The 86,604-nt window shown below is 61.1% G+C and carries 78 protein-coding genes and 1 pseudogene; 34 read left to right on the top strand and 45 right to left on the bottom strand.

Annotated features, from left to right (window positions below; genetic code table 11):
• Positions 1-152: 152 nt before the first annotated feature.
• The 8 genes from D3227_RS27835 to iolG all read right to left on the bottom strand — a co-directional run bounded on the left by D3227_RS27835 (position 153) and on the right by iolG (position 8,747).
• The gene (locus D3227_RS27835; protein WP_120017469.1) at positions 153-1,049 is read right to left on the bottom strand and encodes a MurR/RpiR family transcriptional regulator; all 897 of its coding nucleotides are present in this window, start codon (positions 1,047-1,049) and stop codon (positions 153-155) included.
• 108 nt (positions 1,050-1,157) lie between these two features.
• Positions 1,158-2,357, bottom strand: a complete 1,200-nt coding sequence (locus tag D3227_RS27830) for a sugar ABC transporter permease (RefSeq protein WP_120017458.1) — start codon at positions 2,355-2,357, stop codon at positions 1,158-1,160.
• A gap of 32 nt (positions 2,358-2,389) precedes the next feature.
• Positions 2,390-3,205 (bottom strand): ATP-binding cassette domain-containing protein, encoded by an 816-nt coding sequence (locus D3227_RS27825; RefSeq protein ID WP_120017457.1) that lies wholly within the window; start codon positions 3,203-3,205, stop codon positions 2,390-2,392.
• Positions 3,206-3,262: 57 nt separating this feature from the next.
• Complete coding sequence (locus D3227_RS27820; protein WP_120017456.1) at positions 3,263-4,339, bottom strand: ABC transporter substrate-binding protein; 1,077 nt, start codon at positions 4,337-4,339, stop codon at positions 3,263-3,265.
• A gap of 222 nt (positions 4,340-4,561) precedes the next feature.
• Positions 4,562-5,530 carry a hydroxyacid dehydrogenase gene (locus tag D3227_RS27815; RefSeq protein WP_120017455.1) on the bottom strand — a complete coding sequence of 323 codons (969 nt, stop codon included), beginning with the start codon at positions 5,528-5,530 and terminating at the stop codon, positions 4,562-4,564.
• Positions 5,530-6,339 (bottom strand): HpcH/HpaI aldolase family protein, encoded by an 810-nt coding sequence (locus tag D3227_RS27810; protein WP_120017454.1) that lies wholly within the window; start codon positions 6,337-6,339, stop codon positions 5,530-5,532. The genes D3227_RS27815 and D3227_RS27810 overlap by 1 nt, the downstream gene beginning before the upstream one ends.
• Positions 6,340-6,348: 9 nt before the next feature.
• Positions 6,349-7,722 carry an NAD-dependent succinate-semialdehyde dehydrogenase gene (locus D3227_RS27805; protein WP_245451906.1) on the bottom strand — a complete coding sequence of 458 codons (1,374 nt, stop codon included), beginning with the start codon at positions 7,720-7,722 and terminating at the stop codon, positions 6,349-6,351.
• Complete coding sequence (gene iolG / locus D3227_RS27800) at positions 7,695-8,747, bottom strand: inositol 2-dehydrogenase (RefSeq protein ID WP_208646449.1); 1,053 nt, start codon at positions 8,745-8,747, stop codon at positions 7,695-7,697. The genes D3227_RS27805 and iolG overlap by 28 nt, the downstream gene beginning before the upstream one ends.
• A 149-nt stretch (positions 8,748-8,896) precedes the next feature.
• Between iolG and iolD the strand changes: the two genes are divergently transcribed.
• The 8 genes from iolD to D3227_RS27760 all read left to right on the top strand — a co-directional run bounded on the left by iolD (position 8,897) and on the right by D3227_RS27760 (position 18,958).
• On the top strand, positions 8,897-10,747 hold the full coding sequence (gene iolD, locus D3227_RS27795) for a 3D-(3,5/4)-trihydroxycyclohexane-1,2-dione acylhydrolase (decyclizing) (RefSeq protein WP_120017468.1): 1,851 nt from the start codon (positions 8,897-8,899) through the stop codon (positions 10,745-10,747).
• Between the two features lies 1 nt (position 10,748).
• The gene (locus tag D3227_RS27790) at positions 10,749-11,567 is read left to right on the top strand and encodes an SDR family oxidoreductase (protein ID WP_245451904.1); all 819 of its coding nucleotides are present in this window, start codon (positions 10,749-10,751) and stop codon (positions 11,565-11,567) included.
• Between the two features lie 10 nt (positions 11,568-11,577).
• A complete protein-coding gene (locus D3227_RS27785; protein WP_120017467.1) occupies positions 11,578-12,633 on the top strand; it encodes a sugar phosphate isomerase/epimerase family protein in 1,056 nt (351 codons plus the stop codon).
• Between the two features lie 51 nt (positions 12,634-12,684).
• Positions 12,685-13,818 (top strand): Gfo/Idh/MocA family protein, encoded by a 1,134-nt coding sequence (locus tag D3227_RS27780; protein WP_120017466.1) that lies wholly within the window; start codon positions 12,685-12,687, stop codon positions 13,816-13,818.
• A gap of 418 nt (positions 13,819-14,236) precedes the next feature.
• On the top strand, positions 14,237-15,970 hold the full coding sequence (locus D3227_RS27775) for a hybrid sensor histidine kinase/response regulator (RefSeq protein WP_245451905.1): 1,734 nt from the start codon (positions 14,237-14,239) through the stop codon (positions 15,968-15,970).
• A gap of 22 nt (positions 15,971-15,992) precedes the next feature.
• Positions 15,993-17,012 carry a chemotaxis response regulator protein-glutamate methylesterase gene (gene cheB / locus D3227_RS27770; protein WP_120017451.1) on the top strand — a complete coding sequence of 340 codons (1,020 nt, stop codon included), beginning with the start codon at positions 15,993-15,995 and terminating at the stop codon, positions 17,010-17,012.
• Positions 17,013-17,076: 64 nt separating this feature from the next.
• Positions 17,077-18,030, top strand: a complete 954-nt coding sequence (locus D3227_RS27765; RefSeq protein ID WP_281034964.1) for a response regulator — start codon at positions 17,077-17,079, stop codon at positions 18,028-18,030.
• A 511-nt stretch (positions 18,031-18,541) separates the two neighbouring features.
• The gene (locus D3227_RS27760; protein ID WP_208646448.1) at positions 18,542-18,958 is read left to right on the top strand and encodes a winged helix-turn-helix transcriptional regulator; all 417 of its coding nucleotides are present in this window, start codon (positions 18,542-18,544) and stop codon (positions 18,956-18,958) included.
• A 72-nt stretch (positions 18,959-19,030) separates the two neighbouring features.
• Here the strand turns inward: D3227_RS27760 and D3227_RS27755 are convergent, their stop codons facing one another.
• The 9 genes from D3227_RS27755 to D3227_RS27710 all read right to left on the bottom strand — a co-directional run bounded on the left by D3227_RS27755 (position 19,031) and on the right by D3227_RS27710 (position 26,238).
• The gene (locus D3227_RS27755; RefSeq protein WP_120017449.1) at positions 19,031-19,933 is read right to left on the bottom strand and encodes an NADP-dependent oxidoreductase; all 903 of its coding nucleotides are present in this window, start codon (positions 19,931-19,933) and stop codon (positions 19,031-19,033) included.
• A 357-nt stretch (positions 19,934-20,290) separates the two neighbouring features.
• Positions 20,291-21,265 carry an amidohydrolase family protein gene (locus D3227_RS27750; protein WP_120017448.1) on the bottom strand — a complete coding sequence of 325 codons (975 nt, stop codon included), beginning with the start codon at positions 21,263-21,265 and terminating at the stop codon, positions 20,291-20,293.
• Complete coding sequence (locus D3227_RS27745; RefSeq protein WP_245451902.1) at positions 21,262-21,729, bottom strand: lipocalin-like domain-containing protein; 468 nt, start codon at positions 21,727-21,729, stop codon at positions 21,262-21,264. Before D3227_RS27745 ends, D3227_RS27750 begins: the two co-directional genes overlap by 4 nt.
• Before the next feature lie 119 nt (positions 21,730-21,848).
• On the bottom strand, positions 21,849-22,538 hold the full coding sequence (locus D3227_RS27740) for a type 1 glutamine amidotransferase domain-containing protein (RefSeq protein ID WP_120017446.1): 690 nt from the start codon (positions 22,536-22,538) through the stop codon (positions 21,849-21,851).
• Between the two features lie 2 nt (positions 22,539-22,540).
• A complete protein-coding gene (locus tag D3227_RS27735; RefSeq protein WP_120017445.1) occupies positions 22,541-23,599 on the bottom strand; it encodes an NAD(P)-dependent alcohol dehydrogenase in 1,059 nt (352 codons plus the stop codon).
• A 72-nt stretch (positions 23,600-23,671) separates the two neighbouring features.
• Positions 23,672-23,971, bottom strand: coding sequence for a YciI family protein (locus D3227_RS27730; protein WP_120017464.1), 300 nt, complete (start codon positions 23,969-23,971; stop codon positions 23,672-23,674).
• A 2-nt stretch (positions 23,972-23,973) separates the two neighbouring features.
• A complete protein-coding gene (locus D3227_RS27725; protein ID WP_120017444.1) occupies positions 23,974-24,570 on the bottom strand; it encodes a flavodoxin family protein in 597 nt (198 codons plus the stop codon).
• 385 nt (positions 24,571-24,955) lie between these two features.
• Positions 24,956-25,327, bottom strand: coding sequence for a glutathione S-transferase N-terminal domain-containing protein (locus D3227_RS27715; RefSeq protein ID WP_245451901.1), 372 nt, complete (start codon positions 25,325-25,327; stop codon positions 24,956-24,958).
• 104 nt (positions 25,328-25,431) lie between these two features.
• A complete protein-coding gene (locus tag D3227_RS27710) occupies positions 25,432-26,238 on the bottom strand; it encodes an SDR family oxidoreductase (RefSeq protein ID WP_245451900.1) in 807 nt (268 codons plus the stop codon).
• Positions 26,239-26,509: 271 nt separating this feature from the next.
• Between D3227_RS27710 and D3227_RS27705 the strand changes: the two genes are divergently transcribed.
• Complete coding sequence (locus D3227_RS27705; RefSeq protein ID WP_120017441.1) at positions 26,510-27,415, top strand: LysR family transcriptional regulator; 906 nt, start codon at positions 26,510-26,512, stop codon at positions 27,413-27,415.
• Positions 27,416-27,693: 278 nt separating this feature from the next.
• On the opposite strand, the gene D3227_RS27700 is transcribed toward D3227_RS27705, so the two are convergent.
• On the bottom strand, positions 27,694-28,587 hold the full coding sequence (locus D3227_RS27700; RefSeq protein WP_120017440.1) for a LysR family transcriptional regulator: 894 nt from the start codon (positions 28,585-28,587) through the stop codon (positions 27,694-27,696).
• A 144-nt stretch (positions 28,588-28,731) separates the two neighbouring features.
• Between D3227_RS27700 and D3227_RS27695 the strand changes: the two genes are divergently transcribed.
• Genes D3227_RS27695 through D3227_RS27680 form a run of 4 tightly spaced genes read left to right on the top strand, consistent with a single transcriptional unit; the run spans position 28,732 to position 31,430 of the window.
• On the top strand, positions 28,732-29,514 hold the full coding sequence (locus D3227_RS27695; RefSeq protein WP_120017439.1) for a carboxymuconolactone decarboxylase family protein: 783 nt from the start codon (positions 28,732-28,734) through the stop codon (positions 29,512-29,514).
• A 48-nt stretch (positions 29,515-29,562) separates the two neighbouring features.
• Positions 29,563-30,033 (top strand): (R)-mandelonitrile lyase, encoded by a 471-nt coding sequence (locus tag D3227_RS27690; protein WP_120017438.1) that lies wholly within the window; start codon positions 29,563-29,565, stop codon positions 30,031-30,033.
• Between the two features lie 10 nt (positions 30,034-30,043).
• On the top strand, positions 30,044-30,418 hold the full coding sequence (locus D3227_RS27685; RefSeq protein ID WP_120017437.1) for a DUF2255 family protein: 375 nt from the start codon (positions 30,044-30,046) through the stop codon (positions 30,416-30,418).
• A gap of 16 nt (positions 30,419-30,434) precedes the next feature.
• Entirely contained in the window at positions 30,435-31,430 is a 996-nt protein-coding gene (locus D3227_RS27680) for an aldo/keto reductase (protein ID WP_120017436.1), read from the top strand.
• Positions 31,431-31,585: 155 nt separating this feature from the next.
• On the opposite strand, the gene D3227_RS27675 is transcribed toward D3227_RS27680, so the two are convergent.
• From D3227_RS27675 to D3227_RS27650, 6 genes are all read right to left on the bottom strand, one after another.
• Positions 31,586-32,503, bottom strand: coding sequence for a MurR/RpiR family transcriptional regulator (locus tag D3227_RS27675; protein ID WP_120017463.1), 918 nt, complete (start codon positions 32,501-32,503; stop codon positions 31,586-31,588).
• A 14-nt stretch (positions 32,504-32,517) separates the two neighbouring features.
• Positions 32,518-33,576 carry a C45 family autoproteolytic acyltransferase/hydrolase gene (locus tag D3227_RS27670; protein ID WP_120017435.1) on the bottom strand — a complete coding sequence of 353 codons (1,059 nt, stop codon included), beginning with the start codon at positions 33,574-33,576 and terminating at the stop codon, positions 32,518-32,520.
• Entirely contained in the window at positions 33,566-34,294 is a 729-nt protein-coding gene (gene glnQ, locus D3227_RS27665; RefSeq protein WP_120017434.1) for a glutamine ABC transporter ATP-binding protein GlnQ, read from the bottom strand. Before glnQ ends, D3227_RS27670 begins: the two co-directional genes overlap by 11 nt.
• Entirely contained in the window at positions 34,291-34,947 is a 657-nt protein-coding gene (gene glnP / locus D3227_RS27660; protein ID WP_120017433.1) for a glutamine ABC transporter permease GlnP, read from the bottom strand. The genes glnQ and glnP overlap by 4 nt, the downstream gene beginning before the upstream one ends.
• 63 nt (positions 34,948-35,010) lie before the next feature.
• On the bottom strand, positions 35,011-35,760 hold the full coding sequence (gene glnH, locus D3227_RS27655) for a glutamine ABC transporter substrate-binding protein GlnH (protein ID WP_120017432.1): 750 nt from the start codon (positions 35,758-35,760) through the stop codon (positions 35,011-35,013).
• A 174-nt stretch (positions 35,761-35,934) separates the two neighbouring features.
• A complete protein-coding gene (locus D3227_RS27650) occupies positions 35,935-36,795 on the bottom strand; it encodes a beta-keto acid cleavage family enzyme (protein ID WP_120017431.1) in 861 nt (286 codons plus the stop codon).
• A 79-nt stretch (positions 36,796-36,874) separates the two neighbouring features.
• Between D3227_RS27650 and D3227_RS27645 the strand changes: the two genes are divergently transcribed.
• Complete coding sequence (locus tag D3227_RS27645) at positions 36,875-37,765, top strand: MurR/RpiR family transcriptional regulator (RefSeq protein ID WP_120017430.1); 891 nt, start codon at positions 36,875-36,877, stop codon at positions 37,763-37,765.
• Positions 37,762-39,096 (top strand): aspartate aminotransferase family protein, encoded by a 1,335-nt coding sequence (locus D3227_RS27640; RefSeq protein WP_120017429.1) that lies wholly within the window; start codon positions 37,762-37,764, stop codon positions 39,094-39,096. Before D3227_RS27645 ends, D3227_RS27640 begins: the two co-directional genes overlap by 4 nt.
• 294 nt (positions 39,097-39,390) lie before the next feature.
• Here the strand turns inward: D3227_RS27640 and D3227_RS27635 are convergent, their stop codons facing one another.
• From D3227_RS27635 to D3227_RS27580, 12 genes are all read right to left on the bottom strand, one after another.
• Positions 39,391-41,043: an ABC transporter substrate-binding protein gene (locus D3227_RS27635; RefSeq protein WP_120017428.1), complete on the bottom strand. Its 1,653-nt coding sequence runs from the start codon at positions 41,041-41,043 to the stop codon at positions 39,391-39,393.
• A gap of 153 nt (positions 41,044-41,196) precedes the next feature.
• The gene (locus D3227_RS27630; protein ID WP_120017427.1) at positions 41,197-42,567 is read right to left on the bottom strand and encodes an MmgE/PrpD family protein; all 1,371 of its coding nucleotides are present in this window, start codon (positions 42,565-42,567) and stop codon (positions 41,197-41,199) included.
• Positions 42,568-42,586: 19 nt separating this feature from the next.
• Entirely contained in the window at positions 42,587-44,266 is a 1,680-nt protein-coding gene (locus D3227_RS27625; protein ID WP_120017462.1) for a thiamine pyrophosphate-dependent enzyme, read from the bottom strand.
• Between the two features lie 110 nt (positions 44,267-44,376).
• The gene (locus D3227_RS27620) at positions 44,377-45,276 is read right to left on the bottom strand and encodes a LysR substrate-binding domain-containing protein (protein WP_120017426.1); all 900 of its coding nucleotides are present in this window, start codon (positions 45,274-45,276) and stop codon (positions 44,377-44,379) included.
• A gap of 121 nt (positions 45,277-45,397) precedes the next feature.
• Positions 45,398-46,648, bottom strand: coding sequence for a pyridoxal phosphate-dependent aminotransferase (locus D3227_RS27615; protein WP_120017425.1), 1,251 nt, complete (start codon positions 46,646-46,648; stop codon positions 45,398-45,400).
• 151 nt (positions 46,649-46,799) lie between these two features.
• Complete coding sequence (locus D3227_RS27610) at positions 46,800-49,217, bottom strand: FAD-dependent oxidoreductase (RefSeq protein WP_120017424.1); 2,418 nt, start codon at positions 49,215-49,217, stop codon at positions 46,800-46,802.
• 52 nt (positions 49,218-49,269) lie between these two features.
• Positions 49,270-50,790, bottom strand: coding sequence for a trimethylamine methyltransferase family protein (locus D3227_RS27605; protein ID WP_120017423.1), 1,521 nt, complete (start codon positions 50,788-50,790; stop codon positions 49,270-49,272).
• A 550-nt stretch (positions 50,791-51,340) separates the two neighbouring features.
• Positions 51,341-52,531: an ABC transporter substrate-binding protein gene (locus D3227_RS27600; protein WP_120017461.1), complete on the bottom strand. Its 1,191-nt coding sequence runs from the start codon at positions 52,529-52,531 to the stop codon at positions 51,341-51,343.
• A gap of 66 nt (positions 52,532-52,597) precedes the next feature.
• Positions 52,598-53,485 carry an ankyrin repeat domain-containing protein gene (locus D3227_RS27595; protein ID WP_120017422.1) on the bottom strand — a complete coding sequence of 296 codons (888 nt, stop codon included), beginning with the start codon at positions 53,483-53,485 and terminating at the stop codon, positions 52,598-52,600.
• Positions 53,486-54,158: 673 nt separating this feature from the next.
• Positions 54,159-54,782 carry an HD domain-containing protein gene (locus tag D3227_RS27590; protein WP_120017421.1) on the bottom strand — a complete coding sequence of 208 codons (624 nt, stop codon included), beginning with the start codon at positions 54,780-54,782 and terminating at the stop codon, positions 54,159-54,161.
• 30 nt (positions 54,783-54,812) lie between these two features.
• Positions 54,813-55,190 carry a Rieske (2Fe-2S) protein gene (locus D3227_RS27585; RefSeq protein ID WP_120017420.1) on the bottom strand — a complete coding sequence of 126 codons (378 nt, stop codon included), beginning with the start codon at positions 55,188-55,190 and terminating at the stop codon, positions 54,813-54,815.
• Complete coding sequence (locus tag D3227_RS27580; RefSeq protein WP_120017419.1) at positions 55,190-56,275, bottom strand: amidohydrolase family protein; 1,086 nt, start codon at positions 56,273-56,275, stop codon at positions 55,190-55,192. Before D3227_RS27580 ends, D3227_RS27585 begins: the two co-directional genes overlap by 1 nt.
• Here D3227_RS27580 and D3227_RS41810 point away from each other — a divergent pair.
• Positions 56,268-56,411 carry a hypothetical protein gene (locus D3227_RS41810; RefSeq protein ID WP_167480875.1) on the top strand — a complete coding sequence of 48 codons (144 nt, stop codon included), beginning with the start codon at positions 56,268-56,270 and terminating at the stop codon, positions 56,409-56,411. The genes D3227_RS27580 and D3227_RS41810 overlap by 8 nt on opposite strands.
• 33 nt (positions 56,412-56,444) lie before the next feature.
• Positions 56,445-57,290 (top strand): LysR family transcriptional regulator, encoded by an 846-nt coding sequence (locus D3227_RS27575; protein WP_120017460.1) that lies wholly within the window; start codon positions 56,445-56,447, stop codon positions 57,288-57,290.
• Positions 57,291-57,313: 23 nt separating this feature from the next.
• On the opposite strand, the gene D3227_RS27570 is transcribed toward D3227_RS27575, so the two are convergent.
• Positions 57,314-58,366 (bottom strand): FAD-binding oxidoreductase, encoded by a 1,053-nt coding sequence (locus D3227_RS27570; protein ID WP_120017418.1) that lies wholly within the window; start codon positions 58,364-58,366, stop codon positions 57,314-57,316.
• 566 nt (positions 58,367-58,932) lie between these two features.
• Between D3227_RS27570 and D3227_RS41805 the strand changes: the two genes are divergently transcribed.
• Positions 58,933-59,100, top strand: a complete 168-nt coding sequence (locus tag D3227_RS41805) for a hypothetical protein (RefSeq protein WP_167480874.1) — start codon at positions 58,933-58,935, stop codon at positions 59,098-59,100.
• Positions 59,101-59,320: 220 nt separating this feature from the next.
• On the opposite strand, the gene D3227_RS27565 is transcribed toward D3227_RS41805, so the two are convergent.
• The 4 genes from D3227_RS27565 to D3227_RS27545 all read right to left on the bottom strand — a co-directional run bounded on the left by D3227_RS27565 (position 59,321) and on the right by D3227_RS27545 (position 64,749).
• Complete coding sequence (locus tag D3227_RS27565) at positions 59,321-60,637, bottom strand: tyrosine-type recombinase/integrase (RefSeq protein ID WP_120017417.1); 1,317 nt, start codon at positions 60,635-60,637, stop codon at positions 59,321-59,323.
• Positions 60,638-61,304: 667 nt separating this feature from the next.
• Positions 61,305-61,577: a hypothetical protein gene (locus D3227_RS42270; RefSeq protein WP_208646447.1), complete on the bottom strand. Its 273-nt coding sequence runs from the start codon at positions 61,575-61,577 to the stop codon at positions 61,305-61,307.
• Positions 61,578-62,258: 681 nt separating this feature from the next.
• Positions 62,259-63,185 (bottom strand): LysR substrate-binding domain-containing protein, encoded by a 927-nt coding sequence (locus D3227_RS27555; protein ID WP_120017415.1) that lies wholly within the window; start codon positions 63,183-63,185, stop codon positions 62,259-62,261.
• Positions 63,186-63,792: 607 nt separating this feature from the next.
• On the bottom strand, positions 63,793-64,749 hold the full coding sequence (locus D3227_RS27545) for a GlxA family transcriptional regulator (protein ID WP_208646446.1): 957 nt from the start codon (positions 64,747-64,749) through the stop codon (positions 63,793-63,795).
• A 94-nt stretch (positions 64,750-64,843) separates the two neighbouring features.
• Here D3227_RS27545 and D3227_RS27540 point away from each other — a divergent pair, with 94 nt between their 5' ends.
• Both D3227_RS27540 and D3227_RS41800 read left to right on the top strand, forming a co-directional pair.
• Positions 64,844-66,250, top strand: coding sequence for an FAD-binding oxidoreductase (locus tag D3227_RS27540; protein WP_120017413.1), 1,407 nt, complete (start codon positions 64,844-64,846; stop codon positions 66,248-66,250).
• A 178-nt stretch (positions 66,251-66,428) separates the two neighbouring features.
• Positions 66,429-66,569: a hypothetical protein gene (locus D3227_RS41800; protein ID WP_167480871.1), complete on the top strand. Its 141-nt coding sequence runs from the start codon at positions 66,429-66,431 to the stop codon at positions 66,567-66,569.
• 159 nt (positions 66,570-66,728) lie between these two features.
• Here D3227_RS41800 and D3227_RS27530 read toward each other — a convergent pair whose 3' ends face one another.
• Complete coding sequence (locus tag D3227_RS27530; RefSeq protein WP_208646445.1) at positions 66,729-67,562, bottom strand: methyltransferase domain-containing protein; 834 nt, start codon at positions 67,560-67,562, stop codon at positions 66,729-66,731.
• Between the two features lie 494 nt (positions 67,563-68,056).
• Here D3227_RS27530 and D3227_RS27525 point away from each other — a divergent pair, with 494 nt between their 5' ends.
• Positions 68,057-69,781, top strand: a complete 1,725-nt coding sequence (locus tag D3227_RS27525) for an adenylate/guanylate cyclase domain-containing protein (protein WP_120017410.1) — start codon at positions 68,057-68,059, stop codon at positions 69,779-69,781.
• Between the two features lie 99 nt (positions 69,782-69,880).
• On the opposite strand, the gene D3227_RS27520 is transcribed toward D3227_RS27525, so the two are convergent.
• A complete protein-coding gene (locus tag D3227_RS27520) occupies positions 69,881-71,614 on the bottom strand; it encodes an adenylate/guanylate cyclase domain-containing protein (protein WP_167480873.1) in 1,734 nt (577 codons plus the stop codon).
• A gap of 666 nt (positions 71,615-72,280) precedes the next feature.
• On the opposite strand from D3227_RS27520, the gene D3227_RS27515 reads away from it, so the two are divergent.
• Positions 72,281-73,606: a DUF6600 domain-containing protein gene (locus tag D3227_RS27515; RefSeq protein WP_147377699.1), complete on the top strand. Its 1,326-nt coding sequence runs from the start codon at positions 72,281-72,283 to the stop codon at positions 73,604-73,606.
• A gap of 355 nt (positions 73,607-73,961) precedes the next feature.
• A complete protein-coding gene (locus tag D3227_RS27510; RefSeq protein ID WP_120017407.1) occupies positions 73,962-74,162 on the top strand; it encodes a hypothetical protein in 201 nt (66 codons plus the stop codon).
• Positions 74,163-74,288: 126 nt separating this feature from the next.
• Here the strand turns inward: D3227_RS27510 and D3227_RS27505 are convergent, their stop codons facing one another.
• Positions 74,289-74,429: a hypothetical protein gene (locus D3227_RS27505; protein WP_425374558.1), complete on the bottom strand. Its 141-nt coding sequence runs from the start codon at positions 74,427-74,429 to the stop codon at positions 74,289-74,291.
• 719 nt (positions 74,430-75,148) lie between these two features.
• Here D3227_RS27505 and D3227_RS27495 point away from each other — a divergent pair.
• The 4 genes from D3227_RS27495 (at position 75,149) to D3227_RS27480 (ending at position 77,621) form a co-directional block, all read left to right on the top strand.
• Positions 75,149-75,586 carry a hypothetical protein gene (locus D3227_RS27495; RefSeq protein ID WP_120017406.1) on the top strand — a complete coding sequence of 146 codons (438 nt, stop codon included), beginning with the start codon at positions 75,149-75,151 and terminating at the stop codon, positions 75,584-75,586.
• 411 nt (positions 75,587-75,997) lie between these two features.
• Positions 75,998-76,282, top strand: coding sequence for a DUF982 domain-containing protein (locus tag D3227_RS27490; protein WP_120017405.1), 285 nt, complete (start codon positions 75,998-76,000; stop codon positions 76,280-76,282).
• Between the two features lie 490 nt (positions 76,283-76,772).
• Positions 76,773-77,342, top strand: a complete 570-nt coding sequence (locus D3227_RS27485; RefSeq protein ID WP_120017404.1) for a hypothetical protein — start codon at positions 76,773-76,775, stop codon at positions 77,340-77,342.
• Between the two features lie 72 nt (positions 77,343-77,414).
• On the top strand, positions 77,415-77,621 hold the full coding sequence (locus tag D3227_RS27480; RefSeq protein WP_120017403.1) for a hypothetical protein: 207 nt from the start codon (positions 77,415-77,417) through the stop codon (positions 77,619-77,621).
• Between the two features lie 359 nt (positions 77,622-77,980).
• Here the strand turns inward: D3227_RS27480 and D3227_RS27470 are convergent.
• Positions 77,981-79,168: pseudogene (locus tag D3227_RS27470) on the bottom strand (IS3 family transposase).
• Positions 79,169-79,613: 445 nt separating this feature from the next.
• Between D3227_RS27470 and D3227_RS27465 the strand changes: the two are divergent.
• From D3227_RS27465 to D3227_RS27435, 7 genes are all read left to right on the top strand, one after another.
• The gene (locus tag D3227_RS27465) at positions 79,614-80,273 is read left to right on the top strand and encodes a gamma-glutamylcyclotransferase (RefSeq protein ID WP_342634014.1); all 660 of its coding nucleotides are present in this window, start codon (positions 79,614-79,616) and stop codon (positions 80,271-80,273) included.
• A gap of 776 nt (positions 80,274-81,049) precedes the next feature.
• Positions 81,050-81,184: a YjiS-like domain-containing protein gene (locus D3227_RS44395; RefSeq protein WP_120017401.1), complete on the top strand. Its 135-nt coding sequence runs from the start codon at positions 81,050-81,052 to the stop codon at positions 81,182-81,184.
• 245 nt (positions 81,185-81,429) lie between these two features.
• A complete protein-coding gene (locus tag D3227_RS27455; RefSeq protein ID WP_120017400.1) occupies positions 81,430-82,008 on the top strand; it encodes an OsmC family protein in 579 nt (192 codons plus the stop codon).
• Between the two features lie 66 nt (positions 82,009-82,074).
• Complete coding sequence (locus D3227_RS27450; protein ID WP_120017399.1) at positions 82,075-83,301, top strand: flavin-containing monooxygenase; 1,227 nt, start codon at positions 82,075-82,077, stop codon at positions 83,299-83,301.
• The gene (locus tag D3227_RS27445; RefSeq protein WP_120017398.1) at positions 83,298-84,608 is read left to right on the top strand and encodes an NAD(P)/FAD-dependent oxidoreductase; all 1,311 of its coding nucleotides are present in this window, start codon (positions 83,298-83,300) and stop codon (positions 84,606-84,608) included. The genes D3227_RS27450 and D3227_RS27445 overlap by 4 nt, the downstream gene beginning before the upstream one ends.
• Positions 84,605-85,057, top strand: a complete 453-nt coding sequence (locus tag D3227_RS27440) for a MaoC family dehydratase (RefSeq protein ID WP_120017397.1) — start codon at positions 84,605-84,607, stop codon at positions 85,055-85,057. Before D3227_RS27445 ends, D3227_RS27440 begins: the two co-directional genes overlap by 4 nt.
• Before the next feature lie 10 nt (positions 85,058-85,067).
• Positions 85,068-86,318, top strand: coding sequence for an MFS transporter (locus tag D3227_RS27435; protein ID WP_120017396.1), 1,251 nt, complete (start codon positions 85,068-85,070; stop codon positions 86,316-86,318).
• Positions 86,319-86,604 lie beyond the last annotated feature (286 nt).

Here is an 86,604-nt window from a genome sequence, read left to right as displayed (position 1 = left end):
CGAGATAATCCTGCTCGTCTGCGCTCAGAACCAACGGCGCGGTTGGGCGGCCATTCGCGTTCGCCATAATGCGCTCCTCTCCAGAAGCGACGTAGCATACAATGTAACGAACTTCAGTTCCAGATGACTAGCTCATCACTTCGAAGCCAACTTCAGGAAGCAGGCTGCTGCCGCCCCTGGGGACTGGTAACTGTTGGTATTCGAGGACTATTCGGGCTCTGCTGAAGCCGGCTCGCTAATGCCACGGTGAGAGCTTGTGCAAGGCACATTGGTGCTGCCAGCGAGCGCGAGAACGTATACTCATGTTCAGGCACGGCGAAAAGCACTGAGGCTGATTTCGCAAGTGGCGACAGGGTGCTGTCGGAAATGGCTATGATCGGCACCTTAGCTGCCGCCACCTGTTCGACCACATTGACGACTTCCGTCGCGTAGAACCGGAAGGATACCGCAAACAGCAGGTCGCGCTGAGTAATCGTACGCGCCATGTAGGTTGCGAGGCCGCCGCTGGGATCCAAGAGGACGCAACGCTTGCCAAGCATGGTTAGAACGTAGCGCAGCAGGTCAACCACCGGAGCCGAGCGCAACTGCCCTATAAGGTAGACCGTCTCGCTCTTCTGCAACAAATCGACGGCTTCGACGATCTTTTCAGCCGAGACATCGGCGAGCAGATCTTGCAGCGATGCGATGTCCCGCACGACAAGATCTCGCAGGAATCCAAGTTCGCTTCGATCCTCACGGGTGCCAAGCTCAGCTTCCAAGGCGCGCATCCTTGCCTCGAAGCCCGGCGCGGCCGTGGAAAGGCGCTTTTGAAACAAGCCCTGAAGCTCTTTGAAGCCCTCATAACCGAGCGACTGCGCGAACCGAACAAAACTGGACGCATGGATGCCACAGCGTTCGGCAATCGCGCTGACCGAAAGAACCGCGACGTCGTTCGGGTTCTGAGTCAGGTAGACTGAGATAGCCTGATACGACTTGCTCATGCCCTCGAAACGGTCATGCACGAGACGAATGAGCTCTTCGTAGTTCTTCGGCGGTTCAGCAACATTCATGACCACGATTCCTGCAAAATTCGTTGCAGTGTGCCCCGAACTCATCGGAATTGCCAATGGGTTGACGAAATGGCCCGCACCTTTCAGTGCGGACCATTTCCCATCAGTTCAATAGGCCTGCTGACCGGTCAGCTTCTCGATGATCTTGTCAATCGAGACGGCCAGGACGAGGAGCAACCCGGTGACGATGAGCCTGACTTCGTTCTTGACCCCCATTAGATTGAGGCCGTTTTGAACGGTTCCGATGACCAAGGCGCCTAGTAATGCCGCATGAATAGCGCCGCGCCCACCGAACAGACTGACGCCCCCGATAACCGCCGCTGCTATAGATTCCAGCAGGAGTGTGCCGCCACCCACGCCACCACCCGAAAATACACCCACACCGAGCGTTCGTGATGACGCAATGATGCCCGCAATCGCCGCGACGCCTCCCGCGATAGCAAACGCCGCGGTCCGGATGCGCGGCACTTTGATGCCCGCGCGCCTTGCCGCTTCGGCATTGTTACCGATCGCGTAGAGGTAGAGACCAAACTGGGTTTCGTTGAGAACATAACCGCCCAGCCCCAGCAGGACGGCAAATATGAGCACCGGCAGCGGTATTCCCTGGTTGGCATTGAGCACTACGACCGCCACTGCGCCTATCAGCGCCGATACGACCAACGGAAGGACTACCGAATGGATAACAGAGACTTCCAAACCGACGCGCCGTCTGCGCCGGACGCTGGAAAGGATGAGAAGCGCCAGGAAAGCGATGCCGATTGCCCAGGCGAGCCAAGCGTAAATTCCGTCGATCGTCGTTTGAGCAATCAACTCGACGCCGGTCCCCATGAGTCCGAAACGTGCTGTGGCAGGCAATAAAAGAAGTTGGATGCCGTTCAAGGCGAGGCCCAGACCGAGCGTTACCACGAAGGACGGAACACCGATCCAGTTTACCCAACGTGCTGAGACCGAACCGACCGCTGCTCCAAGGATGACGGACAGCGGCAGGGCAAGCAACGGTGAGACTCCATATTCGACGATCAGTTTGGCGCTCACCACTGCCGTAACGCCATGGATAGCCGCAATCGAGAGGTCGATCTCGCGTACGAGCAATACAAACATCAGGCCAAGCGCCATGATGCCGACCACGGTCGACTGCAGCAGCAAGTTCGAAAGGTTGCGAGGCGTGAGGAACACGTCGCTTTGAACCACGAAGAAGATCCAGAGCACCACAAGTCCAATTACCACTGGCAGCGCCCGTAGGTCGCTCCCAAGCAGTTCCCCAAAGGTGCGGCGTTTCGGAGCCGCGCTTGCCGGGATCGAGACCATAACTTTCCTCCCTAAGCGAATTTTGGCCGCTATCAGCCCGCCAGGTTTACACCTTCGTTGCCACCCACCATCGCGTTCACAACCATCTCTCCGGTCACGTCTTTTGACCGAAAACTGGCGGCGTTGGCGCCAAGGCGCATAACCTCGATTCTGTCTGTCGAGTTCACCACGAAGTGGTGGATGTCATGGCTGACAACGACCACGCCAAGGCCATCGTCGGCCAGGCTGCGAATGAGGTCCGCGACTTGCTGGGCGGCGGAGTGGCTCAGAGCCGCGGTGGGCTCATCCAGGATCACCACTTTGGGCTTCCACAGCACCGACCGGGCAATCGCGATGTTCTGGCGCTGCCCTCCTGACATGGCACCAACGGGGCGGCTAAGGGACAGATTACTCAGGCGCATACGGGACATAACCTCGCGAGCCCGCACTTCGCACTCCGCTCGTCTTATGCGGCCACCGAATAGGCGCGAACCGGTAAGCTCGCGTCCCAAAAATAGGTTTTGCACCGCGTCCAGATTGTTGCACAGCGCGAGATCCTGGTAGACGGTGGCAATGCCATGCTTCGTGGCATCGGAGGGAGTGCGCACGATCGCCGGCCTGCCCTCGATCTCGTATTCGCCGGAGTCAGCGGCATGAACGCCGGCCATGACTTTGACTAGCGTCGACTTGCCGGCGCCATTGTCACCGACAAGGGCAACAATCTCGCCGGCGTGAACGTCCACGGACGCGCCGCGGAGCGCGTGCACTGACCCAAAGGACTTCTGGATGTTGCGGAGGGAAATGAGCGGCACGGACGAGTTCGTGGCCGGCCCGTCCCTTGCGGAAGGCTCATCTGCTTGTGCGGTCATCGTCTCCTCCTCCCGGGCTAAAGGGGGCCATCCTCGGTGGCCCCCCTTTTCGCGGCTCTACAGGTTCTTCTTGCAGATATCCGTCGTTTCAATGCCCTTGCAGATTTCCGCCCAGGTCCACACGCCGGCCTTCACCACATCGCCGAGGTTGTCCTTGGTGATGTTGGAGACCGGAAGGAATACTGCCGGTACGTCCATGAAGGTGTTGTTGACCTTGCCGTTGATCAGGTCCTTCGGAACGCCTTTGCCTGCCACGATCGATGCGACCACATCGGCGGCATAGTTCGCCTGTACTTTCAGATCTTTGAGGACGGAGTTGTCCTGCCAGCCCTGCGCGACGTAGCGCAGCGCTTCAACGGTTGCGTCCTGTCCGCCGGTCACCAGCTTGTCGCCTGGCTTGAAGCCCTGCGAAATCAGGGCCGCAACCGAGCCACCGGTCGTGCCGTCGTTCATGCCGATGAACACATCGACGTCGCCGCCATTCTTGGTGAGGCAGTCTTCGGCGAAGCTCTGAGCGATCGTCGGATCCCAGTTCTGCGTGTACTGCTCGCAGACGACCTGGATCTTGCCGGAGTCGATCAACGGCTTCAGGAATTGGTCCTGGCCCGCCTCATACTGTTTGGTGCCGTATTCACCCTGGTTGCCTTTGACCCGAGCAACCTTTACCGGCGTTTTCGACATGGCCTTGATCAGCTCGGCGGCGCGCTTGCCCTGCTCCTGGCCGACAGCAAGCGAGTCGAAGACGACGTGAGCCGCGGCCTTCCCGCCGACGGCATCGTGATCGTAGAGGACGACCGGCACATTCGCCTTGGCGGCCGCCGCCAGTTCGCCGGCTGCCAGGTTGGCGTCGGCTGAGGTGAGGAGGATGACCTTCGCCCCCTGGGCAATGGCGTCCTCGACCTGAGACTGCTGCTTGGACGGGTCACCCTGGGCGTTCGCGACGACGACTTCAACGTCCGGAGCTTTCTCCTTCATGGCCGCAACGAAAAACGGGGCATCACGGCTCTCGAAGCGGATCGTCGTTTCGTTGGGCAGGAGGAAGAAAACCTTTGCCTTGTCCGCTGCGGCGGCACCGCCAATCAGGGCTGCGGAAATGACGGTTGACGCGAAAAGGGTAGAAATCAGTCGTTCCATTTATACCTCCCGTGGAACAATGGTTACCCGGAGCTGCGAAGCTAGAGAGATCTCTCCTCGCCTTCTCCTCCCCGGCCTGAACATCGACGCTTGCAATGCTCATTGCATAATTCTGTATTCTGCAAAACACGATGAGTCAAAGGAAAAATGCAACGCTATGTGATAGATTTATAAAACCGCAACAAGTATTGCATCAAGGTGCCGCCTCGGACCATAGCCGCCTCACGCGGCTTTCCCTGCGGAGCGGTTGACGACTAGAGCCGGATCGATCTTCCCCGAAAAGAAATCGATCACGTTTCGAACCGAAGCCACGGCCATGCGCTCTCCGGACTCTTTTGTAAGTCCCGCGATGTGAGGTGAGAGGATGACCTGATCCAGATTGACCAGCGGGTCGTCTTCGGCTGGCGGCTCGCGGTCGAAGACGTCAAGGCCGGCAGCGCCGACCTGGCCAGAGTGCAAAGCCTCGACGAGAGCCAACTCTTCAACAATGCCCCCTCTAGCCGTATTCACGAGGATGGCGCCGCGCCGCATAACTGCAAATTCTGCGCGGCCAATCAGCGGCTGGTCAGCCTTGGGTATGTTGATCGAAACGGCGTCGGCCCACGACAACCCCTCACGCAGCGTGTCTATCGCGCTGACAGGGCCTTCGGGCCAGCCTTGGCCTTGCAAGTAAGGGTCGAACGCTCTGACCTCCATGCCAAAGCCGGAAGCCATGCGGGCCAGATGGCGACCAATCCGGCCGAATCCGACGATGAGGAGATTCTTGCCTGAAATCTCCTCGGCCTCCAATTTGTTGCGCCATCCCCATTCATCTGCCTGCCGCACCGCACGATCGGCACGAACCGCGCGCTTGGATGCAGCAAGAATGAGCATCATGGCGTGCTCAGCAACGGAGACAGAGTTTACATCTCCAACGACAGTCAATGCGATGCCGCGCTCGTTCAACGACGGCAAATGTACCGCGTCATAGCCGACGCCATGCCGAGAGACGACCCTCAGGCGATCGGCCTTCGCGACGGTCTCGGCCGACAAGGGTTGAGTGCGAAGGACAAGCGCATCAGCGTTGCCGATCAGTGGCGCATAGGACTGCTCGGACACTTCCTCGATATAGTCGAATGTGACATCCGGCAGGCTGTTCAGGAGCGCTACTCCGGAGGGATGCAGTTTCCCGGCAACGAGGATGTGTGGCATCAGTAAGCCCCCTTCTCTCCGGCGACAGCGACGCGACCCACCAGTTCACGAAACCGGCCCACACTTGCCGCGGCGGCTGCAGCCAGTAAGCGGGAATCCCCAGCAACGGTGGTCATGTTGAATCCCCACTCGATTGCCCGGGCCGCATACTCTGCAGTGCCGCAGTGCAAGGCAGCCTTTATGCCGTTCGCTTTGCAGGCAGCCACGATCCGGTGCAGCGCATCGAGCATCTCAGGCTCTTCACGGTCGAAGCCGGGGGAGAGTCTGCCGTCCGTCACGCTGAGGGTCAGATCAGCCGGCCCCACATAGATTCCGTCCAAGCCGGGTGTAGCGGCAATGTCGTCGAGGTTGTCCATCGCCTGCTTGGTCTCGACCATCGCAAAAGCCAGGATTTCGTCATTGGCTTCGCCAGCGTAGTTCGCCCCCGCGGCAAAGCTGACCCTTGTTGGTCCAAAGCTCCGTTGTCCTAGTGGCGGGTAACGCAGGTAGCTGACGAACTCTGCGGCCTGCCCTCCGGTGTTTACCATCGGACAAATGATGCCGTAGGCCCCAGCGTCGAGCGCCTTCATGATGATGCCGGGTTCAAGCCAGGGAACGCGCGCCATAGGCACGACGCCTGAAGCGCGCATGGCCTGAAACATGGGCAGCACGGCAGAATAGTCCAAAGCGCCATGCTGGATATCGATTGAAACAGAGTCATAGCCCTGTGCGGCCATGATTTCGGCTGTGAAGGCGTTCCCGATCGAGAGCCAGCCATTGATTGTCGGTCGACCTTCCGCCCAAATCTGCTTCAGTTTGTTCTTTATCATCGCAGCCTCCTAGAACACGACCTGTGCGAGCTTGGTATCGAGGTAGTCGCTAATGCCTTCGGTACCGCCTTCTCGTCCCATGCCGGAGTGGTTGGTGCCGCCGAACGGAGCTTCGGATGCCGCCAAGGCAAAGCTGTTGATCCCGACCATCCCAGCCTTCAGTGCGGAAACGGTCCGACGGGCTCGACCAGGCGAACGGGTAAATGCATAGGCGGACAGGCCCATGTCCGAGGCATTTGCCCGGGAGACTGCTTCCTCTTCCTCGGTGAAGCGTGTGATTGCCGCGATGGGACCGAAGTTCTCCTGGTCGAAGACCTTCATATCGTCGGTGACATCGCTCAGGACGGTCGGCTCGAAGAAGTGGCCCGAATTGAGGCCCGCCGCGCGACTGCCGCCAGCGACCAATGTCGCGCCTGCTTTCACCGCATCGGCAACGATGGCCTCGATCTCTCTGAAGCGCGCTGCGTTGATCAGCGGGCCCATCTGGGTCGACGGATCAAGCCCATCGCCTAGCTTGAGGGCCTTGGCCCTTTTGACGAAACCATCGACGAACTGGTCGTGAAGGCTGTCATGGATGAAGAACCGATCGGGCGTCACGCACACCTGGCCGGCATTGCCGAATTTCGTCGGCACCGAAACGTTGAGCGCGAGCTCGAGATCCGCGTCGTCATAGACGATCAAGGGCGCGTTGCCGCCAAGTTCCATCGACACTTTCTTGACGGTGTCCGCCGCATCCCGGATCATCTGCTGGCCGACGCGGGTCGAGCCGGTCAAGGACACTTTTCGCACCGCCTTGTCGGCCATGATCGGGGCATAGGTCGTGGCCGTCGGTCCCACCACCAGGTTGACGGCGCCCTTGGGAAGGACACCCATGCAGTCAACCATCACCATGGCGACGCCTGGCGTTTGGCTTGAAGGGCGCAGGACGACGGAGCAGCCGGCAGCCAGCGCCGGCGCGACTTTTCGAGCGACAAGTGCAGCGGGAAAGTTCCAGGCGGTGAAGGCGCCGACGATGCCAACCGGCTCGCGGAATACTTCGAAGCGGCCGCCGGGAACCCGCGATTCGATGATCCTGCCGTAAATCCGCCGCGCCTCTTCAGCGAACCATCTGAATTGATCGATCGCCAATGCCCATTCCCGCTCCGCTTGGGCGACGGGTTTGCCCGTCTCAAGCGAAATCATGCGTTTGGCTTCCTCGGCGCGCCGCGTCATCTCGTCCGCGATCTTGTGAAGGGCGTCAGCACGGGCGAACCCGCTCGTGGACCGCCATTCCCGCAGCCCTCTAGCGGCCGACGCGAGAGCGGCCTCGGTATCAGCCACGGTCGCAACGGGCACAGCGCCCATTGTTTGGTCGCTTACGGGGCTGACGACTTCGGCTTGCATCTTGTCCGATGAGGCCATCCACTGGCCATCGATGAACAGACCATAGTTCTTATACATGGATCACCCAATCTCACTGATGCTGATGGTGCGGCGCTCGGCCGACTGATTGCCGCCTCGGCCAGGACGAGGGCCGCATGGCCGTCCTCGAACCCGACTTCCGGCCTTTTTCCCGTTTCGATGGCATCCACGAAGGCGCCGATTTCGGCCATGAAAGCCTCGGCGTATCGATCGATGAAAAAGTTGAGAAGCGGCGCCGCCTTGCCCGTGAAGTCTGGCCCATGGAGGCTCGTCATGTGCGGCCGGCGATTTTCCGACACCAGCATGCCCCCGGACCCCAAGGCCTCAACACGCTGGTCGTAGCCGTAAGTTGCTTGCCTCGAATTGTTGATGATGCATTGCTTGCCAGTAGTCGTCTTAAGGACGACCGAAACGGTATCGTAGTCGTCCAGTCGGTCCATAAACGCCGTGTCGATTAGTCGACTTCCGGCTGCGAATACTTCGGTAACTTCTTCGGCGAGTACGAACCGCGCCATATCGAAGTCGTGAATGGTCATGTCACGGAAAATACCGCCGGAAGCCTCTGCATAGGCCACCGGGGGCATTCCAGGATCGCGGGATGTGATGATTACTTGATGGAGATCGCCGATCTCCCCAGCACGGATCGCGTCGCGAAGCGCCCGATGGCCGGGGTCGAAACGCCTGACAAAGCCCAACATGATAGGGACATCGCTCTTGGATCGGATGGCCTCTGCACACTTTTGCACGCGGCCCAGGTCGAGATCGATTGGCTTTTCGCAAAGGACTGGTTTGCCGGCGGCAACCGCCTTCTCAATCAAATCAGCGTGGGTGGGCGTGGATGTTGCGATCAGTATCGCGTCGACATGCTCACTCTCGATCAGATCATCGACAGTATCAAAAACCGGCACTCCCAGTTTCGTGCCCAATTCTTGAGCCGCGGGACGATGCACATCGAGCACGCCGGCCAGCGATGCACGTGGATGCGCAGCGATGTTAGCCGCATGCATCCGACCGATCCTACCGCAGCCAAGCACTGCAATTTTCAACAAGGAGTCCTCCCGTTCCGCACAATTTTGCAATGTTTGTTGCGGAACTCTTGCATTGTCAATAAATATTTCGTAGGTATCGCGAAACCTGATGCATGGGAGGAGATGCGATGTCCCGCGAGACCGTGCGCCTGACGATGGCGCAGGCGCTAGTGCGCTATTTGTGCAATCAATTCACGGAGATAGATGGGCACAAGGTGTCCTTGTTCGCTGGCGTTTTCGGCATTTTTGGCCATGGCAACGTCACCTGCCTTTCCGAAGCGCTTGAGGCGGTGCAGGACAAATTGCCGACCTGGCGCGGTCAGAACGAGCAGTCGATGGCCCTCGCGGCCGTTGCCTTTGCGAAGGCATATCGACGTCGCCGGCTGATGGTTGCCGCGACATCGATCGGACCAGGCGCGACCAACATGATAACCGCTGCCGGAACGGCACATGCCAATCGTCTGCCGGTGCTTCTCCTTGCGGGCGATGTTTTCGCCAGTCGCGTGCCGGATCCGGTCATGCAGCAAGTTGAGCACTTCACCGATCCGACCATATCCGTCAATGACGCCTTCAAGGCCGTGACCCGCTATTGGGATCGCATCCTGCTCCCCGAGCAGATTATTTCGTCTTTACCCCAAGCGGTCGCTGCAATGCTGGACCCAGCCGATTGCGGGCCTGCCTTCCTGGGTCTCGCTCAAGACGCGCAGGAGGTGGCGTACGACTACCCGCTTGCATTCTTCGAGCCGACGACCTGGGCAATACCGCGTCCCAGGCCGGACCGCACCAAACTTTCCGAGGCTGTGAATCTGTTAAAGAAGGCAAAGAAGCCGCTCATCATATCAGGCGGCGGCGTTCGCTACTCGTTGGCCGAGGAACTGGTCGCAGATTTTGCGGTTCGCCGTGGCATTCCCATCGTAGAGACCATAGCCGGCAAAAGCGCGCTCACACACGACCATCCCGCGCACGCCGGGCCGATTGGCATCATTGGCTCGACCTCTGCGAATGCCCTCGCTGGGGACGCCGATGTCATTCTGGCGATAGGAACACGGCTGCAAGACTTCACGACAGGCTCTTGGACTGCATTCCGGCGAGACGCCAGATTCATTTCGATCAACACTGCCCGCTATGACGCGACCAAGCATCGCGCGATCGCAGTCGTCGGCGACGCGCTCGAAACGGTGACCGAACTGGACGCGGCGCTCGGCGACTGGAACGCGAGCCCCGACCATATGAAGCATGCAAAGGCGCTGTTCGCAGACTGGAACAGACTACTCGACGAATATCAGGCCCCCACCAACGGCCCCGTTCCCACCTACGCCCAGGTAGTCGCGGTTGTTAATCAGGTCGCCAAGCCGAATGACACGTTGATTGCTGCTGCCGGCGGCACACCGGGAGAAGTCACCAAAGGCTGGCGGGTGAAGCAGAGCAACACCTTCGATTGCGAGTTCGGTTTCAGCTGTATGGGCTATGAGATCGCCGCTGGTTGGGGTCACGCCATGGCGAAGGATGGTGATGGCACGCCGATCGTGATGATCGGAGACGGCACGTACATGATGATGAATTCCGACATCTACTCGACTGTGCTCACCGGTCACAAGATGATCGTGGTGGTTTGCGACAATGGCGGCTTTGCTGTCATCAACCGGCTGCAGCAGTTCAAGGGTGTCCCGGGCTTCAACAATCTCCTCAAGGATTGCCGCGTCAAAGAGCCGTTTGCGGTCGACTTTGTGAAGCACGCAGAATCCATGGGTGCTTTAGCTCGCCGTTGCGAAAGCCTTGCCGATCTCGAGGCCGCAATGGAGTGGGCGCAAGAGACGGATCGCACCACGGTCATCACAATTGTCACCGATGCCTTCGCCTGGGTGCCAGGAGATGCAGACTGGGACGTTGGTGTGCCGGAAGTCTCCGAGCGGGAGTCCGTCCAGAAAGCGCGTGCCCAGCAAATTGAAATCCGCGGGAAGCAGCGGGTCGGAGTGTGAAGTGAACCGAATTGATGGAAAAATAGCGGTCGTCACCGGCGGCACGCAGGGACTCGGCGCGGCCATTGCCAGGCTTTTCGCCCAAGCAGGCGCAGCGGGGATCGTGACCTGCGGTCGCGACCGCGAGAAAGGCGAGTCTGTCGCGAAAGCAATCACTGCCGACACTGGCGTCGATGTCTCTTTCGTGGTGGCAGACCTTCAGAACGTCGACCATTGCCGGGCAGTTTTGGCCCACGTAGAAGGCAAACACGAGCGCGTCGACATCCTCGTGAATGCGGCCGGCCTTACTGACCGCGGAAATCTGCTCGATACGTCTCCCGAACTGTTCAATCGAATGTTCGCAATCAACGTGCGGGCGCCGTTCTTCCTGATGCAGGAAGCCGCGAAGCTGATGATTAGTCGGGGCATCAAAGGAAGCGTCGTCAACATCGGCTCGGCGTCTGAACGGGCCGGGCAACCCTTCCTGTCATCGTACTCAGCATCGAAGGGAGCGCTCGCGACCCTAACCCGGAATACTGGATACGCTCTTATGCGCAACCAGATCCGGGTGAACCAGCTCGACATCGGCTGGATGGCTTCAGACGGAGAGGACAAGGTGCAGCGCGAGTACCATCACGCGGAACCCGATTGGCTGGCCAAGGCCGCAGCCGCTCAGCCATTCGGCCGTCTCCTCTCACCCGAGGAAGTTGCCCGCGCGGTTCTCTTCCTGGCATCGGACGATTCCGGGATGATGACGGGCGCCGTCGTCCACTTCGATCAATCGGTCTGGGGAGCTTATGACGGCGGCCCGCCAGCTCCGGCAATGGCTCTTTCTGCATGAGGAGGCAACTATGAGAACGATCAAGGGGCCTGGCATATACCTGGCCCAGTTCGCAACCGACGAATCGCCCTTCAACACCCTTCCCGACATCGCCGGCTGGGTCGCCAACAAGGGCTTCGCCGGAGTACAAATTCCGACCTGGGACACGCGCCTCATCGATATGAAGCTCGCGGCCGAAAGCAAGACCTACTGCGATGAACTCAAGGGTGTCGTTGCCGAGAAGGGTCTGGAACTTCCGGAGCTCGGCTCGCACATCACTGGCCAGTTGGTAGCGGTGCATCCTGCTCACGACCGGATCATGGATAGCTTCGCGCCCGCAGCCGTTCATAACAACCCTGCCGCGCGGCGGGCGTGGGCTGAGGAACAGATGAAGTTTGCCGCGCGAGCCTCGCGCAATCTCGGGATCGACCGCCACGTGAGTTTCACCGGCACGTTGCTCTGGCCTTACCTCTATCCTTATCCGCAATGGCCGGAAGGTCTGGTCGACGATGCCTTCGATGAACTCGCCCGTCGCTGGCTGCCGATACTCAACGATTTCGATGAGCAGGGTGTGGACCTCTGCTTCGAGATCCATCCCTGCGAGGATGTTCATGACGGACTGACCTTCGAGATGTTCCTTGAGCGGGTCGGCAACCACCCGCGCTGCAACATCCTCTATGACCCTAGCCATTTTGTGCTGCAGGCCTTGGACTATCTGGCTTTCATCGATCACTACCATGAGCGGATCAAGATGTTCCACGTCAAGGACGCGGAATTCCGTCCAGACGGCAAGACCGGCGCATATGGCGGCTTCCAACCATGGTCCAAACGTGCAGGCCGTTTCAGGTCGCTCGGTGACGGCCAGGTTGATTTCGGCACGATCTTCACGAAGCTATCAACTTATGGCTTCGACGGATGGGCGACACTTGAGTGGGAGTGTTTCATCAAGAACCCAGAGGACGGGGCCGCCGAGGGCGCCAAGTTCATCCGCGAACACATCATCCGTGTCGCCGATCGCGCTTTCGACGATTTTGTGAAATCTGGCGCTAACAAAGCCGCCAACCGGGCGATGCTCGGGATTGACTGAGGCGTAGGCAGAATGTCTGAAACGACGACGAAGAAAACCCTCCGGCTGGGCATGGTTGGAGGCGGCCAAGGGGCCTACATCGGCAACATTCATCGCATCGCGGCGAGGCAGGACGGCGCTTGGCAACTGGTCGCCGGCGCGTTTGATGTCGACGCAGCCCGCGGACATGCGTTTGCGGCTCGCGAGGGCCTCGACCCCGCCAGGTCGTATGACAATTACAAGGCGATGATTGAGGGAGAGCTGTCTCGCGAGGACAGGATCGACGCCGTAGCAATCTGTACGCCGAACTTCACGCACTTCCCTATCAGCAAGGCGTTTTTGGAAGCGGGCTTTGACGTGATTTGCGAGAAGCCGCTCACGGCAACCCTGGAAGACGCCATTGCACTAGAGAAGTTGGTGCGCGACGGCGACAGGTTCATGGGCGTGACCTACACCTATTCCGGCTATCCGATGGTGCATGAGGCCCGGCACATGGTCGCTACCGGGCAACTCGGGGAGATTCGGACTGTTCAGGTCGAATATCCACTTGAGTGGATGGCGACTGCAATCGAGACCGAGGGCAACGCACAGGCGGTGTGGCGCACTGATCCCAAAAAGAACGGTAGAGGCGGCTCGATCGGCGACATCGGTACCCATGCGTACCATCTTGCGGGTTTCGTGTCCGGCCTCAAGCTCGAGTGTCTGACTGCGGATCTCGCGACATTCGTCCAAGGGCGCGCGCTCGATGACAACGCGCACGTGATGCTCCGCTATCAGGGCGGCGCCCGCGGTCTCCTTTGGTCCTCGCAAGTAGCGCTGGGATCGTCAAATGGGGTGCGGCTGCGCGTGTTCGGCGAGAAAGCCTCGCTCTCCTGGTTCCAGGAACAGCCGAATGAGCTTGTCCATGCGCGTCTCGGCGGGCGAACTGAAACCATCAAACGCGGCGCCGATGATCTCAGCGACGCAGCAAAGGCCCGTACCCGGACCCCGCCGGGGCATCCCGAGGGTTATTTGGAAGCGTTCGCCAACCTCTACGCCGGGTTTGCGGAGGCGATCCATGCCAAGCGCGAAAGGCGTGAACCCACCGACATAGGTCGCGATATCCCGACCGCTTACGATGGCCTGAAGGGTGTGGCGTTTGTCGATGCAGTCGTGGACAGCGCAAGCGCACCCAACCCCTTTTGGATGACGCCCGTCGCTGTATAATCGGCTCAACGGGGCACCCATTTTTGACTCCTGCGTTGGTCGTTTGAAAGGAGCTGCCCGCATCATCGACCTGATGCCCGCGGTCAAAGTTGCCCATGCGATGGAAGATTGCCTGGTCGCCGCGCAACGTGGACATCTCTGGGTGCGACGGGAGCATATCGATGCGCTTCTTCAAGGCACAGACCTTCTGAAATTGATTGCATCGGGACCATCGAGCGAGAGCGTGCCCCCTGAAGTCGAAGCCTTTCTCGCCAAGTTCGCGGAATTGTCCATCCCCGATGCCACCCACTTGCCCCGCAATTCCGAAGCTGATTTGGCAGATGCCCAGGGGGAGCCGGCGACGACCCTTTCAGCGAGCCTCCTCGTTGGGACGGTACCGCAAAGCCAAGGAAGCATCGGCTCCGACAGAATGGTTCGGGTGACGGCGGACAGCCTGAACCGATTGCTCGGGCTGGCCGGTGAGTCGCTGATGGAAGCGCGGCGGCTCAGGCCGTTCGCCGACGGGCTGCTGCGGCTGAAGCGGCTTCAATCGGACCTCGCAAGTGCGTTCGACGACCTTCATGCAGTGCTGCCGGCTGTTTCAAAGGATGAAGCAGTGGTGGAGGCGCTGGCCGAAGCGCAGCGAAAGCTTCGGCTGAGCCAGGCGTTCCTGGCGGAGCGTCTCAATGAACTGGATTCAGTAGATCGAAAGGCTACCGATCTTGCCAACAGATTGTACGACGAGACGTTGGCAAGCCGGATGCGGCCGTTTGAAGACGGCGTGCGGCACTATGCGAGGATGGTCCGCGACCTCGGTCGTACCCTCGGCAAGCGGGTGCGGCTGGAGATCGTAGGCGGCTCGACCGGCATCGACCGCGACATCCTCGAACAACTCGACGCACCTCTGGGGCATCTCCTGCGCAATGCCGTAGACCATGGGCTCGAACCGCCCGAGGAGCGCCTCGCGGCAGGCAAACCCGAGGACGGGCTCATCAGGCTCGAAGCGCGGCACAATGCCGGCCTGCTGCAAATAACCGTGGTGGACGACGGCAGGGGCATCGATCTGGCGGAGCTGCGCGAGACGATCGTCGCCCGACAGCTCGCAACCAAGGAAAGTGCCGACACACTCAGCGAAACGGAATTGCTCGCCTTCCTGTTTCTGCCGGGCTTTTCGATGAAACTGGGCCTTACCGACGTCTCCGGCCGTGGTGTAGGGCTCGACGCTGTGCAGGCGATGACCAAGGAGGTCCGCGGTATCACCAGCGTCTCTTCGGAATTCGGGCAAGGAACTAGGTTTCAACTGCAACTGCCGCTGACGTTGTCGGTCCTGCGCACGCTGCTCGTCGATGTCGACGGCGAGCCCTATGCGTTTCCGCTCGCTGCCATTTCGAAGACACTGAAATTGCAGCGGACGCAGATCAATCTCCTGCAGGGCCGGCCGCACTTTCGTCTGAACGACCGACAGATCGGGCTGGTCACGGCACGCGAGTTGCTGAACCGTGGTGAGCCCGGATCCGAACCAGACGCTCTCTCGGTCGTCGTCGTGGATGCAGGTCGGGGCGAAGCATACGGCCTGATCGTCGATCGTTTCCTCGGCGAACGTGAGTTGGTGATACGGCCTCTCGATCCGCGTTTTACCAAGATCAAGGACATCAGCGCGGCGGCCCTGATGGAGGACGGTTCGCCTGTTCTGATCTTTGACGTCGACGATCTGATCCGATCGGTGGAGAAGCTTGCGTCATCCGGCGGACTTCGAGCCCTTCGGCGTGCCGCGGGCGGTCCAGAACCCGGCAGGCGCAAGCGCGTGCTCGTGATCGATGATTCACTCACGGTTCGCGAACTCCAGCGCAAGATGCTGGGCAATCACGGTTATGAGGTCGAAGTGGCGGTCGACGGCATGGACGGGTGGAATGCCGTCCGCTCCGGCCCCTTCGATCTTGTCGTCACCGACATCGACATGCCGCGCATGGACGGCATCGAGTTGGTGAGCTTGATCCGAAAGGACGCTCATCTCAAGAACACGCCGATCATGATCGTTTCGTACAAGGATCGCGAGGAAGACCGCTCGCGCGGACTTGACGCCGGCGCGGACTACTATCTGACCAAGGGCAGCTTTCAGGACGAGGCGCTGATTCATGCCGTCGTGGACATGATTGGCGAGGCGACAGGATGAGATCGAAATTGGAAGCCAACGAATGAGAATCGGCATAGTCAACGATATGCCGATGGCGGTCGAGCTTCTGCGCCGGCTGGTCGTGTCGACCCGCGAACATCAGGTCGCATGGATTGCGACCAATGGGCGTGAAGCGGTCGAGGCCTGCAGACGTGACCTGCCGGATCTGATACTCATGGATCTAGCAATGCCAGAGATGGACGGCGTGGAAGCGACCCGCAAGATCATGGCAGAAACCCCGTGCTCGATCTTGCTGGTGACCGCCAGTATCGAAGCCAACGTCGCCGGGGTCTACGAAGCAATGGGTCATGGCGCGCTCGACGCGGTCGATATCCCGTCAGTGGGCATCGCAGGCAACGCCTCCTCGCAATCCGCACGGCTTCTGACCAACAAGATTGCAATGATCGGTAAGCTGGTCCGTGATGCGCCATCCAGGGCAAGCGGGCGGATATCAGTTGCGACCGACCCCTCCCCTCAACGCCTGGTAGCGATCGGCGCCTCGGCGGGCGGGCCGGCTGCCGTTGCAAAGGTGCTCAGCGCATTTCCCATTGATTTTGGCGGCGCAATCGTGCTCGTCCAGCATCTCGATGCTCAGTTCATTCCAGGCCTTGCCGATTGGCTCGGGCAGCATACCCCGCTTCCGATCCGTGCGGCGCAGGAAAAGGACAGGCCTCAAGCGGGCACCGTTCTTGTCGCCAGTTCGGATGATCATCTGGTTTTCAAGTCGGCTCAGCAACTTGGCTACACGTCCAGCCCCAAGGACAACGTGTATCGGCCGTCCGTGGATGTGTTTTTCGAAAGCGCGGCGCAATGGTGGCCGGGTTCGGTAATTGGCGTCCTGCTTACCGGCATGGGCAGGGATGGGGCGCGCGGGCTGAGACAGCTCCGCGACAAGGGGCATCTCACAATCGCGCAGGATGAAGCAACCAGTGCCGTCTATGGCATGCCGAAGGCCGCCGCTGCGATCGGTGCGGCGGTTGATATTCTTCCTTTGAGCGCTATCGGCTTACGCATTATCGAAGCCTGCGGGCGCCCCACGTGAAAGGGCTCGTCTGATGACACAACAATCCGAGCTGGTGCCGCCGCTGGCAGATAATTATTCGTCGATGGTGCTGCTCATCGATGATCAGGTCATGGTTTGCGAGGCGGTCAGGCGCGCCCTGGCCAACGAGCCCGATATCGCCTTACACTTCTGCACCGACCCGTTGAAGGCGATGGCGGTCGCAGATGAGGTAAAGCCAACCGTTATTCTGCAGGACCTCGTCATGCCCGGGGTCGACGGGCTGCATCTGGTGAAAGAATACAGGAAGCATTCGTCGACACACTCGGTTCCAGTCATTGTGCTGTCGAGCAAGGAAGATCCAGCTACCAAGGGCGAAGCCTTCGCTGCCGGAGCCAACGACTATCTCGTCAAACTGCCGGATCGCATCGAGCTGATCGCGCGCATTCGATATCACACGCGGGCCTATCTGGATCATGTCCAGCGAGACGCGGCGTACCGCGCGCTGAGGGAAAGCCAGCGACAGCTGATCAGCGCAAATCTCGAGCTTGAGCGTCTGACGCGGATCGATGGCCTGACGGGTCTCGGCAACAGGCGCTATTTCGATGAATATCTGGCGGCTGAGTGGAAACGCGCTCTTCGCGCACAGTCCCCGTTGTCGCTATTGATGATCGATGCCGACAACTTCAAACGATACAACGATGCCTATGGCCACATGGCCGGCGATGAGGTGCTCAAGCAAATCGCCCGGGTAATCCAGGGCAGTTCCGGCCGCTCCACCGATCTCGCTGCGCGCTACGGAGGCGAAGAGTTTGTCATCGTTCTGGTCGACACTTTGTTGGAACAATCGAGCAGCATCGGGGAACGGCTCGTCCAGAGCGTGCGGAACCTGAACATCCCGCACGGCCCGGATCGGGTGACCGTCAGCGTCGGCGTCGCGACCACAGTGCCCAACGAGAACGAGACACCAAACGACTTCGTCAATGCCGCCGATTTGGCACTCTTCCGCGCTAAGTCGGAAGGACGAGATCGCGTGGCGCTTCACGTGCCCCGCAGCTAGAGAAGCTCGATGGCTTTTGCGTCGTCGGTAGTAAGGGCCGGAAAGGCGGCTTTAGGCGCGACGCTGCCGTTCGCGTCGTAGAAAACATGTCGGGCTCGGGTCAGATTTTCCCGTTTTCCACTGGTCTTTGTAGCACCGAGGCAGGTCATCATGCCCAACACCGTAGAAAATATCGAAGGGTTTCCGAATGTGGGGAAAGGCGGTAGCGCACTCCCGCTACCAAAATCACACTAAGCCATTGAAATGGCGTCACAAAGGCAGCTAAATGGTAGCGCCTTCGGTAGAAATTAGTCAGTAATTTCAATGCCGAGCCATCGACTTACTTCCCGCAAGAGGATCGCCCGTGCGATACTGAGGACTTTCTATGAACGGGCAGACAGCGGACGCCTTCGCTATCGCGGATCGCGTCCTTGTACTCGGACGTCAGCCTGCATGCGAGGCGTGTCCATTTCTGTTATAGGCTGTGCAAAGGTTCCACATGGATCGCAAAAGGTCTAAGGCGATGAGTGATATGGAACAAGCTGACGCGCCTCCCTATCACCTCCAACTCGCGCGGATGTTTGCGGAAAGACGGAAGGCAGACCTCGACGCTCCGCTGTGTCCTGTCAGGGACGTTCTGGATCGAGTGGGGGACAAATGGACGATGCTGGTCCTGATCGCGTTGGCGGAACGTCCTCGCCGGTTCAGCGAGGTAAACCGCACGATTCCGGACATCTCCAAGCGCATGTTGTCGCAAACCCTGCGCACGCTGGAACGGGATGGGCTGGTCCTGCGCAGCGTGTTTCCGACCAATCCGCCCAGCGTGGAATACAGGCTCAGTGAACTCGGCCGCACCGTCTTCGAGCCGCTCACGATGCTTGTGCGCTGGGTGGAGCGAAGCCACGATGCGATTGGGACGGCGCGAAAGCAATACGATACCTCTCCCTAAAGCGCCGATCGCGGCTGGTGGCAGACCGCGCAAGCCAGGCGTCGAAGGTGGGTGTCCTCTCCGCCTTCGCGGTCAGCCGATCGTGATGACGAGCCGCCCGGTGACATGACCTTGCGCGCTTAGTTCCTGCGCGGCGGCAATCTGATCGAGCGGAAAGGTTCGCTCCACAGGCAAGGTGAAGGATCCTGCTGCGTGCAGCGCGGCGGCATGTTTCAAGGCAGGCGTCGCGTCCCTGCTATCGAACGATGTCCTCGCGCCGTGCTGTGGCGCACTGAAGTCGGCGATCGACACAACCCTGGAAGGGTTGCCGGTGATCGCCACCAGATCCGGTATGATGCCGGATCCCGTGACATCGAGCGCCGCTTGCACTCCGTCCGGCGCAAGCGCCGCCACCCGCTCGCGAAGGCCGGCTCCATAGGTCGTCGGGATGGCTCCCAGGGACCGCAGATATGCATGCTTCGGCTCGCTCGCCGTGCCGATCGTGCGGATCCCGGCGGTCTTCGCCAGCTGGATCGCCGCGGTTCCGACCCCGCCGGCTGCGCCGCTGACAAGCAGCGTCTCGCCGGGCTTCACGCCGACCTCATCGATGATCCGCATGGCCGTCTCCACCGCGACCGGGAAACCCGCCGCCTCTTCGAACGACAGACTGTCGGGCTTGCGTGCCCATTGGTCGAGGATTGCATACTCGGCCATCGTGTCGTGGCCCTTGCCGAAGACGGGATCGCCCACGGACAGGTTGGTCACGCCTTCACCGATCGCATCGACAACGCCCGCTGCGTCGATCCCGACCCCGGCCGGCAACGAGAGGGGCATAAAATCGCGCATATGTCCGGCCCGCAGTTTCCAGTCGATCTGGTTGATGCCGGCGGCCTTGACCGCGATCCGCACCTCGCCAGGGCCTGGCTTGGGAAGGTCGACCTCCTCGATCTTCAAGACTTCCGGGCCACCGTAGTCGTGAAAACGTACTGCCTTCATTTGGGCACTCCATATTTGCGTTGGTGAATGGATTCAGTATTGAAGACGCCGATGGCTAACGCCGTCCCGGCATAAACCGATCACGAAAATCTCGCGTAAGTCGAAGTCGCCATGATCGCTCTTCTTCGGCCATATGCCGTAGAAGGTAATTAGATGAGACCGCAAAAACTGTGAAGGAGGCAGGAATTTATCACCAGGTAACACTGCGATAACCAGCTGCCGCGCCGCTTGCATTGTAGCGTGGCTCCGTCTTATCCAACGAACCGCGCCGATCCTTGTTTCGACTGATCGCTCGCCTCCATCAACCTGCGAAGGATCGGCCATGCCTGCGTGCCTGCGGACCAATGGCTATGTTGCCTATGCGACGCCGCAGAGCCGGTCCCAATTGCCGTGCGCGAATTTGCGCTTGTTGGTTTCGTCCAAGGTCAGCGCGTCGAGAAAGCCGCGCGCGTTGCCGCCCGGCCGGTACTGGTACGGATAATCTGTCGAGAACAGGATGCGATCCGGCCCGACGGCGTCGATCGCGCGCTGAAGATAGTCGGCGCTGAACATGCCGCTGGCGGTCAGGTAAAGATTGTTCCGCACATAGTCGAGGAACGGCCTGTCGAGTTTCGAGACCCGGTCCAACATCACGAGGCGTTCGAGATAGAAAATCACCACTTCGCCCCAATGACCGAGAATGACTTGAAGACCGGGGTGGCGATCGAAGACCCCGCCCAGCACCATGCGGATAAACTCGATACCTGCTTCGTAGTGCCATCCGAGCCCGAAGCTTGCCAGCGCAAGGTCCGTGGGCGCGCCAAATCCCGAATAATAGGCATCGCGGACGGCGGGCTGGGGGATTTGCGGATGGATCATGAGGGGTATGTCGAGCGCTGCGGCGCAAGCGAAGGTCGGCTCGAACAAGACATCGTCGAGATGCTTCTCGCCGACCCGGCCGTAAAGAACCGCGCCTCTGCAGCCAAGCTCCTCGACAGCGCGCCGGAGTTCCTGCGCCGACGTATCCGGATCGGCAAAGGGCAGCACGGCGAGCGCCTCGAACCGGGTCGGGTTTGCTGCCACCGTTTCGGCCAGCCGGTCATTGACGCGGCGCGCCAGATCGATGCCGTGAGACCAGAGATTGTTGAGGCCCGGCGTCGTCAGCGACAAGACTGCCACGTCGATCCCGGTTTCGTCCATTAGCGCAAGCCGCCCCTCGCCGAAATCGGCAAGGCGCTCGTCGATGACCGGCGGATTGAGAGCAAGGGTTCCATCATCGCCGCCGGGGATCATGGTCCAGGCCTGTTTAACCTCGCCCGGGAGGACATGCTCCTCGATTGCGACGATCTTCATGATGCACGCTCCTCCACGGCTTCGTCTGCGCTCTGTCCGTTCTGCTGTGCCCGGCGCCAGACGACGCGCCACGTTTCCTCGTCCCGCGTGGACGTAAGGATGAGCTGGTCGTCCACCACCCGGTAGGCTCGCGGAAGGTCCTGCCCCACGAGATCTTGAACCAAGGCGCCGTCAACGTGATAGACAAAGGTACTGGACACGGGGTCGAGCATGATCGTGCCGTAGGTCGCCTCGTATCCGCCGGAGCTATAGGCGTTGTCGGCCACGGACGCATCCAGATTGCGGACCTGAATCGCCATGTGCCCATCCACCGTGAGGACGAGGAGGCCGACCGCGTTCGTCTCCCTTGTCGTCCGGTCCATCTGCGGCAGCTCGATCGCCGCGAGACGCCAGGCTCCCGCCAATCGGCCTATCGTCTCGATATCAGCGGCACCCTGACCGCTCATTCCGGCAACAGTCGCCACTAGCGGATCTCCTTTGACTGTCGAAGCTGGCCTCCCGGGGTCTTGCGTTACAACGCGAATATGTGACCCGGCACTCGACGGGCCGAATCGTCGTTCCCGAGCGGGAACGACGATGTCGCTCAGGCCGTCGCGGTCAGCTGATCGAGGACCGCCTTGCCAACGCCATGTGCCGAAGCAGGGTTCTGGCCGGTGACGAGGCGCCCGTCGACGACGACTTTCTCGGTCCAATTCGGCGCCGGCTGATGCAGCGCGCCACGCTCCTTCAGCGTGGTGGCGAGCAGATAGGGCACGACCTTGGTGTATTTGACTTCCTCCTCCTCCTCGTCGGTGAAAGCGGCAAGCTTCTTGCCGGCGACGAGATAGCTGCCGTCAGACAGGGTGGCGTTCACCAGGGCGGCCGGGCCATGGCAGACCGCGGAAACGATGCCGCCCGCTTCCCAGATCGCGCGGATGATCTTCTGCACGGCCGCGCTATCGGTGAAGTCCCACATCGTGCCATGGCCGCCGGCGAAGAAGACCGCCGAGTAGCGCGAGGGGTCGAGGTCGCCCAGGACAAGCGAATGCGCCAGCGCATCACGAAACGCCTTGTCCTTCCAGAAACGGGCGTTGACCGGATCGGAAAGGTCGAAGAAGTCGATCGGCGGATGGCCGCCGCGGATCGAGGCGATCTCCACTGGAATGCCGGCCCCCTCGAATACCTCGAGCGGGTGGGTGAGTTCGACCAACGCAAAACCGGTCGGCTCGCCGCTGTCGCCGCGGATCGGATGACTGGTGACCACGCAAAGGATAGGCTTGATGGTGTCTGGCATTTTTATGCTCCTTGGGACTTGAGTGAGGCCATGTCGATGACGAAGCGATACTTGACGTCGCTCTTCAACATGCGCTCATAGGCTTCATTGATCTTTTGGATGGGAATGATCTCGACATCGGAGACGATGCCGTGCGCCCCACAGAAATCGAGCATCTGCTGGGTTTCGGGCACGCCGCCGATGAACGAGCCGGAGATCGCCCGGCGACCACGCACGACCCCGCCGGCATTCACCGGCGTGCCGAGCGGCCCCAGGTATCCGACGAGCACCAGAACGCCCTCCAGCGCGAGCGTTGGCATGTACGGGTTGACGTCATGGTCATAGGGGACAGTGTCGATGATGACATCGAAACGCCCGGCGACAGCCTTCATCTGCTCTGGTTCGCCCGAGAGCACGACATGATCCGCGCCGAGGCGGAAGGCGTCCTCCTCCTTGCCGGCCGAGCGCGTGAACAGCGTGACGTCGGCGCCCAGCGCCTTGGCGAGCTTCAGCGCCATGTGGCCGAGGCCGCCGAGGCCGATCACGGCGACCTTGCTGTCCTCGCCGACATTCCAGCGGTGCAGCGGCGACCAGGTGGTGATTCCGGCACAGAGCAGCGGCGCTGCGCCGGCCGGATCGAGCCCGTCGGGCATCGACAGCACGAACTTGTCGCGCACGACGACGGAACCCGAATAGCCACCATAGGTGACGCCGCCGTCCTGCCGGTCGACGCTATTGTAGGTGTATGTCGAGCCCTCGACGCAATCCTGTTCCCAGCCCTGCAGGCAAGGCTTGCAGTGCTGGCAGGAGTCGACCATGCAGCCGACGCCGGCCAGGTCGCCAGCCTTGAAGCGGGAAACGGCCGTGCCGACCTCGCGCACGCGGCCGATGATCTCGTGACCAGGCACGATCGGATAGGTCGTGAAGCCGCCATGGTTGCGAGCCAAGTGCAGGTCCGTGTGGCAGACCCCGCAGAAGAGGATGTCGATGACGACGTCTTCTGGACGCGGTGCGCGCCGTTCGAACGCGAACTGTTCGAGCGGACCCGTGGCTGATTGAGCTGCGAAGCCCATTTCTGTCATGGTTGGTACCCTTATTTTCGTGCCTGGCGCCGCTGGCCCGCTTGTTGGGAGCGGATATGGCGAGCCTCAATCTCAGGCATTTCCTGGGGCAAACAGCGTTTCCCAGTTCGTGAAAGGACCGAGCGGGATCACGTCCCAATCGATCACGCCGGCCTTGGCGAGGGGAAACTCGGCGAGCGCCTTCTTGGCGGCCTCGACGGATTCGGCCTCCGCGATGATGGCAACGCCAGGACGGTCCACTCGGAAATAGATGTCGCGGATGATACCGCCCTTGTACATCTGCCAGGCGTGGCGGGCTTCATCCTGCATATGCGGTTGGTACTTCTCCATCGTGGCGCCGGGCTGCGGGACGTCGAGGCAAAGTAGTTTCATGGTCATGCTCCTTGATTGGATAAGGCGGATTGAGCGGGTTGGAATTGGCGGACGATCTGCGCCACGCGACGTCCGAGATATTGCGCGGTGCGCAGATCGCTGTCCGGCGGCGCGACGTCGGGCGCCTGATCCACATTCGCGTGCGTCATCACCCCGAGCCAGCTTCCAAGCCGGTTCAGATCGTCGGGGCTCGACGTGCTGCTGTTGTTGCCCGGCATCAGGTCGAGGCCGACCCAGATCATGCCATGCTGGGCGGCGAAGAGCGCCATCGAGACCAGCGAATTCAGCTTGTCGCCGTGCTGCGCACCTGAATTGGTGAAGCCGGCGGCAATCTTGTTGCGCCACTTCAGTTCGGTCCATGCGGTCTTCGTGGACTCCTCGAAGAACTGCTTGAGCCTAGCGCTGATCATGCCGTTGTAGGTTGGCGACCCGAAGACGATCGCATCGCTCTTCTCGAGCGCCTCCCAGTCTACCGGACCGTCGGAGACCGCGATGAGCCTGGCCTCGGTGGCTTCAACTTCCCGCACGCCTTGGGCCGTCGCTTCGGCGACGCGCGCGGTATGGCCATAGCCGCTGTCATATACGATTGAAACTAACAAAATTGGCGTCCTTCCGGGTCACGTTTGCGCTTGCGATGGGAGGACGAGGATGGCCGTAACGTCGCTTGCCGGCGTTCGGACTGAGCTCGCCTCAAAAATATCGATTGCTGGCAGCCGCTATACCGTAGAACTTGGATTACCATTAGTGATCGTTTGTCCCGTATTTGGTTCCCCTTGTTCTACAGTGGTTTAATTTGGTTTGTTGGAGAGGCGGAAGTGCGTGACAGGTTCGATCGCGTTCAGATCGTTGCCGAGGCGGGAGAGGCGAGCGGTTTCGCACGAGCGGCCGACGAGCTGTCGCTGACGCGCACTCGGCCGTGGGCGTGGCGGTGGCGCGCTTGGAAGGGCGCTAGGGCGCTCTCGGCACTGAAACCTCACGGTGGGTTCAGCCAAGCCTCTTCTTCAGCTCTATGTTCTCACGGAAGAGATGCGTTACCGTCATGAAGACGCCGCTCAGATAGTTTTGATAGACGATCAGGGTTTCCGGATCCACGCCCGCCGCCGCCGCAAAGTGCGCTACCAGTGCATCGGAATCCGACAGATGTTGGTTTGGCGCGATTTCAGCTGTCGGGAAACTCGACTTGCCTGTCTTGTTCTTCAGGAGGTCGGCAATCCTGTTTTGCTCTTCCGGCGTCGAGGCTTCCACCAGCTTCACCCGGTCGATCAGCCCGGCCTCCAGCAGGAAGATCATGAGTTTCAGGCAGAATGGGCAGCCCTTCAGGAGGTAGACGGTAGGGGGGTGTTCGATGACGGTCAAAATGGCTCTCCTGCGTCGCTTCGATTCGTGCGCCGTTCCGGAGGATATCGGCTATGTCATGGCTCGAGCTTCATGACCCTGCGTGACAACTCCGGCACGGTGGTTCAGCTGCGATTGTTCATCCGCTCGAACATGGCCTCGCCCAACTGGCGAGTTTGAACCGAAATCCCGACAAGAACTTCGTCCTTGTCGGCTTCGAGCTGGGCCAGCGCGTCGGTTGCGAACGCTTCGGGAGTGACCATCATGCGGCTGGCCGTCCCCCCGCTGCGCGTGCCGCCCCCGAGGCCGGTGTCGACGATCGGCGGGGCGATCTCGACCACACGTATCCCCGTCTGCTTCAACTGGTGCCGCAGGCTGAGCGTGAAGGAGTGGATCGCGGCCTTGGTGGCGCAGTAGACGGGGACATCCGCCATCGGCGAGAAGGCGAGCCCGGAGCTTATGTTTACGATTACCGCATTTTGTTGTTGCTTGAGCATGGGCAGCAGCAAGGCAATCAGGTGGATCGGTGCCGTGAGGTTGATCGCCACCTCCTGGTCGAGCGTTTCCATGCCCGGATCGCTGTTGAAGTCGCGATGATGTTGGACCCCAGCATTGTTGATGACAATGTTGAGGTTGGGATACTCCGCCTTCAGCCACTCCACCATCGAACGACGGCTTTCGGCGTCGGCAACGTCGCAGACGCGCGTGGCGAGCGCAGGCACCTCCGCCCGAGCGTACGCGAGCGCTTCCTGTTTCCGACTGCAGACAATGACTTGGTTACCTCGTTCGGAAAGGCGCCGTGCAAGTGCCAAACCGATACCGGACGCGCCGCCGGTGATGAGAATGGTATTTCCTGTAAGCTTCAAAGTCGTGCTTCCTTCTAGCTGCGACGCGTCATGGTCACGACTCGCACCAGCGTCGGGCGCAGCCAATCGCTCGCTCCCATCCAGATAACTGGCGCCTGCGTGGGCCTTTTCGTGCTCGCCGATCCGGTCGAGGACAGGCTAAAGGCGAGGAGAGTACTGTCATGCAGGCTAAGGGGTAGCCTGAACGGACAGCGTGCCGGACAGTCGCAAACGCCTGGCAGTTGGTCCGCGCTTCATTGACTACGTTTCATCGTTGCTGTGATACTGTCGAACGAGAATTCACAGTGCGGATATTTTTTCCGCATTCTGTAGCGCGCCAGGAAGCAATGGATCAGTGATGCGGGACAATCTGGACGGGGTCTCAGTTTTCGTGGAAGCGGTCGAGGCTGGTGGTTTCGCGCGCGCCGCAGAACGCCTGGCGCTTACCCGCTCGGCGGTCGGCAAAACGATCGCGCGTCTGGAAGCGCGACTGGGTGTTCGGCTTTTTCATCGCACGACGCGAAGCCAGGGCCTGACCGAGGACGGCCAGATTTATTATGAACGCTGCCTGCGCGCGCTCGAGGAGCTACGCGCGGGAGAAGCGCTGCTCGAGTCCGGCCGACGCGAGGTCAGGGGAAGGCTGAAAGTATCTCTACCCCTGCTATTTGGGCGCCATTGCGTTGAACCTGTGCTGCTCGAACTGGCGCGGCAACATCCGAGTCTCGAACTGGACCTCCGGTTCAGCGACTCCGTGGTTGATTTGGTCGCAGAGCGATTCGATCTTGCAGTCCGAAATGGGACGCCTGGCGAGGGTAGCGGTCTGAGCACCAGAAAAATCGTCAGTCAGAAAAAAATTGTTTGTGCGTCGCCATCTTACCTAGCCACACGTGGCACACCCACGGATATTGCGAGCCTCCTCGATCACGACGCCTTGGTTTATTGGCGGAACGACCAGCCGTTCCCTTGGACGTTTCACGATGAAAGCGGACGGGCGATTGTAGCGAAACTCAAGTGGCGCCTGCAATTCGACAATCAAGAGGCAATCGCGGATGCTGCGGTTCAGGGTATGGGAGTTGCCTGGCTGCCCAGTTGGCTTGTCAGTGATCAGCTTGAAGCAGGTCATCTGGTTACCCTGTTGGATCAATTTCAGTCTCTCGCCCTCGATACCTACGCGGTCTGGCCATCGGCGCAATACATTCCAATGCGGCTGCGTGCTGCAATTGATACACTCGCAGCAAACCTCAAGGCTGTGACCGATATTTGACTGACGACCAGCTTGACTATTGGAGCCGCCCTCACCGGCTATCACCTTTGCTACACAACCAGGCGGCAGGTCTGCGCGGCGATGGCGGTCATCGTCAACGCACTTCGCACCGGATTTAGCAAGCGCAATCACTCGGTTCGATTGTTCGCACTCGATGTAACGCGGAAGACAGTTCCCAGTTGATGAATGGCCCAAGGGAGCGCCGATTGAGCTGGCGTCTTGGCCGTCACGTTCAGCTGTTCGCGAACGAGCGTGACCTCCGGTCCGAGCGAGAAATTCTATGCGCGGATGCGCAGCGCTTCCAGTAGGACTGCGAACGCTGGCGAGGCTTGGCGACGGCTTGGGTAATACAGATGATATCCAGGCCAAGCCGGGCACCAGCCATCAAGCACCTGGCGCAGGCGTCCCTCGGCAAGATGTGGCCGTGCCAGGTCCTCTGGCACATGGGCAAGGCCGAATCCGTCGAGCGCGGCGTCGAGCACGTGGAATATGTTGTTGAAGACCAACTGCCCTTCGACACGCACCTTCAATTCCTGATCATTCTTCTCGAACTCCCACGCGTATAGGCCGCCGAATGTTGCGAGACGCAGGTTGATGCAGGTGTGTTCGACCAGGTCCTGCGGTGCGTCGGGCGGGGCATGGTTCCCAAAATAGCTCGGGGTTCCCACCACCACGAAACGTATGTCGGGTCCGATCCGCACCGAAATCATGTCCTTGGCGACCTGCTCTCCCAACCGCACGCCAGCATTGAGCCCATGGGCGGTGATATCGGTCAGGCCGGCATCGGCACTAAGTTCGACCTTGATATCGGGGTAGTCGACCAGGAGTTTCCGCAGCTTCGGCCAGAGCAGCGTCACGATAGCATGGTCTCCGGCCGTGATCCTGACGGTGCCGGCGGGCCTCTCGCGCAGCTCGCTCAATCCTTCGATCTCGGCTTCGACCTCGTCCAGACGCGGACCGACATTTTGCAGGAGGCGTTCGCCCGCTTCGGTAGGCGACACGCTGCGCGTCGTGCGCGTCAGCAGCCGAAGGCCTATCCGTTCCTCAAGCAGCCGTATGGTCTGGCTCAGCGCTGATTGCGACACCCCCAACTTGGCTGCCGCCTTCGTGAAACTGCGCTCCCGCGCAACCGCGAGAAACGCCACAAGGTCATTCAGGTTCTCGCCAGCCATTCATAAGTCCTCCTAATTAGTCTATGCGGTTTTTGCTCCCTAATGCAAACTCCAAGGCGGCTTATATTGACATCATCGGCTCGTCGCGCAGCGGTAACGCAGGAGAAGCCCGGGTGATCAAGGCCAACTGAGGAGGTACTCGACATGAAAAAGCTCGCGGCGGCCACACCGATCAGCCTAGCGGCATCAGGTGCCGCTTACTCTGAGGAGGCCTCGACCGACCCCGATCATCCGCCGGTGGCGGCCGGCAGTCTCGCTCTCGTGGCCCCTGCCCTTGAGAAATACAGGAAAGAAACGCTCGGTGGTGATCTATGGCAGCGTGGAGCCCTCTCACCCCGTGACCGAAGCGTCGTGACATTTGCCGTCATGATCGCGCGCAACCAGACCGCCGAGTTGGGCCAGCAGGTGGCGTTCGCATTGGACAACGGCGTGAAGCCGGCCGAAATCTCCGAGACCATCACGCCCCTTGCCTTCTATTCAGGCTGGGGCAATGCCATGGCCGCCGTCAATGAGACCAGGCACATTTTCGAGGCACGAGCCATTGGCACCGACCAGCTGCCGGCAGCGTCGCCGACGCTTCTGCCCATCGACCAAAAGGCCGAGGATGCGCGTGCCGCCAGTGTCCAGAACAATATCGGACCCGTGTCGCAGAGCCTTGTCGATTTCACCGGCGACGTCCTGTTCAAGGATCTCTGGCTAAGGCCTGACCTCGCTCCCCGCGACCGCAGCCTTGTGACAGTCAGCGCCCTCATGGCGTCGGGTTACGTCGGCCAGATTCCGTTCCATCTCAACCGGGCGATGGACAATGGCCTGACGCGGGAAGAGGCCTCAGAGGTCCTGTCACAGGTTGCTTTCTATGCCGGATGGGCGGCCGCGATGACGGCCGTTCCGGTCGTCAAGGACGTCTTTGAAGGCCGCCAGAAGTAAGCGCCATCCTGCATTTGCAAGCACGTAGCCAAACTGAAAGGGCATGTCATGAAACGCAAGCTTGCCGCGGTGGCGACCCTCGCCACCCTCGGAGCCGCGCCCGCCGGCGCCGAGGCCATCCATATCTCGACGAACGGTTCAAACCCGGCCACTTTGGGAGCCCAGGAGTATTTTGTCGGGCACGTCGTTGTGAACGCGCTGTTTCCGGCAACCGAGTTCACCCATGGCACGGGTGGCCAGGTGACATTCGCGCCGGGCGCCCGCACCGCGTGGCATACTCACCCTGCCGGCCAGACCCTGATCGTGACTTCGGGCACGGGTTGGGTTGAGGAAGAAGGCAAGGACCGAACTGAAATCAAACCGGGCGACGTCGTCTGGATCCCCGCGGGTGTCAAACACTGGCATGGCGCGACCGAGACCAGCGGTATGACCCATATCGCCATCTCCTACATGCTCGACGGCAAGAACGTCGACTGGATGGAGCAGGTGACGCCTGAGCAATACCGGGTGTCCGAATAGGAGCGTCACCATGACCTGGTCACCCGATGAACTGCGCAGGATCGCCGAAAGCGACGACCTGCATATCGCGCCGTTCCGCGAGGACGGAACGACATACGGCACGCCGACCTGGATCTGGTCCGTCGTCGTCGACAATGCCCTCTATGTCCGCGGTTACAACGGACAAAAGTCGCGCTGGTACCAGGCGGCGGTCCGGCAAAAGGCTGGCAGGGTGACAGCCGCCGGGCTGGCCAGGGAGGTCTCCTTCGAACCGGTCGACGGAGCCGTCAACGACCCGATCGACGCGGCCTACCGCGGCAAGTACGCCGCCAGTCCCTATCTCGCCGCGATGGTCGGGCCGCGTGCACGGTCCGCCACGATCAAGATCAGCCCCCGCAACACGTAAGCACGAGGACATCATCATGCAAAAACGCAAACTGGGTTCTCTTGGCCTGGAGGTTTCGGCGCTCTCGCTGGGTTGCATGGGTTACAGCAGCGATGCCCGTCAGCTACGCGACAAGCCCGATATGATTGCGCTGATACGCGGCGCGGTGGAGCGCGGCGTCGATTTCTTCGACACCGCGGAGGTCTATGGCCCTTTCACCAACGAAGAGATGGTCGGCGAGGCTATCGCCCCGATCCGCGACCAGGTCATCATCGCGAGCAAGTTCGGTTGGGACGTAGACGCCGACACAGGCGTGCATCATGGCGGCGTCAACAGCAAGCCGGCCCACATCCGGGCGGCAGTCGAGGGCACGTTGCGGCGGCTTCGCGTCGACCAGATCGACCTGCTCTATCAGCACCGAGTCGATCCCGAGGTGCCGATGGAGGACGTCGCCGACACTGTGAAGGACCTCATCCAGCAGGGAAAAGTCAAATACTTCGGCATGTCGGAGGCGAGCCCTGAATCCATCCGCCGCGCGCACGCCGTACAGTCCGTGTCGGCCCTGCAGAGCGAATATTCGCTTTGGACCCGCGAACCTGAAGCCGAAATCCTGCCGACCCTCGAAGAGCTGGGCATCGGCCTGGTCCCGTTCAGCCCGCTGGGCAAGGGGTTTCTGACCGGCAAGATTGACGTCAATACGACTCTCGACAGCTCGGATTTTCGCAATTCGATTCCGCGCTTCTCGGCAGATGCGCGGCAAGCCAATCAGGCCCTTGTAGATCTCATTCGCACCGTTGGCGAACGCCACGGGGCCACGCCGGCGCAGGTAGCATTGGCATGGCTGCTGGCGAAAAAACCCTGGATCGTCCCGCTCTTCGGCACACGCAAGCTCGAGCGGCTGGAGGAAAACCTCGGCGCCCTCGATGTTCATCTCAGCAGCGCGGATATCCAGGAGATCGAAGAGCGATCGGCCGAGATCGGCGTGCAGGGCGAACGCTATCCCGAGCAGATGCTCAAACTGTCAGGGCGCTGATCTCGCAGGATCAGCGCCCCCGGGATGCGCCGGGCGAGATAGCGGACATTGACGTGGCCACGGGTATACGGCGCGGCCATGCCATTCTACGAGATTGAGGAGAGCCTGCGGGAAGGTCGCGTTGCCGCAGCACCGGACCGTGGCAAGCCGTGGGGTCAACCAACCTCTATGTTCATCTCGGCAATCAGACGTTCGCGCCCGGCCAGCGAGTTCAGCGCCTTGTCGCCCAGCTCCCTAGCAACGAGATTTAGCAGTGCCTCGCAGAAAACGACATAGGCGCCCATGCTGTTCGAATAGAAGCTGCTGGTGTGCGGGATGAAGAAGGCGTGCGCGGCGGGAGGAACGAGGGGGGAGGACCGGGAATCAGTGATCGCAATTACCGCCTGGCCATTCGCAGATGCGATGCGGGCAACCTCGGCGACGCTGCGCGTATAAGGGGCACAGCTGGCGACGATGACGACGTCGCCGGGGTCGAGCTGCGACAGTGCTTCGGCGACACCGAGCCGCGGCGCGTCGAGCAGCGCCACGTCGGACCTCACCATGCCCAGGCAATAGGTCAGAAAGCTCGCCAGCGAGTGGAACTGGCGCACCCCGTGAACGCGCACGCGGCGCGCGTTTGCAAGCAGCCTGGTTGCGCCCTGCAGCGAAACGCCATCCAGCTGGCCGAGGAAGCCATCGACATTCGCCGCCGTTTCGCGCGCAAGGCGCTCGAAGACTTCGACCTCGGCATTGTCGACGGACCGTGTCGCCAGCAGCCGTCCGGCCTGGCGGCTGTAGAAATACTGCTGGTCGTTGGCGATCGCCTTGCGAAAGACCGCCTGGAAATCGCTGAAGCCTTCAAAACCAAGACGTTTCGCCAGCCTGGTCAGGGTCGAGGGATTGATGCCGAACTGATTTGCCAGTTCCGAAATCGAACGGACCGCCGACTGCTCGGGGGCCTCCACCAGCTTGGCGAACACGTCGTGCGCCTTCGAGCCGAGCGAAAAACCAGCCTCGTCGCGGCCGACCGAGAGCGCCAGCGCCCTCAAATCCTCGATGGTGCGCGGCGGCTCTGCAACGGGGTCCTCTGGCATCGCACCGTTCCTGTTCACGTCGCGACAGGTACCAGCCCATCCCGCATTTCGAAGCGAGCCGCTTCATCAGGCCTATCGTAGACAGACCATTCGACCTTGTCAGCCCCGATGCGGAAGACGGCGCTCGCCAGCGTGTTCTCGATGTCGCCGTCATCCGGGTCGGTACGGTAGATCGGCAGTTCCGGGTCGGCCGCGTCCCACAATATGCCGACAGCACAATTCTGCGGATCCGGCTGCGGCGTTTGAGCCAGCAATATCTCGCCCCGCCGCTGGCGCGCGCCGGATGATCCGGTGACAATCTGCGAGACGCGTCCGGTGTCGGCGTGGATGAGATGGTTGGAATGGATGCGCGGCGCGTCTACGCGGTCGACGGACAGTGCCTGGGCGGTGAACTCGACGCTCAGCAGCCGCCCGTCGCCTGCCTGGGCCAGGGTCAGGTGAAAGGCGCCAGCGCGCGGCATCGATTTCAGCAGCGCCACCGCCGCGTCCAGATCGGGAGTGTCAAGGATCGCCCGGGTCAGGACCATGCGCGGCGTGCCACTGCCGCCGGCCAGCGGCCTGATGTTGTTGACCGTCTGGACCAGCCCCGCCGATGTCGCAGCAAATGTGTGCCCCGGCAGCGAGCCGGGATAGACGAAAGCCGTGAATTGGCCGCCGCCTTCGCAAGCCACATGGGCAAGGGCACAATGGCCGGCAAAATCCGGGTCGCCATCCTCATTGTGCCCGACGACATGCGGAGAACCCGGCAGTTGCACGGTCGTGCAGCCATCCGGCGCCATCGCCCAGATGTCGCCGCGGCAGTTCCACAGGAAGACATCGTCGAAAGGCAGATCGAGCCCGGCGGCAAGACCTTGCAACTCGGCCCAGCCGCGCGGAAACCGTTCGCGGACGATGGTCGCCATCAAGCCGATGCGCGGATCGGCGCGGCGCGCCTTCAACTCCTGCCATGCCGCGGAGTGGCGCAGATGGTCCTGCAGCGCCGCTCGACCAAAGCGCCCAAGGGCCGCACCGACATCATGCGGCGAGCCCTGGATATCGATGAAGGAAAGCCGGCGGCCGGCATCAGGCGACATGCTGCAGAAACTCTTTCAGGCGCGGGTTTTGCGGGTTTTCGAGCAGCTCGCGCGGCGGGCCGTCGACGGCGATCTTGCCGCCTTCCATGAAAATGAGCCTGGTTCCGACCTTGCGGGCGAAGGCCATCTCGTGGGTGACCACGATCATGGTCATGCCTTCCTCGGCCAGCGCCTGCATGACGCGCAGTACTTCATGCCTGAGTTCGGGGTCAAGCGCCGACGTCGGCTCGTCGAACAGCATCAGCTTCGGCTTGACGGCCAGTGCGCGGGCAATGGCGACGCGTTGCTGCTGGCCGCCGGACAGTTCGCTCGGATAGTTGTTCACCCGGTCGGCGAGCCCGACCTTGGCCAGCATCGCCAGCGCCTGGCTACGCGCCTCCTGCCTTGTTTCGCCGCGCACGCGGTGCGGGCCGAAGGCTACGTTCTGCAGCGCCGTCATCTGCGGAAACAGGTTGAACTGCTGGAAGACCATGCCGGCTTCCTGGCGGATCAGGCGGACCATGCGGCCGCTGCCCTTGACGCTGATGCCGTCGACGATGAGATCGCCGCCGTTGATCTCCTCTAGCGCGTTGATGCAGCGCAGCAGCGTCGACTTGCCGGACCCAGACGGGCCGATGAGAACGACCTTCTCGCCCGGCTCGATCGACAGATCGACCTCGTCGAGGATCGTGACCTGACCGAAGCGCTTGGTGACCTTCTTGAACTCCACGATGCTCACAGGATGCGCATCCTCTTTTCGGTCACTCTGAGGATCAGCGTCAGCACCCCGGTCATGATCAGGTAGAGCATCGCCACGGCCGACCAGATTTCGACGGCGCGGAAGTTGGCCGCCATGATTTCCTGCCCTTGCCGGGTGAGCTCACCGACCCCGATGACGATGAAGAGCGACGTATCCTTCAGGCTGACAATGAACTGATTGCCGAGCGCCGGGATCATGCGGCGGAAAGCGAGCGGGCCGATGATGTAGAGAAGCACCTTCCAGAACGGCAGGCCGAGCGCCAGCCCGGCTTCGCGCAATCCCTTATGGATGGAGAGGAACGTGCCGCGCACGATTTCGGCGATGTAGGCGCCGGCATTGACGATGATCGCAATGATGGCCGCCGCCAGGGGATTGATCCTGATGTCGGCGAGGATCGGCAAGGCGAAGTAGATGAACATCACCTGCACGATGATCGGGGTGCCGCGGATGATTTCGACATAGACGAAGGCGATGGCGTTGAGGACAACATTGCCATAGGCGCGCGCCAGCCCGGCGGCGAAGCCGATGACCAGCCCGCCGGCGAGCCCGGCCAACGCGATCAGCACGGTGAGGCGGGCGCCTTTGAGAAGTTCCGGCAGAGCCTGCCAGATGACGGACCAGTCAAAAGTCATAGACGCTTTTCCTTTTGAGGGAAGGCGCGCCGGCCATGCCGGCGCGCTGGGAAACCCTGGGGATCAGCTCTTCGGCGGCTCGGTGCCGAACCACTTCTTGTAAATGGCGGTGTAGGTGCCGTCGCCCTTCAGCTTGGTCAGCGAGGCGTTGACCTTTGCGACAAGAGGGCTGCCTTTCGGGAAGGCCATGCCATATTGCTGGGCCATCATCTGCGGACCGACGGTCTTCACTTTTCCCTGACCGTTGGTCTTGATGTAGTAGAGGACGTTCGGGGTGTCATGCATGGCGGCGTCGGCGCGGCCCGTCGCGACTTCGAGATAGGCATTGTCGCTGTTGGGGAACAGGCGCAGGTCCGTGCCTTTGAAGTTCTCCTTGGCGTAGTCGGTCGCCGACGTGCCGGTCTTCACGGCAAGCGTCTTGCCGACCAGATCCTCAGGACCTTTGATCGTGCTGTCGACCGGCACCATCAGCAGGAAGCCGCTGTCGTAGTAGCCATCCGAAAAATCGATGACCTTCTTGCGCTCATCCTTGATGGTGATGCCGGCAAGCCCGACGTCGACCTGCTTGGTCTGCAGCGCCGGGATGATACCGTTGAAGTCCATCGGCTGCAGCGTGTAGGTGACGCCGATATCCTTGGAGACGGCATCCCACAGATCGATGTCGAAGCCGACATATTTGTCGCCCTCCTTGAACTCGAACGGGACGAAAGCGGTGTCCGTGGCCACGATCAGGTCGTCGGCACGGGCCGGCTGGCCAAGCAGAAGCGTTGCCGCGACGGCGGCAGCGGTGAGACTTGCAAATGCGAACTTCATGTCCGGGTTCCCCTTTTTGTTGGAATTTGCGCTGGGAAGCGTAACACCGCCGCAATCGTCTCGCAAATCTAAAATGCATATATGTATCGTATGCATTTGATATTTGCGTAACCTAGGCAACGGCTGACCGCTGAAGACCGCTTGGGAAGCCAGCCAGCAGGAAGAGCCGATGCTCTAGATATCAGCCAATTGGCCGCGCAACGCATTTGCATCGGCGACTTCCAGCCCGCAGGCTTCGACGGCCCGTTTCGTGGCCGCAACCAGATCCTGGTTGCCGGAGGCCAATGTGCCGTCTGGCAGGAAAAGATTGTTCTCGAAGCCGACGCGCGCATGCCCGCCAAGCAGGGCCGCAGATGTCACGCACGCCGTCTCGTGCCGACCGAAGGCGCAGACCATCCAATGTCTGAACGCCGCATCCTGTGTCGCCAGGAACGGCAGCAGATCGGCGGGCCGCGACGTTTGCCCGACCGTATAGCGGCCGAGAACACAGAGCACAGGCGGGTTCTCGAAGGGGATCATGCCTCGCTTTGCGAGGGTCTGAAGGTAGGACGCCTCGGCCGCAGAGTAGAGGATGATCTGCGGCTTGACCCGCTCCGTACGCAGCCATTCGAGGAATGAAGTGAAAGCGGCCTCATGCGTCTCATCGGGTACGAACTCGCGCAATGCCAGCGAGACAGCTTCGGGACGCACGTCGCGCACCACCTGCATCTGCTGCTCGGGTGTGTAGAGGCCAAGCGCCTCGCTGGTGATCTGGATGACCAGCCTTTCGCCGACGCGAGCCTTGATCGCCGAGATCGCCGCCCGGTAGGCCTCGGCATCCAGCAGATGGCGCCCTTCGCGGTCGCGGACATGGGCGTGGATCATCGCTGCGCCAGCGTCGAGCGAGGCCGCGGCAACATCCGCCAATTGGTCTGATGTGATCGGCAGAGCGGGATGATCCGCCTTGCCTCGTTTGCCACCGTTCGGGGCGACGGCGATGGCGACGGGACCAGTCGTTTCGGGCCGATTCGCCGGTTGATCTGTCGTTGCGTTCACTTACTGCTCCGTATGTTGCGTATCGGCATGATATGCTACATATGTTGCATATTCCAGCGATCGCGTCTATGCTCACACCATGATCCGTGCGCCGCTCACCGATGCCATTGTCGAGGTCTTCGACACGTTGCCCACACAGCTTCAGGGCGCGGCCCGCTATCTCATCGACAATCCCGAGGATGTCGCACTGCTGTCGATGCGCGAACAGGCGCGCCGCGCCGGCCTGCAGCCCTGGACGATGACGCGCCTGGCAAAACGGCTCGGCTTTGAAGGCTACGAGCCGCTGCGCTCGCTCTACGCCAACGCGATGCGGCAGGGAGAGCTGGGCTTTGCCAGCAAGGCCGGCGCACAGCTTGCCCGGCAGGAGCAGGTCGGCGAGCGGGCGCTGGCCGCCGAGATGATCGTATCGCTGTCCAGGCAGGTCGCCGGTCTCGGCGAGCCGCAAATGCTCGATACGCTGGCTGAAGCGGCCGAGCGGCTCTATGCGGCGCGCCGGATATTCTGCCTTGGCCTGCGCTCCAGCCATCCGGTCGCTGCCCACTTCGCCTATGTCATGTCCTTCCTCGGCGAAAAGGCGGTGATGCTGGATGCCGCATCGGGGGCCGGCACCGACGCCATCCGCCTGGCGACAACAGAAGATGTGCTGCTTGTCGTCGGCGTCGCGCCCTACACCAGGCTGACAGTCGATCTTGCCCGCCGCGCTGCCGCCAACGGCGTGCCTCTGATCGCAATCACCGACAGTGTCGTGTCGCCGCTCGCCCCCCTGGCCGCCCTCTCGGTTCTGGTAGCGACCGATAGCCCGTCCTTCTTCCACACCATGTCGCCGGCCTTCATCGTGGGCGAAATTCTCGCCGCATTGATTGCCGGCAAGGGTAGGCAAAAATCACTCGCTGCCATCCGCCGCACCGAAGACCAGTTGTCTCAGCTCGACATCCACATACTGCCGCCGCGTGGCCGGGGAAAAGCATGACCCACATTCTGCACCGCCAGATCCACACCACGCTTCCCGTCGCCAGCGGCGGCAGGGGCATCGAATTGTTCGACGCCGATGGCCGCGCCTATATCGACGCCTCCGGTGGCGCCGCTGTCTCGTGCCTCGGTCACGGCCATGCCGATGTCCTCGCCGCCATGCACCGTCAGGCCGATACCTTGGCCTATGCCCACACCAGCTTCTTCACCAGCGAAGCCGCAGAAGCGCTCGCCGACCGGCTTGTCGCTGACGCGCCGGCCGGCATCAGCCACACCTATTTCGTCTCTGGCGGCTCCGAGGCGGTGGAGGCGGCGCTGAAGATGGCGCGGCAGTATTTCGTCGAGATCGGAGAGCCGCAGCGACACAACATCATCGCGCGCCGGCAAAGCTATCATGGCAACACGCTCGGCGCGCTCGCGACCGGCGGCAATGAATGGCGGCGCACGCAGTTCCGGCCGCTGCTCATCGACACGCACCACATCGATCCATGCTTTGCCTACCACTACCAGCAAGCCGGCGAGACCGACGAGGACTACGCCAGGCGCGCCGCGCAGGCGCTGGAAGACAAGATCCTCGAGCTCGGTCCCGAAACGGTGATGGCCTTCGTCGCCGAAACCGTCGTCGGTGCGACGGCCGGTGCAGTGCCGCCGGTGGCCGACTATCTCCGCCGCATCCGCGATATCTGCGACCGCCATGGCGTTCTCCTGATCCTCGACGAGGTGATGTGCGGCATGGGCCGCACCGGAACGCTTCATGCCTGCGAGCAGGAGGGCATTGCCCCCGACCTGATGACGATCGCCAAAGGCCTGGGCGGCGGCTATCAGCCGATCGGCGCGGTTCTGCTCAGCCAGACGATATTCAATGCGTTTGCAAGCGGCTCGGGTCTCTTCCAGCACGGCCACACCTATATCTGCCACCCGATGGCCTGCGCGGCGGCACTTGCCGTTCAGGAGGTCATCGCCCGCGACGGGCTTCTCGACAACGTCAAGGCGATGGGCGCCCATCTGACGCGCCGGCTTGGCGAGCGCTTCGACAACCATGCCAATGTCGGCGACATCAGGGGGCGCGGCCTTTTCATGGGCGTCGAACTGGTCGAGGACCGGTCGACAAGGCTGCCTTTCGACCCCAAACGCAAACTGCATGCGCGCATCAAGAAGGAGGCCATGGCGCGTGGCCTCCTCGTCTATCCCATGGGCGGCACGATCGACGGCATCAAGGGCGACCACGTGCTTCTGGCGCCGCCCTTCATCTGCGATGTAGCAGCCATCGACGCGATCGTCGAACGCCTCGGCGATGCCATCGACGCGGCATTGCAAACAGCGTCAGATTAGGCCGGAACTGCATTTTGAAGGTAACGATGTGACGTCCGCTCATCACCATTGGGCGACGTTTCTGCACTTCGCGGCAAGGGCCTGCTTTGGATTAGATCAGGACAACGCTCAAGCCGAGCTGAATCTCCGCTCACTCGGACCTGACACCTGAAGCTGCCAGTCCGGTTTCGGCCCCCCAACCGCCATTCCTCAACCGGCTTCCTTACCGGAAAGCCGAGATTGGACGCGAGCATAGTTCATCAACGTTTCTGCGCATCGGGAGGCGGCGTGAAGCCGCCTTCCGTTGCTTTACAATCACGCTTCGTCCAACCAGACATCCTCGAAATTCTGCTCGAAGGTCGGATGGATGCCGTAGTTTTTCACCGACTTTGTCGAGTGGTTGAAGATCTTGCGCCAGTAGGGCTGGATGATGACACCCGAGCCCTGCAGGATTGTCTCGATGTCGACCATCAATTCGCGCCGTTTGTCGACATCGGCAACGGTCAACGCCTTGCCGATCTTCTCGTCGAGTTCCTTGTTGGAATAGGCGGACTCGTTCCACGATTCGCCTGTGCGATAGGCAAGCGCGATGACCTGCACACCGAGCGGCCGCATGTTCCAGTTGGTCATCGAGAACGGGTATTTCGTCCAGTCGTTCCAGAATGTCGAACCGGGCAGCACCGTGCGCTTGACCTTGAAGCCGGCCTCGCGAAGCTGCGCGGCGATGGAATCGGCGGTGTTCTTGTGCCAGTCCTGGTCAAGGCCGATCAGTTCATGCTCGAACTCCATTTGGCCGGCTTCCGTCATCAGCGCCTTGGCCTTGGCCGTGTCGCGGCTGACCTTGGGCAGTTCGGCATATTCGGGATGGATCTTGCAGACATGGTGATTTTCGCCAAGGATGCCGGCATCACCATAGCCGAGCTTGAGGACGACGGCGTTGTCGACGGCCATCTGGATCGCCTGGCGCACTCGCTGGTCGTCATAAGGCTTGTGGCCGATATTGGTGCGCGCCACGATGGTGTTGGCCGTCACCACCTCATGCTTGACCAGCCCCATCTTGTCGAGAATGTCGACATAGTCGGCGGTGGTCTCGTAGTTGGTGTTGACCTCGCCGGATTCGAAAGCGCTGATCATGGCGTTCGAATCCGTGCCGTAGTCGATGAATTCGATGCCGTCGAGGTGGGCCTCGCCGCCCCACCATTTGCCGTTCACCCGGCGCTTCAGCACGACTTTCGAACCGACATCGTAGGACACCAGTTCGAAAGGTCCGGTGCCGATCGGGTGGGCGATGAAATTGCTCCCCATCTTTTCGTAGTCGCGATGCACGATCAGCGCCGGATAGTCGGAGAAGCCGGTAATGATCGAGATGTCGGGTTCCGGCAGCTTGAGCTTGATGGTGTAGGCATCGACCTTGTTGATGGCACCGTCGCGCGGCTTGCCGGTCTTGGCATCGATGAGCGCGCCCATGCGCGCCGCCATCGAATTGCCCTCGGCCGCCTTGTCGCACCAGCGCGTCAGGTTGAAGACCACGTCATCTGCGTTGAAGTCATCGCCATTATTCCATTTGACGCCCTGGCGGACCTTCAACGTGTATTCGGTGGCGTCGTCGTTGATCTCCCAGCTTTCAAGCAGGATCGGCTTGAAGGTGAATTCGTTGGTGTATTTGACCAGTGGTTCAAGCGTCTGGCGTGCGACATTGGCCATTTCGGACCAGTCGTAGGTCCTTGGGTCCTTCTGCTCCTTGACGCTGGTGGCGACTTTCAGCACGCCGCCCTTTTTCGGCTCATCGGCCCGCGCAACGGTCGGTGCGGCGAGGCCAAGCAGAGCATAGGCGGCGACGGTCGTGGCGCCGAAAGTGCTGGCAATCGCCAGGAACTCGCGACGGTCGACCGCACCTGACCTGGCGCTCTCGGCCATCGTCGTCACAAAATCAGGAATGCGATCGCCATTGTCCTTGATCATCTTCATTGACTTCTCCCACTGGTTTCCGTTCCCTCACGCGCTGTTGATTTCAGCGGCTCTCACGGCTCATCGTAAAGGTTGGCCGGCGCGATGGGATCGAAAAGCATTCAGCGCGATATGAGAATAATTCCGGTGGCACAAGGATTGAGGCCACGCAGGTCACTGCCGGTGGCCAACGTCGAGCGGCGCAACGATCAGGTCGATCAGAGAGCCGAGTAGTTTGCTATCCAGATCGTCGAATGACAGTGCCATCGCCTCCATGTCAACCGCCCGACCCTTGCCGACCAGACCATCGGTAAAGTTGGCATATTTGCTATGGAATTCTTCCGCGCTCATCGGATTGTCGAGGTCGCCTTTCGGCGTGCGCGGCTCGGACATGATCTTGCGACCATCCCTGAGGTAAAGCGTCACGTCGGCCCAGCGCTTGCCCACGCTGATGCGGGTGTAGTGCTCGGTTTCGACCAGTTCTGTGGCGTTGGAAATGCGGCGGATTTCTTCGTCCTGCAACACCTCGGGCAGAAGCTCCTGCGGCCCTATCTTGCCGCGCACGACCATCGTCGCTACCGGGAAGGCGATCGAATAGCTCATCTCGTCCAGCGTCCTGGGATTGTGGCCGGCAAGCCGGACGGCATAGTGGAAGGTCTGGATACGGACGCGGGTGATGTCCTTGCTGGAAAGCCCATTGTCGCGCATCAGGTCGCGCGCGGCATCGATCGATGGATGCGCCCAGCGGCACACCGGATAGGGTTTGTACGAGGTGTCTTCAGCGACGCGCCATGCCTGGCCGAGATCGTGCCACCAAGGCTCCGCGGTTTGCCCTTCGGCGGTGATTGCCGGGGCACCGGTGAAGCCGAGTTCCGCCATATAGGCTGCCATGACCCCCGAAGGCGCCCCCCAGCCAACGCCGTCGCGCAACATGGTCGGGAAGTCGATGCAGCGCATCATCTGGCTGCGCGGGCCATGGTATTCGGCGATGCCGGCGGCATGGCGCGTCTGTTCCTGGCTGAGGCCCAGCAGGCGAGACACGCCGGCTGCCACCCCGACTGCGGTCCAAGCTCCTGAGGTGTGATAGTCGGGTACGGTGCCGTGCAGCGTCAGCCCGGCGCGATAGGAGATCTCGTAAGCGACGGCCAGCGCCACCATGAAGTCCTCGCCGGAGAGTACGACGCCCGATGCCTTGAGCGAATCCGCAACGGCCAGCAATGCCGGAAACACCGCCGAGCCGGCGTGGCCCTTGCACGCGCTGGTGGTGTCATGTCCATCGATGGAATCGACGGTGAAAGCGCCGGCGAAAGCGGCTCCCGCCGGGCTGACCGGCCGCCCATCGAAGATCATGCGCGCAGCACCTGCCTCGGGCGACGAACGCCACAATCGATCGGCGATCTTTTTGGTGATCGATGAGATTTCAGTGGTCGAGCCCACCGCCGCCACGCAGAGCGTATCGGCGAAGCTGCGCCTCAGGATGGCTCGTACCTCTTCAGGAATGGCATCGTAGGTCAGGCTGCCGGCAAACTTTGAAAAACTGATCACGCTGTATCCTCTCCCAGGTTCAATTCGACAGCCGCTGCCTGACGGTGCGCCGGCTGTTTAGGGCAGACACAGTCATGTTCGGCCCAAGATGGTCGGGGCCGACCTTGATATGGATGATCGCCGCCTTGCCGCTCGCCATGGCGCGTTCGAAGGCGGGCGCGAAATCGTCTGTGGTCTCGACCGTTTCTCCATGGCCGCCATAGCCGATCGCCACGGTGGCGAAGTCCGGGTTGGTGAGCCCCGTGCCGGAATTGCGGCCTGGAAAGGCGCGTTCCTGATGCATCCGGATGGTGCCGTAGGACTGGTTGTCGACGATGATGAAGATCGGATCGAGGCCGTACTGGATCGCGGTCGCGAATTCCTGGCCGTTCATCAGGAAATCGCCGTCGCCGCCGATGTAGACGGCCGGCGCGTCGGGGTCGGCGATCTTGGCGGCAACCGCCGCCGGCACGCCAAATCCCATGGCGCCACACACCGGCGCCAGTCCGCCGCGAAAACGCCGATAGCTGAAATGGATGTTGGGCCAGTCCGAGGCATTGCCTGCGCCGGTGGTCATAAAGGCATCGGCCGGCAGCCGCTTGCTCAGAAAGCGCATCACCGCCCCCATGTCGACCGGTCCCGGCTGCGGAGCGAGCTCAAGCATTGTTTCGTAGCGGCGGCGTGCCGAGGCACAAAACGCGGCGTGTCTTGTGCTTGCATTGCTTGGTGTCAGCGCGGCCAGGGCGGCAGCGAAGGCATTGGGGTCGGACTGCACCAGCAGATTGGCCTGATAGAGCCTGCCGAGTTCTTCAGCGCCCGGATGCACATGGACAAGCGAACAATGCGGCACCGGCGCGATCAGGGAAAACTTCAGCGTGGTACCGTCACCCAGCCGGCTGCCAACAGCGATGATCAGGTCGGCTTCGCGGCAAATATCGTTGGGCATCGGAGCGCCGCCGAAGCCGAGATTGCCGATGTAGTTCCGGTCGTCGTTGGGAAACAGGCCTTGCCGACGAAAGCCGACGGCGACTGGGACGGAAAGGCGTTCGGCGGCGGCGATGATGGCGGCGTGGCCGGCGCGTGTCCAGTTGGCGCCGCCGAGCAGCAGCAGCGGCCGCTCGGATCGCGCTAGCATCAGCTCGATGCCAGCCATGTCGGACGCCAGCGGCGCGACCGGCGTCAGAATTGCCGGCTTCAAGTCGGCGATGTCGCTCTGCGCCTTCAGCACATCTTCCGGCAACACCAGCACCACCGGGCCGGGCCGGCCGGACATTGCCGTTCGCCACGCCCGGTTGAGATATTCGGGAATGCGTGAGGGATGATCGATTTCGGCCACCCATTTCGTCATCGGCCCGAAGACTTGGCGATAGTCGATTTCCTGGAAGGCCTCTCGATCGCGATGTGCCGAGGTGATCTGACCGACAAGAAGGATGAGCGGCGTCGACCCCTGATAGGCGGCGTGCAGTCCGATTGACGCATTCATCGCGCCAGGGCCACGGGTGACGAAACACACACCGGGTTCGCCGGTCGCATCGGCATGGGCGGCCGCCATGAAGCTGGCGCCGCCTTCATGCCGGCAGGTGACATAGCGGATGGAGTTGGCGTCTTCCCACAGCGCATCGAGCGCCGGCAGATAGCTTTCGCCGGGCACCCCGAAGACGGCCTTGCAGCCGTTTTGCAGGAGCGCGTTTATCAGAATTCGACCGCCGTCTCGCACCATTGTCCCGCCTTTTCGCGGACCGTAGGGGTGCGTCCCCGGCGTCTCAATCGAATAAAATTTCGGCGCCGATGAATTGATTTCGTCCGGCAACAAACGCCAACACCGGCGTCCTATTCGGCTCCAAGTCCAGTGCAGAGCGACAGTAGCCAAGCCCTGAAATGCTTGACGCGGGCGAGCCCCGCCGAGCGTTTCGGCGCAATGAAGTAGTAGGCGCCGCCGGTTCTAACCTCGCCGGCAAAGGGTGTGATCAACGAGCCTCGCTTCAACAGAATATCACCATAAGGTCGCCGGTTCATCGCCACACCCATTCCCTCACTGGCGGCGAGCAAAGCGTGCGAACGGGAATCGAACATCAGTTTCGGCGTCTGGTTCGAGTCCTGCACGCCCATCTTCTCAAACCAGAAATCCCATTCGTGCGGCACGTAATCGCAACCGATCAGCCGCCGCCCGAGCAGATCCTCAGGCGTCTCGATTGGGCCGTTATGGCGCAGATAGTCCGGCGACACGACTGGCGCGATCACCTCGTCAATCAGCTTCTCGCAAGTGTGCTCTTCAGGCGCCGTCATGCCATAGCGGATGTCGATGTCGATGCTGGAACCGGAGAATTCAATATCGTCCGGCTTGGTGATCAGCTTGACCGAAATCTCGGGGTTGGCCGACAGGAAATCGTCCAGGTGCGGGATCAGCCACATCTGCGCCAGCGATTGAAAAAGATGGATGGTCAAGCCGCCATTCTTGGTGTTCTGCATGACAGACAGCGTGCTGGCCTCGATCCGGTCGAGGGCGTCGCCCAGTCCCTCGAGATATTTTTCGCCGATTTCAGTGAGCTTCAGGCCGGTCTGTTCGCGCACAAAGAGCCTGGCGCTGACGAAGGTCTCCAGCGACTTGATCTGGTGGCTGACCGCCGAGCTTGAAATCAGCAGCTCTTCAGCTGCGTCGGCCAGGCTGCCGGCGCGTGCGGCGGCCTCGAACGCCCGCAGCGCGGCAAACGGAGGTAAACGCCTCGCCATTTCTGTAACTCCTACCCACCGGGCGCGACCGTCGGCGGCGCTTTTGCAGAATACATAGGCGCTTTGTGGGGATAGCGGAAGAATGAACGCTGGATGGGAGAGCGCCGGGCGCCAGGCAAGCTTAGCCCACCGATGATGTCTGTGACGTCCGCAATTGTATCTGCCCTGTCGTGTCGGCAAGAACGCGACTGGCCTCTGCGATGAGACGCATCCCGAGTGTCAAATTTGCCTCCGAAGTCGCGATCGAGATGCGAAAATATGGGCCGCATTCGAACCCTTCGCCCGGCACAACCACGACACTCCAATCCTCCAAGAGGTAACGGGCGAAATCGCCAGACGAAGTGATCATCTCGCCGTTGGATCGCCTCGTCCCAATGAGCCCACTGCATTCGGGCATCAGGTAGAATGCCCCTCGCGGTTTCATAATTCTCAATCCATTTGCTGCCCCAAGGGCCTGGAGGGTCAGGTCGCGCCGGCTCTGGTACCGCGAGGCCCGATCGGCGAGGAAGTCCTTGGGCCCTTCCAGCGCAGCGATCGCGGTCGCCTGGCTGATCGAGCAGAGTCCACCGCTACATTGGCTGTAGATCTGACGAACGCCATTGACCCATGCGAGCGGGCCTCCGGCGAAGCCGATACGCCAACCGGTCATTGCATAGGCTTTGGACAGTCCATTGACGGTCATGGTGCGATTGAACAGTCGTGGTTCGATCGCAGCGATCGTGTGAAAGGGCGTACCGTCGAAAAGAATATGCTCGTAAAGGTCATCCGAGAGAATGGCGACCTGGGGATGGCGAAGCAGTACTTCGGCTAACTCACGCAACTCTGTCTCGCTATAAACCGCGCCTGTCGGGTTCGACGGCGAGCAAAGAATCACCAGCCGGGTCCTCGGATTGATGGCACCATCAAGCTGCGAAGCCGTCATCTTGAATCCGCTGTCGATGCTGGTCACGACCTTGACGGCATGTCCGCCCGCCAACTCGATCATGCCGACATGTGAAGGCCAGCATGGTGTCGAGACAATTGCTTCGTCGCCAGGAGACAGAACCGCCTGCACAGCTGAGGCGAGCAACGGCTTGGCACCCATGCCGGCAACAATATGATCGATCGGATAGTCCAGACCGTTTTCGACCAGGAACTTTCTGCGGATTGCCCTTTTCAGGTCGATGCTGCCGTCGATTGGCGTGTAACGCGTCTGCCCCCGTTCTATAGCCGACATGCCCGCTTCGCGGATGTGGGAGGGCGTGTCGAAATCAGGTTCCCCGATCGAAAAATCCAGAAGATCGCGGCCTTCGCGTCGCAAGCGTTCAACGGTTGAAAATATGCCGGCAATAGGCGACGGGCGAAACCGGCCAAGGACACTGCTGGTTATCATATACGGCGCTGCTCCAATTTCCTTCTGAGGTAGCCCTGTCGGGCGCCCTTTACCCGTTGGCCGTGCGGACGCGCGCGTCCCTCAAACGCCGAGCACTGTGCGAAGACGATCGACAAATCGCGCGTCGAAGCCGCGGCTCCGGATCGCCATCTCAACCCCGCATCCGGGCGCCGGTTGGATCGAAACGCGCACCCTCTGTGATCTTGGCAGGCAGATGCTTTCCGTTGATTTCGATCTCAACCCTGGCATCCGCCTCGAATGCGTGCCGACGGATAAAGCCGAGCGCGAGGCTCTCGCCGACGCAATAGCCATAGGCACCGGAGGTCACGTAGCCGACATATTCCCCATCGCGAAAGATCGCTTCGCCTCCAGAGCAGTCGGCATCGCCGGCATCGACGACCAGGGTGACGAAGTGCTCCGACGCACCTTGCTCGCGATGCCTGCGCGCGGCTTCCTCACCAATGAACCCACTGCGCTTCCAGTCGACGAAACGGTCCATGCCTGTTTCCATGACCGTATAGTCGGGAGCGAGATCGAGCCCCCAGCTTTTGAAGGCTTTTTCGATGCGCAAGCTGGCCAGCGCTCTGTTGCCGGCGGGCACCAGGCCGAGATCGGCGCCGGCACGGAGCAGCGCTTCGTAAAGGCCGGCCTGATACATGGCAGGTGCATAGATTTCGTAGCCGAGTTCGCCGGAGAACGAGACCCGCAGCACGATAGCGTCGGTCGCGCCTTCAAGTTCCAAGCGCTTGACCCGCAGGAACGGAAAGGCCGCGTTCGATACGTCCTCTTGCGTCACCTTGGCCAGGATCTTGCGGGCATTGGGTCCGGCGAGCATCATACCGGCCCAGGTGTCCGATTGGTTTTCGATCACGGCATCTGGCTGTGCGTGCTCGGAGAACCAGCGCATATGCTGACCCTGCATCGTTCCTGCACCGAGCAGGAGAAAACTTTCGTCGTCGAGCCTCGACACAGTCAGATCGCCGATCACGCGGCCCTTCTTGGAAAGCATCGGCGACAGCGCAACCACGCCGGGTTTTCGGGGAATTCGTCCCCCGAGAACCCGGCTCAGCCACGCTTGGGCAGCAGCTCCGGAAATGCGGTATTTGGCAAATGTCGATATCTCGAAGAGCCCGGCGGCGGTCCGCACCGCCCGGCACTCCTCGCCGACCGTGTTCCACCAGTTCTGGCGGGCATAGCCGAAGATGTCGCGCTTTTCGTCGCCAGGCCGTGCAAACCACAGCGGTTGTTCCCAGCCATTGTTGAACCCGAATACCGCCCCCTTCGCTTTCTGCGCGGCATAGGCAGGGAACGTCCGGACCGGACGGCCAGCGGCGCATTCAAGATGCGGATAGGGACGCTCCTGGCGGTTCTCGTAGTAGTATTTGGTCCGCTCGAAGGTGAAGCGCTTGCCGGCCCAGCGCCCGAAGCGGGCAACGTCCCAGAAGTTCACATCCATCTCCGGCTCGCCCTCGACGATCCATTCCGAAATCACCTTGCCGATGCCGGCGCCCTGGTTCAGGCCGCTCATGACGCCGCAGGCGCAGAAATAGTTCTTCAGCTCCGGATGCGGCCCGAGCAGGGGCCCAAGATCTGGTGAGAAGATCATTGGCCCGTTGATGACGCGCTTGATGCCGGCCTCGCCGAGGCATGGCATGCGGTCCATCGCCACTTCGAAATTGTGATCCATCCGCGACAGGTCGTTGGGCAGGAGCTCGTGGCCGAAATCGAGCGGCGTGCCGTTGGACGACCAGTGGTGGCAGGTGGTCTCATAGGCGCCGAGCAGAATGCCCTTGCCCTCCTGCCGCGAATAATAGCCGGCCTCGCTCTCGCCGATCGTCGGCAGTTCGTGGTCCATCGCCTCGATCTCGGGGATCGCTTCGGTGATCAGGTAATGATGTTCCACCGGCAGCAGCGGCAACTTGATGCCGGCCAGCACGCCGACCTCGCGCGCCCACAGGCCGGCGGCATTGACGACGACATCGGCATGGATGGTGCCGCCCGGCGTCTCGACATCCCACCCGCCATCGGCGCGCGGCGTCGTCGCGATCACCGGTGTGTGGCGGTGGATTTTGGCGCCGAGTTTGCGGGCCGCGGCAGCGAAAGCATTGGTCGCCGAGGATGGATCGACATGGCCCTTGATCGGCTCCCACAGCACCGCCTTAAGGCTCTTCGTATCAAGGACCGGCGCACGATCTTTTGCCTCCTCGAAGGTGATCCATTCGGCCTCGACACCGTTGCGGCGGGCCCGCGCACGAGCGATGGCAAGCGTCGTCACCTCGTCGTCGGACGCCGCCAGATGCATGCCGCCGGTTGGATGGTAGCCGACGGGCTGTCCGCTTTCCCGCTCGATTTCCGGATAGAGGTTGATTGTATAGACCTGCAGCCGCTGGGCGTTGGACGGCCTGGTCAGCGAAAACAAATTGCCGGCCGCATGCCAGGTCGAGCCGGAGGTGAGTTCCGAACGCTCCAGCAGCACCACATCCTTCCAGCCCTTTTTGGCAAGATGATAGAGGATGGCGCAGCCAGTTATCCCACCGCCGATCACCACCACGCGGGCATGTGTATCCATTCCGTCAGAAATCCATCTGTTTGGTTTTCAAAGAGCGCGGGGAAGGAAGCACTTAGCGCAGGGCTTCGAGCTCGATCTTGCGCCGCGCGACATAGTCCTCGAGTTCTTCGATCACCGCTGGGTCGATGGCGGGCGCCTCATACTCGTTGACCATCTGCTTCCAGATGCCGTTGGCGCGGCGGGCGGCGTCGGGACTGCCCTTGTCCTGCCAGTTCTCGAAGTTCGACCAGTCGGAAACCAGCGGCTTGTAGAAGGCGTTCTCGTAGCGGGCGAGCGTATGCGCGGTGCCGAAGAAGTGGCCGCCAGGACCGACCTCCTTGATCGCGTCGAGACCTATCGTGTCGTCATTGACGGTGAGCGGCGTCATCCAGGCGCACATCATGCGCACCATCTCGATGTCGAGAATGAATTTCTCGTAGGAGCCAACAAGGCCGCCCTCCAGCCACCCGGCGCCATGGTTGAAGACACTGGCATGGCCGGTCAGAGCACCCCACAGTGACATCATGGATTCGTAGGCCGCCTGCGCGTCCGGTGCATTCGACGCGTTCACATTGGACGAGCGCCACGGCAGGCCATAACGGCGCGCCATCTGGCCGGTGGCCTGCGCGCCAAGGGTGAATTCGGGCGTGCCGAAGGCCGGCGATCCGGTTTTCATGTCGGCGTTGCAGATGAAGCCGCCATAGATGTAGGGGCAGCCTGGACGGATGATCTGGGTCAGCGCGCAGCAGGCCAGTGTCTCGGCATTCTGCATCACCAGCGCGCCAGCCACCGTGGCAGGCGCCATCGCACCGGCAAGACCGAAAGGCGTCACGCAGACGACCTGTCCGAGTCGCGCATATTCGATGACGCCCTGCGCGATCTCGCCATCCAGCACCAGCGGCGTGTTGGTGTTGGTGTTGACGAAGAACACCGGATTGGCGGCAAGGCTTTCCTCGTCCTCGCCGTACCAGATCTTGGCCATCTCGATGGCATCGCGGGCACGGTGGCGACCGATGGTCAGCGGCTTCCACGGCTTGTCCGAAAGCTTGCAGCAGGCCAGGTAGAAATCGAGGTAACGGGTGTCCGCCGGCAGATCCTGGGCCTCGACGCTGGTGCCGCCCTCGATCTGCAGCACATCCGTCATATGCGTCATCTTCAGGAAGTTTTCCTGATCGCGAAATGTGCCAGCGCGACGACCGTGATCCAAATCGGAAACGAAGGGCGGGCCACTGACCGCGGTGAAGGCGACGCGGCCTTCGCCCATGAACAGCTTCTTGTGCGGATCGCGACCACGCACTGTTGCAATCGACGGCGCCTTGGCGACGAGTTCAAGCAAGCCTTCACGGTCGAAATGCACACGTTCGGTCGGATGGTCGACGGTAAAGCCGGCGCCAGCAAAAAGCTTGCGCGCCTCTTCGTCCTGGATGCGCATGCCAACGTCTTCAAGCACGGTCATCGAGGCGTCGTGAATCCGCTCGATCTGGCACTCATCCAGAACGGAGATCGGCGCATGCGGGTTGCGCAGCTGCAGCCACTCCTTGGAGAATTCCAGTCTGCCGTCGCGCACCCTGCGCACTCTGGCCGTTGCTCGCATGCCCGCCCCACAAAGGTTCGATCGTCGTTGAAGAGTTGATGGGCTTTGCGCATGCAGGGCAATTGAAAACCCTTCACCTGATGATGAGTCGATTTCGCCGATGCGACCGTGGTACAGCAGGACGCTCAGTGCTTTTCAGCCGCAGGATGGCCGGTCCGCGATAAATCTCCAGTAGGGATAGCGGACCTTCAAAATTGGCGCGTGAAACTTCATCTCATGGCGCGATGCAGTCGCTACTAGCTCAAGTCGAGCGTTCGGCTTTCCGGGGGCGCTGCAGAAAGGGATTACGTCGGAGATGAGATCGCGAGTTGAACGACCGCTCCAGCCAAAATGCTTCCCGAAAGCGGACTGACCGCCTTCGGCCCAAGGCTGCCCGTCATCAATGCGCCATAACAGGACCCCGGAAGCGGACATGGGTGGCCCAACCTTACGCCGGCTCCTCGCTCATTCAGGTAAGAAGGCCGGCTAATCCCATTCATTCTCCATGTCCGAATTGGAAAAACAAGAAGCAATAAGTTGGTTTTCGCTGCAGAGAGGATGGAGCTCCCTCTTAGGTATTTGAGTGCTGTGCTTGATTGAGTGACATCGGGCTCAGGTCCTGCTCGGGTGGCGCGCACTTGACTTTGACGCCGACGATATCGTCCCAGCCCTTGGTTATGGTCGCCCTTGCCTTTTCCTGCTCCTCAAGGGTCGGAAATACCGGCTCATCGGGTTCGGCGCTCAATGGACTATCCCGGCCGGCGCTTGGACCGTTTCGGTCGTAAAGAAGGCCTGCAATCCTCGTTGGGCGACAGTGACTCCCGAACCACATGAGCTGCACCTCGTCCGAGCCGAGATACTCCATCCAGAGGCGGGCAGCATTTGGATGGGGAGCAAAGGCGCTGATTGCTTGCGCGTACATGCCCGCAAGGACACCGGTCCTCGGCCTAACAACCTCGATTGCCGTTGTCCCCTTGAGCCTATCGCGATCGGCCAACGCCAGGTGATCCCAGCGGAGGATGATGGGGGTACGTCCGTCAACCAGCGATTTTGCATCACCGACTTCAGGCACGAAATTGCCCTTCCGAACAAGATCGGCGAAGAAAGACAAACCATGCTCGGCGGCTTTTTCAGAAGTGCCATTTGCCGCTGACAGTCCGGCGGCGAAAACACTCATGATTGCCTGATTTGACGCCAGATCGCCCGCGAGGGCGACGGAATTTCTATACTCCGGCGCAGCAAGTTCTGCCCAATCCAGGGGAATCTTCCGAATGAGATTCGCGTTGACCTCGAAGGCGAGCACCCCGTAGTAGCTGCAAGACCAGTAGCCTTGCGCATCCTTGGCATTTTCTGGCACCGCCTGCGAACTTTGAGCCCGGTATGGCATCAACAGACCGTCCTGCTTGGCCGAAGCCGCGAAGGCCATCCCTACGTCAATAAAGTCAGGCATAGCGGGTCCCATTCTGGACCGGGCGGCCTTCAACGCTTCAATTTGTTTATCGGATCCTATGTAGGGCTGCACCTCATGGACGGTGAGACCGTATTTCGCTTTAAACCCATCGATGACGGCACCGTAGTTACACCAGTCGCGTGGCAGTCCAATGACAGTGAGCTGGCCTTCAGCCTGGGCAGCTGCAACCAAGCTGTCAACTTCCCCTTGAGACGTCACCGCGGCGGAATTGTCGGCGGCAATCGCCTTCGCGACGACGCTTATGGCAGCTCCAGATGCAACAGCAGCGAAGCAAAAACCACGTCGGGATATCACGATGGAGCTCCCTTTTTTTCGGGCACGCCTTAGTAGAGTGAACTCGGCCCTGGCGGCGCTGGTTCAGGGCAGCGGGTTCGGCTTGTCACTTAGCGTGCGCAAGTACGCAATTAGGTCGACCCGTTCGACCTCGTCCGAGACACCAGGCACTTCCATGGCCACGCCCGGCGTGGTGGCCATCGGCTCAAGCAAGAATTTGTTCAGGTCCTCATACGTCCACACACCTTCCCAGCCCAGCAAGACGTCAGAGTAATGTATGGTGGCCAGAGAGGCCTTATCGCGGCCAACGATGCTCCACAAGTTCGCTCCCGTTCGGTTCCCTCCCTGTGGATCGGCACCGTGGCAGTGGTCACACATGCGGACGAAGGAGGTTCGGCCCTTCTCCACATCGGCAGATGCCAGCTTCATCGAGATCGGGGCTGGAGTTGGCAAGATGACGCCGTGCGACATCAGATAGTTGGCAACTTCGCGTTGTGTCGAACGTGTAGCCAGATGGATTGGTGTCTTGCCGTCCTCTGCCCTCGCATTCACGTCCGCGCCGGCCTCGACCAGTGCCTTCACGCAGTCGAGACAAGCGAGACTGATGGCGAGATGAAGGGCGAGTTGGCCGCCACCTTCGGAATTTGGATTTGCGCCCCCGTCCAGTAATAGGTTTAAGAGATCGATCTTGTCGTTGCCCATAGCCGCCATCAGTGGGAGACCCAAGGCCGTCGGAGTGTTGGCGTCGGCACCACGTTCTATGAGCAGCTTTGCTGCTTGGACATGGCCCATGAAGACCGCAAGATAGAGTGGCGTCGCGGCTCCATCGCTCTCATTTACATCTGCGCCCGCATCGAGCGCCGCCGCGATAACCGCGACATCGCCCTGCATGGCGGCATCGTGGATGGCGGCGGCATGCGATACAATCGGAATGTGCAGAAGCAGGAATAAAGTCGGGAGCAGAACACGCATTCGACACCCCTCAGTCAAACGTGGAGGACGCGGCATGCTTCAGGTAGGGGAAGAGGCTACTACGAACGCCTTGCCGTGTAAAATCAATCGTCCTCGGCTTTGACCTCCAGCAACCCGGTCTCCAACGGGATGATCGCGCTTCGCGTGGGCCGAAATTTCAAGATGCTGACTGTCGGCAAGCCGAGGCTATGGAAACCGACATCGCGATATTGGCGCTTATCATCGAGCGTCGGATTTCTCATCATTTCCGCAGGAACCGGCTTCCGGTCCGACCCGCCAAATGCCGGATGCCTCTTGAATGGCTGGTTTCGGGTCGCTTCCAGTTAGGCAGAAAGGTCGTGATTGGGGTCGGTTGCTGAACAGGCGCTTATCGCAAATTCCAGCCGAGACCTGACAGTCAAGTATCGGCCCCAAGGCTGGCGGTCAGCAATGCGCCCAATGTCGGCCATAGAAGTCAGCTTGTGCATCGCCTAAGAGCGGACGTTCACATCGGATCCAGAATGGCCGAGTTTGCTCCTAACCCTTAGTGGACAGCCGGCCTCTGAATGTTCGAACTAACTCGTTTGCCATACGGCAGCAGCTCGCTGCTCTCAATGGAAAATATCTAGATCACCGGGCGCCCTGCAATAGGGCGGCCGTGCCATCGAAAATTTTCTGGGCACAAGAGCGTTCGTTACGTTGCCGAACGTGTCCTGGCGAGCGCCGCATTCGACAGAGCTTCCCTCTGGCCGGAGCGGACCACGGCGGGATCATAGGTCTTGCGGGCGAAGACCTCGCGCACCAGCGGCGCGAAGAAATCGAGTGGGCGCGTCGAGTAGTCCGGATCGAAGCTCGACTGGTCCCACTTTTCGCAGAACTCGGCGCAGTCGTCGAAATAGGCGGCTCCCTTGAACGCGTGCCGCTTGTGCGGGTTCGCGCCGACATGCTCGCCATAATAGACCAGCTGGAAGTCGCCATGCTTCTCCACCACCCAGGCACATTGCTCCCGCACGAATGGACGCAGGATGGCGGCGGCATATTCGTCGTGGTTGTATGGGGCGTAGATGTCGCCGATGTCGTGCAGCAGAGCCGATACCACCCAGTCGACGTCTGCACCGGCATTCCAGGCGCGCGTAGCAGCCTGCAGCGAGTGACCGAGCCGGGTCACCTTGTAGCCCGACAGGGATTTGTCGAGTTCGACCATCGCAGTCAGCAGCCGGTCGGCGGTGCCGGCGGCATATTCGGTTTCGTGTTCGGTCAGGAAGGCATAATCCTCGCGGTCGCCATCCTTCATCTGGGTGAACTTCACGGTGTCCATTGTCGAAACTCCAATTGCTGCTTGCGGCGGTCAGCGGCCCATTTCGAGATAGATGTCGTCGCCGTCGACATGCACGGGGAAGGTGCGCGCCTTCAGCTTTTCGTCGACAAGGCATTTGCCGGACCGGATGTCGAACTCCCATCCATGCCAGGCGCAGCGGATGATCTCGCCGGCGCGCTCGTAGACGAACTCTGTCTTGTCTGTTTGCCTGGTGGTGCCGGAAATCGGCCCTTCGCAAAGCTGTCCCGCCCGATGCGGGCAGACGTTGAGCAGGGCGGCATAGCCATCCTCGAGCTGGAAGATGCCGACGCTGAGGCGGCCGTAAGGAACGATCCTCGGCTTGCCGACCGCGACGTCCGCGGTCTTGCAAGCGAAGGTCAGCGCGGGGGCGGCGGCAGTGGCGGTCATCAGGCGACCCTCGCGGTGGCCGCCGGAGCCTCGATGCGCTTGTAGACCTCGAGCGCATTCAGTCCCATCACCTTCTCGCGCCACGCTGGCGGGATGTGCAGATTGGTCGGCGCGTCGAAGTCCCAGTGCGGATAGTCGGAGGCGAAGAGCAGCGTGTTCTGCCCGTCCATGTGCTCCAGCGTCTCCCAGAGGTGCTTGACGTTCTGCGGCTGCTCGAGCGGCTGGGTGCTGAAGCGGATGTTGCGCCGGCAATATTCCGACGGCAGCATCTTCAGCCACGGCGTCTCCTTGCGCAACGCCTTGAAGTTGGCGTCGAGCCGCCACATCAGCGAGGGTACCCACGACACGCCGCATTCGATGACCACGAAGTAGAGCTCCGGATATTTCTCGAAGACGCCGTTGGAAATCATGCTGACCACATGGGTCATGGCCGGCTGGCTGAGCAGCGCGTGCGTTTCCCAGTAGTAGGTGGTCGGTCCGCTGGCGACGGCATTGTGGTTGACGCCGCCCTGGCCGCCGAAATGGATGGCGAAGGGCAGGCCTACCTCTGCGCAGGCCTCGTAGATCGGATGGTAGAAAGGATCGCCATAGGGGCGCTGCGAGCCGTGGCTTGCCAGAACCTGGACGATGTCCTTGTGGCCGCCGAGCCGCCGAATCTCGGCTGCCGCGCCATGCGGGTCGGTCGGCGAAATGATGATAGATCCCTTGAAGCGACGGTCTTTCGGTAGCCACCACTCGATCATGTAGTCGTTGTAGGCTTTCACCAGTGCGTTGGCGTAGTGGTAGTTGGCCAGCGTCGAGGCTTCCAGCGGCTCATCGGCGGTGAGGATCGCCACGTCGATACCGTAGAGATCGAGGTGCTTCTCCTTCATGATCAGGTAGTTGTCTTCCTCGGTCTGCGGGCGGATATCGTGCCGCGAAAAGCCCTCCGGATGCAGCCAGGGGCGGTGGCCGTGAGGAAAGCTTCCCGTCGGGCCGGGTTTTTCGCCGCGCACCAGGAAATCGCGCCAGTAGGGTTCGAGATAGGGGAGCAGCACCTCGGCGCTGGACCAGTAATTGTGAACGTCGGTGTCGACGATGAACATGGATGCTTTGCCTGCCATGGGTGGGATGGATGAAGCAACCGTGCGCTTCGACCGCTGGACCGGCAACACAGCGAGGGGCGAGATGTTAATCGAAGAATCCGATTACCCGTTGCAGAGCACGGCGAAAAAGCGATAGCCGTTGCGGCAATTGTCCCACTGGATGGCCGATATGCAGATCGAACTGCTGGATACGTTCCTGGACCTGATCGAAACCCGCAATTTCAACAGGACGGCGGAGCGGCTGGGCATTACTCAGTCGACCGTTTCCAGCCGCATCCGCACGCTCGAGACGCTCCTGGACAAGCAGCTCTTCATCCGCGGCAAGAGCGGCACCGAACCAACGGTCGCCGGCTTGCGCTTCGAGGAGCATGCGCGCGCCGTCAGGCTGCGCTGGCTCGACGCCCGCCGCGAAATCCAGTCGGTCGGCAAGTTCGACCGGCTGATCCGCATCGGCATCCAGTTCGAACTTTACGAACGCGTGCTGGAAGGATGGCTGGAATGGGTGCGGGCGACGATGCCGAAACTGGCGATCTATGTCGAGATCGACTACTCCAACCAGATGATCCTCGATCTGACTACCGGCAGCCTCGATCTGGCGGTGCTCTATTCGCCGCAATACCTGCCGGACATGCATTACGAGCAGATCGCCGAGGAGAATTTCGTCATGGTTTCGACGCAGGGCCTTGCCTTCGGCGAGGTCACGCCGGCAGGCTACATCCGTGCCAACTATTCGGCCTTCTTCGACCGCGCCCACAAGCAGATGCTGCCGGAACTGGAAAACAGCCCGGTCTCGACCGGAAACGGCGGCGCTGTCACCTACCTGCTGCGAAGCCGGGGCGGAACCGCTTTCGTCACCGAGACGGTGGCGACGAAACTGCGGCAGGAAGGCGTGGCGCAGCTCGTTGCCGATGCGCCGAAGATATCACATCCCATCTATTCGGCCGTGCATGTCAGGAACCATCATTCCCACACCCACGTTCGCCTGCTCAAGGCGCTCAAACTGATGACGTCGTAAGAAGCCAGAACCCTGAAGAGACTCTAAAGGTCGATGGTGACGTCGCCCATTGGGGTGCTGCAGCAGGCGAGGATGAAACCGTCCTGGCGCTCCATGTCCGACAGGCCGCCCATATCGTTCAAGTCAACTTCGCCCGCGATCAGCCTGACCTTGCAGGTGCCGCACACGCCCATCCGGCACGATGTGTCGATGTAGACACCCTCGGCTTCGGCCAGGTCCAGGATCGTGGAGTTGTCGCCGGCTTCGCAGCGGACGCCGGAGCGCTCGAAGGCGACGGTGGCCTTCGCACCTGTGGACATCGTCTTCGCGGTCGCCGGCGCGACGTCAAAGGCTTCCTCGAAGATCCGGCCGGACGGAACCCCGAGTTCGACCAGGTGACGGCGCATCGCCTCCATGAAGCCGGCAGGTCCGCACAGGAAGACCGTCCGTGCCGTCGCGTCCGGAACTAGCCGCGCCAGTCGCGCCATGTCCAGCCGGCCGATGACACGTGGATTGGGAGAGCTCGATGCTTGGCTGCACACCGTTTCCACCCGCAGTTCTGGCATGCGGTCGCACAGCATGTGAAGTTCGTGGGCGAAAAGGATATCATCCGGCGTGCGTGCGCATTGGATGAACGCGACGTCCAGGCCCTTGCCGTCATCGTACAACGCTCTGATCATTGACATTAGCGGCGTGATGCCGCTGCCGGCACATAGGAACAATGCCTTCTCGACGGCGCGGCCTTCCAGCGTGAAGTCGCCGGCAGCGTCGCTGATCTCGACAGCGCTGCCTTCGCCGAAATGATCATGCAGGATGCGCGTCGCCCTGCCATCCGCCGCAGCCTTGATTGTTAAGGCGATGCGGTCCGGGCGGGTTGGCGGGGAGGCGATGGTGAACACTCGGGCGTAGGGCTGGCCACCCCAGGAGAAGCGTATCGTGACGAACTGCCCGGCTAGGAAATCGAACCCTTGCCCGTCGGCCCTCTTAAACACCAGTGTGACGACGTCGCCGGTTTCTTGGATGCGGTCTGTGCAGAGGCAAGGATGCAAGCGGCGGGCTGGCGATCCTGTGTCGATGAGAGCGATATTGGCGTCCATGCGGCCTGACCTCGAAGGAACGGAATATCGACCCGCCCTAGCAGATCAAGCGATCTCGTCCTTGCGCCTTATTGATCGCCAAAAGCGTTCAGGCCGCTTCCGACTGAAGCGTCTTTGCTTCGATATTATGTCAACGCCAAGCATCGTCTCGGAGAATTTGGTGAGCAGTTTCCTCGCCGGCAAATGTCATCGACGCGATGCCTGCGGCAACCAGCGTTTGCCGCCAAGACGGGTATCGCTGTCGCGCGTCGCAGGTCGAGCGATTGTTCGACAAACAACTGAACACCACTCCCTTGCGGCATTGCCTGTCGCTTCGATTGCGAAAGGCCACGCAGATCCTCGATATGATAAGCATGCCAGCGGTAGATGTGGCCTTCGCGGCGGCATGGTCTCGTCGTCACATTGTGCAAGAAGCTTCAAGCATCAGTTTCGGATACCTCCGAGCTGGACGCGAACGGCACTCTTGAATTCGCACGCAGCTCAACGGGATAGCGGTCAGCGAGGTGCCCAGATTGCGAGCGGGCGGAGATCCCAAACATCATCTTTTTGAACCGAACGACTGCTCTATGATCCATCCGACTGGAAGCGGCCTGACCGGTTTCGGCCCCATTTCGGCCGTCTCGGAGAACGTCCACGAAGACCGGGTATCCTTCACCGAGAAGAGTTTCGCCGACAGCTTGAGCGCTGCCCTCGTGGGCAACGGTCAGTTCGCCACTGCTGTCCACTTCGCCTGAAACTGCTGTAATTTGCGGTATTTTACACACGTCATCGTCGATTGGCATCTGCGCGGTCAGCAGAAAGCCGATGTCCGTTGCTTACGTGAGAAATTGCCCGACTCTCAGTCGCGGCGACCTACCTTCCATCTAGCAGCCTGTAATATATAGATAATTTGGCGCACCCGACAGGATTCGAACCTGTGACCTCTGCCTTCGGAGGGCAGGTGCTCTATATCGTCTAATCCTTGCCGCTCAGCAGGTCAGAAAGTATGCGCCTGCTCGCAAGTGCAGGCCAAATACCGGTTTGACCCTTCGTCTCTTTGGATCGCGACCGTCCGGCTTGGAGCATCCGACGTGAGATGGCCTCTTGCTGATGGCGCAGGTGATCGCTCAGCAGCTTGTTGCGTGTGATGTAGCCTGCATTAACGCCCGGGATCGAGTGGTTCATCAGAAGGTGAACGTCCAACTCCGCAACGCCCGCGGCTTGCGCGATTGTGCGGAACGTCTGCCGTAGATCATTTCCCCATTTCGACAGATCGCTGCGCTTTTCCTTGTGCTCGATGATGTGACCGCTTTCGCTCTCGGCCGGGAACAGCCACTCGCGAGACTGCTCTGCGTAGAGAGCCCGACCAATGCGCATCACCCGAACCAGACCGCGGATCATGGCGTTCGAAAGGGGGACGTCGAACGCTTTGACCTCACCGCCCTTTGGCTTGGGTATGTGCAGGACGCGCGCGCGAAAGTCGACATGTTCGACCCGCGCCTTCCTGATCGCTTCAGGGCGATGGCCTGAGAGCAACATGAACAAATGCAACTCCCGTCGAACAGGATTCTTCAAGGCAGCGAGTTGGGTGAACCATGCCTCGAGATCCGAAAGCCCCAGCGCAGTGTTGCGCCGATGTTCGGCATTCCAGTCTATGGCTGAGACCGGGTTGTCCGCAGGCAGTGTGCGGGCGACTTTGCGAGCATGGTTGTAGACGGCACGCAGCGTTCGCATGCAGCCATTGGCGATGTAGGCGCCGTTCTCGTTGGTAAGTTTCTCGTGGCGCACGGTTACGAGAGAAGGATCGTTGCCGAGCTTGGAAAGCGGCTCGTCAAGCCAATCGGCCAACAGCCGCTCGATGTGATCACGATAGTTGTTGATCGTTCCATCGCTTCGGCCTTTGTTCTTCATATGCCCGTCACGGTAGCGCTCCCAGGCCATGCGCAGCATGGGGTTCGAAATCGATGGCAAATCAACCGCTGCAGCATCGCCGTCGGGCTTGCGAGCCGACGCGCGAGGGTCAACGCCGTTGGCGATCTTGCCGAGAATATCCTTCGCCTTCGCCCGCGCTGCCCGCGTTGTGAGTTCTCCAACTTCGGCAACCTTCATGCGGACGGAAAGACGCTTTCCTGCCTTCCGTCGCTCACCCTGGACAACAAATGTCTTTCGCCGTTTGCCCACAAGCACCATGAAGCCCGGAAGATCGGTGTCCCGAGCGAAATATTGGCCCGAGGACGCCGGCTCGAGGCTTGCGATGGCGCGGTCGGTGAGGGCGAGGCGAAGGTCTGTCATGACAATTAGTACGGCATTAGTACGGCGATTGCGTGATGTTCGATCTGTTGGTTCGTCTACGCCACGATAGCCTCGCTGCACGAAAACATAAACAACTTTAATGCATTAGAACCGTCGCAATCGTACAACGACGTGCATTGGGAAACAACAGGAAACGGCGTCTTACAAATTCCTAATCTGTAGGTCACAGGTTCGATTCCTGTCGGGATCACCAGCAAAATCAATAACTTAGGTTATATTGGCTGTTGATTTCATGTTGCATCGTGTTGCAACTGATTTCCCTTTAATTTCAATGGCTGTCATCGGGTAACGGCAAATCCATGCGACATGAATGCAACATGGCGATGGTTACGCGGGTCAGGCCAAAGCCGCGGTCGAGCATCAGATGAAAGGTTGGCAACGCGGTGCCGTCTTTCCGTTGACGCGAACGCGCCATCCGGTGGATAGCGGAAAGGAACATCAGGTGCCTATATGTTGCGCTTCTTGGCGAATGGTCGGCTTCTCGGCTTCCGACACACCCACTAATTTGACGGTTGCAAATTCTATAAGGCCGTCAGCTTCAGAAGCTAGGCGTGTCGGTGCGAAAGGCGAGGGGCTACTTGTGCGGTGCGAGAGAGCGCGCTGTCCTCCGAAGGCAGTTTATTGGGGAACGAGCGATGCGGCGGTCTCAATCGCCGGCCTGTTCGTCCTCGGCTTCGGAATCTCGCTCTTCTTTCCGCTCGTCTCCGGTCAGGCGATCGGTGCGACCCTCGTCGCCCAGCACGACAGGGCGAGTGCCCGGACGGCGCTCGCTGGGGGCGTCGCGATCCTGACCATGCCGGGGTTGCTGGGCGAACTTGCCGGTCGCGTCGGGCTGCACAACGCCCACTTGCTGGTGCCGACGCTCATCGTTGCTATGCTGGCCGCTTTCCTGGTCGGTCGGGAGCTGGAGCGCCGACATCCATTCGCGCACCTAGATCAGTAGTCCGGCGCGCCCTTTCGAACTCCGTCCCGATCAAGGCTGCGCACAGTCGGCCTGCCGGCACAGGGCGTTCCATTTCAATGAGCATCGACTCAGGCTTACGGGTACTGCCACGAGGGTGGGGGCCAATTTCAGCAAATGCCGCACCTTTGCGGGTGGTGGCCCTGGCGGAAATGGCGGCGCTGAGCGTTGGTCCGAAGCCGACGTAGGGGACCTTGGTGTTACCCCTGTGTTACCCGAACGTGGATAGCAGCGATGCGGCTCGACACGGAATTCCCGCAAAGTACTGATTGACCGACTGAAATGCCGAACTCGCAATTCGTGCACCGCGATTTCCACGGCCTTCCGTAGGCAGAGGTCTTCGACTGGATGTCTGCGCGCAGCAGCTACCGCCGCTCGATCAGCGTCTTGTTTTGGGCCGGGAGCGGACTGACAGCTTCAGGCTGCGAATATTCAAGAGCGGACATTTAGGTTGGTGTGGGCATCGTCGTGACCTGACCCTGATCGGACCTTCCGAGACCTATTTTCCTTCCAGAAACCCGACATTCAGTCCAGCCAGCGCTCATGACCCAACGCGGTCATCCGAGGATGGCGTGACTGCGTGGGTCTTTGAGTATCCACGAGCACCCCCTCCGGGCAGGGACTGCCTCGTAACTCTGGTCAGGGGTCCAGGTTCGCAATGCCGCCAAAGACATCGTGAACCTGCGCCGCCAGCATGTCCGTGCCGGGCTGACGCGGCTCACGCGCCTTGAGCATGAGGTAACGGCACTCTGGCAGTGCTGGCAGGCCCTCATCTGCCCGTACGATCCTCAGCCCTTCGGGCAGGCGATCGTCGGCGAGCGTGTTCGTCACCGCCAGCCCAGCCTGCGCGGCGGCCATCATTCCCTGCGTCGTCGCCGAGGTCGAAACGACGCGATAGCCGCGTCCCGCCTGCTCGAGCGCTCGGATCACCATCCCATGCCACAGGCATTCGTTGGACTCAGACGGACGCCAGGGACAGTCGGCTGGCGCAATCGACAGCGGCAGCGGATCGCGCAGATGCTGGCGGTGAGTGTCTGACGTGATCCACTTCACCGAGCTGCGCCAGATCTCCGCAGCCGGCCACTGCCGGGGCTCCAGTCCCTCCCTCAGCAAGGCCAGGTCAAGCTCGGCGTTCTTCAGTTTCAGAGTCAGGAAGCAGGACGCCGCGACTTCGACCTCCACCTCGACCAACGGCGCGGCCTGCGAGAAGCCATTGAGGATTCGCGGCAGGTAGCGCGCCGACAATTCCGCGGGAATGCCCAACCGGACGGTGCCGTGCACCGGAGTGGCGTGCATCGACCGCATGATGTCGTCGTTGAGCGCCAGCAGTTCCCGCGCCCTTCCAAGCAGGTAGTGCCCCTCCGAGTTGAGTTCCACGCTGCCGCCCTTGCCGCGCACGATCACTGTCTGCCCGAGAACCCCTTCGAGCCTCTGCATCTGTAGGGAGATTGCCGACTGCGTGCGCCCTACGCGGGCGGCTGCGCGGGTGAAGCTCTTCTCCTCTGCGATGGCGACGAAGCTTCGCAGCAGATCGACGTCAAGACCCACCGGCATGCCCATAATCATTAGCGTCGCTCATCGCCGGTATTTGCGCAACTCGTTTCCCTTCCCGCCTGAGGCGCGGCATCCTCGACTTAACGAAGAGGTTGTTTGAGATGCATACGGATCATGGCGCGCCGATTGTATTGCGAAACTCCTTGCAGCCACTGCTGGAGGTGATCTCAAATTCGATGCGGCGCGGGATCAAGCGTTTCAGCGACAGCCGCGAGGCTGCCCGATACGAGGGGGTGGTTGCGAAACTTCCGCCACACCTGCTCTACGACATCGGTGACCTCGACTGCATACTGCCGCCCGTGTCCCGTCGGCAAATTCAACATTCATACCAGGAGGCGTTAGAGGTAAAGTGGCAGCGGAGTATCTGACGGGTTCAAGCGTACGTTCGGCTGAGCTGTAATCACGCTGAACGTCGGGATTTGGCGCAGAGGAGGCCATTGCGCATATTAGCTGCTCACCATGCCGAGTAGGCGTCGAAGGACCCGATAGGGGTGGAATGCTGTTGCGACCGAGATGCGGCGCAGAGTGGAATATGGGCATCGCGCCGCGACGGTTGAGATTCAACCGCGGCTCAGCGCTCGCCGGAGAGCACTGAAACGAATGCGATATTGCGCCGGCGTCAGCGCGACCTTGCGGCGGAAGAGACGCCCGAAAAAACTCGCATCCTCGTAGCCGATTCGACCGGGAGGTCGCCAGTCTCCAGCATCTGCTTGGCCTGCTCGAGCCTGAGCGCGTGGATGTAGTCGATCGCCTTCATGTCCGTGGCCTTGGCGAAGCGGCGCACGAAGGAGCGCTCGGACAGGCCTGACAGCTTGGTCATGGCGGCGACGGGCGAGGGCGTCCGGTAGTTGCGTTCGGCCCATTTCTGGCAGCAGTTGATCACTGCGTCGTCGGTCTGGCGAAAGCGCATCAGCGCGGCGAAGGGCTGCTGGCCCATGTCGTGCCACTGCAGCATGTAGACCTTGGCGACCTCCATCGCCTCTTTGAGGCTGACGAAGCGCGCGATCAGATAGAGGGCGAGATCCTGCCAACTCGAGCCGCCCCCGGCCATGACGATGCGCTGGGCCTCGCCGCTCAGCACGAGCGACTGGCCTGGCTTCACCTTAACGCCGGGATAGTTGTTCGTGAGCGTCTCGACATAGCCCCAGTGAATGGTGGCCTCGCGATTGTCGAGCAGCCCGGCCTCGCCGAGCAGCACCGCGCCAGAACATGCGCTGGCCAGCATGGCGCCGTCGTCATGCGCTCGCTTCAGCCACGCGGCTTCGGCGTCATACTGCCCGGCAACGCTTTCGCCCGGATTGACGAAGAAATCTGGAATACAGACGATATCGGGGGGCGGGCAATCGGCAAGGCTGTGATCTGGGCGCACCCAGATGCCGTTTACCGCGCGAAACGGGCTGCCGTCCCCGGCAACCACATAGGGCCGCATGCGCGGCGTGCCCGCGGCTCCACTGGTGATGAACAGGAAATCCCTGCCGGGCGAGGAAAACAAGTCGAACATGCCGTAGATCGTGGAGGCGGTAGCCTCCGGAGCGGCAAGGATCGCCACATTCAATGGTCTGGTCTGTTCAATCATGGCAGAAATGACCGCCTTCCAGCGTTTTCGACTTTAGCGGCCGTGCCCGCGCCGCGCTAGCGTGCGTGCGTGCGTGAAACGAGGAGACCGCCCCATGGCCGCCACCGCTACCCTTGCACCATCGAGCATCGAAAGCTTCCGTTCCATCTTGCGCGGCGAGGTGCTGGAGCCGTCGCACCCTTCCTATGACGCGACTCGGGTCGTCTGGAACGGCATGATCGACCGCCGTCCCGCCCTCATTGCGCGCTGCCGGAATGCTGCCGATGTCGTGGCGTCGGTGAATTTCGGGCGCGAGCAGCGGTTGGCGATGGCAATCCGCTCGGGCGGCCACAATGTTGCAGGCTACGCCGTCTGCGACGGTGGGCTGATGATCGACATGTCGCTGATGAAGGGCGTGCGGGTCGCGCCCGGCCTCGACCGTGCCTTCGTCGAGGGCGGCGCCACCTGGGCCGATGTCGATGCGGCCACCACCCCGCTTGGCCGCGCCACGCCGGGCGGTCTCATCTCGGCGACGGGTGTTGCCGGCCTGACGCTTTCCGGCGGCATCGGCTGGCTGCGCGGCAGCCACGGCCTCAGCGTCGATAATCTGCTGGCCGCCGATCTGGTGACCGCCGATGGCCGCCTCATCCATGCCGACGCGACGCAGAACCCGGATCTCTTCTGGGCGCTGCGCGGCGGCGGCGGCAATTTCGGCGTGGTGACGAGCTTCGAGTTCAAGCTGCACCAGATCGAACCGGAGCTGATGTTATGCGGTCCGGCCTATCCCGAAGAGCGCGCCAACGAGATCATTCCGCTCTGGCGCGACTTCATGCAGACCGCACCCGACCGCCTGAGCGGCCTGGCCGAGTTCTCCACGCTGCCCGACGATCCCTCGATTCTCGAGCATGCAAGGGGCCGGCGCGTGCTGGCGCTCGCGCATGTCTATGACGGACCGGCCGACGAAGGCGAGCGGGTCGTGGCGCCCTTGCGCAGCTTGGGGGAGCCGCTCATCGATTTCAGCGGCCGCATGCCATATCGCACCATCCAGTCGCTCTATGACGGGCTGTTCCCGAAAGGGCGCGACCGCTGCTACTGGAAATCCACCTACCTCTCGCGCCTCGACGACGAGGTCATCAGGGTGATCACCGCGCGGATGGCGAAGCGGCCCTCCGAAATGACCTTCGCCTCGATCTGGAAGTTCGGTGGTTTCGTCCAGCGCGTTGCAGCCGATGAGACTGCCTTCGGCGACCGCTCCATGCCCTTCATGCTCAGCCTCGACGCCATTTGGCCAGGCGCTGACGAGGACGATGCGAACATCGGCTGGGTTCGCAGCCTCTGGCAGGACATGCAGCGCTACTCGACCGGGCGCCTCTATCTGAACTTCCCCGGCCATGGCGAAGGAGCGGATCTCGTGCGCGACGCCTTGGGAGCCGAGGCCTATGCGAGGCTCGCCAAGATCAAGCACAGATACGATCCGGACAATCTGTTCCGCCTCAACCAGAACATCCTGCCAATGCACTGACGCACAATCCAAATCGGGCGTACGATGGCGACTCTCCTTTCGGCCGTAGTGGCTTTGATCGCGGTGAGTCGCGAGCGACGCCCAGCGTGGTCGCCGCGATGTCCGCTTTCAATCAGTGGCAAATCTGTCCGCAACGGCCGAGATGAGGCGCGAAGCCGCCGCTCCTTCCGAGCGAAACATGGCGCGGTTGTCGCTCGAACAGGGCCAGCGGGATACGGCCCGCAATCTTCTCGCCCCGGTCTATGGCTGGTTCACGGAAGGATTCGACACGCTCGATCTGAAGGATGCCAAGGCGCTGCTCGACGATTTGCATGTCTGACAATCAATTTCGACACAGCCCTTAGTTCGACCGAACGTAGTCCCTGGTGAGCTTACACCTCAACAGCAGCTCATGAGGCGGACATGACCTTTCGGGTGAAGTGAGTTGCGCCGATCTAAGGAGCATATCTGCGGGACACAGGGGGTGTCCGCCTCTAGGCTAGGAACTGGAGATCACGTTCAAAGGAACTCGGCCAGAAAGCCGGAAAAACACGTTCGAGGTCACCAGCGTTTCTGGACTGGCCAGGTGATTTTCGAGGGCGGTCAGATCGCTCTCGAGGTCGCTACGCTCAATGAAGCCACCGTCAATCAGTTTATCACGAACATTTTTGATGAAGTCCCGCAGGATCGGTCGCCGCTCATGGGCCGGTGGATAAACATGGACGACTGTATCGACGCGGAGGTCCACAACTCCAGCGTCGCGAAACAGCCGGTGGGTGCGCCGGCCTACGAAGAGGTCGATTCCTTGGGCTGCCGAATAGGCTTTGTAGGCGTCGAGGAGACGGGTCCACGCCGGCAGCGGCGGATCGCAGATGAGGGCGAGAAAGTCAGCCTCGAAACTTGCCACCCAGCCTCCGGGACGCACCAGTGAGACCATCTCGCGCACGATGCGCTCGGGCTCCGGCACGTTGACGAGAACAAGCCGCATGTGAGCACCGTCGAACGACGCTCGAGGCAACTGCGTGTCGTATGCATCGCCTTCACGAACTTCGACCTGCGATAGCCCGTGGTCAGCAACAAAGCGGCGGGCCTGTTCGACAAAGTGGTGGCTGCGTTCGATGCCAAGGACCGATCCGGTCGAGCCGACGCGTTTGCCAAGCAGGTGCAAGACACCTCCCGGACCGCAGCCAAGGTCGATGACGCGCTCGCCCGGCTTGATCCCGATCCTGTCGAAATGCGCGTCGGAATCCGGCGCCAGATTGGCGATCTGGCGCTTGAGCCGTATCTCCTCGGCCTCGCCACGCCCTAGCAAATACTTGTCTGGCTGTGTCAAGACGCATTCCTCTAACGTGAGCATGCGGCACTCAGGCGTTGATCACGTATTTTCGAGAATGCGACAGCTCGATCGCGCGGTCAACAAACACAGTCCGCTTGGGACCTACGGATGACGCGACGTTGCCATGCTGGCCAACCTCATCGCGCAACTTGCCGTTCACGAATGTCCGGTTCGAGGCGCAAAGCCGCCTGTGGCCTGTCCACTAGCGATGTCCGCTTTTGGTGAATGGACGGGACTGCAGGAATGACTACCATGCGGCGCGAAGCTGACTTTCGCGAAGGTCAACATCTGGCGCTACGCGGGCGTTAAGACGCCTAACCGCAAGCGCGGCCGTCGCAGCGGGAGCGACGCTTTGATCATATCGCATAGTTAGCGGGGCACTCCTGGCAACTGCGAGCTTGGAGGGTTCGCGAAACGAAATAGGCACTGGACGAAGCCCCTCCGAGTCGTCAACGTTTTGTCGGGTAAATACCTCGGTTCTCGGAGCTGAGATGACCAATTCTGCCGACCAGAAGGTTGAAAGGCGTCTTGCAGCGATTCTCGCAGCGGACGTGGTCGCCTACTCGAGTCTGATGGGCCGGGACGACGAGGGCACCCTCGCCAGGATAAAAAGTCTTCGGCACGATCTGATCGAACCCAAGCTGGCCGAGCATCGGGGACGTGTGTTCAAGACGACCGGCGACGGGCTCCTGGCCGAGTTTTCGAGCCCCGTGGAGGCGGTCCGGTGCGCTGTAGAGCTGCAAGGTTCCCTCACCGCGGACCCATCGCAGATGCTTCAGCTTCGAATCGGCATCAATCTCGGTGATGTCATGATCGAGCCAGACGGAGACATCTACGGAGACGGCGTGAACGTAGCGGCGCGTCTCGAGCAATTGGCGGACCCGGGCGGCATTTGCGTTTCGGCCAAAGTCTACGAGGAGGTCCGAGACAAGCTGCGATACACGTACGACGATCGGGGTGAGCATCAGGTCAAAAACATTGCGCGACCTTTGAGGGTTTACAGCCTCTCGCTCCATGGGAAGCCCCCGCGGACGAACGATACGTTCTCCAAAGGCAGCCACCGGCCCGCGGTTACCGTCCTGCCCTTCGTCAACATGAGCGGTGACCCCACGCAACAATATTTCGCAGATGGTCTTACCGAGGACGTCGTGACAGCTCTCTTGCGCGTCTCCGGGACAGTGGTCGTATCCGGAGCTTCGCGCATCGGGCGGCCACAATCCGAACACAGAACGCCTCGGGCCAATCCGACGTTTCTGCTCGAGGGAAGCGTGCGCCGGTCAGGCAATCGCGCCCGGGCTACGACTCAGCTAACGAGCCCCTCGGGGGAGGTGTTGTGGAGCGATAAATATGATTTTGAGTTGAACGATGTCTTTGCAGTTCAGGACGAATTGGCCCGAAGCATAACTGCGGCCTTGAAAATCAAGGTCGAGGAGCATGAACATCACCATGCATTGACCAAGCCGCCGACAAACCTGGATGCCTATGACTACTGCCTCCGGGGACGACAGCTGGGAAGGAGCTTCCACCGCAGCGACCGCCTGCGAGCGCGAAACTTGTTCTTATCGGCCATCGAGGCAGACCCCGAATACGCGCGGGGATATATCGAGCTCGCGTGGCTGGATATCCGCAGGCTCAAATGGGGTGAGGCATCCGACCCCGACGCCGCGCTCGCTCGGGCACTGGATGCTGCGACGACCGCGACTACGTTGGACCCGAACGACGCCGACTGTCACTGGATGTTAGGGTTGATCCATCTTTGGAAGCGGGACCACGCAAAGTCGATAGCCTGTTATGAGCGGGCGCGAACAATCAGTCCGAACCACCCCGATCTGCTCGCCGACATGTGCGACATGCTTGGTTATGCAGGGAGACCTGAAGAGGCCATTGAGGTCGGGAAGATGGCTGTGCGGCTAAACCCGAACCCGCCCGATTGGTACCTCTGGGACATAGGTGCGGGTTATTACCTGCTGGGCGATTACAACGAGGCGATGCACTACCTGCAAAGGATAGCGCAGCCTGGACCTGCCTACCGGCTTATTGCGGCAACCTATGCCCGACTCGGGCGACCGGACGATGCGAGGCAGGCAGGCGCCGAACTGCTGAAGATAAATCCTGAGTTCTCGATCAGTCGCTACGCAGCCCAGGCTCCGTATGCGAATCAAGAGGATCTCGATCGGTATTTGACCGGGCTTCGCATGGCGGGCCTTCCGGAATAGACTTGTGGAGGTCTGCAAATGGCGGCGCAATGCAGACGTTCGCGACCGTCTGGTTTTGATCCAAACCCGACTCTGCCGTGTCGGGAAATTCGCCGGACTTCAGACGTTGATACCGCTCTTCCGGAAGCCTTCGAGCCAGTGATCCCTATCCGCCTGTCGCGAGCACATTCGCATCCAAAATGTGATGTGGGATTTCAAGTCGTGGCCGGGAGGCCGCTTCCGTTCATATTCGTTGACGGCGGCCCCCGCCTGGTCAGCTTGTCCCAATTGTGCGTACGCGGCAGCCAACACCAGATATAGGAATGCAGGGACGTTCTGATAGGTCTCGTGAATCTCGATCACTTTCTCATAGTTGCGAAGCATATAGTGGCAGTCGCAGAGCGTATCGAGACGCTGATCATCGGAGGCGTAGGGTTCAAGTTGCTCTGACTTAGCGAACCACTCAAGAGCCTGCTCGGGTTCCCCTGTATAGCTTAATGCGCAACCAAGGACGTAAAGCGCAAACGGGTCGTTGGGGTTGAGGGCGACCGCGCGCTCGGCATACTTTCTAGCCAACCGATGATCACCCGATATGTGGTACGTATATGCTGCATACGCGTTGACTGTCGGATTATTCTCGTCGAGCGAAACGGCCTGTTGTGCGTGCTTTCTACCACGATTCAGCGCGCTTTCCGCAGGCAATCCCAAACTTAGGATACCGAATACGCAAGTCATGCCGAGGCCCGCATGCGCCAAGGCATAGTTGGCATCTGCCTTGACCGCCTTATCATACCAATCGAGCGCACTTGATAGGCCTTCTGCCAGATGAAAAAACGCCCAGCGGCCGCGAAGTTCACAGTCGTAAGCGGTGAGATTGTTAGGTGCCTTGCCTCGGAGATGCTCAACAGCAAAGCGATCGAGTCGACCGGGGATCGCTGCGGAAATCGCGCGTACCAGTTCGTCTTGGACAACAAAGATTTGGTCCAAGTCACGATCGTAACGCTCAGCCCAGAGATGATTTCCAGTAGCTGCTTCGATCAACTGGGCAGTCACACGGACCCGATTGGTCGTCCTGCGGATGCTGCCTTCGACGAGGTACTGCGCACCAAGTTCGTGTCCGATCCGCCGCACGTCAGTAGCTTTGTCGCGATACTGAAAGGATGAGTTTCGAGCGATAACGAACAACGAAGAGAAGCGGGATAATTCTGTGATGATGTCCTCGGTAATTCCGTCGCTAAAGTATTGTTGCTCCTGATCGCCGCTCATATTGTCGAACGGGAGCACGGCGAGCGAATGCTTCGTGGAGGGAGCCTCGGCCGGCAGTGGGCCTGCTGCCCATGTCTTCGTCCTCACCCGGTATGCCCGCACCGGCCGATCGATGTTCTTGAGTGTCTGCTCGCCCATATCCTCCATGGGGCAGTCGACTTTGCCGCGGACCTCCTCCTGCACCTTGCCCGAGATGCAAATGCCACTGGGTTCGGCTATGGCCTCAAGTCGCGCCGCGATGTTTACGCCATCGCCGAATATATCAGTACCGTCGCCAACGACTTCGCCGAGATTGATGCCGATACGCAATTTGATCTGCCGTCCCTCGGTCAGATCGGCGTTCGTCTCGGCCATTCCCTCCTGCAGGCCTAGCGCGCAGCGAAGCGCATTGACGGCACTAGAAAACTCTACCAACACGCCATCGCCCATGAACTTGACGATTCGCCCGCCGTTTTCGCGAACTAGCGGTTCGACGATATTCTTCCGTCGCGCCTTTAGCGCAGCGAGGGTCAGCGCTTCGTCCGCCGCCATGAGGCGGGAATAGCCGACCACATCGGCGACAAGAATGGCAGCGAGGCGGCGCTTCACGGTAGGTTCTCCTATCGGAGAGGGATTATCGGCCATTCCTCATAGAAGCGACAGCGATAAGACCGCCCGCAACTTCGGCTATTGATACTGTGGACGGCTTTCCGGCAACCGTTCAGCCTGTTGCGTTCCCAATTCCATGAATGATGTTCTGCAACTTCAATCGTCGGCTTAGCGGCCAGAGATGCCGATTTACGCCGGAATCACCAAGCGCGGAATGCAGCAGCGCCTGACTTATGGCTGGAAGGCTGTGGGCAAGCACGGGTATTACGGTTATCCCCCACGCCTAAACGCGCGTCGCTGAACTTTAAGCAAGTCGCGGCAACACCTATCTTTAAGATGTGCGGTTGGTAGGCGGGCGGATGTCGGAAATTAAGCTTGAACGTGGTGGCTGGTGACAGATGCAGCTTTCAACCGGACCGGCGATCTCATCGTCACCTCGTCCTACGACAAGACCGCGCGCACACGCGTGCTGGCCAGAATGGATAGCCGCTGGGGCTAACGTCCGTTACGCGGATCAAAGTTTTTGGGCGAAAAGGAGCATGCGAGCTCTCGGAACGCTTGCGATGCCGAGCCGTTGTGGGGTGCGACAGCGTTAGCGAGATGGAACAATCCGACAACCGGCGAATTTGTAAGATGAAGGGCGATCTGTTTCGGAGGATAACTAGGATGAAACGCGTCCTTGCCCCAAATGCGGTCCGACTGATGCTGAGCGGCGTAACCGCCTGTCTGCTCACGGTCGTCGAGATTCCCAATCCGATTACGCCATTGTCGCTTGTGTCCGAGGCTAGGGCTGCCACGGAAGTTTCGATCAGCACATTCTACCACGACCTATCTTCCCATGGTGATTGGGTTTCTTACCACGGAGCGACCGTTTTCGTGCCGGTTGATGTACCTGACGATTGGCGTCCGTATACCCTTGGACACTGGGTCTATACGGAGCAGTATGGCTGGCTCTGGGTATCCGACGAGCCATTCGGCTGGGCGACGTACCATTACGGCCGGTGGGGCTATGCCGACGACATCGGCTGGTACTGGGTTCCGGGCACTCGTTGGGCGCCAGCATGGGTGAGTTGGCGTCGTGACAGGGAGCACATGATTTGGGCTCCGCTGCCACCGCGCCGCGATCCGGATTTGATTTCAATCGAGGTGACCTTCGACGCGACGCCGGATTTTTACTGGGTCGTTGTCCCCACCCGCGAATTCCTTGCTGCGGACATTTCTGTCGTCGTTATCCGTGATGAGCCGGAATTTGTGCGCATTGTCGAGGCGGCCGAGCCGGTTGGCGATGTGACGATCCAGAACAACGTGGTGATCAACAAAGTCATAGATGTTGATGTGATCGAGAAGGAGACGAACCAGGAGGTGACTGTCGTCAAGGTCAGCAAGACCGACGCGCCCGAGCAGTCCGGCAAATTGGAAAACAATACGGTCAGGGTCTTTGAAGGCGAGGTGAAAGCCGATGCCGATGCCAAACCAGCTGAGATCAAAGATATCGAGGAGGTGAAGAAGGTTCAGGCTGGCCGGAAATCGAAGCCGACCGAAGGCGCAGCCACGACCGAACAGGCCGAGCCCGAGCAGGCGGCCAAGCCTCAGAAAAAGACCCAGGAGCAGCCAGCCGCCGAGCAGCAGCAGGCCGAGCCCGAGCAGGCGGCCAAGCCTCAGAAAAAGACCCAGGAGCAGCCAGCCGCCGAGCAGCAGCAGGCCGAGCCCGAACAGGCGGCCAAGCCTCAGAAAAAGGCCAAGGAGCAGCCAGCCGCCGAGCAGCAGCAGGCCGAACCCGAGCAGGCGGCCAAGCCTCAGAAAAAGGCCAAGGAGCAGCCCGCCGCCGAGCAGCAGCAGGCCGAGCCCGAACAGGCGGCCAAGCCTCAGAAAAAGGCCAAGGAGCAGCCCGCCGCCGAGCAGCAGCAGGCCGAGCCCGAGCAGGCGGCAAAGCCCAAGCCACAGAAGAAAGAAAACAAGGCGTGCGATCCGCAGACTGGGGCGAACTGCTAGTTACGTGGGAGGCTAGGGCACCGCGATTGTTTCACCGCGGTGCCCGCTGACGGGCCCAGGAACCATTGCGAGACTTCCTTTCAACCGACGCTCACCGGCGCGATGGGTAGGTCGCGCCAAGCATCAGACTAGCACGAGCCGGAGAAGTGCTTCCTGCATCGAACGGATGACACGGCTCCATCTATATTTGGCTACTGGGCGGAGTAGGAAAATATGCCTGCAACCATCTCGCCGGTCTTCGTGAAGTGTATCGATTTTACGCAATTGCCGATTGGTGGACTTGCGCAACGCAGGCGCAGTTTAATCGTCACGACAAGGCCCAGAGAGAAGGTCGAAATACGGGAGAAAATGATCGATGGACTATGAATTTGGTATCCGTAATGAAGCTAACGATCAGCCTTACGAACTTACCTCTTTTGCTACAAAACATGGCCTAACGATCCCGGTTGCAGATGCCGTTCTTTTCGCCAAAGGCCCGTCTCGGGCAGCGTGCGATGCAGCCGCATTGGCTTTCCTCTGCGCTGTCGCCGCATACTCCAAGAAGCGGTCGCCCTGACAACTTTCCTCCCGGACATCCTGCAGCGAAGCATGCGCCTGGACGCGCTTCCAGAGTCGTTCGCGCTGGCACCCTTCGCGCAGACTTCAGTTGGCACTCACTTCGCCGTTGGGCGGCTGCGGCCCGCTACCCCCGATAGGCGACCAGCACCGCCCCCGCCGCGATAAGGGCGACGCCAAGCCAGTTCGATCCGGAGAGCTGCTCCCCGAGAAAGATCGCGCCAAACACCGCCACAAGGCTGCGGTACAACACGCTGTGTCTGTTCATGGGGAACACGATACGCCTGAGTTCCGCTCCGAGATCAAGAAAGCTATCCACTAAGGCGCACCTGCTGCCTGAGGCCAGGTGACACTGGGTATCGGCTCCGGGCGTGTCCAATCGTCAAGTTGAACATTAGAGATTTCTAACTATTCTGCCTGAGCGACAGCCATCGCCCTCCGGTGTCTGTCGAAGATCGGGCCTCCGATCAGCCCGCGCTCTCCGCCAGAGGCGCGGGCTTCTTACCGGCCTGTGCGGAAACGCGTTGTTAACCTCTCCAGCAAGTCCATCGGGAACCTGTCAGGCGTGCGCTCCATTGATTTGGACAAGGGAGCGAGACACGAGCTAATGGACAATCAGCACAACAGCGTTATGGAAGCTCGTTGGCTTCTTGCTGTACCCTCTCACTTATTCTTACGGTCCTTTTGGCCGGCTTCGTCCTTACCTGAATGGACCCGCACAGCCGGCGACGCAGTGGGTCAGGCCGGGGCTCGATCGTCAACGCGTCGCCCTCTTTGCCTGCTGGGTAGTCGATAAGGACGCCGAGGCTGCCGGCCTCTGGTACGCGCCAATTGAACTGGCCGAACCCTTGCGAGGCCTTCGCATTCTCGTGAGTGAAGCCCTCCGAGCATCATCGTGATTGGACTTCACGATCGGTTGGAGTCACGCTTGCTGCAGATATAAGAAGGATATGGGTGGACCAACTATCGTCTGAATAGGAGGTCAAAATGAAATACCAGACGATCGAGCAACTGCACATCGTCGCCGAGATTGATCAGGCCTACCCGCGCCAGGCCATGTCGCGCAGCAAACGTCTTGAACGCTGGGCGGAGCTCCTTGAACGGAACCCTGACCGGCGCCTCTCGACGCTGCACCAGACCGAGTTTCAGCCGGTTAGAGCACGCGGGGCCATGCGCGGCGACGGCTCGCCGATCTCAGTCGCTTTCGAGGATCCTGTCCTCCGCGCCGCCGGGTTGGAAAACGACAACTACGGCGAAGCGAAGCGGTTCTTCGAACTGACCGACAGGCAATTGCATGGGATCATCTGCTATTGTCATTTCGGCGCGACGGTGAACGCCGCAACGGCCGCCCGTCACATCCGTGCGGCGATTGCCGGGAGACAGCCCGGCATGTTCGCTCGGATGCGTGAGGCGTTCGTCGGATAAGCCGGCGACGCTTCGCGGCATTGTTGAAGCGGGCTCGCCTGAGCCGGCGGAGCGCCGTAAAGAACAAGGGTGGCGTATGCGAGCGGCAAAAGTCCCTCATCTTGTAGGCGACCTCGGTACGACTGGCTACCCAGTTCGTCGCGAATGCGTCTGTGCTGGGATACGACGTGCGTAAAGCGATGGTCTTCTATGGTGAACCTGGAAGGCCAAGTCTCAGAGCAAAAGACTGCGAGCAACTGTGGGCGCAATACGGTGAGGACCTGCTTCAACGTTGAACGGCTTGAAATATGGGGCTGGAGACAGCCACCAAAGCACTCTTGAATCTGATTCCGGACCACCACAAATTTACTTCGCCAGTGATGGCACTCATCAACCGAGCCGGATTGCCGGCCAAGAGCCAAGGAGGTCAATATGCTTGCGAAGCCTTTTGAAAAGCCCGTCCGTGTATGGGTCGGTCTTGGCTTCCCGAGACAACTCAATACCGTGGTCGATGCCTACCAGTTTGTTTCGGAATGGTGCGGCAACAGCCCTGAACAGAAAGCAGCAATTCGCGCCTGTAGGGCAGCGCTTACCGGCGACGTCGATGCAGAAACGGCGCGTGGTGTCCTTATCGCCTTTGCCCGAAAGAAAGATATCCTAGTCGAGGATGAGGCGATACCGCTTGTGAAAGTGGCATCGCACGCTAGCCACGTTTGACTTCTCGATCAGCAGGTGGGCCAGGAGCCATAACCAGGCCCGCCGCTTGCGTCGTGGGGCGGTTAGTTCGGGCATATTGCCCCCGTTCTGCAATGGTGGTTTTGTGCCCCCCATCGCGTTTGAGGGATATCGATGGACGAAGAGGCAATGGCCGCCGTTTTGGCGGCGAGAAATCAGGATGCACACATCCTTGGGGTCCGCGATACGCGAGATAATTCCGAAGCGGTACTGGCGAGTCGGCGCCTGGGTGAGGCGGTGGAGTTCATCGCTCTAGGCCCATTCAACAACTACGACGTGCGGGCATCAGCCGTCCTGTATGGCCCACCAGGCACCGAGAGCCTTCGCGCACGACCGTGCCCAGCTTTGGGCGAAGTACGGCAAGGCGCTGCTCGCGCGATAACGCCTCAGGCTTTTGCCGCCTTCGCCTTGACCTTAGCCAGCGCTTCGAGAACTTCGGCTTGCGGCTTGGGCTCGTGCCTGTTGCCTTGCAATGGACACGGCCACGGCGATTTGCCGGCGCGTCTCATTCTGTGCGACCCTGACGGTTGCAGGCGAGAGCTTTGAGCGGCGCTTGTCGAGAAAGTTCACGCTGGCAACTCCCAGGATCGCAACTATGTGGATTCCATTACGGATCAAAGAGGCAGTGGAAATTGCCAGGCACCGCCGCGCCATCAGGCAAATCGACCGCGCTTACGATATCGAATTGGCGAAGGCCAAAACGAGCGACGACCGCGAGAAGGCAAAATACGGGCGTCACATGGAGACCTCGTTGTACGTTGACCTGATCGAGGCGATCAAAACGGGGAGGCTCCTGCGGATAGCGGATAGCCTTGACGTTCCTTATGAATATCAAAGCGAGGACAGCCCGGTCTGGGAACGGTCGCAACAGCTACATACCTGGCACCTGACAACGATCGGCTATTCCGCAATTCGAAAAGCGATCCGGCAGGAGGCCAGAGACCGGCGCGAATCAGCCATTACATGGGCCGGCGTGATCATCGGGATCATCGGCTCGCTTACAGGGCTTTTATCAGTGTGGCTCACCGCACGTGGGCCCTAGGGGGACCAAGTGAATTACGAAAAGGAAATTAATAACTTGGCAGGCTAAACGCTGGCGCTGCAGGCGATCGTCGTGGCGTTAACGAGCGTTCTGGCTAAGAGCGGTTTGGAAACCCAGATAGCCGCTGCCTTCGATGCGGCAGCGGCCTTCGTGGAGAATATAGCTATCGAGCATGGCAGATCTGCCTCGCCCGAACACACCGTCCACTCGATTCGTGTCGTGGAAGAACTCCGTACCGCGGCTCTCGGCAAAGGCGATAAGCCGAAAAATGCGGCGTAGCCTTGGTGGAGAACGGCTTGAGCCCCGTTCGTTCTTTTCGTCGGACGATCACGTTGGCGTTAGAAGACGTCTTCTGTTCGATCCTACAGGCTCGCGGCTTCTAAAGGTCTATTGCTACTAAACGCTGTGATGACCACCGGCTCGGCCGGCGCACTTGCCGCCACCCAGGCCAACGCCATGAGCAGTCCGGTCAACTCCATGGTGTTGTTGGTGGCAAAGGCCGTGCCGCCGCAGCTGGCATCAATCTCAGCGCCGTTCTTGTGGACTGCGAAGCCCCACCCGCCAACAACGGGATTCGATCATCGGTCGATGAGACGTTGGCTTGTCGTCTTGAGAGGTCTTGACCTGCCACTGAACTGTCATCCAGCGGCGATTAGAGCCTGGGCCATTTCTGTTTACGCCGTGAGGCGCGGGTTGAGCAACTGGCGGAGGCGCGGAGCCTTTGATCTGCGCAGCGCCGGAGCCGGTTGCGGTGAAGACCTCGGCGAATGCCGCCGGAGTCTGAGCCAAGCGAGGAATGCGGCCTCGCGGTGTTGAAGTCCTCCCGCCATTCGGCGATCGCACTGCGGGCGTGGTCGAGGCCGAAGAACAAGCTCTCGTTCAACATCTCATCGCGCATCCGGCCGTTGAAGGATTCGACATAGCCGTTCTGCATCGGCTTGCCCGGCGCGATGTAGTGCCATTCGACGCGGTGATCCTTCGCCCAGGCAAGGATCGCGTTCGAGGTGAACTCCGTGCCGTGGTCGGAGACGATCATGTCCGGCTTGCCGCGCTGGGCGACCAGGTCCGTCAGTTCGCGGGCGACGCGGCGACCGGAGATCGACGTGTCGGGGACTGCCGCCAGGCATTCGCGCGTCACGTCGTCGACGATGTTGAGCACGCGGAAGCGTCGGCCGCAGGCGAACTGGTCATGGACAAATCCAGCGACCAGCGCGCATTCGGCTTCGCCTGGACCAGGATCGGTGCCCGCGTCCCTACCGCCCGGCGCCTGGAGCGTCGCTTGCGCACGGCCAGTCCTTCTTCGCGGTATAGCCGGTAGATGCGGTTGATACCCGATGCCTCGCCTTCGCGCCTGAGCAGAATGAACAGCCGCCGATAGCCGAAGCGCCGGCGCTCGTTGGCCAGGTCGCGAAGCCGGCCGCGCAGCTCCGTCTCCGGTGGGCGACAGGACCGGTAGCGAATCATCTTGCGATCGGCGCCGACAATGGAACAGGCCCGCCGTTCCGACAGGCCCATGACGGCCTGCAGATGCGCGACAGCTTCGCGCTTGGCGGCGGGCCCTACCATTTTTTTGACAGAAGCTCCTTCAGCGCCGAGGCTTCGAGCATCTGGTCGGCGAGCAGCTTCTTCAGCTTCGCGTTCTCGTCTTCCAGGGCCTTCAGCCGTTTGGCGTCGGACACATCCATCCCGCCATACTTCGCCTTCCAGTTATACAGCGTCGCCTCGGAGATCCCATGCTTGCGCGCCAGGTCGCCCGCCTTTGCACCCGCCTCGTGCTCGCGCAAAACCGCGATGATCTGATCTTCCGTGAACCGCTTCCGCTTCATCCGTCCGTCCTTCAATCGAGGCCGGACTCTAATCTCAGATAGAGGAAAAACTCAGTGGCAGGTCAAGGCGAAGAATGGATAGTCAATATGTAGATGGCTATTTCAGGTGCCTGGTTGCAGAAATCGAGGCGGGACGCAATCAAGTGGCCGATGACCCGCGAGATACCTACCGCCGCCCACCGCGGGATCGTCGGATCCTGTCGGGGCTGGCTACTTTGCCCGCGGTGTGGTTCGGGATCATCGCTTTAGGTCTGTTGGTAGGATGGTAGCTTGCGCCACTGGGGAATTGCCGATCACTCAAGCGAAGCCACGGTCGGCCAATTTTCGAACGCCACGTCAACTGAGCCTGACCCCCGAACTGGTTGCGCGAGTCGCCCGCGATGTCGATGACCCTGGTCCCGTGCCAGGCCGGATCTACGCGACCGATGCCGACTACGAGGCCACGATGCGCGCGCTCCTTTCCGCCCAACCCGCGAGCGGAGAGGTATGGGTTTTCGCGTATGGCTCCCTGATCTGGAAACCAGCCTGCGACATCGTCGAGCAGCGGATCGCCGTCGCGCGGGGCTGGCATCGCTCCTTCTGTCTTGGTTGGGACCGCCGTTTCCGTGGCACAAAAGAGCGGCCCGGCCTCATGTTGGCGCTCGACCGCGGCGGAACATGCAAGGGTGTCGTCCAGCTTCTGCAGCCGGACGCTGTCGAGGCGAACCTTGGCAAGCTCCTCCGTCGCGAGATGCTCACAAGGCCATCGCCCTTTCCGCCACGCTGGGTGAGCGCCGAGACCACCGCAGGACCGCTACGCGCTATTACCTTCGCAATTGATCGCAAAAGCGAAGCCTATGTCGGGGGACTATCAGCCGAGGAAGTCGCTGATGTACTTGCTACGGCGGTGGGCCACTGGGGGTCGATGGCTGACTATCTGCATAACACCGTCAAACATCTCGAAGGGCTGGCGATAAAAGATCGGCTCCTTTGGCAACTTCAGGAAATGGTTGCCGAGCGGATTGAGGTGGCCACCAGCGCTCGCCAGCGCGATGGATGGGAGGTTGCCGTTCGGCTCAACAGACAGAACGAGCACGTTGCGCCTAAAAGCCCGATCAAGAGTTGAGTTTGGTATCAGCAGTTCCCCGATAGCTCACCGGTCTAGATCTGGACTGTTAATCGAGCGGCCGCTGGTTCGAATCCATCTCGGAGAGCCATCGCCTTTTCTACGCCCTGTCACGATTTTGCACGCCGGCGTGCGATTTTCCTCCCATCGATCCGCTTCGCTTCTGCTGGAAGGGCCAGGCAAACAGCAGAGAAGCCGATTGAAGTCAGTGGTAGGCCAGCCTAGCGCGCTGCCCTCGCCCAGGCCCGCAAACCCTCGTCGTAGATTCAGCGGCGGTATCGTCGTAGCCGAAAGCACGTAAGAGATTCGCGCGCAGTCGGGTTGTCCATCGTTCCAGAGATGTCTTTGGAAGTGGGCTTTTGATCGGCAACGTATTGATCGCCCTTGCCAGCGCCATCGAGATATCGCGATCGGCTCGGGCCTGTCGGTCGAATGCTTCGGAGCCCCTGGCGACCTCGCGTCTTCGCGGCTTGGATCGGACCTGTCGCAGTGGTCGCGAAAACGAGGTTGCGGCGCCGCCAAGGCGTCTTCTGCAAAGGCGACGGGCGTCGGTCGAAACACTACGAATTCCACGTCAAATTCGACGGGGACTCCAAACGCTCGCTCCCCCGGTCGTCCTTCATTGTCCTCCCATCGACGGCGCGAATGGTCGCGTCGCCAAGGATGGAGACGACAATGACGACGATGGATCATGCAAGTTACAAAACCGGCCGCACGAAGTTCGGCCTGCTCGGCTTCGCCGGCCACGCCCTGCGCCTGGCGTATCATGCCATGAGATGCGCAGCGAGCGCGCCGCGCTGCATGCAATGCCTGACTATATGCTCAAGGACCTCGGTATCAGCCGCGCGGAGATCGACCATTACACCTCCGTGCGCTCCGTGCCCTCCCATACGGACGGGATGGATAGCTGAAGCGGCAGATGACCGGGCTGCTTCGACGGTTGGACCTCGGCCGGCAGGCCGGCGCAAACCCGACATCGCCGGGGTTTTTCGCATCTCGCCTCCTTAGCAACGCAGGTTCCACGGCGGACGCTACGCAGATTCCACGGCGGGTGTATCAAAAATTCCACGGCGGCACCCACTCTCGCTCAAACGCCTCGGCCTCAAAGAAATGCGGTCCGGCAAACAAAGCCGCAGCAACCTTTGGAGACGTGAACATGCAACCCAACACCAAGCCTGCAAGACTGCCGCTCAACGGCGTCGACACGCCGAACCTTCTTGCAACGATCAACTTTGTCGCCGGCCAGCCGGAACTGGCCAAGTTCCAGTTCCGCGCCCACAACGAGTGGGTCGAAGGCACTCACAGCAAGAGCGTCATGCTCGGCTTCCACGGCGCCGGCCAGGAACAGAAGCATGCCAAAGCCTATTACGCCGACAGCGACCACCCGGCCGTGCTGTGTGGCGCCGATCACGGCCCCACCCCGGTCGAATGGCTGCTGCATGCGCTGGCGAGCTGCCTGATGTCGGGCGTCGCCAACATCGCCGCGGCGCGCGGCATCAAGCTGACCAAGGTGCGCTGCTCGGTCGATGGCGACATCGATCTGCGCGGTATCCTCGGGATTTCCGACGAGGTCCGAAACGGTTTTCAGAACATCACGGTGGCGTTCGAAATCGAGGGCGATGCGCCGTCCGAGAAACTCCAGCAACTGGTCGAGCAGGCCCGTGCGCGCTCGGCCGTTTTCGACGTGCTGACCAACGGCGTGCCGGTCACGGTCGGGGTCAAGACCATCCAGTGACGACACGCTGAAAGACGGTCCGGACAGAGGTCCGGACCGCCTCCCTGAATCCAACGGAACAAGACCATGAAACAGACTGACGTCGTCATCGTCGGCGGTGGGCAGGCAGGCCTTGCGCTCAGCCATTGCCTTGGCCGCAAGGGCATCGCGCATGCGGTGCTGGAGCGCGGCCGCATCGGCGAACGCTGGCGCGCGCAGACCTGGCACTCGCTCAGGCTGTTGACGCCCAACTGGCTGAACGGCCTTCCCGGCTCGCCCTATGCAGGCGCCGATCCCGACGGCTTCATGACCCGGGACGCTTTCGTTGAGAGCCTCGAAGCCTATGCCAGGCAATGGCAGGCACCGCTCGAATGCGGCGTCGAGGTCATCTCCAGCAGGCGAAACGGCAGCGGCTTTGCCTTGCGCACCAACGCCGGCGACTGGTCGGCGAAAGCCGTTGTGGTGGCAACTGGCCATTGCGATAGGCCGGTGATCCCGTTCGCGCTCGAAGGCAAGAGGCAGCCGCAGAGCATGCATGCCTCCCACTATCGCAGCCCCGACGCACTGGCGCCGGGCGACGTGCTGGTGGTCGGCGCCTCCTCCTCCGGCGTGCAGATCGCCGACGAGTTAGCCCGCGCCGGCCGGCGCGTAGTGCTCTCGGCCGGCAAGCACACCCGTCTGCCCAGGCTCTGGCGGGGCAAGGACATCTTCTGGTGGCTCTGCGAAATGGGGATCATGGCGCAGCGCCTTGATGGCCTCGCCAATCCCGAAAGCGCCAGGCGGCAGCCTTCGCTGCAACTCGCCGGCAGGCCGGACAAGGCCGACATCGATCTCGCCACGCTGCAGGCCATCGGCGTCGAACTGACCGGGCGGGTACAAGGCATTGCCAACGGCACCATCGACTTCGCCGGCGATCTCGCGGCAAGCGTGGCGGCAGCCGAGACAAAGCACGCCCGGCTGCTCGGCGAAATCGACCATTTTGCCGGTGCCGCGCGGCCGATGCGCCGCGAGCCGGTGGTCGTGCCTTCAACCTATCCGCGGGGCCTTTCGCTGACGGACGGGTCGATCGGCACGGTCATCTGGGCGACGGGCTATGCGCGGTCCTTTGGATGGCTGGAGCCGTTTGCGCTCGGGCCCGACGGAGAGCTGGCGCATCGAAACGGCATCACCAGCGTTCCCGGCCTCTTCGCGCTCGGCTTCCGGTTACTGCGCAAGCGCGATTCCAACTTCATCTCCGGTGCTGGCACTGATGCGCAAGCGATCGCCGCCGAGATCTCCCGCTACCTCGATTGCTACGGCCTCAGGGCCGCATGACGACGATGAACATGCACACCATCCCGAACTGCTCCCCAAAGCGCGCCCATTACGACGCCATCATCATCGGCGCCCGCTGCGCCGGCGCGTCGACAGCCTTGCTGCTCTCCCGCGCCGGCCTCAAAGTGCTGGCGATCGAGCGCAGGCCCTACGGTTCGGACACGCTGTCGACCCACGCGCTGATGCGGCCTGCCGTGCTGCAGCTGTCGCGTTGGGGGCTGCTCAAGCCGCTCATCGATGCGGGCACGCCGCTGATCGAAGCGACGACCTTCCACTATGGCGATGAGGAGATCACCATTCCGCTCCGGGCCGGGCCAGACCTTCCCGGCCTGATCGCGCCGCGGCGCACCGTGCTTGACCGCATTCTCGTTGATGCCGCGCGCAAGGCCGGCGCCGAATTCCTGCACGACACGGCCGTCGCCGACCTCTTTGCCGATACGCAAGGACGCGTGCGAGGTGTCGAGATCCGCGCTGCCGGCGGCGCGCCGTTGCGGGTGAGCGCCGACATCGTGGTCGGCGCCGACGGCATCGGCTCGCTGGTGGCCAGATCCTGCGACGCACAGGTGCTGCAACGTGGCACCGTGTCGGCCGCCCATGTCTACGGCTATGCGCCGGTCGAGCCCGGCGCGGGTTACCACTGGTATTTCCGCGAGGGCATCGCCGGCTCCTTCATCCCGACCAATGAAGGGCTGGCCTGCATCGTCGCCTCGGTGCCGACGACGCTGTTCGACGAACGGTTCCGCGGCAACCATGAACAGGCCCGCATGGACGTGCTTGCCGCGCTTTCGCCCGCGCTCGCCGTGCAAGCGAGCCGGGCGGCGAAGGACTGCCGCTTGCAGGTGTTCCGTGGCGTGCCGGGTTTCTTGCGCCATGCGTATGGGCCAGGCTGGGCGCTGGTCGGCGATGCCGGCTTCTTCCGCGACCCGATCACCTCGCATGGCATTTCCGATGCGCTGCGCGACGCCGAAGCCCTGGCGCATGCCATTCTCGACGGCTCCGAGGCGGCATTGGAAGCCTACCAGCAAGAGCGCAACCTGATCGCCAGCCAGGTTCTCGACACGACCGATGCCGTTGCCGGCTTCGACTGGACGCTCGGCGACATCGGCGAGAAGCACCGCCGTTTCAGCGCGGTGATGAAGGCGGAAGTTCAGGCATTGACCGAACGGGAGATGCCGATCCACGGCGTCGCCTTCTCCCGCCTTTTACAGGGACGGCCGGCAGCCCATCGACAGCCGGCAAGCCAGGTCAAACCGCCGGCCGCGGGCGGCTCGAGCACGCATCGCAACCGAATGGGGATAGGACCATGACTGCACATATGAAAGACGGCTGGATCGGCGTCATCAAGGGACGGCCGCAGGTGGGAGCCTTTGCCGAACGCTCGCGGCGCACGCGACCACAGGACATTGAAGCGTTCACTGAAATGACCGGCGACCGCAACCCGCTGCACTACGACAAGGCATTGGCCGACGCTTCGGTGTTCGGCAAGCTGATCGTCCAGGGCGGCGTCACCTCCGGCATCCTCAATGCAGTGGTGGCGGAGGACCTTCCGGGCCCTGGCACAGTGTTTCTCGAAGTCGGCTGGAAATTCGTCAAGGCGGTCGGTGTCGGCGAAATGATCACCGGCCGCGTCGAGGTCAAGGAGGTGCGGCCCGACAAGCCGATCTGCAAGATCGAGACGTCGGTGCGCAACGAGGCGGGCGACATTTGTCTCACCGGCACCGCAACGGTGTTCACCGTGCCCCTGGCAAGGGTCTGAGCGCCCGAAGATGGCGCTCTGGCGAAGTGACGCGACACCAGGTGTCTGTGCCGAGGATGCGCAGCGCTGGGGCGTGCTCGGCCTGCTTTGCCTGGCCCTCGTGCTGTCGCTGACGACCTGGTTTTCGGCGACCGCGATCGTGCCCGAACTGAAGGCGGCGTGGCGCCTGTCGGGGGCCATCGATGCCTGGCTCACCAATGGTGTGCAGATCGGCTTCGTCGCTGGCGCGCTGGCGTCCAGCCTGGTCAATCTGCCCGATATCGTCAGGCTGAACCGGCTGATGGCGATGTCCGCCCTGCTTGCGGCGACGGCCAATGCCTGCCTGCTGCTGCAGCCTGCGCCGGCCGGGCTCGTCGCCGCGCGCATCGTCACCGGCGTCGCGCTGGCCGGCGTCTATCCGCCGGCACTGAAGCTCGTCTCGACATGGTTCGTGCGCAGCCGAGGGCTGGCGCTCGGCACCGTCATCGGCGCCCTGACACTGGGATCCTCGCTGCCGCATCTGTTCCGGGCGCTCACCGGTTCGTTCGACTGGCAGCTGGTGGTGCTGGCCGCGACCGCAGCGACCCTCGCCGGCTCGATCCTGTTCTGGTTCTTCGCCCGCGAGGGGCCTTATCCGTTCGGCAAGGCGGTCTTCGACCCCCGCCAGATCGGCGCCATCTTCCGCGACCGGTCGTTGATGCTGGTCAATATCGGCTATCTCGGCCACATGTGGGAACTCTACGCCATGTGGGCCTGGCTGCTCGCCTATGCGCGCGCCGCCCTCGAGGCGCAGCAGCAGGCCTCGCCTGCCTTCGCGTCGCTGCTGACGTTCCTGGCCATCGCTGCCGGTGTCGGCGGCTGCCTGCTCGGCGGCGTGCTGTCCGACCGCTTCGGCCGCAGCCTGACGACCGCCGGAATGATGATGGTGTCGGGTCTTTGCGCGATAGCGGTCGGTTTCGCCTTCGACGGACCCCTTTGGCTGTTCGTACTCCTCATCGTCGTCTGGGGTGTTTCGGTCATCGGTGATTCCGCGCAATTCTCGGCGGCGGTGACAGAACTTGGCGATAGGCGGTTCGTCGGCACCGCGCTGTCGGTGCAGCTTGGGCTCGGCTTTGCCTTGACGGTGCTTGCCATCTGGTCGGTGCCGCACGTCGCGGCCTTGCGTGGCAGCTGGCACTGGGCATTCCTGCTGCTCGCGCCCGGACCGATCATCGGTGCCGCAGCGATGCTATCGCTGAGGCGCTTGCCGGTTGCCGCAAGGATGGCGGGCGGCAAGCGGTAAACCAATGGCAGCCTCTGGCGCAACGAGCCTTCTCGCCTGTTCACTCGGATCTCTGCTTTGGGATGCGGCTATGGCCTGCTCAACGACCGACATGCGGCGCATTGCGGTCCGGCAGCCTTGGGCCGATTCCGGACAGTCCGGTCTTGGGTATTGAGGACCAGGTAGCTGCCGTTCCGGGGCTGACCCATTGGCCTTCCACGCAGCACTTGACCGCTCTTTGGCCTTCATAGGACTTAGCTTCCCAAGCCTGCGGCGAAGGTTTATGTCATTTCACCCGCCCGAAGCC

It is taken from the genome of Mesorhizobium waimense (assembly GCF_003601975.1).
Lineage (GTDB): Bacteria > Pseudomonadota > Alphaproteobacteria > Rhizobiales > Rhizobiaceae > Mesorhizobium > Mesorhizobium waimense.
The sequence above is the reverse complement of the archived record's forward strand: the minus strand, read 5'-3'. Positions and strand labels throughout refer to the sequence as shown.

What these genes read in the sequence shown, in the direction of transcription:
- D3227_RS27835 (WP_120017469.1), bottom strand. Translation starts at nt 1,049, where the DNA reads ATGAATGTTGCTGAACCGCCGAAGAACTACGAAGAGCTCATTCGTCTC.
- D3227_RS27830 (WP_120017458.1), bottom strand. Translation starts at nt 2,357, where the DNA reads ATGGTCTCGATCCCGGCAAGCGCGGCTCCGAAACGCCGCACCTTTGGG.
- D3227_RS27825 (WP_120017457.1), bottom strand. Translation starts at nt 3,205, where the DNA reads ATGACCGCACAAGCAGATGAGCCTTCCGCAAGGGACGGGCCGGCCACG.
- D3227_RS27820 (WP_120017456.1), bottom strand. Translation starts at nt 4,339, where the DNA reads ATGGAACGACTGATTTCTACCCTTTTCGCGTCAACCGTCATTTCCGCA.
- D3227_RS27815 (WP_120017455.1), bottom strand. Translation starts at nt 5,530, where the DNA reads ATGCCACACATCCTCGTTGCCGGGAAACTGCATCCCTCCGGAGTAGCG.
- D3227_RS27810 (WP_120017454.1), bottom strand. Translation starts at nt 6,339, where the DNA reads ATGATAAAGAACAAACTGAAGCAGATTTGGGCGGAAGGTCGACCGACA.
- D3227_RS27805 (WP_245451906.1), bottom strand. Translation starts at nt 7,722, where the DNA reads ATGCAAGCCGAAGTCGTCAGCCCCGTAAGCGACCAAACAATGGGCGCT.
- iolG (WP_208646449.1), bottom strand. Translation starts at nt 8,747, where the DNA reads ATGCATGCGGCTAACATCGCTGCGCATCCACGTGCATCGCTGGCCGGC.
- iolD (WP_120017468.1), top strand. Translation starts at nt 8,897, where the DNA reads ATGTCCCGCGAGACCGTGCGCCTGACGATGGCGCAGGCGCTAGTGCGC.
- D3227_RS27785 (WP_120017467.1), top strand. Translation starts at nt 11,578, where the DNA reads ATGAGAACGATCAAGGGGCCTGGCATATACCTGGCCCAGTTCGCAACC.
- D3227_RS27780 (WP_120017466.1), top strand. Translation starts at nt 12,685, where the DNA reads ATGGTTGGAGGCGGCCAAGGGGCCTACATCGGCAACATTCATCGCATC.
- cheB (WP_120017451.1), top strand. Translation starts at nt 15,993, where the DNA reads ATGAGAATCGGCATAGTCAACGATATGCCGATGGCGGTCGAGCTTCTG.
- D3227_RS27765 (WP_281034964.1), top strand. Translation starts at nt 17,077, where the DNA reads ATGGTGCTGCTCATCGATGATCAGGTCATGGTTTGCGAGGCGGTCAGG.
- D3227_RS27760 (WP_208646448.1), top strand. Translation starts at nt 18,542, where the DNA reads ATGGAACAAGCTGACGCGCCTCCCTATCACCTCCAACTCGCGCGGATG.
- D3227_RS27755 (WP_120017449.1), bottom strand. Translation starts at nt 19,933, where the DNA reads ATGAAGGCAGTACGTTTTCACGACTACGGTGGCCCGGAAGTCTTGAAG.
- D3227_RS27750 (WP_120017448.1), bottom strand. Translation starts at nt 21,265, where the DNA reads ATGAAGATCGTCGCAATCGAGGAGCATGTCCTCCCGGGCGAGGTTAAA.
- D3227_RS27740 (WP_120017446.1), bottom strand. Translation starts at nt 22,538, where the DNA reads ATGCCAGACACCATCAAGCCTATCCTTTGCGTGGTCACCAGTCATCCG.
- D3227_RS27735 (WP_120017445.1), bottom strand. Translation starts at nt 23,599, where the DNA reads ATGACAGAAATGGGCTTCGCAGCTCAATCAGCCACGGGTCCGCTCGAA.
- D3227_RS27730 (WP_120017464.1), bottom strand. Translation starts at nt 23,971, where the DNA reads ATGAAACTACTTTGCCTCGACGTCCCGCAGCCCGGCGCCACGATGGAG.
- D3227_RS27705 (WP_120017441.1), top strand. Translation starts at nt 26,510, where the DNA reads ATGCGGGACAATCTGGACGGGGTCTCAGTTTTCGTGGAAGCGGTCGAG.
- D3227_RS27700 (WP_120017440.1), bottom strand. Translation starts at nt 28,587, where the DNA reads ATGGCTGGCGAGAACCTGAATGACCTTGTGGCGTTTCTCGCGGTTGCG.
- D3227_RS27695 (WP_120017439.1), top strand. Translation starts at nt 28,732, where the DNA reads ATGAAAAAGCTCGCGGCGGCCACACCGATCAGCCTAGCGGCATCAGGT.
- D3227_RS27690 (WP_120017438.1), top strand. Translation starts at nt 29,563, where the DNA reads ATGAAACGCAAGCTTGCCGCGGTGGCGACCCTCGCCACCCTCGGAGCC.
- D3227_RS27685 (WP_120017437.1), top strand. Translation starts at nt 30,044, where the DNA reads ATGACCTGGTCACCCGATGAACTGCGCAGGATCGCCGAAAGCGACGAC.
- D3227_RS27680 (WP_120017436.1), top strand. Translation starts at nt 30,435, where the DNA reads ATGCAAAAACGCAAACTGGGTTCTCTTGGCCTGGAGGTTTCGGCGCTC.
- D3227_RS27675 (WP_120017463.1), bottom strand. Translation starts at nt 32,503, where the DNA reads ATGCCAGAGGACCCCGTTGCAGAGCCGCCGCGCACCATCGAGGATTTG.
- D3227_RS27670 (WP_120017435.1), bottom strand. Translation starts at nt 33,576, where the DNA reads ATGTCGCCTGATGCCGGCCGCCGGCTTTCCTTCATCGATATCCAGGGC.
- glnP (WP_120017433.1), bottom strand. Translation starts at nt 34,947, where the DNA reads ATGACTTTTGACTGGTCCGTCATCTGGCAGGCTCTGCCGGAACTTCTC.
- glnH (WP_120017432.1), bottom strand. Translation starts at nt 35,760, where the DNA reads ATGAAGTTCGCATTTGCAAGTCTCACCGCTGCCGCCGTCGCGGCAACG.
- D3227_RS27645 (WP_120017430.1), top strand. Translation starts at nt 36,875, where the DNA reads ATGATCCGTGCGCCGCTCACCGATGCCATTGTCGAGGTCTTCGACACG.
- D3227_RS27640 (WP_120017429.1), top strand. Translation starts at nt 37,762, where the DNA reads ATGACCCACATTCTGCACCGCCAGATCCACACCACGCTTCCCGTCGCC.
- D3227_RS27635 (WP_120017428.1), bottom strand. Translation starts at nt 41,043, where the DNA reads ATGAAGATGATCAAGGACAATGGCGATCGCATTCCTGATTTTGTGACG.
- D3227_RS27625 (WP_120017462.1), bottom strand. Translation starts at nt 44,266, where the DNA reads ATGGTGCGAGACGGCGGTCGAATTCTGATAAACGCGCTCCTGCAAAAC.
- D3227_RS27620 (WP_120017426.1), bottom strand. Translation starts at nt 45,276, where the DNA reads ATGGCGAGGCGTTTACCTCCGTTTGCCGCGCTGCGGGCGTTCGAGGCC.
- D3227_RS27615 (WP_120017425.1), bottom strand. Translation starts at nt 46,648, where the DNA reads ATGATAACCAGCAGTGTCCTTGGCCGGTTTCGCCCGTCGCCTATTGCC.
- D3227_RS27610 (WP_120017424.1), bottom strand. Translation starts at nt 49,217, where the DNA reads ATGGATACACATGCCCGCGTGGTGGTGATCGGCGGTGGGATAACTGGC.
- D3227_RS27605 (WP_120017423.1), bottom strand. Translation starts at nt 50,790, where the DNA reads ATGCGAGCAACGGCCAGAGTGCGCAGGGTGCGCGACGGCAGACTGGAA.
- D3227_RS27595 (WP_120017422.1), bottom strand. Translation starts at nt 53,485, where the DNA reads ATGCGTGTTCTGCTCCCGACTTTATTCCTGCTTCTGCACATTCCGATT.
- D3227_RS27590 (WP_120017421.1), bottom strand. Translation starts at nt 54,782, where the DNA reads ATGGACACCGTGAAGTTCACCCAGATGAAGGATGGCGACCGCGAGGAT.
- D3227_RS27585 (WP_120017420.1), bottom strand. Translation starts at nt 55,190, where the DNA reads ATGACCGCCACTGCCGCCGCCCCCGCGCTGACCTTCGCTTGCAAGACC.
- D3227_RS41810 (WP_167480875.1), top strand. Translation starts at nt 56,268, where the DNA reads ATGAACATGGATGCTTTGCCTGCCATGGGTGGGATGGATGAAGCAACC.
- D3227_RS27580 (WP_120017419.1), bottom strand. Translation starts at nt 56,275, where the DNA reads ATGTTCATCGTCGACACCGACGTTCACAATTACTGGTCCAGCGCCGAG.
- D3227_RS27575 (WP_120017460.1), top strand. Translation starts at nt 56,445, where the DNA reads ATGCAGATCGAACTGCTGGATACGTTCCTGGACCTGATCGAAACCCGC.
- D3227_RS27570 (WP_120017418.1), bottom strand. Translation starts at nt 58,366, where the DNA reads ATGGACGCCAATATCGCTCTCATCGACACAGGATCGCCAGCCCGCCGC.
- D3227_RS41805 (WP_167480874.1), top strand. Translation starts at nt 58,933, where the DNA reads ATGATCCATCCGACTGGAAGCGGCCTGACCGGTTTCGGCCCCATTTCG.
- D3227_RS27565 (WP_120017417.1), bottom strand. Translation starts at nt 60,637, where the DNA reads ATGACAGACCTTCGCCTCGCCCTCACCGACCGCGCCATCGCAAGCCTC.
- D3227_RS42270 (WP_208646447.1), bottom strand. Translation starts at nt 61,577, where the DNA reads ATGTCGGCGCTCCAGCTCCCGACCGACCAGGAAAGCGGCCAGCATAGC.
- D3227_RS27555 (WP_120017415.1), bottom strand. Translation starts at nt 63,185, where the DNA reads ATGATTATGGGCATGCCGGTGGGTCTTGACGTCGATCTGCTGCGAAGC.
- D3227_RS27545 (WP_208646446.1), bottom strand. Translation starts at nt 64,749, where the DNA reads ATGATTGAACAGACCAGACCATTGAATGTGGCGATCCTTGCCGCTCCG.
- D3227_RS27540 (WP_120017413.1), top strand. Translation starts at nt 64,844, where the DNA reads ATGGCCGCCACCGCTACCCTTGCACCATCGAGCATCGAAAGCTTCCGT.
- D3227_RS41800 (WP_167480871.1), top strand. Translation starts at nt 66,429, where the DNA reads ATGGCGCGGTTGTCGCTCGAACAGGGCCAGCGGGATACGGCCCGCAAT.
- D3227_RS27525 (WP_120017410.1), top strand. Translation starts at nt 68,057, where the DNA reads ATGACCAATTCTGCCGACCAGAAGGTTGAAAGGCGTCTTGCAGCGATT.
- D3227_RS27515 (WP_147377699.1), top strand. Translation starts at nt 72,281, where the DNA reads ATGAAACGCGTCCTTGCCCCAAATGCGGTCCGACTGATGCTGAGCGGC.
- D3227_RS27510 (WP_120017407.1), top strand. Translation starts at nt 73,962, where the DNA reads ATGGACTATGAATTTGGTATCCGTAATGAAGCTAACGATCAGCCTTAC.
- D3227_RS27505 (WP_425374558.1), bottom strand. Translation starts at nt 74,429, where the DNA reads ATGAACAGACACAGCGTGTTGTACCGCAGCCTTGTGGCGGTGTTTGGC.
- D3227_RS27495 (WP_120017406.1), top strand. Translation starts at nt 75,149, where the DNA reads ATGAAATACCAGACGATCGAGCAACTGCACATCGTCGCCGAGATTGAT.
- D3227_RS27490 (WP_120017405.1), top strand. Translation starts at nt 75,998, where the DNA reads ATGCTTGCGAAGCCTTTTGAAAAGCCCGTCCGTGTATGGGTCGGTCTT.
- D3227_RS27485 (WP_120017404.1), top strand. Translation starts at nt 76,773, where the DNA reads ATGGACACGGCCACGGCGATTTGCCGGCGCGTCTCATTCTGTGCGACC.
- D3227_RS27465 (WP_342634014.1), top strand. Translation starts at nt 79,614, where the DNA reads ATGCGCGCGCTCCTTTCCGCCCAACCCGCGAGCGGAGAGGTATGGGTT.
- D3227_RS44395 (WP_120017401.1), top strand. Translation starts at nt 81,050, where the DNA reads ATGCGCAGCGAGCGCGCCGCGCTGCATGCAATGCCTGACTATATGCTC.
- D3227_RS27455 (WP_120017400.1), top strand. Translation starts at nt 81,430, where the DNA reads ATGCAACCCAACACCAAGCCTGCAAGACTGCCGCTCAACGGCGTCGAC.
- D3227_RS27450 (WP_120017399.1), top strand. Translation starts at nt 82,075, where the DNA reads ATGAAACAGACTGACGTCGTCATCGTCGGCGGTGGGCAGGCAGGCCTT.
- D3227_RS27445 (WP_120017398.1), top strand. Translation starts at nt 83,298, where the DNA reads ATGACGACGATGAACATGCACACCATCCCGAACTGCTCCCCAAAGCGC.
- D3227_RS27440 (WP_120017397.1), top strand. Translation starts at nt 84,605, where the DNA reads ATGACTGCACATATGAAAGACGGCTGGATCGGCGTCATCAAGGGACGG.
- D3227_RS27435 (WP_120017396.1), top strand. Translation starts at nt 85,068, where the DNA reads ATGGCGCTCTGGCGAAGTGACGCGACACCAGGTGTCTGTGCCGAGGAT.